Annotated in this window: 108 protein-coding genes, 3 tRNA genes and 2 pseudogenes (2 of these 113 running past the window's edge); 67 read left to right on the top strand and 46 right to left on the bottom strand. The window is 53.0% G+C overall.

The window, feature by feature from the left end; genetic code table 11:
* Positions 1-416, top strand: the end of a protein-coding gene (locus tag PSCS_RS06400) for a TonB-dependent receptor domain-containing protein (RefSeq protein WP_068810968.1). The gene continues 1837 nt to the left of window position 1, outside the view; only the last 416 of its 2253 coding nucleotides appear in the window; its start codon lies beyond the left edge, outside the window; its stop codon occupies positions 414-416.
* 140 nt (positions 417-556) lie between these two features.
* Here the strand turns inward: PSCS_RS06400 and PSCS_RS06395 are convergent, their stop codons facing one another.
* The 3 genes from PSCS_RS06395 to PSCS_RS06385 all read right to left on the bottom strand — a co-directional run bounded on the left by PSCS_RS06395 (position 557) and on the right by PSCS_RS06385 (position 2489).
* Entirely contained in the window at positions 557-1006 is a 450-nt protein-coding gene (locus PSCS_RS06395; protein WP_157885643.1) for a peptidase associated/transthyretin-like domain-containing protein, read from the bottom strand.
* Between the two features lie 121 nt (positions 1007-1127).
* A complete protein-coding gene (locus PSCS_RS06390; RefSeq protein ID WP_229694646.1) occupies positions 1128-1955 on the bottom strand; it encodes a HupE/UreJ family protein in 828 nt (275 codons plus the stop codon).
* A gap of 225 nt (positions 1956-2180) precedes the next feature.
* Positions 2181-2489 (bottom strand): hypothetical protein, encoded by a 309-nt coding sequence (locus PSCS_RS06385; protein ID WP_158662872.1) that lies wholly within the window; start codon positions 2487-2489, stop codon positions 2181-2183.
* Between the two features lie 291 nt (positions 2490-2780).
* Here PSCS_RS06385 and PSCS_RS06380 point away from each other — a divergent pair, with 291 nt between their 5' ends.
* Both PSCS_RS06380 and PSCS_RS16445 read left to right on the top strand, forming a co-directional pair.
* Positions 2781-4181 (top strand): dipeptidase, encoded by a 1401-nt coding sequence (locus tag PSCS_RS06380; RefSeq protein ID WP_317621786.1) that lies wholly within the window; start codon positions 2781-2783, stop codon positions 4179-4181.
* A gap of 217 nt (positions 4182-4398) precedes the next feature.
* A pseudogene (locus PSCS_RS16445) lies at positions 4399-4566 on the top strand (ISL3 family transposase); the annotation flags it as partial.
* A gap of 86 nt (positions 4567-4652) precedes the next feature.
* Here the strand turns inward: PSCS_RS16445 and PSCS_RS06375 are convergent.
* Positions 4653-5006 (bottom strand): hypothetical protein, encoded by a 354-nt coding sequence (locus PSCS_RS06375; RefSeq protein ID WP_068810961.1) that lies wholly within the window; start codon positions 5004-5006, stop codon positions 4653-4655.
* 112 nt (positions 5007-5118) lie between these two features.
* On the opposite strand from PSCS_RS06375, the gene PSCS_RS16440 reads away from it, so the two are divergent.
* The 3 genes from PSCS_RS16440 (at position 5119) to PSCS_RS06365 (ending at position 6044) form a co-directional block, all read left to right on the top strand.
* Positions 5119-5223: a DUF4113 domain-containing protein gene (locus PSCS_RS16440; RefSeq protein WP_106387084.1), complete on the top strand. Its 105-nt coding sequence runs from the start codon at positions 5119-5121 to the stop codon at positions 5221-5223.
* Between the two features lie 171 nt (positions 5224-5394).
* The gene (locus PSCS_RS06370; RefSeq protein ID WP_068810960.1) at positions 5395-5640 is read left to right on the top strand and encodes an AbrB/MazE/SpoVT family DNA-binding domain-containing protein; all 246 of its coding nucleotides are present in this window, start codon (positions 5395-5397) and stop codon (positions 5638-5640) included.
* Positions 5637-6044, top strand: a complete 408-nt coding sequence (locus PSCS_RS06365; protein WP_068810958.1) for a PIN domain-containing protein — start codon at positions 5637-5639, stop codon at positions 6042-6044. The genes PSCS_RS06370 and PSCS_RS06365 overlap by 4 nt, the downstream gene beginning before the upstream one ends.
* 45 nt (positions 6045-6089) lie before the next feature.
* On the opposite strand, the gene PSCS_RS06360 is transcribed toward PSCS_RS06365, so the two are convergent.
* The 8 genes from PSCS_RS06360 to rpsU form a co-directional block, all read right to left on the bottom strand.
* A tRNA-Ile gene (locus PSCS_RS06360) sits at positions 6090-6166 on the bottom strand.
* Positions 6167-6211: 45 nt separating this feature from the next.
* Positions 6212-7861, bottom strand: coding sequence for a cytochrome-c peroxidase (locus tag PSCS_RS06355; protein WP_068810955.1), 1650 nt, complete (start codon positions 7859-7861; stop codon positions 6212-6214).
* Positions 7862-7945: 84 nt separating this feature from the next.
* Positions 7946-9397, bottom strand: a complete 1452-nt coding sequence (locus PSCS_RS06350) for a sodium:solute symporter family protein (protein WP_068810954.1) — start codon at positions 9395-9397, stop codon at positions 7946-7948.
* Positions 9398-9596: 199 nt separating this feature from the next.
* A complete protein-coding gene (locus PSCS_RS06345; protein ID WP_068810952.1) occupies positions 9597-11144 on the bottom strand; it encodes an alanine/glycine:cation symporter family protein in 1548 nt (515 codons plus the stop codon).
* Positions 11145-11809: 665 nt separating this feature from the next.
* Positions 11810-13663: an RNA polymerase sigma factor RpoD gene (gene rpoD / locus PSCS_RS06340; protein WP_068810950.1), complete on the bottom strand. Its 1854-nt coding sequence runs from the start codon at positions 13661-13663 to the stop codon at positions 11810-11812.
* Between the two features lie 89 nt (positions 13664-13752).
* Positions 13753-15627 carry a DNA primase gene (gene dnaG / locus PSCS_RS06335; protein WP_068810948.1) on the bottom strand — a complete coding sequence of 625 codons (1875 nt, stop codon included), beginning with the start codon at positions 15625-15627 and terminating at the stop codon, positions 13753-13755.
* A gap of 19 nt (positions 15628-15646) precedes the next feature.
* The gene (locus PSCS_RS06330) at positions 15647-16105 is read right to left on the bottom strand and encodes a GatB/YqeY domain-containing protein (RefSeq protein WP_068810946.1); all 459 of its coding nucleotides are present in this window, start codon (positions 16103-16105) and stop codon (positions 15647-15649) included.
* A 124-nt stretch (positions 16106-16229) separates the two neighbouring features.
* Positions 16230-16445, bottom strand: a complete 216-nt coding sequence (gene rpsU, locus PSCS_RS06325; RefSeq protein ID WP_068810944.1) for a 30S ribosomal protein S21 — start codon at positions 16443-16445, stop codon at positions 16230-16232.
* A 273-nt stretch (positions 16446-16718) separates the two neighbouring features.
* On the opposite strand from rpsU, the gene tsaD reads away from it, so the two are divergent.
* The 3 genes from tsaD to folK (PSCS_RS06310) all read left to right on the top strand — a co-directional run bounded on the left by tsaD (position 16719) and on the right by folK (PSCS_RS06310) (position 18758).
* Positions 16719-17777: a tRNA (adenosine(37)-N6)-threonylcarbamoyltransferase complex transferase subunit TsaD gene (gene tsaD, locus PSCS_RS06320; protein WP_068811017.1), complete on the top strand. Its 1059-nt coding sequence runs from the start codon at positions 16719-16721 to the stop codon at positions 17775-17777.
* On the top strand, positions 17774-18148 hold the full coding sequence (gene folB, locus PSCS_RS06315) for a dihydroneopterin aldolase (RefSeq protein ID WP_068810942.1): 375 nt from the start codon (positions 17774-17776) through the stop codon (positions 18146-18148). Before tsaD ends, folB begins: the two co-directional genes overlap by 4 nt.
* A gap of 100 nt (positions 18149-18248) precedes the next feature.
* Positions 18249-18758: a 2-amino-4-hydroxy-6-hydroxymethyldihydropteridine diphosphokinase gene (folK, locus tag PSCS_RS06310; protein WP_068810940.1), complete on the top strand. Its 510-nt coding sequence runs from the start codon at positions 18249-18251 to the stop codon at positions 18756-18758.
* Here the strand turns inward: folK (PSCS_RS06310) and PSCS_RS06305 are convergent.
* The 9 genes from PSCS_RS06305 to PSCS_RS06265 form a co-directional block, all read right to left on the bottom strand.
* On the bottom strand, positions 18747-20168 hold the full coding sequence (locus PSCS_RS06305; RefSeq protein ID WP_068810938.1) for a xanthine permease: 1422 nt from the start codon (positions 20166-20168) through the stop codon (positions 18747-18749). The genes folK (PSCS_RS06310) and PSCS_RS06305 overlap by 12 nt on opposite strands.
* A 133-nt stretch (positions 20169-20301) precedes the next feature.
* Positions 20302-21060 carry a pteridine reductase gene (locus tag PSCS_RS06300; protein ID WP_068810936.1) on the bottom strand — a complete coding sequence of 253 codons (759 nt, stop codon included), beginning with the start codon at positions 21058-21060 and terminating at the stop codon, positions 20302-20304.
* Complete coding sequence (locus tag PSCS_RS06295) at positions 21057-22376, bottom strand: multifunctional CCA addition/repair protein (protein WP_068810934.1); 1320 nt, start codon at positions 22374-22376, stop codon at positions 21057-21059. The genes PSCS_RS06300 and PSCS_RS06295 overlap by 4 nt, the downstream gene beginning before the upstream one ends.
* A gap of 12 nt (positions 22377-22388) precedes the next feature.
* Positions 22389-23213, bottom strand: coding sequence for a symmetrical bis(5'-nucleosyl)-tetraphosphatase (locus tag PSCS_RS06290; protein WP_068810933.1), 825 nt, complete (start codon positions 23211-23213; stop codon positions 22389-22391).
* Complete coding sequence (gene apaG, locus PSCS_RS06285) at positions 23213-23587, bottom strand: Co2+/Mg2+ efflux protein ApaG (RefSeq protein ID WP_068810931.1); 375 nt, start codon at positions 23585-23587, stop codon at positions 23213-23215. Before apaG ends, PSCS_RS06290 begins: the two co-directional genes overlap by 1 nt.
* The gene (gene rsmA, locus PSCS_RS06280; RefSeq protein WP_068810929.1) at positions 23584-24396 is read right to left on the bottom strand and encodes a 16S rRNA (adenine(1518)-N(6)/adenine(1519)-N(6))-dimethyltransferase RsmA; all 813 of its coding nucleotides are present in this window, start codon (positions 24394-24396) and stop codon (positions 23584-23586) included. The genes apaG and rsmA overlap by 4 nt, the downstream gene beginning before the upstream one ends.
* Complete coding sequence (gene pdxA / locus PSCS_RS06275) at positions 24393-25418, bottom strand: 4-hydroxythreonine-4-phosphate dehydrogenase PdxA (RefSeq protein ID WP_068810927.1); 1026 nt, start codon at positions 25416-25418, stop codon at positions 24393-24395. Before pdxA ends, rsmA begins: the two co-directional genes overlap by 4 nt.
* 13 nt (positions 25419-25431) lie before the next feature.
* Positions 25432-26736, bottom strand: coding sequence for a peptidylprolyl isomerase (locus PSCS_RS06270; protein WP_068810925.1), 1305 nt, complete (start codon positions 26734-26736; stop codon positions 25432-25434).
* Positions 26729-29284, bottom strand: a complete 2556-nt coding sequence (locus tag PSCS_RS06265) for an LPS-assembly protein LptD (protein WP_068810924.1) — start codon at positions 29282-29284, stop codon at positions 26729-26731. Before PSCS_RS06265 ends, PSCS_RS06270 begins: the two co-directional genes overlap by 8 nt.
* A 158-nt stretch (positions 29285-29442) precedes the next feature.
* On the opposite strand from PSCS_RS06265, the gene PSCS_RS06260 reads away from it, so the two are divergent.
* From PSCS_RS06260 to lipA, 5 genes are all read left to right on the top strand, one after another.
* A complete protein-coding gene (locus PSCS_RS06260) occupies positions 29443-30552 on the top strand; it encodes an aminoglycoside phosphotransferase family protein (protein ID WP_229694645.1) in 1110 nt (369 codons plus the stop codon).
* On the top strand, positions 30553-31245 hold the full coding sequence (murU, locus tag PSCS_RS06255; RefSeq protein WP_068810923.1) for an N-acetylmuramate alpha-1-phosphate uridylyltransferase MurU: 693 nt from the start codon (positions 30553-30555) through the stop codon (positions 31243-31245).
* 70 nt (positions 31246-31315) lie between these two features.
* The gene (gene rpe / locus PSCS_RS06250) at positions 31316-31993 is read left to right on the top strand and encodes a ribulose-phosphate 3-epimerase (RefSeq protein ID WP_068810922.1); all 678 of its coding nucleotides are present in this window, start codon (positions 31316-31318) and stop codon (positions 31991-31993) included.
* 63 nt (positions 31994-32056) lie between these two features.
* The gene (trpE, locus tag PSCS_RS06245; RefSeq protein ID WP_397387152.1) at positions 32057-33541 is read left to right on the top strand and encodes an anthranilate synthase component I; all 1485 of its coding nucleotides are present in this window, start codon (positions 32057-32059) and stop codon (positions 33539-33541) included.
* Between the two features lie 75 nt (positions 33542-33616).
* Positions 33617-34678 carry a lipoyl synthase gene (lipA, locus tag PSCS_RS06240; protein WP_068810921.1) on the top strand — a complete coding sequence of 354 codons (1062 nt, stop codon included), beginning with the start codon at positions 33617-33619 and terminating at the stop codon, positions 34676-34678.
* On the opposite strand, the gene PSCS_RS06235 is transcribed toward lipA, so the two are convergent.
* The gene (locus tag PSCS_RS06235) at positions 34661-35779 is read right to left on the bottom strand and encodes a GGDEF domain-containing protein (RefSeq protein WP_068810920.1); all 1119 of its coding nucleotides are present in this window, start codon (positions 35777-35779) and stop codon (positions 34661-34663) included. The two genes, lipA and PSCS_RS06235, sit on opposite strands and share 18 nt — an antisense overlap.
* 178 nt (positions 35780-35957) lie before the next feature.
* On the opposite strand from PSCS_RS06235, the gene PSCS_RS06230 reads away from it, so the two are divergent.
* On the top strand, positions 35958-36602 hold the full coding sequence (locus tag PSCS_RS06230; RefSeq protein WP_068810919.1) for a response regulator transcription factor: 645 nt from the start codon (positions 35958-35960) through the stop codon (positions 36600-36602).
* A gap of 12 nt (positions 36603-36614) precedes the next feature.
* Here PSCS_RS06230 and PSCS_RS06225 read toward each other — a convergent pair whose 3' ends face one another.
* Positions 36615-38084, bottom strand: a complete 1470-nt coding sequence (locus tag PSCS_RS06225) for a cryptochrome/photolyase family protein (RefSeq protein WP_068810918.1) — start codon at positions 38082-38084, stop codon at positions 36615-36617.
* A gap of 170 nt (positions 38085-38254) precedes the next feature.
* Between PSCS_RS06225 and PSCS_RS06220 the strand changes: the two genes are divergently transcribed.
* From PSCS_RS06220 to PSCS_RS06205, 4 genes are all read left to right on the top strand, one after another.
* Positions 38255-38839 (top strand): anthranilate synthase component II, encoded by a 585-nt coding sequence (locus tag PSCS_RS06220; protein WP_068810917.1) that lies wholly within the window; start codon positions 38255-38257, stop codon positions 38837-38839.
* A 40-nt stretch (positions 38840-38879) separates the two neighbouring features.
* Positions 38880-39908, top strand: coding sequence for an anthranilate phosphoribosyltransferase (gene trpD, locus PSCS_RS06215; RefSeq protein WP_068810916.1), 1029 nt, complete (start codon positions 38880-38882; stop codon positions 39906-39908).
* Between the two features lie 25 nt (positions 39909-39933).
* Complete coding sequence (gene trpC, locus PSCS_RS06210) at positions 39934-40731, top strand: indole-3-glycerol phosphate synthase TrpC (protein WP_068810915.1); 798 nt, start codon at positions 39934-39936, stop codon at positions 40729-40731.
* 124 nt (positions 40732-40855) lie between these two features.
* The gene (locus PSCS_RS06205; protein ID WP_068810914.1) at positions 40856-41566 is read left to right on the top strand and encodes a hypothetical protein; all 711 of its coding nucleotides are present in this window, start codon (positions 40856-40858) and stop codon (positions 41564-41566) included.
* A gap of 4 nt (positions 41567-41570) precedes the next feature.
* Here PSCS_RS06205 and crp read toward each other — a convergent pair whose 3' ends face one another.
* Entirely contained in the window at positions 41571-42206 is a 636-nt protein-coding gene (crp, locus tag PSCS_RS06200; protein ID WP_068810913.1) for a cAMP-activated global transcriptional regulator CRP, read from the bottom strand.
* Positions 42207-42365: 159 nt separating this feature from the next.
* Here crp and PSCS_RS06195 point away from each other — a divergent pair, with 159 nt between their 5' ends.
* A complete protein-coding gene (locus PSCS_RS06195) occupies positions 42366-42785 on the top strand; it encodes an OsmC family protein (RefSeq protein ID WP_068810912.1) in 420 nt (139 codons plus the stop codon).
* On the opposite strand, the gene PSCS_RS06190 is transcribed toward PSCS_RS06195, so the two are convergent.
* From PSCS_RS06190 to PSCS_RS06145, 10 genes are all read right to left on the bottom strand, one after another.
* A complete protein-coding gene (locus tag PSCS_RS06190) occupies positions 42775-43605 on the bottom strand; it encodes an HvfC/BufC family peptide modification chaperone (protein WP_068810911.1) in 831 nt (276 codons plus the stop codon). The genes PSCS_RS06195 and PSCS_RS06190 overlap by 11 nt on opposite strands.
* Positions 43602-44423: an MNIO family bufferin maturase gene (gene bufB / locus PSCS_RS06185; RefSeq protein WP_068810910.1), complete on the bottom strand. Its 822-nt coding sequence runs from the start codon at positions 44421-44423 to the stop codon at positions 43602-43604. The genes PSCS_RS06190 and bufB overlap by 4 nt, the downstream gene beginning before the upstream one ends.
* 88 nt (positions 44424-44511) lie before the next feature.
* The gene (locus PSCS_RS06180) at positions 44512-45030 is read right to left on the bottom strand and encodes a hypothetical protein (RefSeq protein WP_068810909.1); all 519 of its coding nucleotides are present in this window, start codon (positions 45028-45030) and stop codon (positions 44512-44514) included.
* Between the two features lie 199 nt (positions 45031-45229).
* On the bottom strand, positions 45230-45838 hold the full coding sequence (locus tag PSCS_RS06175; protein WP_068810908.1) for an SCP2 sterol-binding domain-containing protein: 609 nt from the start codon (positions 45836-45838) through the stop codon (positions 45230-45232).
* 3 nt (positions 45839-45841) lie between these two features.
* Positions 45842-46627, bottom strand: a complete 786-nt coding sequence (ubiE, locus tag PSCS_RS06170; protein ID WP_068810907.1) for a bifunctional demethylmenaquinone methyltransferase/2-methoxy-6-polyprenyl-1,4-benzoquinol methylase UbiE — start codon at positions 46625-46627, stop codon at positions 45842-45844.
* Entirely contained in the window at positions 46624-47046 is a 423-nt protein-coding gene (locus tag PSCS_RS06165) for a gamma-butyrobetaine hydroxylase-like domain-containing protein (protein WP_068810906.1), read from the bottom strand. Before PSCS_RS06165 ends, ubiE begins: the two co-directional genes overlap by 4 nt.
* Positions 47046-48413: an ATP-dependent protease ATPase subunit HslU gene (gene hslU, locus PSCS_RS06160; protein ID WP_397387151.1), complete on the bottom strand. Its 1368-nt coding sequence runs from the start codon at positions 48411-48413 to the stop codon at positions 47046-47048. The genes PSCS_RS06165 and hslU overlap by 1 nt, the downstream gene beginning before the upstream one ends.
* A gap of 66 nt (positions 48414-48479) precedes the next feature.
* A complete protein-coding gene (hslV, locus tag PSCS_RS06155; protein ID WP_068810904.1) occupies positions 48480-49019 on the bottom strand; it encodes an ATP-dependent protease subunit HslV in 540 nt (179 codons plus the stop codon).
* A gap of 138 nt (positions 49020-49157) precedes the next feature.
* Positions 49158-49898, bottom strand: coding sequence for an SPOR domain-containing protein (locus PSCS_RS06150; protein ID WP_068810903.1), 741 nt, complete (start codon positions 49896-49898; stop codon positions 49158-49160).
* A 58-nt stretch (positions 49899-49956) separates the two neighbouring features.
* On the bottom strand, positions 49957-52002 hold the full coding sequence (locus PSCS_RS06145; RefSeq protein WP_068810902.1) for a primosomal protein N': 2046 nt from the start codon (positions 52000-52002) through the stop codon (positions 49957-49959).
* A 142-nt stretch (positions 52003-52144) separates the two neighbouring features.
* Here PSCS_RS06145 and PSCS_RS15530 point away from each other — a divergent pair, with 142 nt between their 5' ends.
* Positions 52145-52567: a chorismate mutase gene (locus tag PSCS_RS15530; RefSeq protein ID WP_157885642.1), complete on the top strand. Its 423-nt coding sequence runs from the start codon at positions 52145-52147 to the stop codon at positions 52565-52567.
* 202 nt (positions 52568-52769) lie between these two features.
* A complete protein-coding gene (gene rpmE / locus PSCS_RS06135; protein ID WP_068810901.1) occupies positions 52770-52979 on the top strand; it encodes a 50S ribosomal protein L31 in 210 nt (69 codons plus the stop codon).
* A gap of 205 nt (positions 52980-53184) precedes the next feature.
* On the opposite strand, the gene PSCS_RS06130 is transcribed toward rpmE, so the two are convergent.
* Positions 53185-55668 (bottom strand): penicillin-binding protein 1A, encoded by a 2484-nt coding sequence (locus PSCS_RS06130; protein WP_068810900.1) that lies wholly within the window; start codon positions 55666-55668, stop codon positions 53185-53187.
* A gap of 170 nt (positions 55669-55838) precedes the next feature.
* Here PSCS_RS06130 and PSCS_RS06125 point away from each other — a divergent pair, with 170 nt between their 5' ends.
* The 10 genes from PSCS_RS06125 to PSCS_RS06080 all read left to right on the top strand — a co-directional run bounded on the left by PSCS_RS06125 (position 55839) and on the right by PSCS_RS06080 (position 63510).
* On the top strand, positions 55839-56660 hold the full coding sequence (locus tag PSCS_RS06125) for a hypothetical protein (RefSeq protein ID WP_068810899.1): 822 nt from the start codon (positions 55839-55841) through the stop codon (positions 56658-56660).
* Between the two features lie 17 nt (positions 56661-56677).
* Entirely contained in the window at positions 56678-57208 is a 531-nt protein-coding gene (locus PSCS_RS06120; protein WP_068810898.1) for a hypothetical protein, read from the top strand.
* Positions 57165-57851: a hypothetical protein gene (locus tag PSCS_RS06115; protein WP_157885641.1), complete on the top strand. Its 687-nt coding sequence runs from the start codon at positions 57165-57167 to the stop codon at positions 57849-57851. The genes PSCS_RS06120 and PSCS_RS06115 overlap by 44 nt, the downstream gene beginning before the upstream one ends.
* The gene (locus PSCS_RS06110; RefSeq protein ID WP_068810896.1) at positions 57841-58221 is read left to right on the top strand and encodes a hypothetical protein; all 381 of its coding nucleotides are present in this window, start codon (positions 57841-57843) and stop codon (positions 58219-58221) included. The genes PSCS_RS06115 and PSCS_RS06110 overlap by 11 nt, the downstream gene beginning before the upstream one ends.
* Positions 58218-59252 carry a secretin N-terminal domain-containing protein gene (locus PSCS_RS06105; RefSeq protein ID WP_157885640.1) on the top strand — a complete coding sequence of 345 codons (1035 nt, stop codon included), beginning with the start codon at positions 58218-58220 and terminating at the stop codon, positions 59250-59252. The genes PSCS_RS06110 and PSCS_RS06105 overlap by 4 nt, the downstream gene beginning before the upstream one ends.
* Positions 59253-59310: 58 nt before the next feature.
* A complete protein-coding gene (aroK, locus tag PSCS_RS06100) occupies positions 59311-59838 on the top strand; it encodes a shikimate kinase AroK (protein WP_068810894.1) in 528 nt (175 codons plus the stop codon).
* 42 nt (positions 59839-59880) lie between these two features.
* Complete coding sequence (gene aroB, locus PSCS_RS06095; protein ID WP_068810893.1) at positions 59881-60969, top strand: 3-dehydroquinate synthase; 1089 nt, start codon at positions 59881-59883, stop codon at positions 60967-60969.
* A 109-nt stretch (positions 60970-61078) separates the two neighbouring features.
* The gene (gene hemE / locus PSCS_RS06090; RefSeq protein WP_068810892.1) at positions 61079-62143 is read left to right on the top strand and encodes a uroporphyrinogen decarboxylase; all 1065 of its coding nucleotides are present in this window, start codon (positions 61079-61081) and stop codon (positions 62141-62143) included.
* The gene (gene folK / locus PSCS_RS06085; RefSeq protein WP_157885639.1) at positions 62115-62645 is read left to right on the top strand and encodes a 2-amino-4-hydroxy-6-hydroxymethyldihydropteridine diphosphokinase; all 531 of its coding nucleotides are present in this window, start codon (positions 62115-62117) and stop codon (positions 62643-62645) included. Before hemE ends, folK (PSCS_RS06085) begins: the two co-directional genes overlap by 29 nt.
* A 79-nt stretch (positions 62646-62724) precedes the next feature.
* The gene (locus PSCS_RS06080) at positions 62725-63510 is read left to right on the top strand and encodes a TonB-dependent receptor (RefSeq protein WP_068810891.1); all 786 of its coding nucleotides are present in this window, start codon (positions 62725-62727) and stop codon (positions 63508-63510) included.
* Positions 63511-63589: 79 nt separating this feature from the next.
* On the opposite strand, the gene bioA is transcribed toward PSCS_RS06080, so the two are convergent.
* Positions 63590-64867: an adenosylmethionine--8-amino-7-oxononanoate transaminase gene (gene bioA / locus PSCS_RS06075; RefSeq protein ID WP_068810890.1), complete on the bottom strand. Its 1278-nt coding sequence runs from the start codon at positions 64865-64867 to the stop codon at positions 63590-63592.
* 30 nt (positions 64868-64897) lie between these two features.
* On the bottom strand, positions 64898-65377 hold the full coding sequence (locus tag PSCS_RS06070) for a ComF family protein (protein ID WP_157885638.1): 480 nt from the start codon (positions 65375-65377) through the stop codon (positions 64898-64900).
* Positions 65378-65840: 463 nt separating this feature from the next.
* Here PSCS_RS06070 and bioB point away from each other — a divergent pair.
* From bioB to PSCS_RS06050, 4 genes and pseudogenes are all read left to right on the top strand, one after another.
* Positions 65841-66782 (top strand): annotated as a pseudogene (bioB, locus tag PSCS_RS06065) (biotin synthase BioB); the annotation flags it as partial.
* Positions 66783-66896: 114 nt separating this feature from the next.
* Entirely contained in the window at positions 66897-68069 is a 1173-nt protein-coding gene (gene bioF / locus PSCS_RS06060; protein ID WP_068811006.1) for an 8-amino-7-oxononanoate synthase, read from the top strand.
* A gap of 8 nt (positions 68070-68077) precedes the next feature.
* Positions 68078-68785, top strand: coding sequence for a dethiobiotin synthase (bioD, locus tag PSCS_RS06055; RefSeq protein ID WP_232790081.1), 708 nt, complete (start codon positions 68078-68080; stop codon positions 68783-68785).
* 136 nt (positions 68786-68921) lie between these two features.
* A complete protein-coding gene (locus PSCS_RS06050) occupies positions 68922-70697 on the top strand; it encodes an acyl-CoA dehydrogenase C-terminal domain-containing protein (RefSeq protein ID WP_068810887.1) in 1776 nt (591 codons plus the stop codon).
* A 62-nt stretch (positions 70698-70759) separates the two neighbouring features.
* Here PSCS_RS06050 and PSCS_RS06045 read toward each other — a convergent pair whose 3' ends face one another.
* Both PSCS_RS06045 and PSCS_RS06040 read right to left on the bottom strand, forming a co-directional pair.
* Entirely contained in the window at positions 70760-71539 is a 780-nt protein-coding gene (locus PSCS_RS06045) for a DUF3379 family protein (protein ID WP_068810886.1), read from the bottom strand.
* Between the two features lie 3 nt (positions 71540-71542).
* Positions 71543-72094, bottom strand: coding sequence for a sigma-70 family RNA polymerase sigma factor (locus tag PSCS_RS06040; RefSeq protein WP_068810885.1), 552 nt, complete (start codon positions 72092-72094; stop codon positions 71543-71545).
* A gap of 154 nt (positions 72095-72248) precedes the next feature.
* Between PSCS_RS06040 and dapB the strand changes: the two genes are divergently transcribed.
* The 4 genes from dapB to greA all read left to right on the top strand — a co-directional run bounded on the left by dapB (position 72249) and on the right by greA (position 78296).
* On the top strand, positions 72249-73061 hold the full coding sequence (gene dapB / locus PSCS_RS06035) for a 4-hydroxy-tetrahydrodipicolinate reductase (RefSeq protein ID WP_068810884.1): 813 nt from the start codon (positions 72249-72251) through the stop codon (positions 73059-73061).
* Between the two features lie 157 nt (positions 73062-73218).
* Entirely contained in the window at positions 73219-74364 is a 1146-nt protein-coding gene (gene carA / locus PSCS_RS06030; protein WP_068810883.1) for a glutamine-hydrolyzing carbamoyl-phosphate synthase small subunit, read from the top strand.
* Between the two features lie 42 nt (positions 74365-74406).
* Positions 74407-77631 carry a carbamoyl-phosphate synthase large subunit gene (carB, locus tag PSCS_RS06025; RefSeq protein WP_068810882.1) on the top strand — a complete coding sequence of 1075 codons (3225 nt, stop codon included), beginning with the start codon at positions 74407-74409 and terminating at the stop codon, positions 77629-77631.
* A gap of 188 nt (positions 77632-77819) precedes the next feature.
* Positions 77820-78296 carry a transcription elongation factor GreA gene (gene greA / locus PSCS_RS06020; RefSeq protein ID WP_068810881.1) on the top strand — a complete coding sequence of 159 codons (477 nt, stop codon included), beginning with the start codon at positions 77820-77822 and terminating at the stop codon, positions 78294-78296.
* A gap of 29 nt (positions 78297-78325) precedes the next feature.
* Here greA and yhbY read toward each other — a convergent pair whose 3' ends face one another.
* Positions 78326-78649 (bottom strand): ribosome assembly RNA-binding protein YhbY, encoded by a 324-nt coding sequence (yhbY, locus tag PSCS_RS06015; RefSeq protein WP_068810880.1) that lies wholly within the window; start codon positions 78647-78649, stop codon positions 78326-78328.
* A gap of 334 nt (positions 78650-78983) precedes the next feature.
* On the opposite strand from yhbY, the gene ftsH reads away from it, so the two are divergent.
* The 16 genes from ftsH to PSCS_RS05935 all read left to right on the top strand — a co-directional run bounded on the left by ftsH (position 78984) and on the right by PSCS_RS05935 (position 97676).
* Complete coding sequence (gene ftsH, locus PSCS_RS06010) at positions 78984-80909, top strand: ATP-dependent zinc metalloprotease FtsH (protein ID WP_068810879.1); 1926 nt, start codon at positions 78984-78986, stop codon at positions 80907-80909.
* 19 nt (positions 80910-80928) lie between these two features.
* Complete coding sequence (gene folP / locus PSCS_RS06005) at positions 80929-81855, top strand: dihydropteroate synthase (protein WP_068810878.1); 927 nt, start codon at positions 80929-80931, stop codon at positions 81853-81855.
* 45 nt (positions 81856-81900) lie between these two features.
* Positions 81901-83259 carry a phosphoglucosamine mutase gene (gene glmM, locus PSCS_RS06000; protein WP_068810877.1) on the top strand — a complete coding sequence of 453 codons (1359 nt, stop codon included), beginning with the start codon at positions 81901-81903 and terminating at the stop codon, positions 83257-83259.
* Positions 83260-83400: 141 nt separating this feature from the next.
* Positions 83401-84156, top strand: coding sequence for a triose-phosphate isomerase (gene tpiA, locus PSCS_RS05995; RefSeq protein WP_068810876.1), 756 nt, complete (start codon positions 83401-83403; stop codon positions 84154-84156).
* Positions 84157-84159: 3 nt separating this feature from the next.
* Entirely contained in the window at positions 84160-84552 is a 393-nt protein-coding gene (secG, locus tag PSCS_RS05990) for a preprotein translocase subunit SecG (RefSeq protein ID WP_068810875.1), read from the top strand.
* Positions 84553-84568: 16 nt separating this feature from the next.
* A tRNA-Leu gene (locus tag PSCS_RS05985) sits at positions 84569-84655 on the top strand.
* A 172-nt stretch (positions 84656-84827) separates the two neighbouring features.
* Positions 84828-84904: transfer RNA gene (locus PSCS_RS05980), tRNA-Met, on the top strand.
* Positions 84905-85173: 269 nt separating this feature from the next.
* On the top strand, positions 85174-85623 hold the full coding sequence (gene rimP / locus PSCS_RS05975) for a ribosome maturation factor RimP (protein ID WP_082866492.1): 450 nt from the start codon (positions 85174-85176) through the stop codon (positions 85621-85623).
* Between the two features lie 35 nt (positions 85624-85658).
* Positions 85659-87143: a transcription termination factor NusA gene (gene nusA, locus PSCS_RS05970; RefSeq protein ID WP_068811004.1), complete on the top strand. Its 1485-nt coding sequence runs from the start codon at positions 85659-85661 to the stop codon at positions 87141-87143.
* A 35-nt stretch (positions 87144-87178) separates the two neighbouring features.
* Positions 87179-89854, top strand: a complete 2676-nt coding sequence (gene infB, locus PSCS_RS05965) for a translation initiation factor IF-2 (protein WP_068810873.1) — start codon at positions 87179-87181, stop codon at positions 89852-89854.
* The gene (gene rbfA, locus PSCS_RS05960) at positions 89854-90297 is read left to right on the top strand and encodes a 30S ribosome-binding factor RbfA (protein ID WP_068810872.1); all 444 of its coding nucleotides are present in this window, start codon (positions 89854-89856) and stop codon (positions 90295-90297) included. Before infB ends, rbfA begins: the two co-directional genes overlap by 1 nt.
* A gap of 1 nt (position 90298) precedes the next feature.
* Complete coding sequence (truB, locus tag PSCS_RS05955) at positions 90299-91231, top strand: tRNA pseudouridine(55) synthase TruB (RefSeq protein WP_068810871.1); 933 nt, start codon at positions 90299-90301, stop codon at positions 91229-91231.
* 76 nt (positions 91232-91307) lie between these two features.
* Positions 91308-91577 (top strand): 30S ribosomal protein S15, encoded by a 270-nt coding sequence (gene rpsO / locus PSCS_RS05950; protein WP_068810870.1) that lies wholly within the window; start codon positions 91308-91310, stop codon positions 91575-91577.
* Between the two features lie 106 nt (positions 91578-91683).
* The gene (gene pnp / locus PSCS_RS05945; protein WP_068810869.1) at positions 91684-93804 is read left to right on the top strand and encodes a polyribonucleotide nucleotidyltransferase; all 2121 of its coding nucleotides are present in this window, start codon (positions 91684-91686) and stop codon (positions 93802-93804) included.
* Between the two features lie 304 nt (positions 93805-94108).
* A complete protein-coding gene (locus PSCS_RS05940; protein WP_082866494.1) occupies positions 94109-94720 on the top strand; it encodes a tRNA-uridine aminocarboxypropyltransferase in 612 nt (203 codons plus the stop codon).
* Between the two features lie 289 nt (positions 94721-95009).
* Entirely contained in the window at positions 95010-97676 is a 2667-nt protein-coding gene (locus PSCS_RS05935; RefSeq protein WP_082866495.1) for an EAL domain-containing protein, read from the top strand.
* Between the two features lie 13 nt (positions 97677-97689).
* On the opposite strand, the gene PSCS_RS05930 is transcribed toward PSCS_RS05935, so the two are convergent.
* Positions 97690-98421 carry a YebC/PmpR family DNA-binding transcriptional regulator gene (locus PSCS_RS05930; protein WP_068810868.1) on the bottom strand — a complete coding sequence of 244 codons (732 nt, stop codon included), beginning with the start codon at positions 98419-98421 and terminating at the stop codon, positions 97690-97692.
* A gap of 148 nt (positions 98422-98569) precedes the next feature.
* On the opposite strand from PSCS_RS05930, the gene PSCS_RS05925 reads away from it, so the two are divergent.
* Genes PSCS_RS05925 through phnE (PSCS_RS05905) form a run of 5 tightly spaced genes read left to right on the top strand, consistent with a single transcriptional unit; the run spans position 98570 to position 102705 of the window.
* Positions 98570-99205 carry an AAA family ATPase gene (locus PSCS_RS05925; protein ID WP_157885637.1) on the top strand — a complete coding sequence of 212 codons (636 nt, stop codon included), beginning with the start codon at positions 98570-98572 and terminating at the stop codon, positions 99203-99205.
* Between the two features lie 59 nt (positions 99206-99264).
* Positions 99265-100254, top strand: a complete 990-nt coding sequence (gene phnD / locus PSCS_RS05920; RefSeq protein ID WP_267890015.1) for a phosphate/phosphite/phosphonate ABC transporter substrate-binding protein — start codon at positions 99265-99267, stop codon at positions 100252-100254.
* Between the two features lie 51 nt (positions 100255-100305).
* Positions 100306-101067 carry a phosphonate ABC transporter ATP-binding protein gene (gene phnC / locus PSCS_RS05915; RefSeq protein WP_068810866.1) on the top strand — a complete coding sequence of 254 codons (762 nt, stop codon included), beginning with the start codon at positions 100306-100308 and terminating at the stop codon, positions 101065-101067.
* Entirely contained in the window at positions 101060-101890 is an 831-nt protein-coding gene (gene phnE, locus PSCS_RS05910) for a phosphonate ABC transporter, permease protein PhnE (protein WP_068810865.1), read from the top strand. The genes phnC and phnE (PSCS_RS05910) overlap by 8 nt, the downstream gene beginning before the upstream one ends.
* Entirely contained in the window at positions 101890-102705 is an 816-nt protein-coding gene (gene phnE, locus PSCS_RS05905) for a phosphonate ABC transporter, permease protein PhnE (protein ID WP_068810864.1), read from the top strand. The genes phnE (PSCS_RS05910) and phnE (PSCS_RS05905) overlap by 1 nt, the downstream gene beginning before the upstream one ends.
* A 15-nt stretch (positions 102706-102720) precedes the next feature.
* Here phnE (PSCS_RS05905) and PSCS_RS05900 read toward each other — a convergent pair whose 3' ends face one another.
* Together PSCS_RS05900 and PSCS_RS05895 are read right to left on the bottom strand one after the other, a co-directional pair.
* Complete coding sequence (locus tag PSCS_RS05900) at positions 102721-103917, bottom strand: sensor histidine kinase (RefSeq protein WP_157885636.1); 1197 nt, start codon at positions 103915-103917, stop codon at positions 102721-102723.
* A complete protein-coding gene (locus PSCS_RS05895; RefSeq protein WP_068810862.1) occupies positions 103886-105241 on the bottom strand; it encodes an amidohydrolase family protein in 1356 nt (451 codons plus the stop codon). Before PSCS_RS05895 ends, PSCS_RS05900 begins: the two co-directional genes overlap by 32 nt.
* 182 nt (positions 105242-105423) lie before the next feature.
* On the opposite strand from PSCS_RS05895, the gene PSCS_RS05890 reads away from it, so the two are divergent.
* Genes PSCS_RS05890 through PSCS_RS05880 form a run of 3 tightly spaced genes read left to right on the top strand, consistent with a single transcriptional unit; the run spans position 105424 to position 107577 of the window.
* Complete coding sequence (locus tag PSCS_RS05890; RefSeq protein WP_068810861.1) at positions 105424-106281, top strand: mechanosensitive ion channel family protein; 858 nt, start codon at positions 105424-105426, stop codon at positions 106279-106281.
* Between the two features lie 33 nt (positions 106282-106314).
* Positions 106315-106707 carry a PA2779 family protein gene (locus PSCS_RS05885; protein WP_068810860.1) on the top strand — a complete coding sequence of 131 codons (393 nt, stop codon included), beginning with the start codon at positions 106315-106317 and terminating at the stop codon, positions 106705-106707.
* Positions 106708-106710: 3 nt separating this feature from the next.
* The gene (locus PSCS_RS05880; RefSeq protein WP_068810859.1) at positions 106711-107577 is read left to right on the top strand and encodes a PA2778 family cysteine peptidase; all 867 of its coding nucleotides are present in this window, start codon (positions 106711-106713) and stop codon (positions 107575-107577) included.
* On the opposite strand, the gene PSCS_RS05875 is transcribed toward PSCS_RS05880, so the two are convergent.
* Entirely contained in the window at positions 107574-108614 is a 1041-nt protein-coding gene (locus tag PSCS_RS05875) for a phospholipase A (protein ID WP_068810858.1), read from the bottom strand. The two genes, PSCS_RS05880 and PSCS_RS05875, sit on opposite strands and share 4 nt — an antisense overlap.
* A 96-nt stretch (positions 108615-108710) precedes the next feature.
* Between PSCS_RS05875 and PSCS_RS05870 the strand changes: the two genes are divergently transcribed.
* The gene (locus PSCS_RS05870) at positions 108711-110306 is read left to right on the top strand and encodes a carboxylesterase/lipase family protein (protein ID WP_157885635.1); all 1596 of its coding nucleotides are present in this window, start codon (positions 108711-108713) and stop codon (positions 110304-110306) included.
* Here the strand turns inward: PSCS_RS05870 and PSCS_RS05865 are convergent.
* Positions 110288-111199 carry a LysR family transcriptional regulator gene (locus PSCS_RS05865; RefSeq protein WP_068810856.1) on the bottom strand — a complete coding sequence of 304 codons (912 nt, stop codon included), beginning with the start codon at positions 111197-111199 and terminating at the stop codon, positions 110288-110290. The two genes, PSCS_RS05870 and PSCS_RS05865, sit on opposite strands and share 19 nt — an antisense overlap.
* 114 nt (positions 111200-111313) lie before the next feature.
* Between PSCS_RS05865 and PSCS_RS05860 the strand changes: the two genes are divergently transcribed.
* Complete coding sequence (locus tag PSCS_RS05860) at positions 111314-112174, top strand: pirin family protein (protein ID WP_068810996.1); 861 nt, start codon at positions 111314-111316, stop codon at positions 112172-112174.
* 96 nt (positions 112175-112270) lie between these two features.
* Positions 112271-114034 (top strand): SLC13 family permease, encoded by a 1764-nt coding sequence (locus tag PSCS_RS05855; protein WP_068810994.1) that lies wholly within the window; start codon positions 112271-112273, stop codon positions 114032-114034.
* A 116-nt stretch (positions 114035-114150) separates the two neighbouring features.
* On the opposite strand, the gene PSCS_RS05850 is transcribed toward PSCS_RS05855, so the two are convergent.
* A protein-coding gene (locus PSCS_RS05850) for an outer membrane protein assembly factor BamB family protein (protein WP_082866497.1) crosses the window boundary here: on the bottom strand, positions 114151-115343 show its 3' portion. 943 nt of this gene lie beyond the right edge of the window; the window shows 1193 of its 2136 coding nt (coding positions 944-2136); its start codon lies off the right edge, out of view — the gene reads right to left on this strand; the stop codon is at positions 114151-114153.

Raw genomic sequence — 115343 nt, 5'->3', positions numbered from 1 at the left:
TGGATGGTGTTGGGCAGACCAACCTGTTGACCGGAACGGCACCTGCTTTGCCAGAGCTGAAAGCGAACCTGAGCCTGGGTTGGGTGATGGGCAATCATGCGGTTACAGGTATTGTACATTATGTGGACGAAGTCGAATGGGATGGTACCAACTACACACCCATCATTCAGCGCTTTGCCAACACCAACCCTAACCCGAGTATTGTCGGTGGCAAAATCCGTGCCTGGACTGACTTCGACCTTGCCTACACCTACCGTGGCATTAACCTCTTCGGTGGTGAAATGGGCATCAGTGTCGGTTCACGTAACCTCTTTGATCGCGAGGCGCAACGGACACCTGACTTTGCCGGTGTGATGGGCGAGATGCAGGACCCGATGGGGCGTTCATACTACGCACGACTGGTTTACGACTTCTAAGTCTGCAAACCTTGAGCTTGCCTTGCCTGCAGTATTCTTGTTTGCAGGTAAGGCAAATGACCGGAAAGCAATGACCGGTAAGAGAGGCCCGCCGGGAACCTTATGAAAAGGTCTCCGGCGGGTTTTTTTCTGCTGCGACTTTAAGCGTTTCGGGAGCTTTTTTTCTGTAAATATTTGGCAGGAATAATGGAGAGCAATAACAGTGCGCCGGCAATAACGTAGAAAGGAATGCCACCACCTTCACTGTCAGGTGCACCATCATCAGGTGTGGAGCCAGTGTCAGCATGATTGCTTGCCGAAGAGCCATCGAGGGTTAGCAGCACTTCCACAGCGTGGCCAGTTTCATCGCGAGCTGTAATGCGGTATTCATGTCCGATAACTCCGGCGGCGGAAAATCCACCGGCTGCATCAGTCGTGAGAGTTAGCTGTTCGGTTTCCGGCGCTGTCAGATTGTCAATCGTGACCGTTTCCGCAAACCAGGGAGCACCGTCTTCATAAACAACCTGTCCGATGATTCGGCTGCCGTCCGGTGACATCCGGATTTCCAGGCCATGTGCCCACGCCTGCACCGACGCTAGTAATACTCCCATCGATAATATAACGCCGCACAAGAGTGATAGATTTTTTTGTAACCCGCTAGCTGACATGATTCACCTTTGTCGATTCTATAAATGTTCTGTATGAAAGTTGTTGGCGATGGCGCACCGCCCACTAATGCCTGTGAAGGGGGCCGCCATCATGACTGTGCCAGCCTTCATCTGCTGCGGGCTCAGATGCTGGCGCATGCTCGTGGATCAGTCCCGCCTCATGAATATAGCCGTGCAATTGGAACAGCAGCAAAAGCATACCGGTAAAGATGAGCCCCGCATTGACGACACGGCTGATGACCGGCCAGAAATCGACCTGGCGCCATGCCTGGATGGCGAAGCCCATGACCACCAGCGCTGCAATCTGGCCGGCCTCGACACCAACATTAAAAAGAAGAATTTTGGCTAACAGGTCAGGGTCACTGGCCAGCGTCAGGTCCTGAAGACGGGCAGACAGTCCGAAGCCATGAATAAGGCCAAAAATGAAAACCATGACCAACAGGTTCGGTGCTGCTGTACCAATCCATCGGGGGAAACCATTGAGGTTTTCAAACCCTTTATAGGCAACAGTGACAGCAATAACGGCATCAATCAGATAATGGTTGGCCGTTATGCCTGCAAAGGTGGCGAAAGTCAGGGTGATGGTATGACCGATGGTAAAGGCTGTGACAAATTTGAATATGTCGATGAACCGGCTCAGGAAAAACATCACGCCGAGCAGGAATAGCAGGTGATCATAGCCGGTGAGCATATGCTCCGCACCGGTCCACATGTAGTCCAGGTAACCGCCCTCGCTCATGCGGATGCGGGCCTCTTCAGAAACATCGTGAGCGGCAGCAATACCAGGCATAAAGGCCACGATTAGCATGAGCAGAGATGAAATGATGCTCGCTCTTTTGCAATTGGCCCCTGAAAAAGTCGGCAATAGACGGTTACAGCTGGGTGCTCTCATAGTGACAAAAAATCCTGTTATCAGTCTTGTTATGGAAATGCGTTGAGCATGTTTTAACAGATCACAAGACTAGCAAGACTGTGAGGTCCGGAATAGTCTTTATGCAGAGCATTCCTGCTGCCATTGTGAAAGTGTACGAGTGGCAATATCCGCAGAGGTCGGGGGTGCACATTAAATTAGGAAATGCTGCTGACAGCTGATCGGTTTTTATCCAGGAACGGGGTTTCAATTTGTCAGCGCCAGGGTAAGGGGGATGAAAATCAGCGCGGCAGCTGCGATACCCGTGCCGGGAGAAATCACAAAAGCGCTGACTAACAAGGTCATCAGCACAACTGCTGCAATTCGATTCAACACGAGCGTCATTTTTTGAACATTCTCACTGCTTTTGTAATGCCTGAGCAGGGAGACAGCGCCAATGATGCAAAGCGTGATGCAGTAAACAAGCGCTGGCCACAAATCATGGTCTGACAGTGCATACCAGGAAATTCCGATAAGCCCGGCGAACACCATTGAGCAGTGCATTATTATTTTCATTGTAGTCTTATGTACTCTTGCTCTGTCTATTGTTGTCCTGTTACTTCTACTTTGTGTTGGGCTTGGCTAACATTATGTCAGACCCACAGCATGCATTCGATCTTCCCCTTGGCGATCGTAAAGTGCCTTTAAATTCAAATTTATGCAGTCAAAAGGCCAAAAATGGCCTGATATTGAGTTCAGTGGAATGACAATCGGTTGCCAATCAGCCATTATATGTTCAGCAACGCCATAGCATGGTTGTTCGTCAGGCGTCTTCTTCTACCTCCCAGTTAACAGGATGTGCAGATTATGATGAGTATGCTTCTTCCGGACCGGTTACACTTACTTTCTATCAGCAGGCTTTCACTCGCCAGACTGTCTTTGATCGCTGCTGCTTCTTTTGCCCTTGTTGCCTGTGGCGACTCAGGCAGTGAGCCAACCAGTACGTCGCCCAGTGCTGAGAATAACATGGAGACGGTATCTGCCCCAGCCGCCGTTGAGGAAACGGAAGAGACGCTGATAGCTCGCGCCCAGGCAATACATGAGCGGGTGATCACACTGGATACACATGTTGATATCAATGCCGATAACTTCGTATCCGGCAACAATTACACCATGAGCCTGGATACGCAAGTGACGCTGCCCAAGATGGAAGACGGCGGTCTCGATGTCGCCTGGTTCATTGTCTATACAGGACAGGGCGAGCTTAATGAAGAAGGGTATGCTGCGGCCTACGCCAATGCTATCGAGAAATTCGAGGCGATTCACCGTCTGACTGAAGAAATTGCACCTGACCGGATCGAGCTGGCCTATACATCGGATGATGTTCGACGCATTGCCGCGAGCGGTAAAAAAGTGGCCATGATCGGCATCGAAAATGCGTACCCGGTGGGACTCGATCTGAGCAATATCGAAGATTTCCATCGCCGTGGCGGACGCTACATGTCCCTGGCTCATAACGGCCACAGTCAGTTTGCTGACTCCAATACTGGTGAGGCCAATAACGATTATCTGCATAATGGCTTGAGTGATTTGGGGCGTGAAGCGGTGGCGGAGATGAACCGCCTGGGCATCATGGTCGATATTTCTCACCCTTCCATCGATGCGATTTCGGAGATGCTCGACCTTTCTGTCGCGCCAGTGATTGCTTCTCATTCATCAGCCAGAGCGTTGACCGACCACACCCGTAACCTTAGCGATGATTTATTGATGCGTGTGAAGGAAAACGGCGGTGTCGTTCAAACAGTTGCGTTCAGCAGCTATATCAATGAAGAGCGCCGGGTGTTCCTGGCAACAGAACGCCAGCAGATCATGGAAGAAAAAGCCCGTGAGTATGGCTTTGAAATTCTGACCTCTGAAGAGATTGATGCGCTGGAGCCCATTGCCCAGGAAACGTATCAGCAGAACATGCGACGACTTTTTCCTGAAATCGAAATGCTGGCGCCCAAAGCAGACGTGGAAGACTTTGTCGATCACATTGATTATATCGTGGACCTGATTGGCCTGGAACATGTTGGCATCAGTTCAGACTTTGATGGTGGTGGTGGCGTCATGGGCTGGAACGATGCCTCTGAAACGTTCAACGTGACCCTGGAGCTGGTACGACGCGGCTACACCGAGGAAGAAATCGGTATGCTCTGGAGTGGTAATACACTGCGTGTACTCGATGAGGTTCAGCGCATTGCTGCGGAGATTCAGGCGGAAGCCTGAGCGGTATGAGTCAGCCCGGTGCGGGTCACGCTTGTGTAATTGCTAGCATAACCTGGCCGCGAGTTACTAGGATAACTTGGCCGATATGTAATAAACATAAGACTATTCAGTATTTTAGCACGTTCGTATCGGTGCACACTGACAATCGATTCCGTCTTCTTGGACTGCTTCTACCCAGTACCTTAATAAGAGTTCTTGATGTACATGCTTCACGCCCGGTCTGGACGAGAAGACGGTACGCGACATCTGCAATGCCTGCGCCGAATTCCTGAGGCGCTGGCACCGCTTCGAGACGCCCCGCATCCTCGGCATTGACGAGTTGTACCTGAAGTTGTCAGTAAGAAATTGGACCTTGAAGCCAATCAGTCTTCTGAGTCTTCTAGCACAAACGTTGCCCACTGAGCACAATAATTCTCCCGATAAAGTACCTTGCCCGTATTCATGTGAAATTGCTCGTCGATTTCTGAAAGGTCACCACCTGTTTCCAGAAGTCTTGCCTTGTAGGTAGCCTTTTGCCGTAGCGGCTCCGTGGCGACTTGCATTAAATGCTTGTTGCAAAGCCTCCTCTTCCGAGACCCCGGCCATCTTTTGATAGACACGCATATTCTTAATCATTATCCCTGCAATCGCTTCCATTTCACCCATCTGCGCGTAGAAGCTACATTGCATGATTTGTTGGGCTTTAAATGCGTGCTGCATCCGCAGATCTGGATCTTCTGCTGTTTTAACGTCATTGAGGTATCGATTGGGATCACTGGCTTGAGCTGCGCCAACAAACACTCCCGCAACAATAGCTATCATCATATTTATGAGCATGTGTTTCATAGTTTATGCGCCAGACAGTCTATGCATTTAAGTAATCGTATCGATCAACCTTCATCGGCTCAAATGCTTTGTGTGCTAATTGCTGAGAGACGGTTAGTTTCCAGATCCGCACCTGGCTGCACAAGAGATCGAGCAGAAATTTGCAATGAGAAGGCAGTTTCTATCACCGCAGTTCACCACCCGACTCAGTGACTTACTCTCAATTTATTGTATATAAAACTACCCTCTGATTAGGAAGATGCGTCTTACCGGTTGACATACCGAATGTAAGACGCCAAAGTTATAGGTGTATGGTAGTGATTCTTCTGCTTGGAATTTTCGGGGATTCCTCTCCGATTGCTAAAGCAGTAACGAAGCCCCGGCATGAGAATCCTTGAGGTAATGGAAAATGATTAAAGGCGAATCGACAGTAAGCGAAAAAGGCCAATTGGTTATCCCTCGGGAGATCCGGCAGGCGCTGGATGTTCAGCGGGGAGACAAGCTGGCATGGGTAATGGGTGACGATGGCGTTCTGCGGGTTACGGTGGCCAAGGGCGACCTGATGGCTCTGAGGGGCCGGATTAAGAGTGGTGGCCGGTCTGTCTCTGCCGAGGAAATGGATGAGGCCATTAAGGCCGGGGCGGTCAGCGAGTGAAAGCCCTGGACACTAACGTTCTGGTTCGTTTCTTGGTTGATGCTGAGGGCGACCCCGAACAGCACTGCATTGCGGCGGGTTTCATCGAGACCCATTGCACGGCGGAATCGCCCTGCGCTGTCTCAACCATGGCGCTATGCGAACTGGCCTGGGTTCTGCAACGAGCATACAAGGTACCCAGGGCCGATATAGCCGACCAAATAGCTGCGCTCCTGGATGCACAGCAACTGGTGGTCGCTGACCGCGAGCTGGTGCGCCGTGCCTTGGTCGATTATCGCCAGTCTGGCGCTGATTTCCCGGACCATGTGATTGCCTGGCTCGGGCGGGCTGCCGGCGCCGATGTAACGGCGACGTTCGACAAGAAAGCCGGTAAAGCGCCCTTGTTTCAGTACATCGGTGAATAAGGAGCCTGGGGTAGAGCCGACTTCTCGCTAGACCCCAAAGGAGTGTGGTGGGCCCAGCAGGACTCGAACCTGCGACCGATCGATTATGAGTCGAGCGCTCTAACCAACTGAGCTATGGGCCCTTTGTGTGCTTGAGCTGTGATGCACAAACGCGAAAAGAAGGCGGATTATAAAGTGCAATCCAGCAACATGCCAGTCAACTGGCCAATTTCGGACGATGTTACTGCTGTCAGGCTTTCGCTCCTGATTTCTTCCAGGTTATCTTTGTCTGCGTTTGCTGTCAGAAGCGCAGTCTCGTTTGTTGTATCCATGATCTCAGTATTGATTGCCAGAATGCCCAGCGTGGCCTGTGCGCTTAAAAAATCAGCAATTAGCCACTCCAGCGCCAACACTTGCTGGAGCAGTTTTCCCGTAACGGGTTGCAGACATCGTTGTACTTCTGCTTCTGTGTCTGCCGGTGGGTGGCGCAATGCCCGGGCCAGTCGGATTAGCTCTCGGTGCTGGAACTGGAGAAAATCAAAGTGAGGCGTCTTGCCGCGACTGACTTGCCGCATCTCGTTTTGCAGCAGTTGGAACGATGGCCGGAGAGCGCGGGCTGCTTCGAGGTATGCTTGGCGGTGAGACGTGCCGGCTGCGGTAGCGGTATCTGAATTCGGGTGTTTTCGGGTGGTGACGAGTTCGTTGATTTGTTGCCAGTGCGTGAGTCCATAGGGCCTTCCGGTCAGGGATTTCAAGAAACTTGCGATGTCCTCGACTTCCCGGGGTGAAAGTTCACGGGCCAGCTGAAAACGCCCCATTTCCTGAATAACGGTGCGCAAGCTGGATTCGCTGCCATCGTGATAGTACGGCGGCGTCATGGCGACATTGTGCAAGCCGGGGACTTTAAAAAAGTGACGATCCTTTGCTCGCCCGGAGCGTTCCGCAAGGCCTTCATCATTCATATCAGCTTCACGCACTTCAGGGTAATAGGGGAGTAGCGTGCCCAGGCGTTGATATGAATTACCGCCCAGGTTAATGCCATTATGGCACTGTGTGCATCCGACTCGTTGAAAGGTTTCCCAGCCCTGCAGGGCTTCTTCGGTGATGGCACGGGTTTCGGAGCCTGAGGCTGAATGGCCGTTTGGCTGGAGCTGGGTGCGAAGGTACTGCTGGAACGGGCTGTTGGTGACAGCAAAGTTGATAGCTTGAAAATGTGCCAAGGCATCCTGCATGTTCTCTAGCGAGACGCCATCAGGGTAAATGGTCTCAAACGCTTCAACGTACTGATCATCATTCTGCAGGAATGACAGAGCTGCATCCCGGGTGCTGGCAAACTCCAGTTCACTGATAACCGGTTCTATTGCCTGGTCCGCCAAGGTGATCGATCTGCCATCCCAGAACTGACGAAAGCTGTACAGGGTATTAAACGTGGTCAGCGCATTGAACCGACCCATTGCCCGGCTCACGCCAAGAGGAACGGGCCGGCCGTCAGTTCCGCTGATTGGGCCGGCATGGCAACTGATGCAGGCTGCTGTTCCGTCTGAGGACAGCAGGTTTTCATGAAAAAGATCATTGCCCAGTAAAAATTTCCCGGCATTAATGTCATCCGGCTTGATAGCAGGGATGGGGCGAGTGATGGCGTCAGCCATGCTATGGCTGGCATTAACTCCGATTGCAGCGGGCTCGCCCAGTGCATGTTGAAAGCGCCGCCATGCTGGATCATCGGGCTCTGTAGCCTGAGAAACCATCGCCTGCGGCAAGGTAATCATCAGGGCTAGCAACGGTAAGAACTGCGTCTTTGCCCATTGAAGGTTTGTGCTGGGGAACAGAAATGTCATGCCGGAAATATAATCTGTTTGCCTCCATCGGCCAAGGTGCGAGAGCAAATAACACAACATTATCCTGATGTTAACTGACCTGGCTCAATATTCCCCGGTACTCCTCGCGACCGCCAGCCCCTGGTCCTTTTCCTCATAAGGGTTGGGCCGCAGTGCGGAACCCACAATCATGCCCGCCAGGCTGAAAGCCAGGCCAACGAACTGTGGCTCAAACGGGATATCCGGGTAGGTGAACTCCAGCAGCAGCCAGCTTCCCAGGCCCAGACCAATGGACCAGGCGCAGCCGGTATTGCTGGCCTTGCGCCAGAACAGCCCTGCCGTCAGCGGGACAAACACGCCGGCCAGGGTAATACGATAGGCGTTTTCCACCATGCTGTGGATATTGCCGTCTGAGGTGCTGGCATTGATGACCACCAGTACCGTGAATACCGCAACGGTGAGCCGCGTGTAGAGCAACAGCTTGCTGTCAGTCATCTCGGGTAGAAAGTTGCGCAGGATGTTCTCTGTGAAGGTTACAGACGGTGCCAGCAGGGTGCCGGAGGCTGTGCTCATGATGACCGAGAGCAGGGCGCCAAAGAACACCACCTGCAGCCAGGTCGGCATGTAGACTGCGACAAAGGTGGGCAGCACCAGTTGTGTGTCGTCGGCCATCAGGCGCGCGGTCAGTTCCGGGTCAATCAGGCTGGCACTGAATGCCAGAATTAACGGGATGGCCGCAAAAAAGAAATAACCCAGCCCGCCTATGGTGGTCCCCCAGACCGCCACGCGCTCATTACGGGATGTGTTCACACGCTGAAACACGTCTTGTTGCGGGATCGAACCCAGTGCCAGGGTAAACAGTGCTGCCAGCCAGCCCAGCAGGTCCACCATGTCTAGTGTGGGCAACCATTCCAGCTTTCCGGCCGCTGCCGCCTCACTGATAACGTAGCTGACGCCGCCAGCCATATCACTGGCGGTTGCTGTCACCAGCAGCAGGCCAACCACAATCACCACCATTTGCAGGCAGGTGGTCACTGCAACCGACCACATGCCGCCCAGCAGCGTGTAAGTGAGCACCACGGCCGCGCCAATCAGCATGCCAGCCTGAATGGAAATCAGATCATCGGAGAGCACATTGAAAACCAGTCCCAGGGCGGTGATCTGGGCAGACACCCAGCCCAGGTAGGAAAGCACAATACAGAAAGACAGAATCATCTCTGAACGCTTGTTGTAGCGCACATGAAAATAGTCGCCCAGGGTCAGCAGGTTCAGCCGATACAGAGGCAGGGCATAGATCAAGCCAAAAAGCACCAGGCAAAGTGCAGCGCCTAGCGGGTCGGAGATCAGCCCACGAAAGCCTTCATCCAGAAAGGTGGCCGAGATGCCCAGGACGGTTTCAGCACCGAACCAGGTGGCGAACACCATGGCGATTACCATGGACATGGGCAGGCTGCGCCCGGCGGTAATGTAATCGTTAGCGGAGTGAACGCGGCGGGCGGCGACGACACCGAGGCCGATGGAAAACAGCAAATACAGGACAACCAAGGTGAGCAACATAAACGACCCCTGAGTGTGGTTGAAAAATATCGGGATAATTCATACTGGTCTGTGGCCGTCTGCCCATTGCAGACTCTGTTGCCGCCAAGGGCGGATAATATAATTGAATTTTCTGGAAGACAAAGTCTTTTTTACAGCAAAGGAGCAATAACAGCTGTCAAAGATCAGTTGCACCAAAATGGCGCTTTCCTCAGCCAGATCATGGGGTTGGCGTCGCTGACCAATAGGGTGTTTTCAGCCCCAGTGCGACGTCGGAATTAAAACGACGCTCAGGCGCTTGCCGATAATCCGCCAGTGCCTTGCTCACCAGCGGTGCTCCCAATAACAATAAAGGGAAGTTCAGGTACACCATGGTGATATTGGTCAGATCAGTAATGGTCCAGAGGTTGCCCAGTTCCAGACCGGCGAGTACGGTAAAAGCGCCAAAGGGCACAAAGAACAATGACCCAAGCAGACGTATCGTCAGAATAAACCGGTGCGAGCGCGAGATAAGATTGGCGGCAATTTCGGCAAAGGAGATCATGCCGAGCAATGTTGTGAAGGCAAACAGTGCATAACAGGTAGCGAGAATGATCGTAATGGCAGAGATGAGTCCTTCTGGTGTCAGCGCCTGTACCGAACTGATGTATGTGCCCAAACGATCAGCGCTCAGTGAAGCCCAGGCTGCGCTGGTTTCAGTATCGGCCCAAAGATGAGCCAGTACAACAATAAACCCGGTTAAGGTACAGATGATGATGGTATCGAAGAACACGCCCAGGCTTTGCACCAGCCCCTGCTCACAAGGGTGCCGGGTGTCCGCTGCTGCTGCTGCCATGGTGATCGTTCCCTGACCGGCTTCATTAGACATCAGTCCGCGACGCACACCTTCGGCAATCGTAGCACCAATGGCACCACCAAATAAGGCATCAGGGGAAATCGCCTGGGTGAAGACCAGAGCAAAAAAGTCTGGCAGGGTCGTCAAATTGATCAGCATGATGATCAGTGAGATCCCGGCAAAAATGACGGCCATCACGGGAACGATGACGTTGGTGTAACGGATCACGCGGTGAATGCCACCGAGAATCAGCCAGGCACAACTGGCGATCAACAGGATAGCAATGGTGACGTATAGTGGCGACTGGCGGGAGACTTCCATACCCGACCCGGTTTCTGCCACCAGGCCAACCGCCGTGAATACATTAAATGTTTGGGCTGGCACGTTGAACAGGGCGTAGGTAATAAACGCAAGCGCCAGTACATAGCCGAGAAAACGATGATTGCCCAGCAGACGTTGGCCATAAAACGGCATACCACCAACAAAGGTATCATCCGCTTTTTCTTTGTAGATCTGCGACAGCACCGATTCGGTAAACGCCGTTGCCATACCAAACAGCGCCGCCACCCACATCCAGAATAGCGCACCCGGGCCGCCAACACTGATCGCTCCTGTCACCCCGACAATATTGCCCGGTCCCGCCCGCATCGCCAGCCCCAGCAAAAAAGCGGCCAGTGAAGAAATGCCCGTCGTATGCTGTTGCTGTCGCATCATGATCGGAATCGCCCGCGTTAATGCCAGCCACTGCACGCCACGCATGCGAACCGTAAAGTAGATGCCGGCACCAAACAGAATCAGCACGGGCAGAGATAGGTTGCCAAGAACAGGAATCTGCTGATAGAAGGGAAATTGCGTGGGGAAGGCCCAGACAGCGTCAGAGAAGGGGCCAATCAACCCCAAAAGGTAATCTATGCCTGCAAATATCTCTTCCACCCGGCGGAACCCCCTGCACTGCTGTTGTTTTTATGCATTGAATGTAGCACTGATTCTTTTCCTGAGCCAATACCACCTGTCTGGGCTACGTCATAGTTATGCTGTGCAGACTCTGTGCGACCACTTCCTTTAGCCCAACATCCGGCGTGCGAAAACTCGCCTGGCGGCTCAAACAATTCGCCCGCTCTTTCGGATGTTCGTCAAAAGGAAAAGCGTGGTCTGATTGCCCAGAGTCTGCACAGCATAACTATGACTTGGGGTGCCAGGAATCAGGGAAATTGACGTTCGAGTCAATAGGTGGCATTGGCTCAGGAAAAGAATCAGAGTTGGGCGACTGCCATTATTTATGGGCACGGTATGGGGGCCCCAAAAACACAGCCGACGCAGCACAAGGTCAGGGTGTCATGAATCAGGTTTCAGACAATCAGATCACGCTTAGCATTTCGGGGATCGCTCGAAAACGCGGTCGAACTGTCTGAAGCCGCAGGCTGAGTTTTCGACCGCCGAGCGATCCCCGAGATGCTGTGGTCGTCTGCAACCTGATTCATGACACCCTGACCGCTCTCCGTCAAAGTGCAAACCACCCGCCCAGAAACAACAAAGGAGCCAGAAGGCCCCTTTGTCATTCAGCGTCAACTCAACGCCATGTCTGAATCAGCAACCGATCACTGCTCATCCAGGAAGCTACGCAAATGATCCGAACGCGTTGGATGACGCAACTTACGCAGCGCTTTCGCCTCAATCTGACGAATACGCTCGCGCGTCACATCAAACTGCTTGCCCACTTCTTCCAGGGTATGGTCCGTATTCATATCAATACCAAAACGCATACGCAGGACTTTGGCTTCGCGAGCAGTCAGGCTGTTCAGCACTTCCTTGGTGGCTTCACGCAGGCCTTCTTCGATAGAAGAGTCGACCGGTGATTCAACCGTGGTGTCCTCAATGAAATCGCCCAGGTGTGAGTCTTCATCATCACCGATCGGCGTCTCCATGGAGATGGGCTCTTTAGCGATTTTCAGCACACGGCGGACTTTGTCTTCCGTCATGTCCATGCGCTCGCCCAGCTCTTCCGGGGTAGGCTCGCGGCCTTTTTCGTGAACCATCTGACGGCTGATACGATTCAGCTTGTTGATGGTTTCGATCATGTGTACCGGAATACGGATGGTGCGTGCCTGGTCCGCAATAGAGCGGGTAATGGCCTGACGAATCCACCAGGTGGCATAAGTCGAGAACTTGTATCCACGACGGTATTCGAACTTGTCGACCGCCTTCATCAGACCGATGTTGCCTTCCTGAATCAAGTCCAGGAATTGCAGACCGCGGTTGGTGTACTTCTTGGCAATCGAGATCACCAGGCGCAGGTTTGCCTCTACCATTTCCTTCTTGGCGCGACGTGATTTCGCCTCGCCAATAGACATGCCACGGTTGATTTCCTTAATGTCGGAAACCGACAGGCCGGCGTTTTCCGCCATCACGGCCAGTTTGCGCTGGCTACGGCGGACTTCATCAGCCACATCTGCCAGTTTGGCAGCCCAGGGCTCTTTCTTTTTCAGATAAGGGTCAATCCAGGCTTCGTCAGTTTCATTGCTTGGGAAACTGGTGACGAATGTTTTGCGTGGCATACCGGCTTCACGAATACAGAGATTCATGATGGTGCGCTCGTGACGACGCACACGGAACAGAGCGACGCGGGCAGAATTAACCAGGTTATCAAACAGCTTGGGTGTCAGCTTGAAGGTTTTGAACAGCTCGCCCAGCGCATCCAGTTCAGCGCGGGTTTTCTTGTTCGCCCGACCGTTCTTTTTGATAGCGGCTTCAGTTTTTTCAAACTGCTTGCGCAACTCTTCAAACTTCAGACGGGCTTCTTCCGGATCCGGACCCGAGGTTGTTTCTTCCTCATCGTCATTACTGTCGACAGGAACGGAATCATCATCGTCACTGCTGTCGCTGACAGCACTGGCTGAAGAGGCGGCTGGCACGTCGTCATCGTCTACTTCGAGGTAGCCGGTGATAATGTCAGTGAGGCGACGCTCTTCGGAGGCGACCAGGGCATATTCGTCCAGTACGTGCTCGACCACGCCGGGATAAGCCGCCATGGAATGCATTAGCTCACGCAGGCCTTCTTCAATGCGCTTGGCAATGACGATCTCGCCTTCGCGAGTCAGCAGCTCTACTGTACCCATTTCACGCATGTACATGCGTACCGGGTCAGTGGTGCGTCCAGCTTCGTTTTCGACGGCAGCAAGCGCAGCTGCAGCTTCAGCCGCGGCCAGTTCGTCAGTGCCACTCTCGTCGTCGCCATCGTTCAGCAACAAAGAGTCGACATCGGGCGCGGTTTCGAATACCTTGATGCCCATGTCATTAATCATCTGGATAATATCTTCAACCTGATCCGGGTCGGAGATCGTATCGGGGAGATGATCGTTGACCTCGGCGTAGGTCAGATAGCTTTGTTCCTTGCCTTTGGCAATAAGCGCTTTCAGGCCGTGTTGAGGAGAACTCAGGCGCGAATCAGACATAGCTTCCCGTAATTTGGTGTGCAAAAGGTGGCAAAAATAAAAATCAGCCGGGCATTATAGCGTTTGAACTGCTATCTTGCCAGCCTGATTTACCTATCTTCCGGACCGGACTCCGGTTCAGAATCAGAAGACCGACTTCTCGGTCGAATTTGTTCAAGCCATTGGCGACGCTGCGCTCGCTTTCTGGCTTCTTCCTGTATGGTCTTGATGATAAAGATGAACTCTTCCTGGCGACCAGCTTCAGGAGTGATTTTCTCATCTCCCAGCAATTGCGTTACCCGGTTGCCGCCCTGGCAGCCATAACAGTGACCAACCAGTGTCGGTGTATCTATATGGGGACGGCTGCGGGCGAATTCAATCAATTCAATTAATAATTTGATATTGGGTAGCCCGACTTCTTTCAGTGTGGCGATATCAATGCTGTCCAGTTGGGCCAGTTCTGGCTGTTGCAGCAACAATTCTATGGCCACCATGTCGGCGGGTTTTTGTACGCGTGACTTAACCGTCAGCGGTTTGCCCTGTTGTTTCTCGCGTGCCGGGCCGGAACGATGGGTTGCATCATCCAGCCAGGCAGGTGGCTCTGGCGTGTCGGGCTGGCTGGAATCGCCCTGGTTGATAGCTGGCGGCTTGGCTGGAGCCGTGTTGCCTAACAACTCCAGTAATGTGTCCCTGGAGGTGTCAGTTATGTCAGCCGTGCGATCCAGCATCAGCCGTTGAAACAGACCTTTGGGCAGGCTTTTCAGCAAAGGCATGGTTTCTTTGAACAGCCTGGCCTTGCCGTCGAGTGTGCTCAGGTCGTTTTCTTCTTCCAGGTGCCGGAAGAAATAGTCCGACAGGGCGCTTGCGCTCAGCAGACGTTTTTCAAAGGCTTCGGCGCCTTCCTTGCGAACCAGGGTGTCCGGATCTTCGCCTTCTGGCAGGAACAGAAAGCGAATTTGCCTGCCATCTTCCATCACCGGTAGGGCGACACGCAGAGCGCGCCATGCCGCGTTGCGGCCGGCATCATCGCCGTCAAAACAGAAAATCACTTCAGGTACGATGCGGAACAGCCGATTCAGGTGATTGGCATTGGTGGCAGTGCCCAGTGTGGCTACAGCATAATTGATGCCGTGTTGCGCCAGTGCCACCACGTCCATGTAGCCCTCTACCAGCAAAAAGCGCGTCGGTTTGCGCAAAACCTGGCGGGATTCGAACAGGCCGTAAAGCTCACGGTTTTTCTGGTAGACCGGTGTTTCTGGCGAGTTCAGGTACTTGGGTTTGTCATCACCGAGTACGCGCCCGCCAAATGCCAGTGTTCGGCCGCGTGCATCACGAATCGGGAAAATGATGCGATCACGAAAACGGTCATAGTAAGGTGATTTTTCAGCCAGCCGGTGATCGGCCTCGCGTTTGATGACCAGGCCGGCTTTTTCCAGCGTTTCTACCGGGAGCTGATAAGGTTCCATGGCTTCCAGCAGGTTTTCCCAGCCCGGTGGAGCCAAACCAATGGCAAAGCGCTGGGCAATCTGGCCGGTCAGGCCGCGTGCTTTTAAATAGCTAACCGCGCGTTCGCGACTGGGGTGTTGGCGAAGCTGTTTCTGAAAAAAAAGACTGGCCTGATTCAGCGCGCTGAGCAGTTTCTCATGCTCGCCGCGTTCCCCTTTGCGCTGATTGCTGTTACCACTTTCCCTCGGGACGCTCAGGCCGAGGTCGTTGGCCAGGGACTCAACAGCTTCAGGAAACTCCTTGTGATCGAAGTCCATGACGAAGCCGAGGGCATTACCGCCGGCGCCGCAGCCAAAGCAGTAGTAAAATTGCTTGTCAGGTTCGACGCTGAATGAGGGGGTCTTTTCCTGGTGGAACGGGCAGCAGGCCGAGTAGTTTTTCCCGGTTTTGCGCAATTTGACGCGCTTGTCGATTACCTCAACGATATCGACACGACTCAACAGGTCGTCGATAAAGCTTTGCGGAATCAGACCAGCCATGGCGGACTCCGGTGAAGTATCAGTTGGCGTTTAGTCGGGACTTGATTTTCTGGCTGACGGCGGACATATCGGCTCGGCCAGCAACCTGGGGTTTGACCGCACCCATGACTTTGCCCATATCGGGCATGCCCTGAGCACCTGTGTCGGTGATGGCCTTGGAGATAATACTGTCGAGTTCCGCTTCGCTTAGTGCGGCAGGCATGAAGTCTTGCAGGACTTCTATCTCTGCTTTCTCTATATCGGCGAGGTCGTTGCGGCCAGCATCTTCGAACTGACGAACCGATTCGCGGCGCTGCTTGATCATTTTGTCCAGCAGCGCAAGCACGCGCGCGTCGTCGGGGTCGATACGTTCATCGACTTCGACTTTCTTCACCTCTGCCAGAGCCAGGCGGATTGTGCTCAGGCGTGCCTTGTCTTTGGCGCGCATGGCATCTTTCATGGCTTCAGTCAGCTGTTGTTTCAGGGCGCTTTCTGCCATGGTTGAATCCTGTTTTGACTCGTGATTGAGGTTTCGCTGTCGCGTGACCGGTTCGCTATGACTTGCCTGGCATTGTCTGCTAAACAGGCAATCTGTACTGATACTGGATCAGTGCAGGCGCTTATCAGTACAGACGTTTAGTGCGCTTGTTTTCGCGAGACAGCTTTTTCAGATGACGCTTCACAGCAGCCGCCGCTTTACGCTTGCGTGCAGCTGTTGGCTTTTCATAAAACTCTTTGCGACGAACTTCGGCCAGAATGCCGGCTTTTTCGCAAGAACGCTTGAAACGACGCAGAGCGACGTCAAACGGCTCATTTTCTTTCAGTTTAACCGTTGGCATAGTGTAGAGACACCTTTCCATTCAAATTTAAAGGGGCGCATATGGTAATGCGACTTATACATAAATGCAAAGACATTTATGTGTTGAGCCGTAAACGTTTGCAGCCAGGGAGGTATTAATCCTGTCTATTATAGCAGCTAGCGGCCTTATAACTGCAAGGAAATGCTGACAAGTCGGCAGTAAAACCGCATTTAGCCATCAGCGGAGGCGGGAAAGTTGGCGTCAATGCCTTGCCTGCCGTATCATTCTGATCTTTTTCCGACAGCTGAAATCATGCGTATATTGGGTATAGAAACATCCTGCGATGAAACCGGCATCGCCATTTATGACAGTGAGCAGGGGTTGCTGGCCGATGCCTTGTACAGTCAGGTGGATATGCACGCCCGCTATGGCGGGGTCATCCCCGAACTGGCATCTCGCGATCATGTGCGTAAGGCATTGCCGATGATTCGTGAGCTGATGCAGAGTCATGACATCGACAAGTCGACCATAGATGGTATCGCCTACACCGCCGGGCCGGGTCTGATTGGAGCGTTGCTGGTGGGGGCTGCACTGGGGCGTTCGCTGGCCATGGCCTGGCAGGTGCCGGCCATCGGTGTTCATCACATGGAAGGCCATTTACTGGCTCCGATGCTGGAAGCAAACCCGCCAACGTTTCCTTTTGTTGCCTTGCTGGTATCCGGCGGACATACGCAATTAGTCAGCGTTAAAGGCATTGGTGAGTATCGGTTGCTGGGAGAATCACTTGATGATGCGGCTGGAGAGGCCTTTGATAAAGTCGCCAAAATGCTTGGGCTGTCATATCCGGGCGGGCCGCGTGTGGCTGCATTAGCTGAGCAGGGCACACCAGGGCGGTTTGTCTTCCCTCGGCCGATGACCAACAGGCCGGGGCTGGATTTCAGTTTCAGTGGTCTGAAAACCTTCGTGCGCAATACCCTGCAGGATCTGTCTGATGCCAATGAGCTGACGGATCAGGCCAAAGCGGATGTGGCGCTGGCTTTTGAAGAGGCTGTGGTGCAGACACTGGTTATCAAGTGCCGCCGTGCCTTGCAGGAAAGTGGCATGAGATCATTGATCATTGCCGGTGGTGTGAGCGCCAATCTGCGTTTGCGAGCCGGGTTGGGAGACATGGTCAAGAAACACCGCGCTGAACTGTTCTATGCGCAGCCGCGTTTTTGCACCGATAATGGGGCCATGATTGCCTATGCAGGGTGTCAAAGACTCAAAGCCGGCCAGCAGGAAGCATTAACCATCCAGGCAAAGGCGCGCTGGAATATGGAAAGCCTGCCACCCTGTCAACCATCTTCATTCGGGAGTCAGCATCTAGTATGAGCGACATCGTTTATATCCGTGAACTTGAGATCAATACGGTCATTGGCATCTATGACTGGGAACGTAAAATTCGCCAGACAGTCAGCCTGGATCTCGATATGGTGACAGATATTGGTGCGGCTGCTGCGGGGGAAGATATTGAGCAGACACTGAATTATAAAGCGGTATCCAAGCGGCTGATCGCTTATATTGAAGCGGCTGAATTTTTGCTGATTGAGACCATGGCTGAAAAAGTCGCTGAACTGGTGTTGGCCGAATTTCCTACGCCCTGGATTCGGCTTCGGGTGGGCAAGCCTGGCGCTGTCACAGGAGCGAAAGATGTCGGCGTTATCATAGAGCGTGGGGAACGCCCGCCACGCTTGCCAATGTAACCTGTGCAATGCACAGTTATTGCAGGCAGACCCGAGATGGCAAGTCAGCCTGGTAAACAGGCCAGGTCAATTCGTTAAGCAAACAAGTCAGGCAAACAGCATGTCCTTTATCACCCTCAGTCTGGGCAGTAACCAGCAGCCAAAACGTTATCTGACGCTGGCACTGGACGCCCTGTCAGAGCATTTCGGTGAGTTAACGCTGTCGCCGGTGTATGAAAGTGAGGCGGTTGGCTTTGACGGCGATAACTTTCTGAATATGGTCGTCGCACTGCAGAGTGATATGCCCCTGTGGTGTATACGGGATGTGCTCAAAGCGATTGAAGATCAAAATGGCAGGGACCGGAGCCAGAAACGCTTCTCAGGCAGAACGCTCGATATCGACATTCTGACCTGCGATGACTTGTCAGGCGAGTTCGATGGTGTTGTCTTGCCGCGGCCTGAAATCACAGAAAATGCCTTCGTGCTCAAGCCACTGGCTGATATCTGTCCCTTACAGCTTGACCCCGTTAGTGGTAAATCCTATGCCACACTCTGGCAGCAATATGACCGGCCACAACGACTGTGGCCGATCGAATTCCACTGGCATGACCAGGCGCTGTCAGGCCGTTGAGTCCGCCTTCTCTGCTTCAGGTGCGATGACTTCAGGGTGTTCAGGGTCGGCTTTTTTCGCGTAAAAGACATGTGGTCCGACCACCACGACAATCGTAGCCAGTCCTGCCAACAACCCGGTCCAGGGATCAAATATAGAGAAGGCAATGGCCGTCAGCACCATGGCGCCGCGCTCCTGGGGATCCGTTACTGTGTTCAGTGCCAGCGTGGCGCAGGCAAAACCGGTCAGTAACAGCGTCACTGCCAGGGCAATTGGCAGCAATGGCTGTAAAGTGGTGACAATCGGCAGCACGATAAATAGCAATGGGAAACCATAGACGTAATAGGCAGAGATGCCGTCAAATATAGAGTCCATTTGTTGCCGGCCGGTTGCCCAGCGTTTCAGCACAATCACCTGAATGCCTGTCCATAAGACACCTTGCGTACCAAAAAAAGGGGCGACGACTGCCATGATCGCATTGCGGATACCCGTGGATAAGTGCAGACGGTTACTGTCGACGTCGAGCTTTTCATCGGGGCGTGCGTCCTGGGCATTCTTGACCATTTCTTCGCCTGTGACCACATCGCCGAAAAACAGGATGTAAGTAATAAATGCCAGCGGCAGGGCTTCAACGAACATGGCGGGGCTTGGCCAGCCGATGACCAGCGGGCTGGCCTTTTGCCACAGAGATGCAGTCAGTGTTGGTACATCCAGCAGGCCGTTGCGGATGTTGAAATCCATTTCTCCGGTGATAAGACCCACAATGGCTGCGACGAGAAACGCTGGCAGCAAACCCAGCCCGGCAATTTTGGCCAGCATGGGGCGCTGTGCTGCGATTCGCTGGAAAGGTTTGGAAAAGGTCAGGAACATGCACAGTGCCAGCGAGGAAATGGCAGCAATGGGCGTGCTGTTCAGCGCGCTGGCTGCATCGGCCGGATCGAAAATTCGCAGAAAAGCCGCGACTGCTGCTCCAAGAATAATGCCGCCTTTCAGCACATTGGGTACCCAGGCGACCAGTTTGGCGCCCATCCCTGTACCGCCCAATATCAGCAATAAAGCAGCGAAGTTCAGCGATAGTGCAGTCATTAGCTGAAACTGTTGCTCCGGTGTGTTGCCGCTACCGAGCACAAAGGCAAAAATAAAGGGCAAAGCGGGCGTTAGCCATCCCGGGGCCACCGGGTCGCCGAAGAAAAACCAGGCAGAGGAGATTAGCAAGGTATGGTACATGGCCATGGTGACCGCTTCTTCGAATGTTAATCCGAACGATGCGGTCATGACCGGCACCAGCGCCAGCCCTGTGGCGCCGGCAACACAGATACCTTGTAGCAATTCAGGTAGTGCGAACCGGGCGTGGATAAATGGGATGCGGAGTACAAAGGGGCCCCACTTCAAGCCCGGTTGGATCTGACCGTCCTGCCGATTGCTAGGCATAGCTGTGTATCCTTTATTAATATTATTGTTATTGGTGTTATTTTTTATTTGTATTATTTCAGGTACAACAGCTTTGATCTTAAAGCATGCCGCTTTGTAGCAGCAAAGTGATTCGTCTCTGTAGAAAGGGGTTCTAGCCCGTTAGACGGCGACCACCATCAACGCGAATGATTTCCCCCGTCACGTATGTAGCTTGTGTTGCCAGAAAACAGGCAGTAGCAGCAATATGTGAAGGGTGGCCAAGTGTGGCCATAGGGATGCCGTGTAAGATGGCCTGTTGTGACTCGCTGCTGATATCCTCAGCCGATTCGGGCCACAGGATGGCGCCTGGCGCAATGGCGTTGACCCGGATGTCGGGTGCCAGTTCACGGGCCAGCGAACGTGTCATGGCCAGCAGTGCCGCTTTGGCCATCGTATAAGGCGTGTGGGCGCTCAGTCCGGCTTCTGCATGGATGTCTGTGATGTTGATGATACATCCCTGGCTTGCCTGTAAAGCGGGCGCTAATGCCTGGCTGAGGAACAGGGGAACTTTGGCGTTACTGTCCATGAGCGCATCCCAGTGCACCTGGGTAATTTGACCCACAGGCGTGGGGAAAAAAGCACTGGCATTGTTGATCAGCACATCCAGGCGTTGCCAGGTGTTCAGGGCTTGCGCTGCCAGCTTTTTGGCATCTTCTGCTGAGCTCAGATCCTGTTGTAGCACCGCCGCTGAGCCGGACCTGCTGTGATTGCAGGCCTCAGCCAGTGCCCTGGCCTCATTCAGTGAATGCCGGCAATGGATCAGTACCCGATACCCCCGGGCATGGAAGTGACGAACGATCTCAGCGCCAATACGCCGGGCAGCACCAGTGACAAGTACGACGGGGGAGTCAGAGGGTTGTGATGTGGTCATGGTATCGCTTCTCGGCGTTTGTCCCCTGGTGGCGCTTTGCGACTGGTGCGCGCTGGTACGGCATCAGGTTTATAAGGCGTGTTTTTGCAATAATGACGAATCGCTGACAGCCGTGCTTCACGAAGTATCGACTGGATATGGGGGCCCGCCACTTGGCCCTCCGGTACCGGGAAGCGTTCCAGCAGTTCAGGCACGGCAATGCCTTTGCTGGCATCCAGTGCTGCCTGGAAGTGGTTTGCTTGCAGGTAGGGTATTTGCTCAAATCCGGTGCGGCCACGAGAATCGGCTTTGCAGGCCAGTAAAAATTGTTGGAAGCGCTCCGGCCGCCGAAAGGCATCCAGCTTTTCCAGGGTTTTTAGCAGAGTCGAGGGTTTGAGCGACAAGGCCCGGTGTACATGCGTGTGGAATTCTGAGGTCAGACAGGCCAGTTCGCTGGCGCTGCGAGGCACTTTCAGGCGCTGGCACAGGGCTTTGATCGGTTTGAGTCCCAGCGTCTCGTGTCCACGGTGACTGGGCCACATCTCTGCTGGTGTTTCGCCTTTGCCGAGATCATGAACCAGTGCTGCAAAACGGACATCGGTCTCCTGGGTCAGCAGGCAAGCCTGTTTCAGGACCATCAGTGTATGGACGCCGGTATCCACTTCCGGATGCCATTGCGGCGGCTGTGGGATTCCGAACAGTCGGTCCAGTTCCGGCATAATCTCCTTCAGCGCTCCGCACTCGCGCAGGACCTCGAAAAACACCGGACAATCATCATGCTGCAAGGTCTTGTGCATTTCCTGCCAGATGCGTTCTGGGGTTAGCGCCTGTAATTCTCCGCTCTGGCTCATGTCGCGCATCAGGGTCATGGTTTCTGCGGCGACCTCAAACCCCTGGGCATGGAAGCGGGCGGCAAATCGGGCAACACGCAATATACGCAAAGGGTCTTCGGAAAATGCCGGAGAAACATGACGCAGCAGGCGAGCATCCAGGTCTCTGGCGCCTCCATAGGGGTCAATCAGGGTGCCGTCATCAGCTCTGGCCATGGCGTTGATGGTCAGGTCCCGGCGTTGTAAATCCTCTTCCAGGGTTACGTCCGGGGCGGCATGTACCACGAAACCTGTGTAGCCCTTGCCAGATTTGCGCTCGGTGCGGGCCAACGCATACTCCTGGCCGGATTTCGGGTGCAGGAAAACGGGAAAGTCTTTTCCTACAGGCGTGTAGCCAAGTGAGATCATGGCCTCGGGAGTGCTGCCGACCACCACCCAGTCTTTGTCGGCGCCTTTCAGCCCCAGCATTTCATCCCGGATAGCGCCGCCTACAAGATATGTGTTCATGTCATCAGTCTATCAGACGCTGAACAGCTTGTGGTCTTCCAGGCGCATCATGGTCAATTCGCGCCCCCAGACACAGCCGGTATCCAGGGCATGAACGTAAGGGTGGCCGGTGATGCCTTCCAGGGCGGCCCAGTGGCCAAACAGGATATGGGTTTCCGGCGTCAGCTTCTCAAAAATGAACCAGGGCTCGAAGCCTTTGGGAGCCTTGTTAAGGCCTTCCTTGATGGTGAAATCCAGTTTGCCGCCTTTCTTGCAGAAGCGCATACGGGTCAGGTAGTTGGTAATCAGCCTGAGACGGTCATAGCCTTCCAGAGAGTCTTTCCACTTGCCAGGCTCATTGCCATACATATTGATCAGGAATTCACGGAAGTCCGGTCCGCTCAGTGCCAGTTCGACTTCGGCAGCCAGTTCCAGGGTTTTCTTCAGGTCCCAGACAGGGGGGACACCGGCATGAACCATCAGGTAATTGCGTATGCCGGCCTCGGTTTTCAGACTGTCATAGTGGACCAGAGGTTTCTGGCGCAACCATTCGGCCAGTTCATCGCAGTCAGGTGCTTTGAGCAGTTTGTCGAGAGTGTGACGACTCTTCATGGTTGCCGGGATACAGTCGTAGTACAGCGAAAGGAAGTGCAGGTCATGGTTGCCCAGCACAACAGTGGCTGCATCGCCAAGGTCGCGCAGGAAACGCAGCGTATCGAGAGATCTTGGACCCCGGTTAATCAGGTCGCCAACACACCAGAGTTCATCACCACGATCGGGCTGAAAGTCCACTGAGTCCAGGAGCCGACGCAGCGGTTTGTAACAGCCTTGAATGTCACCTATGACATAAATAGACATTAATGTACCGAATGGGGTTGTGATAGCAGAAATGCCGGGATCGGTGTCTGCATTCGGGTGCCATCAGTTAATTGCATTTCATAACTCCCCTGCATGGTACCAAATTCTGTCGGTATAACAGCCCCGCTGCTGTAAACAAATTCCTGTCCGGGTTCAATGGTTGGCTGTAACCCGACCACGCCCGGTCCCTGAACTTCTTCAACTTTGTCATTGTCGTCTTTAATGATCCAGTGCCTGGAGAGCAGTTTGACCGCCTGGTCGCCAAGGTTGCGGATTGTAATGGTATAAGCGAATGCATATTGCGACTCGCCGGGGTTGGACTGCTCCGATAAATAGCGGGTCCGGACCTGAATGTGGATGTCATTACTGTTCATGATTGGCTAAACGCGTTACTGAGTTGGACAAATTCTTCGACTTTCAATGTCTCTGCCCGCCGGGACAGGTCAATAGGGAGGTCGGCTTCAGGGTGCTGCTTGAGCAGAGGTTTCAGGCAGTTGCGCAGCGTTTTGCGGCGCTGGGAAAATGACTCGCGTACCACGGTCTGAAACATAGCCGGATCCTGTGCTGGGTGTGTAATGTGCTGCCGCGGCCTGAGTCGCACGATCGCAGAAGTCACCTTGGGTGGCGGATTAAAGGCGCCGGGTGGAACATCAAAAAGAGCGTCGACCTGGCAGTGGTACTGAATCATCACGCTCAAGCGGCCATATTGCCCTGTCCCGGGTTCGGCTGCCAGTCGCTGAACCACCTCTTTTTGTAACATGAATATCATGTCTTCAATGCGATCCGCATATTTCAGCAGATGAAACAGACAGGGCGTTGAGATGTTATAGGGCAGGTTGCCAATCACGCGCATGGACTGCCCGGCGTTGCTGTCACCTGAAGGTAGCAGTGTGTTCAAATCAAACTTGAGAATATCGCTGCGGTGCAGCTGGAAGTTGCTGGCGCTGGCGAAATGAGGTTCCAGCCAGTCGGCCAGGTCGCGATCCAGTTCAATGGCGTTGACCCTGGCACCGCTGGCGACGAGGAACTCAGTCAGTGCCGCCTGGCCGGGGCCAATTTCAACAATAAGCTGATCCGGCATGGGATAAATGGCATCGATGATGCGCTGGATGATGCCGGGGTCGTGCAGGAAGTTCTGACCAAATCGTTTGCGGGCCCGGTGTGCTGGAGGGGACTGACTCATGAGGGTTGTCCTGATTGATGTCTGGCCATCTGTATGGCGGCATTAATGGCAGTCACTAAGCTGCCAGTGTCAGCTGTACCGCTGCCAGCCAGGTCGAGTGCGGTGCCGTGGTCGACTGAGGTGCGGATAATGGGCAGGCCCAGTGTGATGTTGCAGGCAGCGCCGAAACCCTTGTACTTCAATACGGGCAGGCCCTGGTCATGAAACATGGAAAGTACGGCATCCGCATCAGCCAGGTATTTGTTAGTAAACAGCGTGTCGGCAGGCAAGGGGCCATTGAGTTGCCAGCCGCGCTGCCGAAACTGCGTCAGCACCGGTGAGATGATGTCGATTTCTTCCCGGCCCAGGTGCCCGCCTTCGCCAGCATGCGGGTTGAGGCCGCAGACCAGTATCCTGGGTTCCTGAATGCTGAACTTGTTGACCAGGTCGTTGTGCAGAATTTCGATGGTTCGGCTAAGTGAGGTTTTGGTAATAGCGTCGGCAACGTCACGTAAGGGTAGGTGAGTGGTTGCCAGGGCGACCCGAAGCCCTTCTGTTGCCAGCATCATTACAGTCTGATCGACCTGGCACTGCTGAGCCAGGAATTCGGTGTGTCCGCTAAAGGAGAAGCCGGCATCGTTGATGATGCCTTTATGAACCGGGCCGGTGATCATGGCGGTGAACTGACCACTCTGACAGCCGGTGATCGCGGTACGCAGTGTCTCCAGAACGTAGGCCGCATTCCGGGTATCGAGCTGACCGGGAACCGATTCTGCATTTAGCTCAACCGGCCAGACGTACAGCGCGGGTGGTGCGTCTGTTGCATTTGACCGGATTTGCTCACTGATATTGTCAGCAGGTGACAGCGTGCGAATGTCCACTGTCAGCCCAAGCTGCAGCGCCCGGGCTGTCAGCATGGCGGGGTCGGCTATGGCTATCAGACTGATGTCTGGCGAGGGCAGAGAACCATCGCTGACATATTGCAGTAGCAAGTCCGGGCCAATACCGGCAGGCTCACCGGGCGTGATAGCAAGTATGCGCATTATTGTCGCTGAATCAATTGATATATTTGACGTAGGCTTCGTCGCGCAGCTCCAGTATCCAGTTTTCCAGCTCCAGTTCGAACTTGCGGTTACGCAGGGCGTTCTCTGCTTGCTGGCGGCGGTACTGGCGGCTGAGATCCTGCTCGCGTCGTCCCGTCACTTCCGCGATATGCCAGCCAAAGCTGGTACGGAACGGTTCACTCAGTTCACCCACCGGTAAGGTGGAGATGCGTTCACCGAACTCGGGTGGGAAGCCGTTGTCGTTAACCCAGCCCATGTCGCCGCCACCAACCACGGTCATATTGTCATCGGAATACTGACGGGCCAGGACATTGAAGTCTTCGCCATCCAGGATGCGCTGGTGTAGTTCGTTGATCAGGCGGCGAGCCTGCTCTTCGGTACGAATCTCGTTCGGTGCGATCAGGATATGCCGGGCTTCAGTCTGCGGTACCAGCCGTCCTTCGTCGCCGCGAACATTATTCAGGCGGATCACGTGGTAGCCGTTAGAGCTTTGCAGTGGTTCGTGTGTTTCGCCGATACGCATGTCGGGCACGACGCTGGCAAACAGCGTTGGCAGGGCATCGGCTTTACGCCAGCCCAGTTCGCCGCCACTGACAGCAATACCTTGCTGCTGTAATTCTTGGCGCAGTGTTGCAAAAGTTTCGCCATTATTGGCGCGTTCAGTGACCGATTCCGCCAGTTCGAGACGCTGTTCGCGCATCGACTCACTGACATTGTCATTGGCCGGTATCATGATCTGCTCGACCATGTAGTCGGGGGCGATCGCGCTGCGCCCTGCTTCTGAATTCAGATAGTTTTCGATTTCCTGGTCTGTGATGCTGATGCGACGGTTAACCATGCCACGTTGCACCTCATTGATGGACATCTCTTTGCGGATACGCTCGCGAGTTTCGAGGTACATTCCCTGAGAGTCCAGCGCGTTGACATACTGGTCGAAGGTCATGCCGTTGGACTGTGCAATATCAGTAATTACCCGGTTCAATGTGTCATCGTCAAATCGAATACCAACGCGTTCAGCCATCTGTAACTGCAGGTTTTCGACAATCAGATTCTCCATCACTTGTTCGCGCAGTTGTTCAGGTGGTGGCATCTGGGCGCCCATTTCCTGGATACGCTGAATCATTTCAGCCTCACGGGCATCGTATTCACTTTGCAGTATCACGCCGTCGTCGACAATGGCAATGACACGATCCAGGACCTGGCGCTGGCCGTGTGCGGTTCCGCTGGCAAACAGACAGGCCAACAGGATCGACCAGACAATTTGCTGTCGGGGGAAAGAAAGAAACCGCTTAATCATCAATACCATACTCCTTGAATCCGGGGATGCCGTTTGTCAGCAGATTGCTCAGGCTGCCGCCAGTCAGGTCACCCAGACCCAACAACGTCAATTGAAAGAAAACACCTTGGTTTTGGCGGGTATCCTGGGCGAAAAATTCATATTCATCGACCCAGTCACGCGCGACGAGGCGCATGATGGCGCAGCAGTTACTGTATTCGACACCCGCGAACGTTTCAAGGTTCCTGCTGTTGCTGTGATCGTAGTTCCAGCGACCAAACACTCGCCAGTTATCATTGACCGGCCAAACCGCTGAAAGATCTGTTTGACTGATGACGGGGTCAAGCCCCGGGGGCGCCTGTAAAAAGACGTCTGCCTTTTCCCGGTAACGGTAAGCCAGATTCACAATGTGGTTAGCATCGCCATGATAACGCAATGCGATACTGCCCTGGTCGATATTGTCATTTTCCTGATCCCACTGCAGGTCGCCAAATAACTGCCAGTTAACACTGGGTCGGAAACTGCCTTCCATCACCAGGGCCGAGCGGTCCGTGTCCAGTGGTTGCAGAATCTGCCATTGTTGCAAGGGACTGTTCAGTGAAACGGTGCGGTCTTCAAAATGGAATATCTGGCCAATGCTGAAACGGGCGCGCTCCAGGCTGCCGTTATCCAGAATACGTGTGGTCACGGCTGCGCTGATCTGGTTGGCATCGCCGACACGGTCCTGGCCACTGAACCGGTCGTAGCGGAACAGTTGATTAAAGTTAAAATTCAGCTGGGCGGTATCGAAGGTTGGCAGGAACTGCTGGTCTTCGCGCTCGCTGAATAGATAGTACAGCCGCGGCTCCAGCGTTTGGGTGGCTTCGTTGCCATTAAACTGCAGTGGCCGGTCAAAGATCAGGCCGCTGTCCAGGCTGAAAACACCGACACCGCGATCCGGATTGCCTGGAGTGCCGATAGCCTGCTGGTCCAGCTGCCAGTCGGCATAACGGTACCGAGCCGTGGGCTCAATAAAATAACCGGGCTCCCGAATCGGCAGGCTGACCCAGGGTTCCAGCGTGTTACGTTCGCCGGAAACCAGCGCGCCATTATTGATCTGTTCCGTGCTCAGCAGGCTACGATCCAGGGAGCGATCAAAACGGACATGGCTGGCATCAACACCATAAGTCAGCCCCTGGTATCCGCCGAAGTCGCCTGAAACACTGAGTTCTGGCAGGCGATCAAAGGGTTTGTTGATATCAATGGAAGCGACATAAGGGTCCAGTATTTCGATGCGCTGGACACGTGTTTCTGCCTGCCAGTTAGTGTTTTGCCAGGCCAGCACCCCTTCTTTATTGAGGTGCGTACGGCTTTCCACATTGAGGTCCTGACTGCCCAGGTCGCGGAAATAATCAAAGTCGCTGACTGCACTGAAATCGATATAGCTGCGCCAGTTATCTCCGATCAGGCCTTCATGTTCGAAACCGGCAAACCAGCGCTGTTTGACCGGGGCCGTGTCATCGCCAATCTGGTCAGTTGTGGCACCGTCGTATGTGCTGTCGTTTGGCAGCAAGGCCAGGTTCGCGGTATTCATGGACCAGTCAGCCAGGTAGCGGAATTCGCCGCTGACCATGGCGCCACGCTCTGTCATGATGCGAGGGGTCACGGTGGCATCATAGTGAGGGGCGAGGTTGAAATAGTAGGGCACGGCAATATCAAGACCATTGTCCCGGCTATTGCTCAGCGATGGCGGCAATATGCCCGAGACCCGCTGATCTGAAATCGGAAACTGCAATGTATAGGGGTAGTAAAATACAGGTACATCCTTGATGCGCAAGGTCAGCGCTGAGGCGTAACCAACACCGTTGGCATTATCCAGCTGTAATCTGCGTGCCCTGACCACCCAGAACGGGTCGTAGGGTTCACAGCGGCTGAATTCGCCATTATCCATGGTCAGCATGCCGGTTTCACTGTTATATGCCAGATTGCTGGCGGTGCCATGAATCTGTGTTTCATAGGTTACATAGGCCGCCTGGTCAACCAGGTTGTTGCCGCTGTTCTGATCCAGTTCAGCGCCGTTGCCGGTGATTAAAAAGCCGGGTTCCCGAAAGATCACATCGCCCTGCAGCGTCAGGATGTTGGTATCCTGGTTGAGGTGGGCACCATCACTGGCTTGAACCGAGCGGTAGCCTTGCTGGACATTAACGGAGCCGTCTACATAAAACTGGCCGGGTTCCGGCTGTCGTACCGGTGACTCAGTATCAATTTCAGTGTCGGCTTGATCGGGTTCAACCGCAGAATCCAGCCCCGGTGGTTCGATAAATTCGCCACAGCAGGCAGGGCGCAACCCTTGAGCATCCTCCCCAGACATGGCATCACGGCTCTGCCAGTCCTCCAACAAAATCGTCAGTTGTTCGGTGCGCTGGGTTGCCGCTGCAGGCTGAGCCAGCAGTTGGTTCGGTAACATTTCGCCAGCCAGCAGAATAGCGATGACGACAGCAAGACGGCCAGTTTTGCGGCTGGCAATAGCCTCATAAGTCAGCATCGTTTTCTCTGCGCGGCGATCAGCAAATTTGGGTTGGCGCGGCATGTGGTGGGTAATCCGGATATGGGTAACACGTAATCAGGCGAATGCATGATAATTCATTGAGGTTTTGATATAAAGCCAGAGCCGGGCAGGGAGTGGAATATTTGCCATCTTTGGCAGTATCTCTGATATTACCCGGGTCAATGTTGTATGGAACAGACATGTCAAAAAATGAAACAGTGATGAAAAACGCAACACAGTCTGGTGATGAACGTCAGGCTGCTTTGTGCGAATGGGCACAACCGGTGCTGTCAGCGTTATTGCAACGCACCCTGCCAGCACCGCCGGCAGCGCAAAGTTTGGGGGGAGATGCCAGCTTTCGACGTTATTTTCGCTATATAGATACCGATACGGCGCAGTCCTTTCTGCTGGTTGATGCACCGCCTCCTAATGAGGATGTTGCGCTGTTTGTGCGTGTTGCGGCTGAGTTCCAGGCGACGGGTATGCGAACGCCACGGATTTATGAGGCGGATCCTGAACAGGGGTTCATGCTGCTGGAAGACTTCGGCGACAGTCTGTTCCTGCCCCGGTTGCAGTCTGCCCGGCAATCCGGTCAGGAGCATGTAGCAAACAGTCTGTATGAATCGGCGATGGCCAGCCTGCTGGATTTGCAGATGGACAGTTGCGCTTCGCCATTACCTCCCTACGATAATGATCGTTTGCTGGGTGAAATGCGCCTGTTTGATCAGTGGTTTTGCGGTGAAATGCTGGCGCTGGACCTGGAGCCGGAGACGCAGCGCATGCTTGATGATACCTGGCGGTTCCTGGCTGAGGCGGCAATAGCGCAAACCCAGGTTCGGGTTCATCGGGATTATCATTCTCGCAACCTGATGGTGATTGGTGGCGATGTCAGTGCTCGTCCTGGGGTGATTGATTTTCAGGATGCGGTCATTGGGCCGATCACTTACGACCTGGTGTCGTTGCTGAAAGACTGCTATATCGTCTGGTCCCGGTCACAAGTGGAGCATTGGTTGCGCCGCTATTATAGACAATCATGTGAGCGCTCACTTCTAGCGAAGCCCCTGCTATTCAGCGATTTTTTTCGCGACTTTGAACTGATGGGTCTGCAGCGGCATATTAAAGTACTGGGCATTTTTTGTCGTCTGGCATTGCGGGATGGCAAACGCGGTTATCTGGGTGATTTGCCGGTGGTGCTGGACTATGTGCAGCAAACCGCGCGTGCTTATCCGGAGCTGGCGACGTTCTCTGACTGGTTTGAGCGTGTTCCGTTACCGAAGATTAGTGAGCGTTTGCAGCAGGAGTCTTGCTGAATGAAGGCAATGGTATTGGCGGCTGGCCAAGGGCGACGTATGCTGCCACTGACGGAGACTGTACCCAAGCCGCTGCTGGAAGTGGCTGGCTGCCCGTTAATCGAGTGGCAGATACAGTCACTGGCGCGAGCCGGCGTCAGGGATCTGGTTGTTAACCTGCATTATCTGGGTGAGGCGATTCAGGCCAGGCTGGGCAATGGTGAGCACCTGGGTGTCAGTATTGAATATTCCACAGAAGACGTCTTGCTGGAAACCGCAGGTGGCATCAACCAGGCCTTGCCTTTACTGGGCGAAGCGCCCTTTATTATTTGTAATGGTGATGTCTGGACAGACTTTGATTATCAGAAGCTGGCGAGTCTGAGTCTCCCTGACGGCCAACTGGCTCACCTGGTTCTGGTGCCGAATGCGAAACACCATCCCGGAGGGGATTTCTGGCTGGATCAAGAAGGGATGCTGTCCTCTGTCCGACCGAATGAGGTCGAAAACACCTGTCTGGGCAAATACACTTATGCCGGTATTGCCCTGCTGTCACCAGCCCTGTTTGCCGGGTTGCCCTCAGGGCCACAACCTCTGGCACCCTTGCTACGCCAGGCCATGGATGCAGGATGCGTTAGCGGTCAGTTATTCCAGGGCCAGTGGGTAGATGTTGGAACTCCCGAGCGCCTGGCGCAACTGAACCGCCAACAGACATGAGTTTTTTGTGAAAAAGCGTTAAAATGCGGGATTAGACCACTTTCCTGATCTGTAAGGCCGGACTACCTGTATGAAAGATTTTTTGATTGCCCCCTCTATCCTTTCTGCCAATTTCGCCAAACTGGGTGAAGAAGTGGATCAGGTGCTGGCTGCTGGTGCCGATGTTGTGCACTTTGATGTGATGGATAACCATTACGTCCCTAACCTGACAATCGGCCCTATGGTTTGTAAGGCCTTGCGTGATCATGGTGTGACAGCGCCTATTGATGTGCACCTGATGGTGTCGCCGGTTGATCAGATGATCCAGGATTTTGCCAAAGCCGGTGCAAGTATTATCAGTTTCCATCCCGAAGCCAGTCTGCACGTCGATCGCTCTCTGCAGTTGATCCGTGATCATGGCTGCCAGGCCGGACTGGTACTGAACCCTGCTACCTCGCCGGACTGTCTGGAATATGTCATGGATAAGCTGGATCTGATTCTGGTGATGTCCGTGAATCCCGGTTTTGGCGGGCAGTCCTTCCTGCCATCAGCGCTGGATAAATTGCGCAAAATCCGGGAGATGATTGATCGCTCCGGACTTGATATCCGTCTGGAAGTCGATGGCGGTGTAAAAACCGACAATATTGCCGAAATTGCGGCTGCGGGAGCTGACATGTTTGTGGCAGGCTCAGCGATTTTCAACAGCCCCGACTATAAAACAACGATCGATGCCATGCGGCAACAGCTGGCTTCAGCCAGCACGGTATAAGACGACAGGGAGTCAGGCATGAGCCGAAGTCAGACCGAGCAAATTTCCATGTCGGCCCGTTCATTGAATGAGGCTGACCTGAAAAAACTGGCCGCAGACGGTTATGACCGTGTACCGGTGGTTCGTGAAGTGCTGGCAGATTTTGAAACGCCGCTGAGTACTTATCTGAAACTGGCTGATGCCCCGTTTTCCTACCTGTTTGAGTCTGTCCAGGGGGGCGAAAAATGGGGACGTTATTCCATTATTGGTTTGCCTTGCCAGACCATTCTGCGTGTTCGTGAAACGACAGTCGAGGTGGTTTGTCAGGGCGAAGTGATTGAGCAGCATGAATCGGCAGATCCGTTTACGTTTGTTGCCGAGTACAAGCAGCGGTTCAACGTGGCGCCGCTCAAAGATGTTCCGCAATTCAGTGGTGGATTGGTTGGTTACTTCAGCTATGACACAGTTCGTTATGCCGAACCGACATTAGGGCCATCACCTGGTACGGATGAAATCGGTACACCGGAAATTCTGCTGCTGCTTTCCGAGGAAGTGGTTGTGTTTGATAACTTGCGCGGCACCATTGCCATGGTCTGCCATGTTGATCCTTCGCAACCCGATGCGCTGGCGCAGGCGGAAAAGCGCCTTGACGAAATAGAAGGCGGACTGGCGAAACCATTGAGCCTGCCAGTGATAGAGCAGGACAGTCGGGAATCGTCGACTCAGGAGCAGGATTTCAGTTCCAGCTTTCAACAGGCACCTTTCGAAGCGGCAGTCGACAAGATCAAAGAGTACATCCTGGCTGGTGATACCATGCAGGTTGTACTGGCCCAGCGTATGTCGATTCCTTATCAGGGGGAAGCGATACAGGCCTATCGGGCTCTGCGCTACCTGAATCCCTCGCCATACATGGTGTTTTTTAACATGGAAGATCATGCCATCGTCAGCGCCTCCCCAGAAATTCTGGCACGGGTGGAAGATGGCAATATCACCGTTCGCCCATTGGCGGGGACACGTAAACGCGGCAGTACTGAAGCGGAAGACCTGGCGCTGGAGCAGGAGTTGCTGGCTGATGCCAAGGAAATTGCCGAGCATCTGATGCTGATTGATCTGAGCCGCAATGATTCCGGCCGGGTTTCCAAAACCGGCACTGTGACGGTGCCGCGGAAAATGTTTGTCGAGCGGTATTCGCACGTCATGCATATTGCTTCCATTGTTGAGAGCGAAATTCGCGATGACAAAACGTCACTGGATGTGCTGAAAGCGACGTTACCGGTAGGTACCCTGAGTGGAGCGCCGAAGGTGCGGGCGATGGAAATTATTGACGAACTGGAACCGGTCAAACGTGGCATCTACGGTGGTGCCATGGGTTATATAGGCTGGCACGACAACATGGATATGGCGATTGCCATTCGCACTGCCGTGATCAAGAACGATACCTTGTATGTGCAGGCCGGTGCGGGCGTGGTTGCAGATTCGGTGCCACGCTCTGAGTGGGAAGAGACCATGAACAAAGCCAGGGCAATTTTCCGCGCAGTGGATATGGCGCAGCGTGGTTTGACACTTTAAATTTTCAGTTAAGTCAGTTGCTTCTGTTGTAATGGTTGAAGCTGAAACTTTCGCTTAACATTTATTGGAACGATTATGAGCAGTAAACCCCAACAGCGCATTCCCAGTGGTAGCAAGTTCACCAGCGACCATGGGATTCGTGCCATCAAGGACGGTGTCAAACAGTCCTCCAGGGAAGGGGTCAATGAAGTATTGCGTAAACCAAAGTGGTTGCGTGCCCGCATGCCTGGCGGCGAGCGCTTTGATGCCGTGCGGGAGAATGTACGCGAGCACAAATTAAGTACGGTTTGTGAAGAATCACATTGCCCGAATATTGGTGAGTGCTGGAACAACGGTACCGCCACTATCATGGTGATGGGGTCAGTCTGCACTCGCGCCTGTAAATTCTGTGCGGTTGATACGGGCAACCCCGGGGGCTGGCTGGATGCCGATGAGCCTGAGCATGTGGCTGAGTCGGTTGAGTTGATGGGGCTGCGATATATTGTGCTGACTTCGGTTGACCGGGATGACCTGGAGGATGGCGGGGCTGCTCATTATGCGGCCTGTGTCTCGGCCATCAAGGCGCGAACGCCGCAAGTCAATGTGGAGGCGCTGACGCCCGACTTTGATGGTATTGAGGAGTACGTGGCGCGTGTTGTAGATTCCGGGCTGGAAGTATTTGCCCAGAATGTAGAGACCGTGGAGCGACTGACTCACCCGGTGCGTGATCCGCGTGCCGGTTATCAGAAAACACTGGATGTACTGGCTTTCGCCAAAAAACACCGTCCTTCTGTCCTGACCAAAACCAGCCTGATGCTGGGCCTGGGGGAAACGGATGAAGAGATCCTGAAAACAATGGATGATCTGCGTGCTATCGGTGTTGATATTTTAACGCTGGGTCAGTATTTGCAGCCAACGCGTAATCATCTCAGCGTAGAGCGTTTTGTCAGCCCGGAAGAGTTCAACCGATATCGGGAAATTGGTTTGGAAAAAGGCTTTATGGAAGTGGCATCTGGCCCGATGGTGCGCTCCAGTTATCGTGCAGACCGGGTGTTTGAAAAAAATAACCTTGGCATGCCTTTGCCTGAAGTGCCGGTAAGCAATGCTGCGCCTGTCAGTGAGGATTCGGACAGAATTCCATTACACCACCTGTCCTGACTCCGGTAACAGGTGGTTCGCTGCTATTACCCGGTTGCGACCACCTGCTTTGGCTTCGTACAGTGCGCGATCTGCACGTTTAATAGTGGCTTCTATTTTCTCGCCAGGCCGATATTCCGTTACACCAATCGACACCGACAATGAGTAACTCACAGGCAGCTCTTCTATCACTGCCTGCCGGGTCGCCTCGCAAAGTCGCTGCCCTGTGGCTTCGGCAGCCTCCAGTGCAGTTTCCGGCAATAGCACCAGAAACTCTTCTCCTCCAAAGCGACCGATAAAGTCTTCCTGACGTAGTGTGCGGCGCAGTTTTGCACTGAGCTTTTTGAGTACAGCATCGCCGATGTCATGACCAAAGCTGTCGTTGATCTGCTTAAAGTTATCGATATCCAGCAGGCCAATGGACAGCGATTCGTGATCTTTGTCACGACGGTCAGCCTGGTGGGTGGCGCGCTGGAATGTCTGCATCAAGGCCCGACGATTCGGCAGGTCGGTTAACGGGTCCAGTGATGCCATTCGCTCGAGTTGTTTGTTCTGGGCTTTCAGTCGACTGCGCATATTGACCAGTTTGCCGCCCAGGTAAGACACCAGGTAAATCACACTGGCATAAGCAAACATCACCACCACCTCTACGCGCCAGTCGATACGTTCAGGTGCACCGACTTGCAGAGCCAGCAATAAAGCCAGATAAGAGGCGAGAATGGTCCAGCCAACATTCCTTATTGCCCGGCGCCGTAATGAAAACATGCCAAACACCATGGTGCCTGTGGCAATCAGCAGGAAGACGGTACGCGCCTGGGCGTTGGTAATGAAGTACATGACAAACACCGCGGGCAGTAAGGCGCAGACAATTTGTAGCCCGGTCAGGCTGGGGTCATTGAAATGCTCATTAAAGCCACTGCGAATCATCAGGTAGAAAAGCACATTCAGCAAGACAGAGCTGCAAGCAAAGATGATGGCAGGGGCAACAGGCAGTAGTCCCAGCAGATACAGGGCAAAGACAATCGTGGTTGTGCAAAGGTGACTGCCCACGCCCCACTGCAGTCGTCTCAGACGAAACAGCTGGACATGCTGGTGGCTATGATTGTTATCTTTTCTGGTCATAGGTGGACAGCCAGGCCCCTTACATTATGTTGGACGGAACTAAGTGCTGCTTTATCAACATAGTACACTATTACTGTGTTTGCTGTTGTTGTTACGGTGCGGCTGTGACTTATGACCTATGCGACAATTCACAGGCCTGTGTGATAATGATGAAAGCATCAAAAACCGGAGCTGCCACATGGAAAAAATTCGCGTCATGATTGCCGAAGACCAGAACCTGGTCAGGCTGGGTATTTGTAGTCTGCTGGGATTCAGTGAGCGGATTGATGTTGTTGGTCAGGTTGACGACGGCAGCCAGGTTGTTGATGGCATTCAGCAGTATCGTCCGGATGTGCTGCTGATTGACATCCGAATGCCCAAGATGACTGGCATTGATGCTTTGCGCGCAATGCGGGGACAAGGTTGTATGGTACCCAGTATTATTCTGACCACATTTGATGACAGTCAACTGGTTCGGGAAGGCATAGAAGCTGGCGCGAAAGGCTATTTGCTGAAGGATGTCTCCATGGATAGCCTGGTGGACGCCATTGAAAGGGTTCACGCCGGAGGCACACTAATGCAGCCGGCTATAACTGAGCGAACCCTAAAAGGACTGGCAAGTCTGGAGCGGCGCTTTGAAGGTTCAGCTACGGAAGATCTGAGTGAAAAAGAACTGGAAGTACTTCGGCTGATGGCCGGAGGCTTCAGTAATCGGGAAATTTCCAACACCATCCACAAATCTGAAGGCACGGTAAAAAATCAGGTCTCCTCCATTCTGGACAAGTTGGGTGTCAGGGACCGAACCCAGGCCGTATTACGTGCCATTAACATGGGGTTGATCTGAAGCGTGCTGCCGTCATACGTTGGGCAGCAGCCGAAACGCCTCCAGGGCTTGTTCGCGACTCGCTTTCAGGTTAACCATTGGTGAAGGGTAATCCTTTCCCGGGGTGAAGCCGGTTTCTTTGGCAATACGGTCGGGTAACAGCCAGGGTTCGTGAATATACTTGCCGGGCAAGTTGCTCAACTCTGGCACCCAGCGTCGAATGTAATCTCCAGACGGGTCGAAGCGCTGGCTTTGTCGAACCGGATTAAAGATGCGGAAATACGGTGCGGCATCGATACCGCAACCCGCCACCCATTGCCAGTTCATGCTGTTGTTGGCCGGGCAGGCATCAATCAGGCAGTCATCAAACCAGGCGCGGCCGTCCTGCCAGGGTTGCAGCAGATTCTTTATCAGAAACGACGCTGCTACCATTCTTACCCGGTTATGCATGTAACCCGTCTCCCACAATTCCCGCATCCCGGCATCCACCAGGGGGATACCGGTTTCACCACGTTGCCACTGCTTTTGTTGGGTAGCATTGCTCTGCCAGGGGAAATAGCGAAACTTTTCGTTTACGGGCTCTGTCGCCAGCTCAGGCAGGCGGTATAGCTGACAGAAGGCAAATTCACGCCAGATCAGTTCGCGCAGAAAGGCTTCGGCGGCGTTTTCCTTGCCCGCGCTCAGGGCATGTGCCTGTGTCGTTTGCCAGATACGCCGGGGGGAAATCAAACCGGCCTGAAGATAAGGCGATAGCAAAGAGGTGGCATTGTCAGCAGGAACATCCCTGCCGTTTTCATACGCGTCGAGTGTCTTCTCAAGGAAAGTCTCCAGCAGTTTCCCGGCGTCCCGTTCACTGATGTCCCAGAGGCCATGTAATTTCGCCTCCCAGCCGATTGCTGATCCAAGAGGGAGGGCCTGGATAGCTTTTTTACCCTGGCATTGCGTTAACCGGGTAGGGCTGCCGCCAAGATTGACAGTTGCATTGACCAAGGCAGCAATGTCCAGCGATGCTGGTCTGGGCAGCGGTTGTGACACCGCCAGTTGACTGCGGACATGGCGGTAGAATGGGGTGAAAACCCGATAATAGTCACCATCCTGCTTTTTGGTTTGCCAGGGTTCCCATAACAGGCTGCCATTATAGGATTCAACGCTGTAGCCCTCGTCTTTCAGTGCTGACTTCAGCCGACTGTCGCGTTCGATTCGCCAGCCCTCATAACACCGGTTCCAGGTGATGTGCTGGCACTGGAGCGCAGCCAGTAATTCAGGCAGCAGTGTAGCCGGGTTCCCGTTCAGGACAATCAGTTTGTCATCAAGCGATGCCGATAATGCTAGCAAGGACTGCTGCAACCACCAGGCGGCAGCACTGCCCTGGGCGGGGAAAGTGGTGGTGTCATCCAGTATATAAACCGGAATAATGCTGCCTTGCTGGCAGGCGTGATAGAGGGCAGGGTTGTCGTCCAGTCGTAAATCCTGGCGAAACCAGACCAGGGTGGTATCTGTCATAACTGCTTTCCATGTGCTGTCATTTGCTCAGGGCGGTTGCCTGAATGAGGTGAATTTCCAAGACGAAGCCCCTGTGGGACGCTATTATTGTACGGTTAAAGTACAGCAATGGTTTAAGTTGTGGGCAAATTCGGAGAGAATATGCCGCTTGCGAGTGAGGATGGCCGTCCATGATTTTAATGATAGATAACTACGACTCTTTTACCTATAACATTGTCCAGTACCTGGGCGAGTTAGGTGCAGAAGTGGAAGTGTTTCGCAATGATGCGATTACACTGGAGCAAATCGAGCAAATGGCACCGGAGAAAATTGTAGTCTCGCCCGGTCCCTGCACGCCCTCTGAAGCAGGGGTTTCGATTGAAGTCATTAATAAATTTGCCGGTCTCATTCCTATTCTGGGCGTTTGCCTGGGACACCAGGCTATCGGTCAGGCGTTTGGGGGCGATATTGTCAGAGCCCGCCAGGTGATGCATGGCAAGCTTTCGCCCGTTTACCATGCCGATAGCGGTGTTTTCAAAGGGCTGCAAAACCCTGTCACGGTGACGCGTTATCACTCTCTGGTGATTGACCAGAAAACCTTACCGGATTGCCTGGAAGTCACTGCCTGGACGCAGCGCGAAGATGGCAGTGTGGATGAAATCATGGGTGTCAGGCACAAAACACTGGCTGTTGAAGGTGTTCAGTTTCACCCAGAGTCAATCCTCAGTGAGCAAGGCCACCAGTTACTGAAGAATTTTCTGGATACGCAAAAGTGAGACGATTGAGGTTGTCTCGATAACAAGGAGATACGCATTCATGGACATACAAGCAGCCATTCGACAGCTCGTTGCCGGGCAGGATCTGAGCGACGCTGAGGCCAGCCACGTGATGCGGGAAATCATGACCGGACAATGTACTGATGCGCAAATCGGTGCTTTCCTGGTTGCCCAGCAAATCAAGGGTGTCGCAACCGCTGAATTGCTGGGTGCGGCGCGAGTGATGAGGGAGCTGGCGACACCGGTACAACTTGGTTCTCGTGAACATCTGGTAGACACCTGTGGCACGGGTGGTACAGGTACGAATACGTTTAACATTTCTACCGCCTCCGCCATGGTTGCTGCCTGCGCTGGCGCACGGGTCGCTAAACACGGCAACCGCGGTGCAACCAGCAAAAGTGGCAGTGCAGATGTGCTGGAGCAGGCTGGCGTGAATCTCAGTATCAGTGCTGAGCAAGTGGCGCAGTGCCTGGATGAGTTAGGGGTGGGTTTCATGTTTGCACCCGGCCACCACAGCGCTATGAAGCATGTGATAGGGCCACGGAAGCAGATTGGCGTGCGCAGCATTTTCAATATGCTGGGGCCTTTGACTAACCCGGCCGGTGCACCGAATCAGGTGATGGGCGTGTTTGATGCTGTGTGGATTCAGCCTGTGCTGGAGGTGCTCAAAGGGTTGGGCAGCGACCATGTGCTGGTGCTGGCGTCGGAGGATGGTCTGGATGAGATCAGCACTGCCGCCACGACCCATGTTGGTGAACTGAAAGATGGTGTTATCTCAACTTATGAGATAACACCTGAGATGTTTGGCATGCCATTACGGTCTGATTATCAGGCATTGCAGGTTGAGTCACCCGAACAAAGCCTGGTTCTGTTGCGCCAGGCACTGGCAAATGAAAACCTGGAAGCGACCGATATTGTAGCTCTCAATGCCGGGGCTGCCATTTATGCTGCAAACCTCACAGATGACTTGTCGGCCGGTGTCGAAAAGGCGAAAAGCATACTGGCAAGTGGTGCGGCGTTACAAAAGTTGAATGATCTGGCGACATTAACCCGTTCATTTTCCGAATAATCTTTAGAGAAAGACAGGATCCGTTGTGACAGGCACGACTATTCTAGACAAAATCCTAGCGACCAAGCAGGAAGAAATTCAAGCCAGTACATCCCGTGTTTCGCTGGCTGACCAGGAAGCAATGGCGCAAAAAAAAGCGGATGAGCGGCGGGGGTTTGTTGCTGCCATGGATGCGCGGATTCGTCAGCAGCAACACGCTGTCATTGCTGAGGTTAAGAAAGCTTCACCCAGCAAGGGGCTGATTCGGCCGGACTTTGACCCACCTCTCATTGCCAGCCAGTACGAAGAGGCGGGTGCCTGCTGTTTGTCTGTTCTGACTGATCAGCCATATTTCAAGGGCCACAATGATTACCTGGTTGCTGCCCGGGCTGCCACTCAGTTGCCAGTGTTGCGCAAGGATTTCATCATTGACCGCTATCAGGTGGCTGAAGCCGGAGCGATCGGGGCAGACTGCATTCTGTTGATTGTCTCGGCATTACCAGAGGCAAAAATTCGTGAGCTTTCAGCGGTAGCAGCCGACCTGGCACTGGATGTGCTGGTTGAAGTCCATGATGAGGCTGAACTGGATATTGCCTTGAATTGTGGCTTCAAGCTGATCGGTGTTAATAACCGTAACCTGCACACATTTGCAACGGATCTGGAGACTACCTTGCGACTGGCAGAGCGTGTGCCTGACGACCGGTTGTTAGTCACGGAAAGCGGAATTGCCACTGCAGAAGATGTTAAGACCATGACAGATAAAGGTATTTATGGTTTTCTGGTGGGTGAAACATTGATGCGGGTACCAGATCCACGCGACGCCTTCAGGGCTTTATTTGGTTGATATTTCAGCGATTAAGTCCTCGCCTGTGACAATCAGATGACATTTTTCAAGTTCTCGTAAACTTCGCGGCTGATTCGCCGATAACGTCACTATAACTGTGACTGATAATTGAATCGGCTGCGCTATGCTAACCAGCGAATATTTTCTTGTTGTTTTCCTGCTGGGCCTGATGTGTATCGGGCTTTGGGTAGCGCAGTGGGCGTGGCAGCAGCAACTACTCCATTACCAGACCCTGCAGGTGCTGATTTCTCTCGACAGTCGGCGCAGGCAGCTGTCAGAGGCGGTGTCTGCGCTGCAGCAGATGGATATTCCGGCGGATATTCTGGTTATGCTGTTTCAGGCATTGGCGGATGATATTCGTCAGATCCTGCGACTGGACCCACGTCGCGACGATTTGAGTGAGGCTCTGCAAAAAGCCGAACAGGGTGCCAGGCAGCAGGGGCAAAGCAATGGCGCGGGTAGCGCAGCAGTTGCGACTGAGCAGGAGTTAATGGTGGCTCAGCGTCATATTCAGCGTGCCTTGCGAATATTTATGGAGCTCTATCAGGGCGAAAAAATCAGCGCCAGCCAGTATCAAGGTGCCAGGGATAACTTGCGATTGCTGGGATTAAGAATTGCCGTTAACTCTTCGCTGCTAATGGCGCAGCGTGCAGTTGACCAGGAAGACGGTATCAAGGCAATGGCCTGTTTCCGCCGTGCTGAAAGTCTGCTGGGTATGCGTGGCTTACCGGCTGCCGAAAAGCAGGAGAAGCTGGACTATATTAAACAGGAGCGGGAGCGTCTGTTCAGTGAGCGCAGCAAAGGATTACTGATGTTGACTGGCAATGATGCCTGACCGGTTATCGTGTGCCGAATACCACTATGGTATGGCCGTGAACTGATATCAACTGCTGCTCTTCCAGCGTCTTTAATACCCTGCCAGCCATTTCGCGCGAACAGTTAACCAGCCGGCCAATTTCCTGGCGGGTGATTTTAATCTGCATCCCGTCCGGGTGAGTCATGGCACTTGGCTCGCGACTGAGGTCAATCAACGTGCGCGCGATACGACCGGTCACGTCATAGAAAGCCAGATCCCCTACCTTACGACTGGTGTTGCGCAGTCGTTTTGCCATCTGCTGGCCCAGCGTAAACAACAGGTCAGGGTGCTGCTGCACATAGTTGTTGAACTGCTCATAGCTGATTTCTGCTATTTCACAAGGTGTTTTGGCCCGGCAGCAGGCGCTGCGCGAGTTGCGGGTGTCGAACAGTCCCATTTCGCCAAAAAAGTCGCCAGGATTCAGATAGGAAAGGATCACCTCGCGCTGATCTTCTTCTTCCAGGTAAACAGAGACCGTGCCCTCAACAATGTAGTAGAGCGTTTGGGGAACGTCTCCTGCATTGATAATGGCCTGCCCGCGCCCATAGGGGCGTAAGTGACACTGTTGCAGAAATGAGTCTAAATCCTTGATGTGCGGAGTGATGGCCATCAATGCCATGTGCGTTATCTCCTTGCTAAGGCCCGGTTATCCAGCTCCGAGACGACTTTGGCCTTGATTGTAACCCAGCTTGCTGCACACTGCTAACAGCAAACATCATGACTGTGGTAGTCTTGCGCTCCCTCAAAGACATTATGAGTTATATATCCAGGAGGATACATGAAGGCTACGGTGCGCTGGGTGAATAATGCCATGTTTCTGGGTGAATCCGGAAGTGGTCACACGGTGGTAATGGACGGTCCAGAAGATAGTGGCGGACGCAACCTGGGTGTGCGTCCGATGGAAATGCTGTTGCTGGGCACTGGCGGCTGCTCCTCGTTTGATGTGGTTAACATCTTGCGTAAAAGCCGGCAGGATATCGTCGACTGTGTCGTTGATATGGAGGCAACACGAGCTGATGGGGTACCTGCAGTTTTTGAAAGTATTCATATGCACTTCAAGGTGACTGGCAATAACCTGAGTGAAAAGCAGGTAGAGCGGGCAGTTCATCTGTCAGCAGACAAATACTGTTCGGCGTCGATTATGCTTGGTGAAGCTGGTGTGAAGGTGACTCACAGCTTTGAGATTGTTACGCCCTGATCGTTTGCTGGTGCAGTAATTCAAGGTCGATGGCCTGAAGCAAATAATTCAGGCTTTTGGCCGGTACGTCAGTTTCTGAGTCATGCTGTGAGAGGTATTCGCACAGCTCCGCAAAGTTCTTGCCCTCCTTAAGCAGAGAAATGAAGCCGGCAAATGTCGGGCTGACCTGTTGAAAGTGCATCTTGTAATTCTGGCGACGAATTAACAGGTGCCGGGGGTGCTGGTCAGTAAAAGCAGGCACCGGGAAATCGGCGCCGCCCGGTTTGGCGCCAGGTTGTTTGCGATAGTCCTGGATCTTCAGCCAATAGGTTTCCAGGTCAAAGTCTACCTCCATCAAGGTCCAGTCTCCGGTATCAGTCCAACTCAGCTTAGCCCAGTCTTCTGCAGGGTTGTTTTGCAACTGCTCTCTTGAGTAGTGAGGTAAATCCGGGTTCTCAAAAAGTTCGACCAGGCGTGTTTCCAGCGCTATCAACTCCAGTAATGCCGGCAGGCCACGATACGGGTCATGTTGTCGACAATAGGTTAGCAGGTATGCTCCCAGTTGGCTCATGGGGCCGGGCTTAGGAGGGTGCTTCTCAAGGTAGCCTAGCCACAGTTGCTGGTGAGCGGCATCGCCCAGCGTGTAATAAGTGACCGGGTAGAGTTCAGAGGCCGCCTGCAGTAATCTTCCTCGGTAGGCATTCTGGTATATGCCCAGCGCATCGTTGACTGATAACTGCTGGTGCGGCGCCATCAGCTTTTCCGCTTCTGTCGGAGCAGCAGAGCCGGGGGTATCCACTATCCAATGCCAAAAGGCAGCCTGTTCTTCCTGCCAGGTCATGACAATTCCTGCAGGGCCCGGGCTTGTAATTGCCGGGCATGGTCAAGCTCTTTGATCAGTTCGGTCATCTCAGGGATATCATCATCTCTTTCCAGCAAGGTTGCTGTTTTGCCAAAGCGCTGACAGGCATGCTGGTAAAGCGCCCAGACCGGATCACTGACCGGGTGGTCGTGAGTATCAATAATATGTGTTGTATTGTGCGTGTGACCGGCCAGGTGAAACTGCTGTACGGATTCAGGCGCGATGGCATTTATCTCGCGGTACGGATCCAGGCCGAGATTAAAACTGCTCACATAAACATTATTGACGTCCAGTAGTAAGCGGCATCCGGTTTGTTTCGTCAGTGCATTGATAAAGTCGGCTTCTGTCATGTCGGCGGACTGAAACTGTAAATACATCGAAGGATTTTCCAGAACCACCGATTGCTCAAGATAATCCTGAATGCGGGATACCTTGTCCGCCACCAGGCTGAGTGTTTCCTGGTTGTAGGAGATGGGCAGCAGATCGTGCGAGGTGTGCCCGTGCAGCCCGGTCCAGCAAATATGGTCGGAGATCCAGGCAGGCTCTATTTCCCGGGCCAGGTCACGTAGTTTATCAAGATAGGCATAATCTGGCGCTTCGTCGCTGCCGATATTGAAGGACAGACCGTGTAAAACGATGGGGTAGTGTTCTCGTACCTGGCGCAGGATCGCGCGAGGGCGTCCGCCGGGGGCAAGGAAGTTTTCAGTTATCACCTCAAACCAGTCCACTTCAGTGGGCTGCTGATTGAGTACCTGATCATAATGCGGGCTGCGCAGCCCAAGTCCGAAACCCAGCATGTGAATGCTCAATAGAGAAGGGAGTTGCGTCAAAAACGCCAGGCATGAGCCTGGTCAGGGGTAACTGGCCAGGCTGGCTGCCTTGAGATTACAGTGAGGACAGAACTGTACCGCCAAGCTTTTCACAAAGCTGGTCAGACAGGGCTTTTTCGCCACTGTAAATGCCAACAAATCCGATACCATGGCAGGTATTCTGTCCAGCGCCATTCGGATTGTCATTGCCTTTACAGGCACTTAGGCCCGCACAGGTGAACACGTCATTACAGTAGGTGACTTTGACCGCATCACCTGCAAGGCTGGCTTCTGCTGGTGCCGTGGCTGCAGTGGCTTCTGTACCACCAGCGAATTGACACAGTGCCGCTGAAAAAGCATCGTTACCGCTGGAAATAGCAACAAAGCCGCTACCATCGGTGTTTTGCCCGGCGCCTGCAGCGTTGCCAACGCCGTTACAGGCGCTTTGACCTGCACCATGCAAATCCTGACAAACGCTGATTTTGACGGGTTCTTCGGCATTGTTGTTGCTGACATCAATGCCTGCGCCAGCATGCCCAGCCATCATCAGGGCGGCGGCCGCTGTGGCCATGGAGATTCCATCCGTCTTTTTCATTGCTAACCTCTTTATTGCAAAGCTATTCATTGCAAACTCTCCCGGTGATCCGCCTGTATGGCCGATCTTGCATAGTTGTCATTGTGCATGCCCGGGACTGAATCCCGGCTTAATCGCATGACGGGTCGCAGCATTGCTGTGATATGACGTTATGTGACTCTGATTATCGATATATTACTTGTTAAAACAAGTCTCTGCGTCAATTTGTCACATGTTTGTGGAGCATGTGTTGAGTTCTGGCTTCCAGTCGATCCAGCCGCAACCGCAAGGCTGTCAGTTGTTCCTGTTGTTGCCGGAATGCATCGCGTGCCGGAAAAAGACCGGATTCGTCCCGGAAATATTCACGCATGTTGGCAGGGCCATGACGTTGCACCTGTTTCAGCCCCTGGCTGAAAGGTGCAGAGACTATACTCAGGGCTTCGACAGCCGGATGATCGAAAAAGTCACGCCAGTCCAGGTCGAGTTGGCGCAGTACGCCGTAGAATGCGTGCAAGCGATGCACATCGCCGCGCACATCCAGCCCCGGGTCGTACAAGGCTGATGCCGGCTCCGGATGAAACAGCAGGCCCAGCAGTGCTGTTACGTTGCCGGAAAGAACGGTATCGGCTGAATCGGGTTTATGACTCAGAATCTGCAATCGATCAGCGTCAAGGGATAGTGCAACCGTCGACGTGTTATGCACCTCCAGCTGCAGGGTATAGTCACCGCAGGCATTGTGCAGCTTCTGAATGATGGCCGGGTCACGGGATAAAAACTGTGCCAGCAGTAAGTTAATGGGACGTAATAATGTGAAGCTCAGCAAACCCATGGGTTAACGTTTAAAGCCAACATGGATAGCACTGATGCCGCCAATCAGGTTGTGATAGCGGCAGTCAGCAAAACCGGCCTCTTCCATCATTTCCTGTAGTGTTGCCTGGTCAGGGTGCATGCGGATGGACTCAACCAGGTATTGGTAGCTGTCGGCATCGCCGGTCACGGCTTTGCCAGCGACAGGCCATAGCCTTGACCAGGCGTCATAGGCCTTGCCCAGCAACGGGTTCACAGGTTTGGAAAACTCAAGCACCAGGGCTCTGCCACCTGGTTTCAATACCCGATACATGGAACGTAATGCCTGTTCTTTGTCAGTGACATTACGCAGGCCGTAGGCAATGCAGATGCAATCAAAGGAATTGTCGGCAAAGGGCAGGCATTCGGCATTAACCTGGGAAATATTGACGTTGCCGGATATGCCTTTGTCGAGCAGGCGGTCGCGCCCCACATCCAGCATGGAAGCGTTAATGTCGGCGAGCACAACATGCCCTTCATCACCTACCAGTTTGGCAAACTTCATGCTGAAGTCACCGGTACCACCAGCCAGGTCCAATACTTGTTGGCCTCGGCGTACGCCGCTTAATTCGACGGTGAACTGTTTGATAATCCGGTGAGAGCCCATAGAAATCAGGTCATTCATCAGGTCATAGCGTTTGGCTACGGAATGAAATACCTGGCCTACACGCTCGGCTTTCTCACCCTTAGGCACAGTTTCATAGCCAAAGTGGGTGGTTTCGCCGTTTTTGTCGGCATTGGTATTGATAGCTGTCGGGGTTTCTTCTCTCATCTCTGATCCCTGTTGTGGGGATCCACAATGTTAATGACTTGCACGGCATTGCGCAATTCGACTGTGTCGTCATCACGGTTTTTGCCGGCGTTCTTTAAGCGTTCAAGATACTGTTGCCAAAGTTGCTGCTGGTTTTCGCCAAGTGAGTGCAGGTATTCCCAGTGATAAATACCGGAATGATGTCCGTCGCTGAAGAACAGCTGAATGGCGTAGTGGCCAACAGGCTGTATGTCATCAATGGTGACATGGCGTTTGCCGCTGACCAGTTCACCCGGGCTGTTGCCGTGTCCCTGCACATCGGCTGACGGGGCATGGACACGGAGTAATTCGGCTGGTAGCTGAAAGTGAGTGCCGTCAGCGTAATCCAGCTCCAGCACCGCAGTGCGGCGCCGCAGCCGGATGTCAGACGGCACTGTCATCAGAGAATAAACCGGCTGAGATCTTCGTTGCCAGCCAGGTCGCTCAATTGCTTGTCGACATATGTGGCATCGATAGCCAGTGTCTTGTCATCGCCAACAGAAAGATCCGCAGCACTGAAAGAGACTTCCTCAAGCAAGCGTTCCATGATGGTATGCAGGCGTCGGGCACCGATGTTTTCGGTGCGCTCGTTAACTTCCCAGGCTGTTTCGGCCAGGCGACGAATGCCGTCTTCGGTAAAGTTGACACTCAAACCTTCAGTCGCAAGAAGTGACCGGTATTGCTCAGTCAGCGATGCGCGAGGTTCGGTCAGGATGCGCTCGAAGTCCTGTGCGGTCAGTGCATCCAGTTCCACACGAATTGGCAGGCGACCCTGTAGCTCAGGAATCAGATCGGAAGGTTTGGACAGGTGAAAAGCACCGGAAGCAATAAACAGAATATGGTCTGTTTTGACGCTGCCATATTTGGTTGTCACCGTTGAACCTTCAATCAACGGCAATAAATCACGTTGCACGCCTTCGCGGGACACACCGCCCTGGCTGCCACCGCCTTCGCCGCCACGCTCGGTTACCTTGTCGATCTCGTCAATAAAGACGATACCGGTTTGCTCAGTCACTTCGATGGCGCGGGTTTTGATTTCTTCCTCGTTGACCAGTTTGGCCGCCTCCTCGTCTTTCAATTGACGGAAGGCAGCTTTAATCGGCATGCGACGGTTACGTTTGCGACCCGTGTTCATGTTGGAGAACATATTCTTCAACTGGCTGGTCATTTCCTCCAGGCCAGGTGGAGCCATGATTTCCACACCGCCCGGGTTGTCACTGACATTGACCTCAATTTCCTTGTCGTCCAGTTCCCCTTCACGCAGCTTTTTGCGGAAGATCTGGCGCGTGGAGGATTCCTGGTCGCGCTTGCCGTCTTGTTCGCTGACGTCAGTGCCGCTGCTGTTTGTGTTGCTGTTGCTGGCGGGAGGCAGCAGGGCATCAAGAATGCGTTCCTCTGCTGCATCTACAGCGCGGTGACGTACCTTGCGCATCTCATCTTCGCGTAGCATTTTTACAGCGACATCGATCAGGTCGCGAACAATTGATTCGACGTCGCGACCGACATAGCCCACTTCGGTGAACTTGGTGGCTTCAACTTTGATGAACGGCGCATTGGCCAGGCGTGCCAGACGTCGGGCAATTTCGGTTTTGCCGACGCCGGTAGGACCTATCATCAGAATGTTTTTCGGCGTGATTTCCTGGCGGATGTCGGCGTCCAGCTGCATGCGGCGCCAGCGGTTACGCAGTGCAATAGCAACAGCTCGCTTGGCCGATTTCTGGCCGACAATATGTTTATCCAGTTCAGACGCGATTTCGCGCGGTGTCATGATACTCATGCGGTAAATCCTGTATACCTTTTGATTGAGCCAGCTGTCTCAGGCTGGCGGTAGTCATCAATAGTCCAGTTGTTCGACGGTGTGTTCGTGGTTGGTGTACACACAAATGTCGGCGGCAATACCCAGGCTTTTTTCGACAACATCCCGGGCGGGCATGTCTGTGTTGTGGTAGAGCGCCCGGGCAGCAGAAAGTGCAAAGGAGCCGCCGGAGCCAATGGCCATCAAGCCGTCTTCCGGCTCGATCACATCACCATTACCGGTGATGATCAGCGAGGCATCCTTGTCAGCGACGATCAGCAGTGCTTCCAGGCGGCGTAATGAACGTTCCGTGCGCCATAGTTTTGCCAGGCTGACAGCCGCTTTGACCAGTTTGCCGTGGTGCTTTTCCAACTGCTCTTCAAAACGCTCAAACAGTGTAAAAGCATCCGCTGTGCCGCCGGCAAAACCGGCCAGTACCTGGTCTTTGTATAGTCGTCGCACTTTTCGGGCATTGCCTTTCATGACAGTGTTGCCCTGAGATACCTGCCCGTCGCCGCCGACAACAACTGTGTTGCCCCGGCGAACCGATACGATGGTCGTTCCGCGGTATTGCTCCAAACCCTTTCTCCTTGCTAAACGCGAATTACTTTGGGGATTGAATACCTAGGTTGGGGCATTCCTGGGAGATTCAAGGCTTGGCAATGCGTTGTTAAAAGGGGGGCGTTTGTTTGCTCTCAAGGTGATCGCCAGCAGCGGTTATTCGCTGCTGGGAGGTGACAGTGTGATTCGCATGGTATCGATGCTGTTGCTGCGCAGGATTTGCTCTGCTCTTAGCATGTCGTCGCGTGAGGCATAAGGCCCGGCCTGAACAAGAAACAGGGTTCGCCCCGGCATGCTTTCCTGCCGGATTTGTGCGCTTAATCCCAGGTTGAGCAGACGGTTTAACTGGGCCGTTGCCGTGTTCTGCTGGCGAAACGCACCAGCTTGCAGCATATAGCTGCCGCTGCTAAGGGAGGCGGGTACATTCCTGGCTGTCGCCGTTACGGTAGCGACGGTTTCCTGCTGCGAGGAAGCGGTTTCGGTCTCAACTTCTGCGCTGCCTGGCTCTGCTGACTGTTCTGCTTGTTGGTCGCGGGGTCGGGCACCTTCGACCGGGGTGACGTCGACAACGACCTCATAGTCAGGTAGCTCCCGGTAGAACTCAAGCTGTAATCGAGCTGCTTCACGCTGTAACTCGTCAGTCAGTTCATCGCTCTCACTGGTGGCAGTTTGGCTCGGTTGGGTGGAGTTTCCGGGTTGCTGGTTGTCGCTGGCCCAGTTTTGTCCGGGAGGGGGCGGTAGCTGACCACTCATATACACGAGCATTGCTATAAATAGGCCAACCACAATACCTGTGAAGACGCCGATCATTAATATGACGAGCCCCGAAGACTTCGGTGGCGGGTTACTCTCAGCCAGTGGTGTGCGGCTGCGGCGTTTTGCAAAATCCTGATCCATGTTCGCTATTATCCCTGTCCCCTGATGAGGCGGTCAATTACCCTTTTCAATTCGAAGTCTACAGCATGTCCAGCGGGTCGACATCAACTGACCATCGAACCCGACGGCTTTCGCTGCGTCCTTCGAGGATCTGGCAGACGGGCGTCAGCAGCGACTGTAAAACAGACCGCGATGAGCTTTTAAGAATCAGATGTTGTCGATATCGGTTGGCCCGCCTTTCCATTGGCGCGGGAAGGGGGCCGTGAACTTCAATGTCATTAAGCTGTTGTGAATGTATCTGGCTGTTGATGACCTGTCTGGCGAGAGTCAGATAACGCTGCGGTGCTGCCATGCTGACAGCTTCGGCACGGATGATGACAAGATAGCCATAGGGCGGCATGGCTGCCGCCTCTCTTTCGTTTAACAGCGTCCTGGCCAGGGCATGATAGCCGTCGTGGACCAGCGTTTGCAGGCTCTGGTGCTCAGGGTTGGACGTTTGTATCAATACCTCGCCCGGCTGGCTGGCGCGCCCGGCCCGGCCTGCCACCTGAATAAGCATTTGTGCCATGAACTCCTGACCGCGAAAATCAGCACTGAACAGGCCGTTGTCGGCATCAAGTACGCCCACCAGGGTGACCCCGGGCAGGTGATGGCCTTTGGCGATCATTTGCGTGCCAACCAGAATACAGGGCTCACCATTATTGATCTGCTTGAGGATACGCTCCAGCTCTCCTTTACGTCGGGTGGCATCCCGGTCAAGGCGCAGTACGGGCGTATCCGGAAATGCAGTGGCAAGTGCGGACTCACACTGTTCTGTGCCGGTGCCGCCAGTTCCCAGAGATTTACCCTGGCAGTCAGGACAGTGGTCGGGGACGGGCTGGCGGGTTTCGCAATGGTGGCAGCACAGGTGTGGGGGTTTACGGTGAACCGTCAGGCGTGCGTCGCAGGATGGACATTCCGATGTCCAGCCACAGTCTTCACAGTGCAGAACCGGTGCAAATCCGCGACGGTTAATAAAGATCAGTACCTGGCCGCCCTGTTTCAGGTGTCTGGCCGTTGCCAGCAGCAAATCGCTACTCAGGCCGGCCTCGCTGAGTTGTCTGCGCGTGTCTACCAGTTGAAAGGTTGGCATGCTGGCTGTACCGGCGCGCTGGGTCAGTTGGATGTGCCGGTAACGCCCGGTGTTGGCGTTGTAGAGCGATTCCAGGCTGGGGGTGGCCGAACCAAGGATGACCGGTATGGATTCATGTCGCGCCCTGAGCACAGCCAGGTCGCGTGCTGAGTAGCGAAAGCCGTCTTGCTGTTTGAATGAAGCATCATGTTCTTCATCAATGATAATCAGGCCGGGCTGTGCCATCGGTGTAAAAAGGGCCGAGCGGGTGCCGATAATAATGCGTGCGACACCGCTGGCAGCTTCCAGCCAAGCGTTGAGTCGCTGGCGCGGGGTCAGTCCAGAATGCAGGATGGCGATGGCGGCACTAAAGCGCTGCCTGAATCGTTCAATGGTCTGGGGAGTCAGGCTGATTTCCGGCACCAGCATGACAGCCTGTTTGTCCTGTTTCAGGATGTGGTCAATACACTGCAGATATACTTCGGTCTTGCCACTGCCTGTCACTCCGTCCAGCAGAAAACTGTTGAATTGTCCGCTGCTGTCATTGACTGCCCGAATGGCTTCATTCTGCTGACTGTTAGGTGTGGGGATATCCGTGTCGGTTGGTGTTATCTCCGGCTGTGACGGATCGCTGTGATGACTGCGGATGCTGGCTGCGGATTTTTTTCGCAGCCCGGCAGGCAACAGACTGTGCAGGGCGTCACCAACCGGGTGCTGGTAGTAATTAGCTGCCCAAAGCCATAGGTCGAGCAGATGAGACGGAATCAACTCGTCGTGGTCCAGTACTTCAGTGATGGGACGCAGTTGAGATGTTTCAATGTCAGACTGGTCAACGATTGCGACGATGATACCGGTGAGCTCACGCGAGCCAAACGGAACCCGCACCCTGATACCAGGCTGTACGTGTGTGTTCGCGGGTATCAGGTAATCGAACAGTCTGCGCAGTGGTGAGGGGACTGCAACCCGGGCTATGCCTGAAGCGGGATGGGATTGTTGCGGTGTCCTGGCTGGCATGAAACTTCCGGGATTTTCGAATGGGTGCGGGCGCGCACAAAACAGCATGAACAGTATAACTGGTTTTAGCGCGGAGCGGCTTGCATTATACTGCCTCATTGAAGCTGCATCAGACAGCAGAAATGCAAGTGGCGGGGTAAGAATGGCAGATCAATCAAATTCGAATACATCGTCTGGAGATCAACCGGGCATGGAAAATGACCAGGGAATGGCGCAAGGGAATAAGCCGGTAGCAGCGGACGATCGTTCAGTTCGTTGGTCACCTGAAGAGTGGCGTGCAGAGTTGTTGTCGCTGAGGCAACAAATTGACCGCCTGGACCACGGGCTGGTGCTGATGCTGGCCAATCGCTTTGCGTTGACCCGCCGTGTCGGCGAGATCAAGGCGAGGGTTGGTCTGGACTCATTTGACCCCCAGCGAGAGGCCGAAAAAATTGCTGACATACGTGAGTTATGCGGCCAGCATGATGTGAACCCTGAACTGGTGGCTGATATCCTGGCGCAGATCATGCGTGAAACGGTCAGGAATCACGACAAGATTCGATCCAATTTGCAGGCTAAGCCCTGATTTAAGCAGTCTGTGGGCGTAACAGGCTTGCACAATCGCGATTCTCTGTTAAAATAGCGCCCCTTTTTCCATAGTCTTGGTGCTGTCAAGGCCACTTTGAGATAACAAAGTGAGCTATTACAGGCCATGCAGCAGGTATGGTGCAGAGTCGAATCTTCAGTATCGGCTTTGTGGCGATGCCGCACATTTATGAGGTAATACCATGAAGGCCGACATCCATCCAACATATGAAGCTTTAAAAGCGACATGCAGCTGTGGCAATGTAATTGAAACACGCTCTACCATGGGCGGTGACATTCTGCTGGACGTTTGTTCTGCATGCCACCCGTTCTACACTGGTAAGCAGAAGATCGTTGACAGTGCAGGTCGTATTGATCGCTTTAACAAGCGCTTCGGTAACCGTAAGGTCTAACTGGCCGCTGTTACTGATAGCGAGCATTGCTGGTGAGCTGATTGCTGACACCAGAATGCAACGAAAAATCCGGCAAGGACGACCTTGACCGGATTTTTTTTGTCTCGCAATTACCAACACACCTTCATACATGAAATGATGTCCTGACCGTCCCGAGGTGCTGTGGTCGCCTGCCATCTGAACTAGGATGTCCTGCCCAACCGACCTAGAAAATAATCTCTGTCGACAGGGATTCATTGCTGTTTGTTTCCTGCCGGTCATTCCGACTGGGGCTTATGGTGTTGCGTTGATTGCTCCCGGGTGCCGTTTCAGTCAGGAAAATCTCGAACATTGTATTGCTTTGATCGGGTCGGGCAAGCTGGCCGCTATCCTCATCGATCAGTCGGTCAACCAGTCCGGGCGGTCTGGCAACGCCGTGCTCGGGCCGGCCAGCCAAAGCCTCTTTCATGTAGTCGATCCAGATCGGTACGGCAACCGTTGCACCCTGTTCGGATTCACCCAGCGATTCGGGTTGATCAAAGCCAACAAACACACTGGTGGCAATATCACGGTTGAAGCCTGTGAACCAGACTTCTGCCGGGCCATTTGTGGTGCCGGTTTTGCCCATCAGGTCGGTACGGTCGAAGGCACGGTTAACCGGTCGGCCACTGCCTTCTTCCACGACTGTGCGAAGCATGGTGCTCAGTACATAGGTCACGCGTTCATCGGTGACCTGTTCGCCTATGATAATGTCGTTGGCCTGGGCGGTATTGCCGCTTTCGGCTGCAGTTTCGGCATTACTGACCTGCGGCGCAGGTAAGCCTTCGCCATCTGTTGTTGACTGCCGACCCTGACTGAGACTCTCGCTATCGACATCTTTCCATCCGGTACACAGTTCGCAGGCGCGAGGCGGGTTAGCCTCAAAGATCACGCCGTCGAAAGTCTCTATTCGTTTGATTAATGTCGACTCCAGTTTGTGTGCGCCGTTGGCGATCATGCCGTAGGCAGTTGCCATTTGCAGAGGCTGAACATCCTGGCTGCCCAGCGCTACGGTCAGGTCACTGCGCGGGAAGCGGTCAACATCAAAGCCAAATCGGCCGGCAAAACTCAGGACCTTTTGTGAGCCTAATTGATCAAATAACCGCACCGCAGGAACGTTACGGGAATCTTTGATTGCGTTGCGAAGGGTCAATGGTCCTACAAAGTTGCGCTCGTAATTTTGTGGGCGATAGTCGCCTCTTGCGAATGGCGCGTCGTTTATCAGTGTTGCCGGCGTGTAACCATTTTCAAGTGCTGCACCGTACAGAAATGCTTTAAACCCGGAGCCAGGCGGGCGGGCGGCTAATGCACGGTTGACCTGGCTGTGATTGAAGTCATAGCCACCAACCAGTGCAAGAATGTCTCCGTTGTCTGGAGATACTGAAACGATGGCACCTTCGATCTCGGGAAGCTGACCGAGTTCCCAGTTGCCATTATTACCCTCGCGTACCCGTACAAGGTCACCGACGGTAGCGACATCGCTGGCGACTTCGGGTGGTGGCCAGGCGTTGTTGCGGGAAATAAAGGGTCTGGCCCAGGACAGGCCTTCCCAGTTGATGCTGATGGTTTCACCGTTTTTCATCAGTACGTCAATGCTGCGCTCATGGACAGCTGTGACAAAGGCGGGGTGCTGATTACCTAAAACCGGGACGACATTTAATTCTTCCTGCCAGCGTTCTTCCGGCGAACTGCCAGTTGCTGGAATATTGGTTTCAGGGCCACGGTAGCCGTGGCGGCGATCATAGTAATTCTCCAGGCCGTCTACCAAAGCCTGGTTGGCTGCAAGTTGGAGTTCGCTCTGTACGCTGGTTGTGACCTCGATGCCCAGCCGGTAAATGTCGTCACCATATTGCTGGAACAGTTCCTGTCTCACCATCTCTGCAACATAAGGTGCAGGGACTTCAATGTTGCGGTAGTGACGTTGCGCAACGATGGGTTCAGACAGTGCGTTATCGCGCTGACTGCGATCAATCATGCCTTGGTCGAGCATTTTGTTGATAACGACATCACGCCTTGTTTTGGCGCGCTCAGCATCTGTGACAGGATTACAGATGGACGGGCAGGGCAGGACGGATACCAGGGTTGCCATTTCTCCCAGCGTCATTTCTTGCAGCGACTTATCGTAATACACAGAGGCCGCTGCACTGATGCCATCCGCGCCCTGACCGAAATAAACCAGGTTGAGATAGAGTTCGAGAATTTCTTCCTTGCTCAGTTCCTGTTGCAGGCGTAACGCAAAAGGAATCTCTTTGAGTTTCCTGGCGTAGACATTGTCGCTGTCAAAGGAAATATTGTTGGCAAGCTGCATGGTGATGGTGCTGCCGCCACCGAGGTTCACACCACGGATGAAACCGTAAAAGCCACGCACAAGACTGCGAAAATCAACGCCAGGATGGGAATAAAAACGGGCATCTTCGCTGGCAATCAGTGTGTTGATCATCAGAGGCGGGATGTCCTCATAGCGAACGGGGTCCCGTCTGACACCGATCTCTTCAATCAGTTTGCCGTCAGCCGTCAGAATTCGCAGCGGTGTTTCCAGCTGTACATTGCGATAGGAGTCGAGGGAAGGCAGCTGGGGTGACAGGTAAAGATAGGCAGCAGAGGCTACCATAAAGACGCCGCTCAGGCAGAATACGCCAAACCAGGTAATCCAGATAAACAGTTTTTTCATGTCACTCGCAGAGCTTGTATTGATAAGTCATCTGTATCAGACGAATAAGTATATACCGCATTCCATCTCATTGCTTGTTGTGGCCTGTATCAGTCTCACAATTCTGTCAGGCAAAGTTGACAGTTTTAAGCTAAACCCTTGAGGAAGGTCAGGCATAAAGGGATAGGTGAGTGATAGGTATTCAGTTGGATGGTGATGGGTACAGCTTGGTCGGCAAGCGTTCCCCGGGTCGGTGGAGGCCGTTCCGGCAGTCTGGGTCCGGTTCTTTTCATTGTGAAGTGGGTGTTTCAGAGTCGGACCTGCCTGCAGTCAGTAAGTGTTTGCTGTCTTTGATTGGACCGGAAAATAAGGCCTCTCTTTGTCTGGGGCCAGGTCTGGTCAAACGTTTTGAATTCACGGTGCCTGCCGAATTTTCAGCAATTAATGTCTATACCTGGGTAGAGCAGAACCTCGAATCCTGGATGGGGGAAGCCCCTGCAGACTGTTATTTTGACTATGTGCCAGCGACTAAAGACAACCGGACCGACTTCGTTCTGTATTCAGCCGAACGCTCATCTGTCGACCAGTGTCTGATGCCGCTTCGCAATGCTCACCTCAGCATCACGCGACTGGAAGTGGCTGAGCAGACTTTGCCCAGGTTGTTTTCTGATCTGGTCTGGAGGGACATCATGCTTGCAGACATTGGTGCCAGGGACACACATATCTACACAATCTCAGCAGGGTGCTGCCAGTGGCTGGGAGCGATCAGGTCACCCCTGCCGAACAGACCTGAGCATGAGGCTGTCGAGATATTTCAAGCGGGTCTTCAGCGGCTCATTGTTTCGCATAATCGTTCACCGGCAACGCTTGTGCTGGCAGGTGTGGTGGCAGTTGCAACTGCGTTGAGCCATTGGCTGCAGCCAATGCTTCCGGGTACTGATATTAGACTGGTACAGGAGGTGTCCGGTATTCCAGGGGAAGCCTTGCTGGCCACTTCTGCTGTCTTGGGTTAGTTCCCTGGGAAAAGCCAATGACGATTAATCTATTACCCTGGCGAGAAAGTTTGCATGCCCGAAGAAAGCAGTTCTTGGTCATTGTATTCACTGTAACGATACTCGGCCTGGTTTTCGCTGTGCTGGTTTGCCGGGTTTTGATGACCAGGCAGGAAGCTGCCTGGGGTGAAGAGACAGAAAGGTTGCAGAATAAGGTTGTCATCATTAAAGGGTTGGGGCAGCAAATCCAACCCGAACAGAGTAACGAAGATAACCTGCTACGGCAGATACAAACACGGGAGAATGACGCCAGTCTGAATCGGGTAAATGATCCTGTCTGGCTGTCGTGGTTGCGCGATGGATTGGCTCACCGGCGGCTGCAGATCACAAGCTGGCTGGCGGCACCGGGGCAAATTGAGATTCACCTTCAGATCAGTGATCACCGGGCGTTTTCCGGCTTAGTCGCTAAAATCAATGAATTCTCTTGGCAAATGGCTGAATTCAACACCAACGGAGAGGTAATGAATGTTGTTATCAGGACGCCGGCAGTGGATCAGGGAGCTATTTAACCGTTTCCTGGGAGGTGACGCTCTTTGGCACCTGTCGTCCAAGGCGTTCCTGGCTTTGCCCCTGGCGCTTTGCTGTGTCTCCCTGTTGTGTGCCGCCGCGGGAAGCTATGGGCTGATGATTTTGCAAACGCAGCGATTTCAGGTTGAGTGGCAAGCGCAGCATGGGCATTTTCAGGAGGCTGCAGGACAGCTCATGCCGGCGCTGGGGCAGGGCAGCTGGCTGGGCATAACCGTCATGCCAGCACTCGCTTCACCCTTGCCTGTACCGGGCCTGGGGGAGCGCTTTGCAGATATGAGAATCCTTTCCCGGCAGATTAAACGCCATCAAGTCACATCACTAAAAATTGAGCCGGTGGCTGGCGAGGGCTTAAGGCGCAAGTATCAACTTGAGTTTCACGCTGATGCCAATAATTGGGTCAGTATTTTGTCAGACCTGTCGATGTTGCCAGGGGTGCAATTACAACAGCAGAAGTGGGCTGGTGACGGTCAGGCAACATTGCAGGCTCACCTTATAGGGCATATTCCGGCAGCAGTGGTTGGGCAGGTGGGTGGAGGTGATGGTGAAACCCGTCTGTTATTGAGGGATGGGCGCCTTCAGCGTTCAGCAAAGCCGGGCGGGAGTTTTCAAAATCATGCACATTGATAAATCAGGTGGTTGGCTGAGTATTTGTTCCTTAGCGCTGGGGCTTCTTCTGGTGACCCTGGGCCCAAGTGACGTATTGGCAGCAGATACGGTGCCAGAGTCAGGCATCAGGCCGGATGAAGTCTTGCAGCCGCTGTTTGCCAAGCCGGGCTTTTCGCTGCAAGTTGAGGACGTGGAAATACGTGCATTACTGGCCTTCATTGCTGAAGAGTTCGGTTGGCAACTGCATTTGAATATCAGCGAGCACCAACTGCGCCGGGTGGTCAGCATGGCGGTTTTTGAGGATGAACTGGAGCAGGTGCTTTCAGCTATTCCCGACTCAGCTGCGGAGAAACTGGCATTTCAGTTACAGCCCCTGACTTGCTGGTGACGCTGGAAAGTGAAGGTGACGCCAATGAGGTGAGTAGTGCGGCTGAGCCAGGAGTGCCGGAAAGGCCGGTATCACTGTCAACCCGTTATTACCGCGTGCATTATGCTGACGCGCTGTCCTTGCTGGCGCTGATAAAAGAGACCTCAGGTGGAGAAGGCTGGCTGTCGGAGCGGGGCCGGGCGCAGCTGGATGAGCGAAGTAATACGATGGTCATAACTGATGAGCCAGAGAGGCTGGCTATGATTGATGTGTTACTGTCAGAGCTGGATGTACCTGTCAGTCAGGTGTTGGTGGAAGCCAGGATTATCAGCGCATCACTGGATAGTGCGCGCCAGTTGGGTGTGCACTGGCAGGCACTTGAGTTGAATGATAGCGCAGCGCAACCTTCCGCTGGCTCGACCGGGCAACGGTACCTTGCCACTGCAGCTACGACAGCCACCGCAAAGAGCAGTCAGCCTTCAGGTGACTGGCGTCTGGGGTTAGGTGACAGTCTCCAGCTTCAGGGTGGCTTTGCGACTGACCGTTTTCGGTTGGAATTGGATCTGGCCGCCATGCAGGCGGCCGGAAAAGTTGAGCTGCTGGCCCGCCCCAGTATTATGACACGAGCGAATCAGCAGGCCAGTATTCAGTCTGGTGTCAGGGTGCCATATCAATCACAGGCCGGTGGTACAGCTGGCGGGTCGGTCACGCAGTTTGTGGATGCTGTCCTGTCACTTTCGGTGTTGCCGCGAATTACTCCCGATGGCCAGGTACATATGGAACTGGAGGTCAGGCAGGATGCAGTGGCCGCCGGCAATTCCCCGGTTCCGGCTATCAATACCAATACCATCGCAACGCAGGTCAGGCTGGAGAATCATGATACCTTGGTGCTTGGCGGAATATTCAGCGATCAATTACGTGAAAATGAGGCCGGTGTACCCGTTTTGAGCCAGTTGCCAGCTGTTGGCCGGTTGTTTCGGCAAACCCGCCATTCTACCCAGCGCTCTGAACTATTGATTTTTATCACGCCCGTAATCATACCTGCGCATTGATTTAACCGCGATTCAACGGTAGATTGCCCGCTCGCAGTTTTTTGAGCACAATTCTGGCATGAGCAAGCCTGACAATATATTTCTGGTAGGCCCTATGGGGGTCGGTAAAAGCACGATTGGCCGAATGCTGGGTACGACATTGCAGCGACCTTTTTATGATTCTGATCGTGAGATTGAAGCCGTTACCGGAGCAGATATTCCCTGGATCTTTGATGTTGAAGGGGAGGCCGGGTTTCGCCAGCGAGAAATAAGAATGATTGACCAGCTATCCGCGATGAACGGGATTGTCATGGCAACCGGTGGTGGAGCCATATTGGCCCCCGAAAGCCGGCAACGCCTGCATGAGCGTGGTTTCGTGGTATATCTGAAAGCCAGTATCAATCAACAGTTTGAACGAACCAGCAAAGACAAGAACCGGCCATTGTTGCAAACTGCCGACCCTCTCACCAAGATTCGGGAACTGATGAAGTTGAGGGAACCACTCTATATTGAGACCGCGCACCTTGTGATTGATACCAATCGCCGGGGGCCACGCTCTGTTGTGCAGGAAATCATTCGCAAAGTAAGCAGTGTCAGTGATCAGTAGTACTGGCAGAACGTCCGACTAAATACGGGAAACAGAACCACCATGCTAGATATAAAAGTTGATCTGGGAGATCGAAGTTATCCGATTTTTATTGGCTCTGACCTGCTGGGCCAGAAGGATCTGCTTAAGCCCTTTATAGGTGGTCAGCAGGTATTGGTTGTCAGTAATGAAGTGGTTGCCCCTTTGTATCTGGATAATTTGTGTGCAGCCCTGCCGGATATCGATGTGGACACGTTGGTGCTTCCTGATGGTGAGCAGACCAAGTCTCTGGAGACGCTGAACCTGATTTTTGACAAGCTGATCGGTAATCGGCATGAGCGCAGTACGACTGTGATCGCTTTGGGTGGCGGTGTGACCGGTGATATGGCAGGTTTTGCCGCCGCCTGTTACCAGCGTGGCGTGAACTACATCCAGGTGCCGACGACTTTGCTGGCGCAGGTGGACTCATCGGTAGGTGGAAAAACAGCAGTTAACCACCCACTTGGCAAAAACATGATAGGTGCTTTCTACCAGCCTCAGTGCGTGATTGCCGATATTGCCGCACTAAAAACCTTGCCCGGGCGAGAGTTGCAGGCTGGTATGGCAGAGGTGATCAAGTATGGGTTGTTGGGTAATTTTACTTTTTTCGAGTGGCTGGAGACGCATATTGACAGTCTCATGGCCGGTGACAGCGACAAACTGGCTGAAGCCGTCAAAATCTGCTGTGAAGAGAAGGCACGTATCGTGGCAGCAGACGAGCGTGAGGGAGGGCAGCGAGCGCTGCTTAATCTGGGGCATACCTTCGGTCATGCCATAGAGGCTGCTATGGGGTACGGCGTTTGGTTGCACGGTGAAGCGGTCGCGACAGGTATGGTCATGGCGGCTGATTTGTCCTGGCGCATCGGCCACATCTCACAGGCTGACGCCCAGCGGGCTAAGCACCTGATAGAGCGAGCCGGCCTGCCGGTTGTGCCGCCGGCTGATATGGATGCGGAGCAATTTCTCTCCCTGATGTCAGTCGATAAGAAAGTTCAGGCTGGTCACATTCGTTTTGTGCTGATGCGTGAATTGGGCGATGCCTATGTTGATGCCAAGGTTGATGAGGTGTTGCTACGGGAAACTTTAGCGGCCGGTGAGCGGCTTTGTCAGTGAATTGCGTGTATCATACGCACCACTACTTTTAGCGAACATGACAGATGCCGCCGCGAAATCTGCAGAGTTGATTTCGGGCAGTCAGCCAGTTTAAGACCAGGAGCCAGACGTGACAGAACTGAAGAATGACCGATTCCTACGAGCACTAAGCGGAGAGGCTGTGGATGTTACGCCGATCTGGATGATGCGCCAGGCCGGGCGATATCTGCCTGAATATCGGGCAACTCGACAGCAGGCTGGCGATTTCATGAGTCTTTGTCAGTCACCTGAGTTGGCCTGCGAAGTTACCATGCAGCCTCTGCGCCGGTACGCCATGGACGCCGCCATCCTCTTTTCGGATATCCTGACTATTCCGGATGCTATGGGGCTGGGCTTGTATTTTGAACAAGGTGAGGGGCCAAAGTTTCGCAAAACTGTGCGTTCCGAGGCCGATGTTGCTGCTCTGCCCGAGCTGGATGTCACCTCCGATCTGGCCTATGTCATGAACGCTGTGTCGCTGATCCGTCGCGAACTGAATGGCAGCGTGCCATTGATTGGCTTTACCGGTAGTCCGTGGACACTGGCAACATACATGATTGAAGGCAGTGGCAGTAAAGATTTCCGTAATGCCAAAGCGTTGATGTATGACCAGCCTGAAGTGATGCATGCACTGCTGGACAAGTTGGCAGACGCAGTCACCAAATATCTCAATGCCCAAATCGCTGCAGGCGCCCAGGCTGTGCAGATATTTGATACCTGGGGCGGTATTCTCTCTACGCCTGCCTACCAGCAATTTTCTCTGCAATACATGAAAAAGATCGTTTCAGGTCTGACCCGTGAAGCGGATGGCAGGAAGGTCCCGGTCATCGTATTCACCAAAAACGGTGGCTTGTGGTTGCCAGAAATTGCTGACATTGGCTGTGATTGTGTGGGTCTGGACTGGACCATGGAGATTGGCAGAGCCCGTGAGCTGGTTGGCGACCGGGTGGCGATACAGGGCAATATGGACCCTTCCATCCTTTATGCCTCTCCTGCCCGTATCCAGGAAGAAGTGAAGCGAATTCTGGCCTCTTTTGGTCACGGCAATGGTCATGTCTTCAATCTGGGTCATGGTATTACGCCAGAGGTAAACCCGGATCACGTGACTGCCTTTGTTGATGCTGTGCATGAGTACTCTGCCCAATACCACCAGTAACTGGTTGTCAGATTGCCCTGTTGGCGCCAATATTGCGCTGGTGGGGCTTGGCGCCAACTTGCCGGCCGGACAGTCTGGGCCGGCGGAGACGTTGCGACAAGCCGTGGCGGAAATGCGTCCGCTCTCATTGCTAAACCCGCTGGTTTCACCTTTTCTGGTCACCGAGCCTGAGGATTGTCCTCCGGGCAGCCCGGTGTTTATGAATGCGGTTGCATTACTGTGCTGCTCAATTGATATCAAGCCATCTGGATTGCTGGCGTCCCTGCTGGAAATTGAAAGCAGGCTAGGCCGCAAGCGCACCGGGCTGCGCAATGAGCCGCGTGTCCTTGACCTGGATCTTCTCGCCTTTGCAGATGAGTGTTGTCACAGTGAATTTTTGACTCTCCCCCATCCTCGGGCTCACCAGCGTCGGTTTGTGCTCGAGCCCTTGTCAGTGATTTGGCCTGATTATCAGTTTCCGGGGCAAACTCAATCGGTTAAAACGTTACTTGGATCACTTTGAGCCGCTTGAACGGGCAAATTAAAGCTGTATACTGAAAGGCCGGATCAAATAAAGAATTGACGTACGGACACCGCCACCAATGACAGCCTTGCGACTCATCACGGCCAGTATTTTTACAGCGACAGTGTCGTTGTATGCGCCTGCGCTTTTAGCACAGGAGCGGGTCACAGGGTTTCAGGGGCATTCTGTTGAGGAAGCAGGTTCCGGTCAGCTGGCGCTGGATAGCTTGTCCCCTGAAGGGTTGAATCTGGAAGCATTTCCGGCACTGAAAGAAGTTGTTGATGCCTTGTCGCTGGATAGATCCCTTTCCGGTGAATCTATGGTAGATGTGCTGGCCAATCCGGCCGATTCGCGAGGTCTCGATGTTAATGCTTCCTATGTATGGGAGTCTCCCCGCTTCGGACAATTCGTATTAAGCACCAATACGACCTACCTGTACTCACCTGTCAGCGATCTTGTGGGTGACAGTCAGGAGTTGCGCTTCGGTAATCGTAGCACCCCCTCAGAAGCAGCATTGATGGGTAATATCCCTTCACTGAGCAGTAGCCTGACCTTTACCTGGCAGTTTGGTAATCACTCTGCGACAGCTGTGACCAGCTACGCCAATCAGTCCGATCTTCAACAGGGTCGGCTTAATCTCGATTCATTGAATCTGGAACAGCTGAATGAGCTGGTAGGTCAAATTGCAACGCTGGATCTGCGTTATGGCTATGAGCTGAAAACAGGTGATCAAAGCAGTGCTTCATTCTCTTTTGGTTTGCGCAACCGCTTCGATAACCAGCAACGTCTGGTGCCTGCCGCAGATGCTGCCATCAATACCGAGCCTGAGCGAATGGCTTACGGTACGATCAAGTACCAATTCTGAACGGCCACTCTGAACGGCTACTTAGATTAGCTGCCATATTTTTAGTCGCTAAACCCTCCAACATTGTGCGCGACCTGTCTCACTGGCAGGCATTGTAAATCGCACTGGTCAGTTTGCTGAGTTCCTGCGGGCTGATGATATAAGGCGGCATGATGTATACCAGTTTGCCAAATGGCCGAATCCATACGCCTTGCTCTGTCAGCTTTGACTGAAGACAGGCGGCATCAGGCTCGCTCTCCAGCTCCACCACCCCAATAGCACCGAGTACTCGCACAGATTTTACTGCAGGGAGTTGACGGCAAGGCGTTAGCTCCAGATTTAGCTGATGTTCAATGCGGCTGACGTTCGCTTGCCAGTCGCTGCTGAACAGAACTTCCAGGCTGGCCGAGGCAACCGCACAGGCAAGCGGGTTAGCCATAAAGGTGGGGCCATGCATCAGTGGCAGCCCGCTGGCAGAAATGGTTTGGGCAATTTTCTCTGTGCACAGAGTGGCGGCCATGGTCATGTAGCCCCCGGTCAGAGCCTTGCCTATGCACATAATGTCTGGCGAGATGTGGGCATGCTCACAGGCAAACAGCTTGCCGCTGCGGCCGAACCCGGTGGCGATTTCATCGGCGATTAGCAGAACGTTGTGCTTGTTACACAGCTCGCGTACCGCGCCAAGGTACTGTGGTGAATAAAAAAACATGCCGCCAGCGCCCTGTATAATTGGCTCTAGCACAATGGCAGCCACTTCTTGCTGGTGAGTCTCCAGCATTTGAGCCAACTCGGCGATGTCACCCGGATCCCACTGGGCGTCGAAAGCAACCGTCGGTGCAGGCGCAAACAGCTGGGGTGTTAAGGTTTCAGCGAACAAGTGATGCATGCCGGTCACCGGGTCGCACAGCGACATGGCGCCAAAGGTGTCGCCATGGTAACCGCGGCGCAATGCAATAAATTTCTTCTTTTCAGTCAATCCCTGGCTATACCAGTACTGTATGGCCATCTTGATTGACACTTCGACTGATACGGAGCCGGAATCGCAGAGGAAAACTTTTTCCAACCCCTCGGGTACACATTCCAGTAGTTGGCGGCATAGCCTGATGGCCGGTTCATGAGTCAGGCCACCAAACATGACGTGTGCCATGGATTTTGTCTGATCGGTCAGTGCCTGGTTCAATCTAGGATGGTTGTAACCGTGGATGGCGGCCCACCATGAGCTCATACCATCTATCAGTTCCCGCCCGTCTGCCAGAGTCAGTCGGCACCCGCTGGCTGAGGTGACCAGTTCCACTGGTTGCGGTGACATCATGTCAGTGTATGGGTGCAGGAGGTGATGATAATCGGTGTCGAGTAAAGAGAGGCTGGCTTGCTGCATATAGGCTGGTGTCGTTGAGTTGATGAGGAGTTATTGCGAATCCGGGCTGTTACTGCGAGCGATAGCCCAGACATCTATGAACGGCACCTTTGCCTGGCGCCTCAGTATGCTGGCAAGCTCCCTGGCCGTGCTGCCAGTTGTTACAACATCGTCAATGATGGCGATGTGCTTAAAACATGTCAACCTGGACGACCCGTTAAGTGAAAACATCATGCCTTCATTTTTAAGTCGCTGACGCCGGTTCAATGCCTTTTGAGGGGCCAGACTGGCACGGCGAATGATGGAGTCGGACAGGATCGGAGTGCCTAGCTGTTTGCTAAGTATCTTGCAAAGTTCCAGGGACTGATTGAAGCCTCGCAACCCAAGGCGTCTAACGTGTAATGGCACTGGCAGGAGCACTTCCGGGTAGTGTGTGTGATGACTGTAGTGTGCACAGAAAGTGTCGCTGAGTATTTTGGCCAGGCTGTAAAGCGCAGGAAAATTGCCGTTATCCTTGGCTTTGTGGATCAAGCCGGGGATAGAGTCTTGATAGGATAATGCGGCACGACATAATGAAAAGTCTGGTGGAGACTGGCGACACCGAAGGCAAAGTCCATTAGAAAATTCACTGATTTGGTCCTGGCAAATCCTGCAGCCAGGTGGCTGCCAGGGCAGTTCATCCATGCAGTTTAGGCAAATACCGGAAGAGGCTGAATGTGGCAGGTGGCAGATTTGGCAGGCAGATTGCAGGGCGCTGATGGCCAGAGGGGTAAGTGAGCGGTATCCCTTTTTGATGCTCTTATGTAAACTTATTATTGTTTTATAAGTTGACAATGTGCTTGCCCTGCCTAGAATGTCGCCTCAGTTGTTATAGCAGGGTTTATTGCCACCAGGAGTTGTTATGTCATTAGCGCAAAGGAATCTAAGTGAAATTCATAGCCCGGAGGAGGGTGTTCAACGCGCACCTGCACCAGAGGAAGCGGCTAAGCCGGCTATTCGCCATGATTGGCATCGGGCAGAGATTCAGGCGTTGTTCGATATGCCCTTCATGTCTTTGTTGTTTCAGGCACAAACAGTGCACCAGCAGTATTTTGACCCCAATCAGGTCCAGATGAGTACCTTGCTATCCATCAAAACCGGTGCTTGCCCGGAAGATTGTAAATACTGCCCACAAAGTGGCCATTACAATACCGGGCTGGAAAAAGAGAAGCTGATGGAAGTGCAGAAGGTTGTGACGCAGGCTCAGCAGGCGCGTGATAACGGTGCTACCCGCTTTTGTATGGGAGCTGCCTGGAAGCACCCGTCGGAGAAAGACTTTCCGGCTGTATTGGAAATGGTAAGACAGGTCCGGGACCTGGGAATGGAAACCTGCATGACATTGGGTCGCCTGTCAGAAACACAGGCGGAAGCCTTGGCCGAAGCTGGACTGGATTACTATAACCACAACCTGGATACCTCGCCGGAATATTACGCGGACATTATCACCACGCGAACCTATGAAGAGCGCCATGAAACTCTGTCCTATGTCAGGGACGCTGGCATGAAAGTCTGTAGTGGTGGCATCGTTGGCATGGGTGAGAGCGCTGAAGACCGGGTAGGGTTACTGCAACAATTGGCGAATATGCCCGCACATCCGGATAGCGTCCCGATCAATAACCTGGTCAGAGTGGCAGGTACGCCATTGGCTGACACGCCGGAAATCGATAACTTTGATTTTATTCGTACCATTGCTGTTGCACGTATCATGATGCCTGCCTCGTATGTGCGGCTTTCCGCAGGCAGGCAAGAAATGAATGATGAGATGCAGGCGATGTGCTTTATGGCAGGCGCCAACTCAATTTTTTATGGCGAGAAGCTGTTAACTACGCCACTGCCTGAGGAAAGCCATGACCTGCAGTTGCTTAAACGCCTGGGGATGCAGCCTGAAGCGCGAAAGTGTCAACCTCAACCGCGCACTTCTGCTTTCTACTCGGCAATGTAAACGATGTCGTTAGTAGAACCAGCCAGCCAGACCGGCCAGGAGAGCCAGGGTAGCCGGGCCAGTCAGCGACTGAAGGCAGAACTGCAGCAGAAGCTGCAATATCGTGCTGAGCAGAATTTGCTTCGGCAGGTGCTGCAGCGCTGCGGCCCTTGCCAGCCGGATAGTCTTTTTGGTGATGGCCAGAAACGGGTTAACTTCTGTAGCAATGATTACCTGGGGCTGGCCAGTCATCCTGATGTTATTCGGGCTATGCAGGTTGCTGCTGAGCAATATGGCGTCGGTAGCGGGGCCTCGCACCTGGTTACCGGTCACTGTCGTGTTCATGATGAGTTGGCAGAAGCGTTAGCTGATTTTTGTGGCCGACAGAAGGCGATGCTGTTCAGCACCGGCTACATGGCGAATGTCGGTGTGATTAATGCGTTGACCAACCCGGGCGCGCCGATTTTTCAGGATGCGCTCAATCACGCTTCATTGCTTGATGGAGGATGGTTAAGTCGTGGTGACAGCCGAAGGTTTGCCCACCGTGATACCAAAGATCTGGAAGCCATGCTCATTCGGCATCATTGCGATAGTCGTGCCCTGATCATCACCGATGGCGTGTTCAGTATGGATGGTGATCTGGCGCCGCTTCCTGAGCAGGTGGCGTTGGCGGACAAATACCAGGCAACTTTGATTGTGGATGATGCGCACGGTATTGGCTGTCTCGGTGATACCGGTGCTGGCACCTTGTCCCATTTTGGTTTAAGCGCCTCGGATGTGCCTGTTCTGGTCGGCACCCTGGGAAAATCACTGGGTACTGCAGGTGCCTTTGTGGCAGGTGATGAGGTGTTGATTGATTATCTGACCCAGTTTGCCCGGACCCATATCTATACTACTGCCATGCCACCGCCATTGGCGGCGGCAACGATAGCGGCCCTTGCCTGTCTGCGTTCAGAGACCTGGCGGCAACAGCGTTTGCAGTCACTGGTCATGCGTTTCCAGCAAGATGTTGCGAACCTGGGGCTGAACATTCTGCCTTCGCAGACGCCCGTTCAGGCTATCGTTCTTGGGGAGGCCGATCGTGCGGTCAAGGCAAGTGAGTATCTTCGCGAGCAGGGTGTGCAAGTGAGCGCCATCAGGCCGCCCACGGTGCCAGCCGACAGCGCCAGGTTACGAGTCACATTTTCCGCAGCACACACGGATGAGCATTATGAGCGGCTACTTGATGCGCTGGCTTCATTGCCTGATGATCTGCGTGGTTGAGGATTTGAATGGGAGAATCTAACGCAATGGCGGCAAGAAAAGCTTTTTTTGTAACAGGCACTGATACCGAGGTAGGCAAGACCCTGGTCTCTTCCGCATTATTGACGGCTGCTAACCAGCTTGGCAAAACAACGGTCGGGATGAAGCCAGTGGCTGCTGGGTGTGAGTCAGTTGACGGGCAGTGGCGAAATGAAGATGCCCTGGCATTGATGGCCTCAGCATCACTTGAGTTGCCTTATGAACAGGTGAACCCGGTGGCTTTACCAGCCGCTATTGCGCCTCATCTTGCGGCGGCTCAGGCCGGCAGGCGTTTAAGCCTGGACCGGTTAACGGGGTTTTGTCAGGCGATCATGATGCAACGAGCAGATCTGACCGTAATTGAAGGTGCGGGCGGATGGCGGGTACCATTAAATGAGCGGGAAATGTTGTCAGGGCTGGCGTCACGTATGCAGTTGCCCGTCATACTGGTGGTCGGTATCAGGCTTGGCTGTATTAATCATGCCATATTGACAGCTGAGGCGATTCGTCGTGACGGGTTGCCATTGGCGGGATGGGTGGCTAACCACCTGTCAGCACCTGATGAGGTGGCCGAGCAAAATGTGCAGACGCTGACCTCAATGATGCCTGGGCCACTGCTGGGCGAGGTGCCCTGGATGGAAGCTGCCAGTGTTGAAACTGCAGCGCAAGCACTCTCTCTTCGGGCCTTGCTCGATTAACGCATTGCCTGGCAGGTTTGTCGGGCTTTCCATCTGCTTCCTTTTGGCGGTACGCTAGTGGGACGTGAGCTGTGGTCACCGAGCTTGGCACACGACCCACTCGCTATTACGATTGCCGTTGAACAGGGAGCTGACCGTGTTTGAATATCGCGCACCGCTTAAAGACATGCAGTTTATCCTGCATGATGTCTTCCAGATTTCCAGCCGTTTTACTGACCTGAATCTCAATGATGAACTCAGTGAAGATCTCATTAATTCCGTGCTGGAAGAGGCTGGCAGGATTGCTGAAACGCTGATGGCGCCCCTGAATCAGTCAGGCGATGAACAGGGTTGCCAGTTTGAAGCGGGTCAGGTCACTACACCTGAAGGGTTTGTCGATGCTTACCGCACGTACGCATCTGGCGGCTGGATCGGGTTGTCAGGGGATCCGGAATACGGCGGTCAGGGGATGCCGAAGTTGCTGACCGTTTCCATTGAGGAAATGATGATGGCAGCAAACAGCTCGCTGGCACTTTATGCCGTGTTGACGGCAGGCGGTGCACTGGCCATTGCCAGGCACGCCAGCGAATCACTTAAACAAACCTATTTGCCGAAACTCTATGATGGTAGCTGGTCCGCCACGATGTGCCTGACTGAGGCGCAGGCTGGCACAGATTTGTCCATGTTGAAAACGCGGGCAGAACCAGAGGGTGAGGCGTACCGGATAACCGGTAGTAAAATGTTCATTACCGGTGGTGAGCATGATCTGACGGATAATATTGTACATCTGGTGCTTGCCAAGCTACCTGGTGCGCCGGCAGGGGCAAAAGGTGTCTCTTTGTTTCTGGTTCCTAAGTATTTGCCAGAATCGCCAGATCAGACCAACGGCGTCAGTTGTGGTTCTATCGAGCATAAAATGGGTTTACTGGGATCGGCAACCTGTGTGATGAATTTTGACCAGGCCAAAGGATTTCTCGTCGGAGAGCCCCATAATGGTCTGGCCTGTATGTTTACGATGATGAATTACGAGCGTCTGACAATTGGTTTACAGGGCCTGGCACTGGGAGATGCCTCCTACCAGGTGGCTGCCCGGTATGCAGACGAGAGGCGGCAGGGCAGATCTGCCAGAGGGACACAATCGCCGGATGACGCTGGCGATTCCTTGTTAGTGCACGCCGATGTAAGGCGCATGTTGTTAACCATGCGAGCCAATTCAGAGGCGGCACGGGCATTGGCGGTGTATGTGGGCAGTCAGCTGGATATTGCTCACTATCACCCGGAAGCAGAGTCACGAAAAAAAGCAGAGTGGCGTGTGGCAGTGCTGACACCGGTAGCCAAGGCTGCTTTTTCGGACCGGGGGTTTGAGGCGTGCGTGCTGGGTCAGCAGGTGCTCGGCGGGCATGGCTATGTTCGTGAATGGGGGCAGGAACAAAAAGTCCGGGATGCGCGCATCGCACAAATCTATGAAGGTACTAACGGGATCCAGGCGCTGGATCTGATGGGGCGCAAGGTCGTTTATGACCGGCAAGGGATGCTGGATGACCTGATTGGGGAAGTTGAGTCATTCGCGCAGGAGTTGCCAGGCAGTCAGGCGCCATTTGCAGAGGGGCTGCAAAACGCCCTGTCTGATTTACAGGCGGCAGTGGCTCATGTGCGCTCGGCGTCTGTGGAAATGCCTGACGAAGTTGGCGCTGCTTCGGTGCCTTTTCTGGACCTGTTATCTATTGTGATGTACGGCTACATGTGGGCGCGAATGAGCATGACTGCGCAGTCGAAGCTGGATAGTGGTGAAGGTGACAGTGATTTCTGTCAGGCGAAAATCCACGTCGCAGACTATTACCTGCGACGCTGTATGCCAAAAACACATGCGCTGCGAAAAGAGATAGAAGCTGGCAGCGATAGTGTCATGTCGATGCCGGCGGCACTGTTCTGATTATAAGGCGTATTGTAAGGCGTAAGGTGATAACTGTTAGGTTTTGAATCAGGTGTTTAGCCTTAGATAGACCAGGTCAGTTGTCGCTGAAACCGGGTGCGAATGCGCGCTATAGGTTCATCGGGTGAGCCAAAGATTGCCAGAAACCCATCTTCCACGGGAACCACTTCGCCGCGCAGTTCGCTATCTTGCAATTCCACCTTGCCACGGATCGGGTGGTGGTTGATGAACATAATAGACACCGGTCCGTGTTCGCCACGTATCACCAGGTGTGTGCCGCGTTTGTCGTTGCCCATCAGACGGCAGAACTCAGCAAAGGTCAGGTTCATCTCGTTCGCCACATCCGCAAAAGAGGCAAAGCTTGCCCCGGTTTGCTGCATGACCTCGCTGGCAGATGACCAGGGGATATTGTTATCGACATTATAGAACCGGCTTTCTGCATGGACGTGGTTGAGCAGTGAGTTGCCCAGCGCCATATCTGCTGCAGTCGGTCTGCTGGTCAGAACGGTGAAACTCAGTGACAGGGCAATCAGCAAAGATGCAGCGATGGCTGCCGGGCGACTGAAGCGCTGCCAGTGTCGCCGGGGTGCCGGTACTGGTTTGTGCGTCTCGGCCGTGTTTTCGCCATTACTGCTGCTCTGGGTGCCATTACGTTTTAGGCGATCCTCCAGATTGGCTGGAATGGCGATATCCTGCAGTGTCTGCTCAAGGCGATATTCCAGGGCCTGCAGCTCGCTGACCAGACGTTGTCTGTCAGGGCTGGCATCTAATGCTGCCTTGAAATCCTCACCACCATCGCGCGGATTGCTGTATGCGCGTTGATTGAATTCCTGGTCATTCATGTGTCACTGACTCTCTTGCTGGGTTGTCGAGGCATCACTGGGTGTTTCACTTGTTAATGTGTCGCGCAACTTGCTACGGGCGCGAAACAGTCGGGTCATTACTGTATTACTATTAAGATCGAGAATGCTGGCAATTTCTTTCCCGCTGAATCCGCCAATAACCTGCAGCAAAAGCGGGTCGCGATAGTCGCTTTCCAGCCCAAGAATAGCCTGGTGCAATTCCTGGCGATCCCGGAACTGATCGGGCTCACCGCCTTTATCTTCAGCCAGGCTGGCATCGGTGATATCGACCAGTTCAGGTCGGTACCGCTCATACATACGGGCATTCTCACGCCGCAATATGGTAAACAGCCAGGCTTTGGCAGCGCTGCTTTTTTGCAGGCTGTCAAAGGATCGCCAGGCGCGCATGAAAGTCTCCTGCACCAGGTCTTCAGCAATATTGGCATTTCGCGTCAGCCAGAATGCATAACGATAAACGTCCTGGTAATAGGAAGAGACGATCGACTCGTAAGCCTGTCGGCGCTGATTGTTGGTTGAGACCGGTTGCTTGTCCATCTTATTTCAATGCAGTTCCTGTTGCTCGGTAGAGTAGCGAACTCTAAAGCTGTTGGCTAATACGAATAGCCGTTATAATGACCGGTTCATCGTCTGGTCGGGTTTCATGTACCATGGATCCTCTCCATACATCTTAGCTTAAAAAAGGGTTGTCATGATAAGGATCGCGATTGCCGGTGTAGCCGGTCGCATGGGAAGAACATTAGTGCAGGCAGTGCTGGCTCGTTCTGGTGACGCGCAGGTAACAGCAGGTACAACGTTAAAGGAAGATCCTCAATGTGGTCAGGACATCGGTTTGATTGCTGGTGCAGGGGCGCTGGAAGTTATCGCAGTAGATTCGCTGTCTGCCTGTGTTGATGATTTTGACGTGCTGATTGATTTCACTTCGCCTGAAGCAACGATGCAGAATGTGGCGTTTTGCAGCAAGCATAGCAAAGCGATCGTGATCGGCACGACGGGTCTGAGTGACGAGCAAAAGTCAGCGCTTGAGCGCGCCTCAGCATCAACGCCAATCCTGACGGCACCAAACATGAGCATGGGCGTTAATCTGACCCTGCGCCTGTTGGAGATGGCAGCAAAGGCGTTGGGGGATGATGTCGATATCGAAATCGTTGAGGCGCATCACCGCCATAAAAAAGACTCGCCATCCGGTACGGCATTGCGTATGGGGGAGGTCATTGCTGACAGCCTGGGGCGTGACCTGAATGAGGTGGCCGTCTATGGGCGTGAAGGCATTGGCGATGAAAGAGACCGTAAGACCATCGGTTTCGCGACGGTCCGGGGTGGCGACATTGTTGGCGATCACACGGTAATTTTTGCTGGAGAAGGCGAACGGCTGGAAATCAGTCACAAAGCCAGCAGCCGCATGACCTTTGCCAGTGGCGCGGTCAGAGCTGCTATCTGGCTGGGTAGTCGCGGGCCGGGGTTGTATTCCATCGATGATGTTCTGGACTTAGATGCCAACTGATGCGAATCCGCCGTAGACAGTGAGGGCGTCTATTTCGTATAATTTCCGCTCAGTATGAATATCACTGAGCACACATGAGACAGAATACCTAAAAGCGGAATGAGAGCGAGCTTTCATTCCGCTTTTTTTCGCCTGTCTTAACACCCGGGAGAGCACATTGAACAGTCCAGCAGTTCTAGCCCTAGAAGATGGAAGTATCTTTAAAGGCAAGGCCCTTGGCATGCAAGGGGTAACCAGTGGAGAGGTGGTTTTCAACACCGCCATGACCGGTTATCAGGAAATTCTGACGGATCCGTCGTATGCACGACAGATCGTGACACTGACCTATCCGCACATCGGTAACACGGGTGTGAACAAAGAGGATAATGAGTCAGAACGTGTCTGGGCATCAGGTCTGGTTATTCGTAACCTGCCTTTGATGGTCAGCAGCTGGCGCAGTGAGAGTAATCTGGATGAGTTCCTCAAGGCTGAGCAGGTTGTCGCCATTGCCGAGATAGACACTCGTCGTTTGACTCGATTGTTGCGCGATAAAGGCCCTCTGAATGGCTGTATCCTCAGTGGCGCCGAACTGGTCGAAAAAGGCGAGTCCTATGCCATTGAAAAGGCCAAGGGGTTCCCCGGGCTGAAAGGCATGGACCTTGCCAAAGAAGTTTCCACCACTCAGCAGTACGCCTGGAATGAGGGCGAGTGGAAGCTCGGTGAAGGCTATGCGGAGATGCAGCATGACAAACCTTTCCATGTGGTAGCCTGGGACTACGGCGTTAAGCGCAATATCCTGCGGATGCTGGCTGAGCGTAATTGCACCGTGACTGTTGTGCCTGCCCAGACCCCGGCATCGGAAGTGCTGGCGATGAACCCGGACGGCATTTTCCTCTCCAACGGTCCTGGTGATCCAGAACCTTGTGATTATGCCATTGCTGCCATTAAAGAAGTCCTGGAAACAGAGATCCCTGTGTTTGGTATCTGTCTTGGCTGTCAGTTGCTGGCGCTGGCCTGTGGTGCGCAAACACTGAAAATGCAACTGGGGCATCACGGTGCCAATCACCCGGTACAGAACCTGGATGATAAAACGGTCATGATCACCAGTCAGAACCATGGCTTTGCGGTGGACGAAGCGTCGCTGCCAGCCAATCTGCGTGCCACGCACCGTTCATTGTTTGACGGGTCGCTGCAGGGCATTGAGCGAACGGATAAACCGGCATTTGCCTTCCAGGGTCACCCTGAAGCCAGTCCGGGGCCACATGATATCGCTCCACTGTTTAATAAATTTGTCGACCTGATGACGCAGCGCGCTGCACGTTAATGCACGCCTGCCGGGCTTACTCAACTCAGATACGGTTTACTTATGCCAAAACGTACAGACATCAATAGTATTTTGATCATTGGCGCCGGGCCAATCGTCATCGGCCAGGCCTGCGAATTTGATTATTCTGGCGCCCAGGCCTGCCAGGCGCTGCGCGAGGAAGGTTATCGCGTCATTCTGGTCAATTCGAATCCGGCCACGATCATGACGGATCCGGCCATGGCGGATGCCACCTACATTGAGCCGGTGACCTGGCAGATTGTGGAAAAAATCATTGCCAAGGAAAAACCAGATGCCATTCTGCCCACCATGGGCGGTCAGACTGCGCTGAACTGTGCGCTGGATCTGCAGCGTCACGGCGTACTGGAAAAATATGGCGTGGAAATGATTGGTGCGACCGCAGAGGCGATTGATAAAGCAGAAAATCGCGAGCTGTTTGATCAGGCCATGAAAAGGATCGGCCTGGAAACGCCAAGACATGGTATGGCGCACAATATGGACGAGGCGTTTGCGACGCTGGAAGAGATTGGTTTTCCCTGCATTATTCGTCCCTCCTTTACCATGGGGGGTACCGGTGGTGGTATCGCCTACAACAAGGAAGAATTTGTTGAGATCTGCAGCCGCGGTCTGGAGTTGTCGCCAACCAATGAGCTGCTGATCGATGAGTCGCTGATTGGCTGGAAAGAATACGAACTGGAAGTGGTTCGGGATAAGGCAGATAACTGCATTATTGTTTGTACCATTGAAAACTTTGATGCCATGGGTGTCCACACGGGTGATTCCATTACCGTAGCCCCTTCGCAGACCCTGACTGACAAGGAATATCAGATTCTGCGCAACGCTGCCATCGATGTGTTGCGTGAAATTGGTGTTGAAACCGGTGGATCCAACGTGCAGTTCGGTATGAATCCGGAAAATGGGCGGCTGGTGTTGATTGAGATGAACCCGCGCGTGTCCCGTTCGTCAGCACTGGCTTCCAAAGCGACAGGGTTCCCGATTGCTCGCGTTGCTGCGAAACTGGCAGTTGGATTTACGCTGGATGAATTAAGCAACGAAATCACCGGTGGTGCGACACCGGCCTCATTCGAGCCGACCATCGATTACGTAGTTACCAAGATTCCGCGTTTTACCTTTGAGAAGTTCCCGGAGACCAGTGACCGAATCACCACGCAGATGAAGTCGGTGGGTGAAGTGATGGCCATTGGGCGCACGTTCCAGGAATCTTTACAAAAGGCACTGCGAGGCCTGGAAGTCGGTATTAGCGGCCTGGACCCGATTCTGGATACCGGTCTCAGTGATGCCATGGATCTTCTCCGTGGTGAGTTGATGGACGCAGGCAGTGACCGGATTCGTTATATCGGTGATGCGTTCCGCCAGGGGCTGGGTGTGGATAAAGTCCAGGAACTGACAGGTATTGATCCCTGGTTTCTGGCCCAGATCGCAGACATTATCCAAACTGAGAAACAAGTCAGCGGCCAGGCACTGGAAGTGCTGGATCGTGATGCTATGTACTCACTCAAACAGAAAGGTTTCTCGGATGTCAGGCTTGCCGCTTTGCTGAATGTCAGTGAAGAAAAAGTGCGTGAGCATCGACATGGTCTGGGTGTCAGGCCGGTTTACAAGCGTGTTGACACTTGTGCGGCCGAGTTTAAATCGACCACAGCATACATGTACTCCAGTTACGAAGAGGAGTGCGAGGCAGAGCCTTCTGATCGCAAGAAAATCATCGTGCTCGGTGGTGGCCCCAACCGTATTGGCCAGGGTATCGAGTTTGATTACTGCTGTGTTCATGCGGCGCTGGCAATGCGTGAAGATGGCTATGAAGCCATTATGGTGAACTGTAACCCGGAGACAGTGTCGACAGACTACAATATTTCCGACCGACTGTATTTCGAGCCGCTGACGCTGGAAGATGTGCTGGAAATTGTGGAGATAGAAAAGCCTGAGGGCGTGATTGTTCAGTTTGGTGGTCAAACACCGCTGAACCTGGCTACGCAGCTGGAGCAGGCGGGTGTGCCGGTGATCGGTACCAGCCCGGATGCAATCGACCTGGCAGAAGACCGGGAGCGTTTCCAGCAGATGATTCAGAAGCTCAATCTCAAGCAACCGCCTAACTGCATCGTGCGCAGCGTCGAACAGTGCATTGAGGAAGCCGAGCGCATTTCCTATCCGCTGGTTGTTCGCCCCTCTTACGTGCTGGGTGGCCGGGCCATGGAGATCGTATATAACGAGGAAGAGCTCAACCGCTACATGACCAAGGTGGTCAAAGTGGGCAATGACAGTCCGGTGTTGTTGGACTCGTTCCTGAATGCCGCGATCGAACTGGATGTTGATCTGGTCAGCGATGGCAAAGACGTGGTGGTTGGGGCGATCATGCAGCATATTGAGCAGGCAGGGGTTCACTCTGGTGATTCAGCCTGCTCTCTGCCGCCGTACAATCTGCCGGCAGAGGTACAGGAGCTGGTGCGTGAACAGGTCACAGCCCTGGCCCGTGAGCTGGGTGTGGTCGGGTTGATGAATACTCAGCTGGCTTACCAGGACGGTGAGTTGTACATCATTGAGGTCAACCCTCGCGCATCGCGAACTGTGCCATTCGTATCCAAGTGTATTGGTACCTCACTGGCCAAAGTGGCGGCCCGTTGCATGGCCGGCACATCGCTGGCAGAGCAGGGCTTCACCAGGGAAGTCATACCTCAGACATATGCTGTCAAAGAGGCGGTGTTCCCATTCAACAAATTCCCGGGCGTTGACCCGATTCTTGGGCCGGAAATGAAGTCCACTGGTGAAGTCATGGGGGTCGGTAAAACGTTTGCCGAAGCGTTTGCCAAGTCACAGATTGCCGCAGGTGAAGAAATCGCCCGTGAAGGCACTGTATTTATCAGTGTGCGTGATGCAGACAAGGCGAAAGTTGCTGATGTGGCGCGTCGCTTCCATGAACTAGGGTTCCGCCTGGTTGCGACCACGGGAACAGCGACTATTATTGAGTCGGCAGGGCTGCCGGTGAAGCGGGTTAACAAAGTGATGGAAGGTCGCCCGCATATCGTGGACATGATCAAGAATGAAGAAATTCAACTGATCGTCAACACGACCGAAGGCAAACAGGCGATTGCCGATTCCTCGACTATCCGGCGTACCGCACTTCGCCACGATGTGTTCTGCACAACTACGCTGGCAAGTGCCAGTGCGGTTTGCGATTCACTGGAATTTGGTGATCAGCTGAACGTCTACACACTTCAGGAACTGCACAAGCAGGTGGCTACCCAGTAAATTGGAGGCCGCCCGGGGGTTTGGTTGAGAGCAGCCTGTAGCTCCCGGGTGGCTGGACAAGTTCAGGGTTTAGTCGCATTATAGGGTCAGACATAGATTTTTTGGTGCTGGCGGGGCTTTCGCAAGAAAGTCCCGCCCGTATTTTTTTTGTTTGGTGATTTTTGCATTCGAAGGATTTTGGGAGTGCTATGAGAAAAGTTCCAATGACAATGGCAGGGGCTGAGCGCCTGCGTTCAGAGCTGCATGAGCTCAAGACCGAGAAGCGTCCGGCTATTATTGAAGCGATCGCTGAAGCGCGCGAGCACGGTGATTTAAAGGAAAACGCGGAGTATCACGCGGCCAGGGAGCAGCAGGGTTTTTGTGAAGGGCGAATCAAGGAAATTGAAGGCAAGCTGGCTGATTCCGAGATTATTGATATCACCAAAATTCCTGTCAGCGGCAAAGTCATCTTTGGGGCTACTGTCACGCTAATAAACCTGGATACGGAAAAAACCGTCAAGTACCAGGTTGTTGGCGAAGATGAGGCTGATGTTAAAGCCGGAAAAATTTCGGTTGGCTCGCCGATTGCCCGTGCCATAATGGGCAAAGAGGTCGGTGAGGAAGTCGTCGTTAATGCGCCAGGTGGTGAAATCGAGTACGAAATCGACGAAGTTGAGCACATCTAGCTCATATCGCCCTGATCCGGCAGCAATTGCTATTGGTGCCGGAGAAGGTTTGACAGTTTGGGGTTCGGCTCTTTAGCGGCCCGGTACAGGACGGCAACATTACCAATACGCTGTACACATTCGGCGCTGGATTGCAGGCATAGCTCATCGGCGACTTGCTGGCGCAGTTCCCGATCACCCAGCTGGATTTTGATTTTTATCAGTTCATGGCGTTCCAGCGCCTGGTTTAGCTCCTTGATAATATTCTCTGTAACGCCGTCACCCGCGATGGTCAGTATCGGACGTAACTGATGTGCAATTGTGCGGAGTTTTTTAAGTTGCTGATTGTCCATTGTTTTCTTGTCGGTGCTCATGGTGCGGATGCCTGTAGAAAGAAGCAGGGGGAGGCTTGACGTGGTAATTGGTCGCCGTTGCGGGCGCATTGTAGGACAGCATTTCTTGGACAATCAAGACTTCTATCTTGTAATATCGAAATCAGCCCCCATCTTGATGTGAGAACAGACAGTCACGCAGAGACATTGCGTCAGCTTTCGACTGCCCTCGCCTTCCCGGTGACAATCAAGACACGAAAAACAATGATTCGGGGCTTGAGGGAATGGCAACGACCGTTTTGGCGGTCTACTGAATGACCAGGTTGGCGGTCTATTTGTTAGTTTGAATGAGAAAAGGGGGTTTCCCTTGAACGATATGGCAAAGAATTTATTACTCTGGATGGTGATTGCGGCAGTGTTGTTGACGGTGTTCAACAATATTAACCAGGAGCCGGCCACCACTCAGGTCAATTACTCGGAATTCATTCGTGAAGTACGTGACGGGCAGGTGCGCTCTGTCAATATTTCCGGCGTGTCAGTCAATGGCGTGCGAGGAGACAATTCCCGCTTCACCACCACGATTCCCATGATTGGCGATCCTCAGCTGATGGATGACCTGTTTGCCAATGGCGTGGAAATCCGAGCTTCCGAGCCGGAGCGCCAGAGTCTCTGGACTCAGCTCCTTGTGGCGAGCTTCCCGATCCTGATTATTATCGCGTTGTTCTTTTTCTTTATGCGGCAGATGCAGGGAGGCGCTGGTGGCGGCAAAGGCGGCCCAATGTCTTTCGGTAAGAGCAAGGCGAAGCTGCTGGGTGAGGACCAGATTAAAGTGACGTTCTCTGATGTCGCTGGCGTTGATGAAGCCAAAGAAGATGTTAAAGAGCTGGTGGACTTCCTGCGAGAGCCTGACAAATTTCAGCGTCTGGGTGGCAAGATTCCTCGTGGCATCCTGATGGTTGGTCAGCCTGGTACCGGTAAAACCTTGCTGGCCAAGGCAATCGCCGGCGAAGCAAAAGTCCCCTTCTTTTCCATTTCCGGTTCGGATTTTGTGGAAATGTTTGTAGGTGTGGGTGCTTCGCGTGTTCGTGACATGTTTGATCAGGCCAAGAAACAGGCGCCCTGTATTATCTTTATCGATGAGATAGACGCGGTAGGTCGTCACCGTGGTGCTGGCCTGGGTGGTGGTCACGATGAGCGTGAGCAGACACTGAACCAGTTGCTGGTGGAAATGGATGGTTTTGAGGTTAATGATGGCGTCATCGTGATTGCTGCAACCAACCGTCCAGACGTTCTGGACCCTGCGTTGCTGCGTCCTGGTCGATTCGATCGCCAGGTTGTAGTCGGGCTGCCGGACATCAGAGGTCGGGAGCAGATCGTAAAGGTTCACATGAGCAAGGTGCCGGTATCGGAAAACGTTAATCCGGCAGTTATTGCCCGTGGCACACCAGGATTCTCGGGTGCAGACCTGGCTAATCTGGTTAACGAGGCTGCTCTGTTTGCCGCCAGGGGAAGCAAACGCCTGGTGACCATGGAAGAATTTGAAAAAGCCAAAGACAAAATCATGATGGGCGCAGAGCGCAAGTCCATGGTTATGTCTGAAAAAGAGAAAAGTAATACGGCTTACCATGAGGCGGGACACGCCATTGTGGGTCGCCTGGTGCCTGAGCATGACCCGGTTTACAAGGTCAGTATTATACCTCGTGGCCGGGCTCTGGGTGTCACCATGTTCCTGCCAGAAGAAGATCGCTACAGCCTGAGCAAGCGTGCGCTGATCAGTCAGATTTGCAGCCTTTACGGTGGCCGGATTGCAGAGGCCATGACATTGGGCGAAGAAGGTGTCACCACAGGTGCCAGTAATGATATTCAGCGTGCTACAGAAATGGCTCGCAACATGGTGACCAAGTGGGGTCTGTCTGAAAAATTGGGGCCGTTAATGTATGCCGAGGATGACGGTGAAGTCTTCCTGGGTCGCTCTGCCGGTCACTCTCAGACTCATCACTCTGGCGAAACTGCCAAGCTGATTGATGATGAAGTTAAGAGTATCGTGGATTACTGCTACAGCACAGCTGAGCGTCTCTTGCATGAGAATCGCGACAAGCTGGAGCTGATGAAAGATGCCTTGATGGAATATGAAACCATCGATGTCGAGCAGATTAACGACATTATGGACGGGCGAAAACCGCGCCCGCCAGCAGATTGGTCGGATCATGATGGTCCTGGTGCTGGCTCTGCCCGAAGTGAGAGCGAATCAGGTGCTGCCGAATCGGACAAGCCGATTGGTGGTCCGGTAGGTGAGCACTGAGCAGGCGCGGGATACCGGCATGGACAGCCACCGCAGTTTTTCGGGTGATATTTCGGCGGCGCAGCGCTTGTGGTGCGCCGGGCAATGGCTGGAGCTGAAACAGCCGAAGATCATGGGGGTGTTGAATGTCACCCCCGATTCTTTCTCTGACGGTGGCCGTTATCGGTCACCGTCTTTTCCTTCCCAGTCTGATTTTCGTATTTCCCTGGATCGCGCTCTTGCAAGCGCTGAGCAAATGATTCGCGACGGGGCTGCATTGATTGATGTTGGCGGCGAGTCAACCCGACCCGGTGCAGAGCCTGTGTCTGAGCAGGAAGAACTTGACCGGGTAGTTCCTGTCGTAGAAGCCATCAGTAAACAGCTGGGTGCACTGGTCTCTGTTGATACCAGTACTGCTGCCGTTATTCGTGAGGCTGCTCGGGCAGGCGCAGGTATGATTAATGATGTCAGGGCTTTGCAGCGCCCCGGCGCCCTCGGTGCGGTAGCAGACAGTGACATGGCTGTCTGTCTGATGCACATGCAGGGTCAGCCTGAGAGCATGCAGGATGCGCCTTTGTATGACTCTGTTACTGACGAAGTGATTGGATTCCTGGAGGGGCGGGTTGCAGCCTGTGTTGAGGCAGGTATTGCTGCTGAGCGTATCTGCCTTGATCCTGGTTTTGGTTTTGGTAAAACCGTTGCCCACAACTATGAGTTGTTGTCGGCATTGCCAGGAATAAAACAATTGGGCCTGCCGTTACTGATAGGCCTGTCGCGCAAATCCATGATTGGTGCCGTGACCGGGCGGGATGTGTCAGAACGATTGGCTGGCAGCCTGTCCGGTGCCTCATTGGCGATGTGGCTTGGTGCCGATATCATCCGGGTGCATGATGTTGCTGCAACTGTCGATTGCGCCAAGGTAGTGACGGCGTTGCGCGAAAATGCCGTGTCTTTTAACCCGATTTAGGGTGCCCCCGGATATGAATATTATTAGAACAGTTAGGGATCAGTCATGAGTGGAAAAAGGGAATCACAAAAGCGTTATTTCGGTACCGATGGTATTCGGGGGAGAGTAGGTGATTTTCCGATTACACCTGACTTTGTGCTTAAGCTGGGCTGGGCTGCAGGCAAGGTATTTGCTGAAGGCGGCAAACGGGGCAAGATTCTGATAGGTAAGGATACCCGGATTTCCGGCTATATGTTTGAAGCAGCACTGGAGGCTGGTCTGGCTTCGGCGGGAGTCGACATCCACATGTTAGGGCCAATGCCCACTCCGGCTGTGGCCTATCTTACACGAACATTCCAGGCGCAGGCAGGGATTGTGATTAGTGCCTCGCACAATGCTTATCCGGATAATGGCATCAAGTTTTTTGCAGGGGATGGCCGTAAGTTGCCTGATGAAACAGAGTTGGCCATCGAGTCTTACCTGGAAAAAGAGCTCACGACGGTTGAGTCCAAAGATATCGGCAAAGTATCCAGGATTACAGATGCTGCCGGACGCTATATCGAGTATTGCAAAGGGACGATTCCCGGCAACATCGTGTTGCAAGGCCTTAAAATTGTGCTCGACTGTGCCAATGGCTCGACCTACCATATTGCCGCTAATGTTTTCTCAGAGCTGGGTGCCAGTGTAACGACAATCGGAACGTCTCCCGACGGTCTCAACATCAATAAGCAGTGTGGTTCGACAGCCCCGCAAAAGCTGATTGAAGAAGTCCTGTCGCAGAAAGCTGACCTGGGCATTGCCTTTGATGGCGATGGCGATCGTGTTGTGATGGTCGATCACATGGGTGTAGAGGTAGATGGGGATGAGATTCTTTACATCATTGCCCGTGACCGGCGTCGCAGGAATGTCTCTTTTGGCGGTGTCGTAGGGACGCTGATGAGCAATCTTGGATTGCAACTGGGCCTTGAGGCGCTTGATGTTCCTTTTGTGCGTACAGATGTTGGTGATCGTTATGTGATGGAAGCGTTAAAGAAAAACGACTGGACACTGGGTGGAGAGTCCTCAGGTCACATCGTTTGCCTGGATGTATCAACGACCGGGGATGGTATTGTCTCGGCGCTGCAGGTGCTTGTCGCAATGATTCAGTGTGATGCATCACTTCATGATCTGCGTTCAAAGATGGTTAAAATGCCCCAGACCATGTGCAATGTGAAAGTGGCCGACAAGCAGAAAGTCATGACTGACGCCAGTATTGCAAAGGCGGTGGCTGCGCACGAAAAAGAAATGGCCGGTCGCGGTCGTGTCCTTTTGCGGCCGTCAGGAACAGAGCCAGTGGTCAGGGTGATGGTTGAAGGTGATGATGCCAGTGATGTGAAATCGCGGGCCGAAACACTGGCAAGTGTTGTGGCGTCAGTCGCTGGCTAGTGGCTGGAAGCTAAAGTTTCAGAACTTTGCGCATGAGCAGCGGGGCCCTGCTCGGTTTGCTTGCAAGGTTGGGGTAAAATCGCTATAGTGGCGCCCCGTTTTGTCGACGGCCGTTTTAGAATAAGAGGCACAGCAAGTACGATGCGTCGAGCTCTGGTTGCAGGTAACTGGAAAATGAATGGCAGCCAGGCCAGTATCAAAAGTCTGGTGTCTGATCTTTTGCCGGTGTTAGCCAATGGCATCAATGGTGTTGATGTTGTGGTTTGCCCGCCCTATCCCTACCTGGGACAGGTTGCTGAAGCTGCATTTGGTAGTGAGATCGTACTGGGTGCGCAGGATTTGTCGGAAGAAGCATCGGGTGCTTTTACCGGAGAGGTGTCGGGCAGTATGCTGTCTGATTTCCGGGTTCGATTTGTGCTGGTAGGGCATTCCGAGCGGCGGGTTCGCTGCGGGGAAAGTGATGAGCTGGTAGCGAAAAAGTTCGCTGCCGCACAAGCAGCTGGTCTGATTCCAGTGCTTTGCGTTGGTGAGTCGCTTGATCATCGTCAAAGCGGACATGCAGAGGATGTCGTGGCCACGCAAATGACTGCGATTATTGAGCAGTGTGGTGTTAAGGCTCTGGAAGACGCGGTTATTGCTTATGAGCCAGTCTGGGCAATTGGTACCGGGCAGGCAGCAAGCGCGGAAGATGCGCAGTTGATGCATGCGTTTATTCGTCAGGTGGTTGCGCAGTTTGATGCAGGCGTCGCCTCTGGTGTACAGATTCTCTACGGTGGCAGCGTTAATGCCGATAATGCTGAAGCATTGTTTGCCTGTGAGGATATTGACGGTGGTTTGGTCGGGGGTGCGTCCCTGAACGCCAAAGATTTTATACGAATTTGTCAGAGTGTGAGCTGAATTATGGAGACGCTGGTAATAATCGTGCACGTGATCGCAGCCATTGCGATCATTGGTTTGGTGCTGTTGCAGCAGGGCAAAGGTGCTGAAACCGGAGCAGCTTTTGGTAGTGGCGCCTCCCAGACTGTGTTTGGTAGTGGTGGTTCAGGTAACTTCCTGACAAGGACTACCAGTCTTGCGGCTGTTGTCTTTTTTGCCACCAGTCTGGTGCTGGCAGTATTTGCCAAGCAATACAGTGTTGGTGCCAGCGATGGTGCGGCCCCGATTGTAAACCCGGACTTGCTGCAGGAAGAAATGCAGTCTGATATACCGCAAGTATCCGCGCCTGATGCGGATGCAGCTTCTGATATTCCTCAAGTGAATACGGCCCCGGACAGTGCGCCTGACGCTGAGTAATACAGGTATCTGAATTGCCGAAGTGGTGGAATTGGTAGACACGCTATCTTGAGGGGGTAGTGGCCTTATGGTCGTGCGAGTTCAAGTCTCGCCTTCGGCACCAAAATATCGTGGTGGGCTTTCATGTTAAAAGCTGGGTAGTGGCGTAAATAGTCGCCTGGACACATGATTTAACTTGACGAAAGCCATATCATTACATACAATACTGACCCTCGATTGACGGCACGCCAGATCGTCAATACGTTTAGAATTCGCTCTTTGAGTAACAGTTTAGTTGCGGGGTGGAGCAGTCTGGCAGCTCGTCGGGCTCATAACCCGAAGGTCGTAGGTTCAAATCCTGCCCCCGCTACCAATTAAGTCGCAGTAGGTTTATACCGGGCTGCACTGGAAAGGCCCCCTCGATGGGGCTTTTTGTTAGGTCATCCAAAAAGGATGGCGAGTAATATCGGCAGTTGAAAAGTTGAAAGACTGCCAGGATTGCCGAATGGCTCGGGTACCGGATCTGTCAGTGATTACAGGCAGATGGTTAGGCCGGTGCCATACAAACGTATTTTGTAGTGGGCCATTGGCCCACTTTTTGTTTGTGCAGCGAAAATATTGCACAGGAGACAGAAAGCAGACGTGCAAACTGCAACAGAAAAGCTATCGGTTATGCTTCAGCCCGCTATTGAGGTGCTGGGGCTTGAATTGTGGGGAGTTGAGTACCTGACTAAAGGTCGCTCGGCTCTTTTGCGTGTTTATATTGATAGTGAAGAAGGTGTGACCATTGATGACTGCGAAAAAGTCAGTCGTCAAATTAGTGCCATACTGGATGTGGAAGATCCTATTGCAGGTGAGTATACCCTCGAAGTGTCTTCCCCGGGTCTGGATCGCCCCCTGTTTGCGGCTGAACATTACACAGCCTATGTCGGTGAAGTCATAAATGTACGTCTGAGCAGCCCCATCGATGGGCGGCGTAAATTTAAGGGTGTGCTGAACTCAGCTGACCCGCAAAAGATAGTCATGACCGTTGATAATCAGCCGGTTGAAATACTGTTTTCTCAGATTGAGAAAGCCAATGTTGCGTATTGATGCGTGTGTTTCGATAGTAAGGTGACACTACTATGATGAGTAAAGAAATACTGGCAGTAGCAGACGCCGTCTCCAATGAGAAGGGAGTGTCTCGGGATGTTATTTTCGAGGCCATCGAAACTGCGCTGGCAACAGCTACCAAAAAACGCTTTGACGATGAAGATGTTGTTTGCCGTGTCGCTATTGATCGCAAGAGCGGCCAATACGATTCATTCCGGGTTTGGCAGGTAGTCGCTGATGACGAAGTCGAGTCGCCAGAGAGCCAGCTGCCATTGAGTGAAGCGAAAGAGCGTGACGACAGTCTGGATCTGGGTGATACCTGGGAAGAGAAAATTGAAAACGTCGAGTTTGGTCGTATCGCGGCGCAAACTGCCAAGCAGGTGATCGTACAGAAAGTTCGTGAAGCTGAGCGTGACCTGGTTGTTAAAGAGTATCAGGATAAAGTTGGCGAGCTGGTATCAGGTACCGTTAAGAAAGTCACCCGAGAGAATGTTCTGGTTGATCTGGGTGGTAACGCCGAGGCTGTGCTGACACGAGACCAGATGATTCCGCGTGAAACGTTCCGTACAGGTGATCGCATCCGTGCATTGTTGCTGGACGTACGTCATGAAGTTCGCGGCCCGCAGCTGTTCCTAAGTCGAACAGCGCCCAACATGCTGATCGAACTGTTCAAGATTGAAGTCCCCGAAATTGCTGAAGAAGTGATCGAAATCCGTGCTGCGGCGCGCGACCCGGGATCACGGGCAAAAATTGTTGTCAGCACCAACGATGGTCGTATCGATCCTGTCGGTGCTTGTGTGGGTATGCGCGGTTCGCGTGTACAGGTCGTTTCCAATGAGTTGGCGAACGAGCGCATTGATATCATCCTCTGGGATGACAACCCTGCGCAGCTGGTTATTAATGCCATGGCGCCGGCTGAAGTTGCATCCATTATTATGGATGAAGACAGCAATACAATGGACGTTGCTGTTGAAGAAGACAACCTGGCCCAGGCGATTGGTCGCAACGGCCAGAATGTCCGCCTGTCAGCCGAATTAACTGGCTGGTCTATCAATGTGATGAGCATTGAGGAAGCGGAAGAGAAGCAGCAGCAAGAATCCAGTGGCTACATTGAATCTTTCACGGCGACGCTGGATGTCGACCAGGATGTTGCTGAGTTGCTGGTACTGGAAGGCTTTACATCCCTGGAAGAAATTGCATATGTCCCCATGGATGAACTGCTCGAAATTGAGGGCTTTGATGAAGATATCGCAAAAGAGTTGCGGGATCGTGCCCGGGATGCACTGCTGACACAGGCAATTGCATCTGAAGAAGGACTTTCCAGTGCGAATCTGGAAGCAGACCTTCTCAATATGGAAGGTATGGACGACGAATTGGCAATGGCTCTGGCAGGTAAAGAGATTCTGAGTATGGAAGATCTGGCAGAGCAATCCATCGACGATTTGATGGATATTGACGGCATGGATGAAGAGCGTGCCGGCAAACTGATCATGACCGCTCGCGCACCTTGGTTTGAGTAATCAACGGAAAGGCGAGAGCAGACAGGAGTAACTAGATGGCAGACGTAACAGTCGGTGAACTGGCCAAAGTAGTTGGCGTGACTGAAGATCGGCTTCTGGCCCAGATTAAAGAGGCTGGATTGCCGCATAAGCGTGCAGATGAACCGATCTCCAACGAAGATAAAAATACGTTGTTGCTGTTCCTGCGTCGCAGTCATGGGGCAACGGCGCAGTCTACTGATTCGGCGCCTCGTAAAATTACACTGAAACGAAAAACTGTGGCTACCTTGAAGAGTTCCGGACAGGGGCGTGGTAAGACAGTTAACGTGGAAGTGCGCAAAAAGCGTACCTATGTGAAGCGTAGCGAGCTGCAATCGGATCAGCCTGAGCAACAGGAAGTTCCAGAGCAGGCGATCGAAGAAAAGCTGGCTCAGGAAGAACAGGTAGTGGCCGCAGAAGCGGCTGTCGAGAATAAGCCAGACATAGCTGAAGAGTCTCCCGCGGTTAGTGAAGGTGCGGAAGAGCAAAAAGCGGCTGGTGCCGAGGCTCAGGAAGCTCAGGCAGAAACCAGTGAAACCGCCGATCAATCTGCGCAAAAAGAGGCGGCAGAAAGTGATGCCAAGCCGGTAGCTGCCGCAGATGACAAACCTGCAGCCGCTGATAAACCGGCAGTATCTGATGTGCCGGTAGAACCACAGCCCGTACCGGATGATCGCTCTGATAAGACGCGTAGCAAATCCGGCAAGGCGCGCTCAGTTGGCAAACAGAGCCGAAAGGAAGACCTGGACGAGAAAGACGACAGCAAGAAATCCAACTTCCGCAAAAAAGCGGCTGGCAGCAAGAAGCCGGGTAAAGGTCGGATGGATGACTTCGTTCTCGAAGGTGACTTTGATCGCGGTGGCCGTCGTCGTGGCGGACCGCGCAAAAAACAGCGTTCCCAGCAACACGGTTTTGAAAAGCCAACTGAGTTTATTTCCAAGGAAGTCATCATTGGCGAGGCGAATACAGTCTCTGAACTGGCCCAGAAAATGTCGATTAAATCGGCAGAGCTGATCAAGACGTTGTTCAAGATGGGCGTTATGGCAACCATCAACCAAACCCTGGATCAGGATACCGCGACACTGATTATTGAAGAAATGGGTCATACTGCCAAGTTTGTGTCCTCGGATGCGATTGAAGATGATCTCTACGAATCAATTGCCTATGAAGCTGGCGACCAAATGGTGTCTCGTGCACCGGTTGTGACAGTTATGGGGCATGTTGACCATGGTAAGACATCACTGCTGGACTATGTCCGTAAAGCATCTGTCGTTACCGGTGAGGCTGGTGGTATTACTCAGCATATCGGTGCTTACCACGTAGAAACCGAACAGGGCATGGTCTGTTTCCTGGATACACCCGGACACGCTGCATTCAGTGCGATGCGCTCGCGTGGTGCCAAGGCGACTGACGTTGTTGTACTGGTCGTAGCTGCAGATGATGGCGTTAAGCCTCAGACGGAAGAAGCGATTCAGCATGCACGTGCAGCTGAAGTCCCGATTGTTGTTGCGATAACCAAAGTCGATAAAGAAGATGTTGATATCGATAAGGTAACCAGTGAACTGGCCGCGAACGATGTGATTCCGGAAAGCTGGGGTGGCGATATTCAGTTCGTTAATGTATCAGCTCATACTGGTCAGGGTATTCCGGAATTGCTGGAAGCCATTCTCCTGCAGGCTGAAATTCTGGAGCTGAGTGCCTATATTGATGGCCCTGGACGCGGTGTGGTAATTGAGTCACGCTTGGACAAAGGCCGTGGTCCGGTTGCTTCCGTACTGGTTCAAAACGGTACGCTGAGTGTCGGTGATATTGTTCTGGCCGGGCATGAGTATGGCCGCGTACGTGCGCTGATTGATGAAACAGGTCAGTCAGTGAAATCTGCGGGCCCATCGATTCCGGTTGAAGTATTGGGTTTCAACGGTGTACCAGAAGCAGGTGACGAGTTTGTTGTGGTTGCTGATGAGAAGAAAGCCAAAGAAGTGGCTGAGTTCCGACGTGAGCGAACCAAAGACAAAATGGCCGCTCTGCAGCAAGGTAACAAGATTGAAGCCATGTTTGCCGGTATTGGCAAAGAAGGTAAGAGCATTCTGAACGTTATCATTAAGGCCGATGTTCGTGGCTCAATGGAAGCGATTACAGGCTCACTACAGAAACTGGGTACTGATGAAGTTGAAGTCAATGTAGTAGCGGCCGGTGTTGGTGGTATCTCTGAAACCGATGCTCACCTGGCGGCAACCTCAAGTGCCATGATGATTGGTTTCAACACGCGTGCCGATAAAGCAGCACGTGAAGTAATTGAAAACGAAGCGCTAAATCTGCGTTATTACAACGTCATCTACGATGTGATTGATGACGTGAAAGCGATTCTCGGCGGCATGCTGGCACCGGAAATTCGTGAAGAAATTCTGGGTGTTGCAGAAGTGCGGGATGTCTTTAACTCGCCGAAGTTTGGCCAGGTTGCTGGTTGTATGGTGGTTGAGGGTACTGTGCATCGTAGTAAGCCAATCCGTGTACTTCGCGATAACGTTGTGATTTACGAAGGCGAGCTGGAATCACTGCGCCGCTTTAAAGACGATGCCAATGAAGTCCGTAACGGCATGGAATGTGGTATTGGTGTTAAGAACTACAATGATGTAAAAGTCGGTGACAAAATCGAGGTGTTCCAGAACATCGAGGTGGCACGGACACTGTAATGGCCAATATGACGCCGCGTGCACAACGGGTTGCTGACCAGATACAGCGAATTCTGGCAGATCTCATTCAGCGAGAAATCCGCGACCCACGCCTGGGCATGATCTCAGTGACAGGCGTTGATGTCAGTCGGGATTTCTCTTATGCGACGGTATATGTCACGGTGATGAGTTCTGGTACTGGTCGCCACAATATTGGTACCCGCCTGCAGGATATGCCGGTGGAAGACCAGGATGATATAAAGCAAAACCTGCAGATATTGAACCGAGCTGCGGGTTTTTTGCGTGGCCAACTGGGACGTTCGCTGACATTGCGAGTGGTACCTAACCTGAAGTTCCGGTATGACGAAAGTATTGGTGAAGGTCAGTATCTGTCTTCCCTGATTGATGATGCCGTATCCAGTGATACAGAGCACACTGACCAGGGCGACAGCGGGGAAAGCTAAGTTGTCTGCAGGCAGAAAACGAAAAGGGCGTCCCGTTGACGGTATATTGCTGCTGGACAAACCTCAAGGGCTGACTTCGAACGGCGCTTTGCAACGGGTCAAACGTATTTTGCAAGCCGCCAAAGCTGGACACACGGGAGCTTTGGATCCGTTAGCAACTGGCGTGCTGCCATTATGTTTTGGTGAAGCCACCAAGGTCTCGCAATATTTGCTGGAGTCTGACAAGGGTTACCAGACTGATATCAGGTTTGGAATCCGTACGGACACGGCGGATGCAGAGGGTGAAGTGATTGCTGAGCGCCCGACAGATGATCTTGATGAAACCAAAGTCGTCAATGCGTTGTCACAGTTTCGGGGGCATATTAAACAGTTGCCACCGATGTATTCGGCCCTGAAACACAAGGGGCAACCGCTGTATAAACTGGCGCGAGAAGGCAAAGAAGTTGAACGCAAGCCTCGCCCGGTTACGATCCATGAGCTTGAGCTTGTGGCTTTTGAAGGCGACACGGCAACACTGAATATCCGTTGCAGCAAAGGGACTTATGTGCGTACCATTGCTGATGATCTGGGAGAGGCGCTGGGTTGTGGCGCTCATGTGACCCGATTGAGACGTACGCTGGCGGGCAGTTTCCAGTTAGAAGACTGTATTACGCTGGCAGAGCTTGAAGCATTGGCAGAGCAGCAGGGTAGTGACGCTGTAGAGGCTTTGCTAAAGCCCGCTGACCTGGCGATTTGTGATTGGCCTGCAGTGAATTTGCCGGCGGCCAGTGCGGGTTTTGTGAAACATGGCCAGGCTGTCATGGTCACAGGTTTGCCTGAACCGGGTACGCTGGTTCGGTTATATAATGAAGAAAACAGGTTTTTCGGCATTGGTGAAGCGCTTGACGATGGTCGTGTGTCACCACGCCGTTTAGTGAAGGAGCAACCCAGGTAACTGTTAATATGCACGGTTATACTGGCTGGCATGGGATGCCGAATTCAATAGATGCATATTTTTTGGAGAAAGTAACATGGCATTAACGACAGAAAAGAAAGCTGAACTCGTAAAAGAATTTGGTCGTGGTGATAACGACACGGGCTCCCCTGAAGTACAGGTCGCTCTGCTGACAGAGAACATTAACCTGTTGCAGGGTCACTTCCGTGAGCACAAGCACGACCATCACTCCCGTCGCGGTCTGATCCGTATGGTAAACAGCCGCCGTAAACTGCTTGACTACCTGAAAAAGAAAGATGTCGAGCGCTATGCTGCACTGATCAAACGTCTGGGTCTGCGTCGCTAAAACGACGCGCCGTCTGAGACAGATGAGCAGCGAATAAGAAAGAGACTCTTGGTGAAGAGAATGTAACTGACAGATTGCCCGGGTCTCATACAAGCAGGAAATACGTATGTTTAATATAGTTAGCAAAACCTTCCAGTACGGTAATGATACCGTCACGCTGGAGACCGGCAAAGTTGCACGTCAGGCCACTGGCTCTGTTGTCGTGACCATGGGGGATACCCAGGTCCTGGCAACAGTAGTAGGCAAGAAGACAGCCAATCCAAACGCTGATTTCTTTCCACTGACAGTCAATTACCAGGAGAAAACGTATGCCGCCGGCAAAATTCCCGGCGGCTTCTTCAAGCGGGAAGGGCGTCCGACAGAAAAGGAAACACTGGTTTCCCGTCTGATCGACCGTCCTATCCGGCCACTGTTCCCCAATGGCTTCAAGAACGAAGTTCAGGTCATTTGTACGGTCATCTCGGCCGACAAGAAGAATGACCCTGATGTTGTCGCCATGATTGGTGCCTCAGCGGCGCTGGCCATTTCTGGTATTCCCTTCGCTGGACCAATTGGTGCCGCGCGGGTAGGTTTTGATGCTGATGAGGGTTACACCCTGAACCCTGATAGCGAAGCCCTTGAATCGTCTCTGCTGGACATGGTTGTTGCGGGTACTGAGTCAGCGGTATTGATGGTTGAATCAGAAGCTAAACAGCTGACAGAAGATCAGATGCTGGGTGCGGTTCTGTTTGGTCACGAAGCCATGCAGTCTGTCATTAAGGCGATCAACGAGCTGAAGCAGGAAGCTGGCAAGCCGGTTTGGGACTGGCAGCCAGAAGCCAGCAATGAAACGCTGGTCAATGCCGTTTCTGAAGCGTTCACGGCAGGTATTACTGAGGCCTACCAGATTTCTGACAAGATGCAGCGCTATGACGCACTGGGTCAACTTCAGGAGCAGGCGGTAGAGCAATTTGCAGATGAAGAAAACGAAGTCACTGCAGACGATGTTAAAGCTGTGTTTGGCAAACTGGAAAAATCAATCGTGCGCAATCGCATCATTGATGGACAGCCACGTATTGATGGTCGTGATACCCGTACAGTTCGACCGATTGAGGTTGAAACCGGTGTGCTGCCTAAAGCTCACGGTTCTGCCCTGTTCACACGCGGTGAAACCCAGGCACTGGTAGTGACCACGTTGGGTGCAGTCCGTGATGCGCAAATGATTGAAGGCCTGGACGGTTCGCGCAAAGAAGCGTTCATGCTGCACTATAACTTCCCTCCTTTCTGTGTGGGTGAAACAGGCTTTATGTCTGGCCCTAAGCGTCGTGAGATTGGTCACGGTAAGTTGGCCAAACGTGGTGTTCAGGCTGTTATGCCGTCAGAAGACGAATTCCCTTATGCGATTCGTGTCGTCTCCGAAATCACGGAGTCGAACGGTTCCAGTTCCATGGCCTCGGTCTGTGGCAGTTCTCTGGCCATGATGGATGCCGGTGTGCCAATTACAGCGCCTGTTGCCGGCATCGCTATGGGTTTGATCAAAGAAGGTGAGCGTTTCTCTGTGATCACTGACATCCTGGGTGATGAAGACCACCTGGGTGATATGGATTTCAAAGTGGCTGGTACTCAGACTGGTGTCACTGCGCTGCAGATGGATATCAAGATCCAGGGTATCAACGAAGAGATCATGGAAATTGCCCTGAATCAGGCCCTGGAAGCGCGTTTGCATATCCTGGGTGAGATGAATAAGGTGATCGACAAAGCCCGTGAGACGGTATCCGAGAATGCACCATCCATGGCCACTATCAAAGTGGATGCTGACAAGATTCGTGATGTGATCGGTAAAGGCGGCGCCATGATCCGTTCTATCACAGAAGAAAGCGGTGCATCGGTTGATATTGATGATGATGGCAACATCCGCATCTATGGTGAAGACGCTGATTCACGTGATAAAGCGATCGAACTGATTGAGCGTATCACGGCTGAAGCTGAAGTGGGTCAGCTTTATAAAGGCAAAGTGGCACGTATTGTAGATTTCGGTGCATTCGTTACTATCCTGCCGGGTAAAGATGGCCTGGTACACATCTCACAGATCTCCAGTGAGCGTGTTGAAGACATCAGCGAGTACCTGGAAGAAGGCCAGGAAGTTGTGGTCAAAGTACTGGATCTGGATGCACGTGGCCGCATCAAACTGAGCATCAAAGAAGTCAGCGACGAAGAAAAGGCCGAGTTTGCGGCTGCAGCTGGCTGATTTGCCACGCGACTCCCTGTTAAGGTGAGACTCGTCACTCTTTGAAATTAACGGCCGCCTGAAGCGGCCGTTTTTATTTGCCCGGTGAATAGCACAAGGTCAGGGCATCATAGCTCAGAGGACAGACAGTAAGACCACGTCTAGCCTATCGTATGCTGCTCGAAAACGCGGGCGGATTGTCTGAAGCCGACAGGCTGAGTTTCCGCCTGCCGAGCGGCATACGATGGGCTGTGGTCGTCTATCCTCTGAGCTATGATGCCCTGAGCGCTACTGCCTGGAATTCTGATTGCAACAAAATGAGTGAATGATGCCCAGAGCACGATGCCCAGAGTGTTACCTAGCTGAAAGTCGCTGCCTGTGCCACCTGGTACATGTGGTTGATAATGAGCTGCCGGTGATTGTGTTGCAGGATCCCAGGGAGTCACGCCATGCGTTGAATACCGTCAATATTGCTCGCCTCGGATTGAAGAACTGCACAGTTTTACCGATCAAGCCGGGTGAAATTGATTCAGGTCACGAATTATTGATGTCTTCGTTACCTGATAATGCGGCCTTGATCTACCCGGGTGATAATGCTGAAGTCGTAGCGTCATGTGGCCCGGTTAAGGTAAATGGAAATGCTCTGGTATTTATTGATGCCACTTGGCGGCGTAGCAAAAGAATGTTTCTGGAGCAGCCCGTTTTGCAAGCATTACCGCGATTTGAATTGGGTCAGGTGCCTTGTCCCCGGTATACCTTGCGTAAGTCACCCGCTGGCAATGCTCTGTCGACACTAGAAGCTATTGTTGAGGCCCTTTCCTGCCTGGATAGCCCTCGGTTTGATCAGTATCGTCGTTTACTGGCAGCTATGGATTACATGATTGACTACCAGGCAATGGGCATGGGACCGATAACTTATATAAAGAACTACCGATGATAAGCCGGAATATTGTTGTTTTCCGGGGATATTTTTCTTCAAAAACTATGCATCACCAGGTGACAAGACGTTTATTTTTTAATAATGTGAACCCGGTCTAATAATTGTTCTCTGACCAAAGCATCAAGATTGCCAAATCTATGCTCAGGATCAACAATAGGCAGTTGATTCTTTTGAAGAATTTCGGGTCACACCCTGACGGCCTGAACCGGCCCTGCCAGTCGCTTCAACACGTTCGTGTCAGGATCGGATATAAGAATTTCGTCTGCAAGCCAGCCTGGGGGAGTCAATGCAGTACAAAGGCGCGTCAACTACGATGTATAGCAAACTGACGCTGTTTGTCCTGCTTGTTTGTACACTGCTGGCTTCTGTTTTGCCGGCAGTCAGCTATGCTCAGGCGGTTTCGCCTGGCTTGGCCAGTGAAAACCGTTTGGTGCGTGTGGGTGTATACGAGAATCCGCCAAAGCTGTTTCTAGATACGGAAAGCCAGGCTGAACCAGCCCTGGGAGGCATACTGGGGGATGTTTTTCATCGCATTGCGGCGGAGGAAGGCTGGCAGGTTGAGGTTCATCCCTGCCAATGGAACGATTGTCTGTTGATGCTGGAATCGGGAGAAATCGATCTGATGCCTGATGTGGCTCGTTCCTCAGAACGGGAACAGGTCTTTGACTACCATCATACACCCGCCTTATTAAGCTGGTCACAAATTTTCAGTACCGGCGAAGTATCTCTTGCAACACCTCTGGATCTTGACGGGCACCGTATTGCAGTGCTGCGTGGTTCCATTCAGCAAAGTTACCTGACGAACCTGGCAGAAAGCTTTGAGCTTGATGTGGACTGGGTATTGTTTGATGACCTTTCCGTGGCGTTCGATGCGGTTGCGGAACAGCTGGTTGACGGTGTGGCATCCAATCATTTTTTTGGACAGATTGAATCAGTGCGTCGAGAATTGACGGCCACTACCATCATCTTTTTGCCCAGCCAGTTGTACTATGCGGCTGGAGAAGGCAGGGGTGAGGCCCTGCTGCCTGTCATTGATGGTTATTTGCAGCAATGGCGGGCGGATGAGAACTCTCCTTATTATCAGATTATCAATACATGGATGGCATCCAGTCTGGGGCAGCGTTTCACGACGCTTCAGTGGGTCGTCATCTCGGGGCTGATTATTTTGCTGATGATAGCCACCGCCGTGACTATTGCGCAACGCTTAATGGTGGCAGATAAAAGTCGGCAGTTGGCCACAAGTGAAGAGCAACTGCATACCATCCTCAATAGTGTAGAAGCTTACATCTATATCAAAGACAAAGATTTCCGCTATCAATATGTGAACCGGAAATTTTGTGAAATGCTGGGCAAACCGGCCAGCCAGATTATCGGGCGAACCGATAACGCTTTCTACGACGATGCCACTTGTAACCGGGCTCGCCGCAGTGACAGTCGCGTTATCAATAAAGGTGAACGTGTAGCAGAGGAGGAAGCTGCGGTCTTGCTGGATCAGCAGTCTCACACGTTGATCTCGGTCAAACTTCCGCTGCGCGATACAGAGGGGCAGGTGTACTCTCTCTGTGGTATATCAACAGATATTACTGAAGACAGACAGATTCGAAACCAATTACACCAACTCGCCTACTTTGATCCGCTCACCGGCCTGCCCAATCGCAGATTGATACTGGATCGATTAAGGCATGCCCTTGAGACACATGAGAAAAGTGGACACGAAGGTGCGCTGCTACTGGTCGACCTGGATAATTTCAAAACTGTGAATGACACCCAGGGGCATCACCGGGGTGATTTGTTGCTGCAGCGGGTAGCGCGCCGGATTGAGCGTGGTTTGCTGAGTAGCGATACCGCAGGTCGTCTCGGGGCAGATGAGTTTGTCATTATTATTGAAGATCTCGCACAGAACCCGGCAGAAGCCAGGGTAAGGGTTAAAGAACTAGCTAATGCGCTTCGTTTGCAATTAAATCAGCCTTTTGAGCTGCAGGGGGGCGAATATAATAATACCGTCAGTATCGGTGTGGCGATGTTCACAGATGCCGAATGGGATGGTGATGGTCTGCTTAAAGCAGCTGACCTGGCACTTCAGTCTGCCAAGATTGGCGGCCGTAATGCTATCCGGTTTTTTGATCCGGATATGCAGGTTGAGCTGAATCGTCGCAGTACAATTGAAAAAGCCTTGAGAAGAGCGGTCAATAGCAATCAGCTCTCCCTTTATCTGCAGCCGCAAGTTGACATTGAGCGCCACATTTTCGGGGTTGAGGGTTTGTTACGCTGGGAGGATCCGATACTTGGATTTGTACCGCCCAGCGACTTCATCCCTGTTGCTGAGGCGAGTGGCCTGATTATTCCATTGGGGGAATGGGTGATAGAGCAGGCTTGTGAAATCCTTGCCAGGTGGAAGCATGACCCTATTCTAAAGAGTGTAAAGCTGTCGATTAACATCAGCCCCCGTCAGTTTCACCATGCTGAGTTTGTTAGCGTCATAGAAAAACAACTGGAACACCATCAGCTTGATGGCAGCAAACTGGAACTGGAAGTGACAGAAAGCCTGTTGATTGAAGACATTGATATTACTGTGTCTCGGATGAAAGCGCTGGGTAAGCACGGTATTCAGTTTGCCCTGGACGATTTTGGTACCGGCTATGCTTCGCTGGGTTATCTTAAGCAACTGCCATTGGCTTTGCTGAAGATAGATCAGTCTTTTGTTAAAGACCTGTTGACTGACAACAATGATGAGGCAATTGTGACGACTATTCTGGCACTGGGCAGCAGTCTCGAGTTGGGGGTCATTGCCGAAGGTGTCGAGTCCCGTCAACAGGTCAGTAAACTGGAATCCATGGGATGCCACCTCTTCCAGGGATATTTATACGGACGTCCTGCACCCGCGGAAGAGTGGCAAAGAAAGATTATTGATAATAAAGGTTTTGCACCAGAGCCACTGAATTTGAAAGAGTAGAGTGCTGGTAAAACTAGTCGGATTCCTCAGGCAATACCGCATTGTGGTAAATATTCTGCACGTCATCCAGGTCATTCAGCATCTCTGTGAATTTTTCAAACAGTGCTACATCATCGCCGCCGACGTCTGTGGTGGTTTGAGGTAAAAACTGGATCTCGTCGGTGTCCAATTCAATGTCGCCAAAATTGTCACGAATGGCTTCGCGCGCTTTGGCGTACTCGGTATGTGGGGCAAAGATGGTGATGGTGCCGCCTTCATTCTCAATATCAGTGACATCCACTTCTGCATTGAGCATGGCCTCGAGCACACCTTCTTCGTCATCACTGCTGAACGCAAAGATTGCACAATGGTCGAACATGTGACTGACACTGCCTTGAGCGCCAATTTTACATTTTGTCTTGGTGAAGCACTGCCTGACGTCGCCAAAAGTGCGGTTAGGGTTGTCTGTCAGGCACTCGACGATCACCATGCAGTTGCCAGGGCCAAAGCCTTCGTACCGGGCAACGGAAAAGTCCTCGCCAGCGCCACCCTGTGCTTTTTCAATCGCCTTGTCGATAACGTGGGATGGCACCTGGTCTTTCTTGGCGCGCTCCAGCAGACTGCGCAGCGAAAGGTTGCCGTCAGGGTCTACTCCGCCAGATTTGGCTGACACATATATTTCGCGAGCGTACTTGCTGTACACCTTGGTTTTCGCGGCGGCCGTTTTGGCCATGGACTCTTTTCTGTTCTGGTAAGCTCTGCCCATTGTTGGTACCTGTTACAATGTTGCTGCAAAAAGCCGAATAATACACGCTAGTGGGTCGTGCGCAAAGTTCTGCAACAGATCTCTTCACCACGACCCATTAGAGGTTGGTAAAATCCATGTCATTCAGCAAGTCCGGGCGGGCATTCGCGTGCCAGAGATATCTCTCGACAGTCCGGTAATTAGTCAGGGTGTGCTAGTGCAAAGTCAAAGAGACAGTCAGCATTCGGGGGGTGGGCAAGATCAGGCAGCGCAGCCGGTGGTCTGGTTCTTTTTCGGTTTGTCAGGTGTTGGCAAAAGCTGGGTTGCAGACAATCTGGCCCGATACTATGGCTGGCCTGTCTATCATGCCGACACTGACCTCACTGCGGAAATGCAACAGGCATTGGCAGAGTCCCGACCTTTTACGCCAGCCATGCGTGACCGCTATTTTGAAAGGCTGGCGAAATTGCTTAAAAAGCGGCTGTCTGATGCTGATGGGCATCAAAACATCCTTGTTTCTCAGGGGGCTTATAAGAAGAGCCATAGAGAATATCTGGCTGCGCAAATACCGAATTTCCGGGCTGTGTGGGTAGACTCACCGGTGTCGCTTTGGGAACGCCGGATTGAAAACCGTCAGGAAGGTATCAGTTTAAGCAGCGCACGCGCGCTACAGGGCGATTTTGAACCACCTGAAGAGGGTGCAGACCGTTTGCTGAATAATGCTGACTTTGCTCACGTGCTGGCCCAGTTTCAGGCACTCTGGCAGCATCATGCTGCCATGGCGGGAACAGGCCCTGACTCATAGGCAGCGCCTCTCGAGGCTGTTATGATCGTATCAAACAAATAATAAACAGCGATTTTCCGATGAACTGTCTGTCAAATTACCTGAGGTGCAGCGCCCTGCGTTACAGTCGCTCTGCCTTGCTGCTTTTCCTGATGCTTCTTGCTGGCTCCGCTGTTGCTCAGCAACGTGGCCTGTCCCCCCGGTATCAGGATGCCAATGATGACCTGGTCGCTGATAACCCGGCCTTAAAAGAGGACTGGCGAGATCCCCGAATTCTGGTCTTTGCCTATACCCCGGTGGAAGACCCTGCTCTCTATGCCCGGGTCTGGGACGACTTCATTCAACACCTCAGCGATGCCACCGATAAGGAAATTCGTTTTTTTCCCGTCCAGTCTAATGCTGCCCAACTGGAAGCCATGCGAGCAGGGCGTTTACATATTGCCGGATTTAACACCGGCTCTACCCCGGTTGCAGTGAACTGCTCCGGCTTTGTGCCATTTGCCATGATGGCGGGTGAGAATGGGCAATACGGCTATGAAATGGAGCTGATTACCTATCCAGGCAGTGACATTAACTCTCCCGAAGATTTACGTGGCAAAAAGCTGGCATTTACCTCGCCAACATCAAATTCAGGGTTTAAGGCGCCAGTGAGTATTCTTGAGGGAGAATTTAATCTGACTGCCGGTGTGGATTATGAATCTACTTATTCAGGGAGCCATGATAATTCCATCCTTGGCGTTGTGAACGGAGATTACCCGGCAGCTGCAGTCGCAAATGAAGTACTGAAAAGGATGGTCGGACGGGGTGTGGTTTCCGAATCGCAATACCGCATGGTTTATCGCTCCCAGACATTCCCGACGACAGCTTATGGCATTGCGCACGATCTTGCGCCGGCACTTGCCAGCAAGATCAGAGCAGCATTTTTCGACTACGACTGGGAAGGCAGTGCGCTCGCCGCAGAGTTTGCTGATGCGGGCATGTCACAGTTTATTCCTGTGACCTATCAGGAGCATTGGTCGCTGATACGTGATATCGACCGGGTTAACGACACCACATATTATTGTGATTAGTCAGGTGAAAGGCAACCGGCTATAGCGGTGCAAAATAATAAGGAAATCTGCATGCTGGAACTGAAGGGCGTTTCCAAACGCTACGCTGGTGGTGAACTGGCACTGAATAATGTGAGCTTCAATGTGGCGGCTGGCGAAGTGGTTGCCCTGATTGGTCCTTCTGGTGCCGGTAAAAGCACGCTGATTCGCTGTATTAACCAGTTGGTCCAGCCAACTGATGGTCAGGTATTGTTGAACGACAGCCGTCTTGAATTGTTAAAAGGACGGCAACTGCGGATGGCCAGGCGGCAGATTGGCATGATTTTCCAGAATTATGCACTGGTAGAGCGCTTAAGCGTTATGGAAAATGTATTGTCTGGCCGTCTTGCCTACGTCGGGTTTTGGCAAAGCCTGTTGCGTCGCTACCCGGCTGCCGATATCAAATACGCGACACAATTACTGGACAGGGTCGGCCTCAGTGAGATGCTGGATAAACGTTCAGATGCCCTCTCCGGTGGACAGAAACAACGTGTGGGCATTGCCCGCGCACTGATGCAGCGACCTGCTTTACTCCTTGTTGACGAGCCGACAGCCAGCCTTGACCCGAAGAGTTCACGGCAAATTATGAGGCTGTTATGTGAGTTGTGCAGGGAGCAGAATCTGGCCGCTATCATCAATATCCACGATGTGGCTTTGGCACAACAGTTTGTCAGCCGGGTTATTGGCCTGCAGCAGGGGGCTGTTGTGTTTGACGGCAAACCTGAAGCCTTGTCAGAACAGGTGTTAACAGACATTTATGGCCTGGAAGACTGGCAGGAGCCCGCAGATGACTGACATCTCAGGCAAAGATGTCCGCTTGAACGCTGCCCGGCAAGGGGTCTGGAGGCCTCTGCCGGTTATCGGGCAACGCTGGAAACGGCTCACCTTAAACGCCGCAGTGCTCGTTTATCTTGTTCTGGCAACATCGAGTATCGAGGTCAATTGGGCCCGTGTTTCACAGGGCATGGATCGTGGTCTGGACTTTGTTGCATCTTTTACCCGTCCTGACTTTATGTCTCGCCTGGATGAAATTGGTCTGGGCCTGCTGGAAAGTCTTACCATGACATTTGTCGCGACAGTGATAGGTACCGTGCTGGCCATACCGGTAGGTCTGGGGGCTGCAGCAAATATGGCACCCACTCCGGTGTACCTGTTTTGTCGGGCTGTCATTGCCATTTCGCGCACTTTTCAGGAAATCATTATTGCCATTCTGTTTGTCACCATGTTTGGTTTTGGTCCACTTGCCGGGGTAATGACACTGGCTTTTGCGACGTTGGGTTTTACTGCAAAACTGTTGGCAGAAGATATCGAGGATGTCAGAAAAGACGCACTTGAAGCGGTCAAAGCAACCGGTGCTGGCTGGTTACAGTGGGTTAACTATGCGGTGCAGCCGCAAGTGATGCCACGCTTGATAGGGCTTAGCATGTATCGCCTGGATATTAATTTTCGCGAGTCGGCAGTGATCGGCATTGTGGGTGCGGGGGGGATTGGTGCAACGTTGAATACGTCTATTAACCGATATGACTATGACACTTCTGCTGCCATTCTGATCTTGATTATTATCATTGTACTGCTCAGTGAATACCTCTCTGGCCATATCAGACGGTGGACTGCCTGATGCCTGTCAATTATTTAAAAAGCGGTAGCGTCAGTTGGCATCCTAAAAGCCGCAGGCAGCGTTTGATCGCCTGGGGGCTCTGGTTCTCAGGTCTGGCATTATTCTGTATTTGCTGGAGGGTCATATCGGAAAATACTATTTGGGAGTTTCTGTATGATGCTGACGAGCAAGCACTGAGTTTGCTGGGGCGGATGGTGCCACCTGACTGGCAGGTGACAGGATCTTTGCTGGCGCCGCTATGGGATACGATAAATATCGCTACCATTGGTACCTTGCTGGGACTGCTCATTGCATTTCCTTTGGCGTTTCTGGCTGCCCGCAATACCAGCCCCCATCCGGTTTTGCGTGGCTTTGCTTTGCTGGTAATCGTTAGTTCCAGGTCTATCAACGCGCTGATCTGGGCGATGTTGCTGGTTACCATTGTCGGGCCCGGGGTGTTTGCCGGAATGCTGGCAATTGCACTGCGCTCTATCGGGTTTCTGGGGAAGTTGCTTTATGAAGCCATAGAAGAAGTTGAGGTGGGGCCTGTTGAAGCTGTGCGTTCCACTGGGGCAAGCCCGATGCAGGTCCTTCAGGTCGCTATATGGCCGCAAATCAAACCCGCTTTTGCCGGTATCAGTGTGTACCGTTGGGATATCAATATTCGTGAATCTACGACATTGGGGCTGGTCGGCGCTGGTGGTATAGGGTTGGCTATGAATGCGGCAATCAACAATCTGGCCTGGGCTCAGGTGGCAACCGTCTTTGTGTTGATCTTTCTTACCGTGCTGCTGTCTGAGTGGGTATCAGCCAATGTGCGAAGGCATGTCAGTTAGTAGATTGGTGGCTGCTTAATCCCCGGTAACGGGCAAACGGATATCCACAGTGAAACCATTTTTTGTGTACCAGGAAACCTTGCCGCCGGTTTCCTCAACACGCTCCTGGATACCTTTCAGGCCATTACCTGGCTCTACTTTTTCGCGGGCCACGCCATTATCGCTGATGCGCAACTGGAAATCGCTGTCTTGTTGGTTGAATGTAATCAAGCATTCTGAAGCATTGCTGTGTCGTAGCACGTTAGTCAGTGCTTCCCGGGTGCATCTCAGCAGTGTTTCAGCCTGATTTATGTCTTCCAGCTGTGCTTCAAAATCCAGTTGGACCTGAATGCCTGGTAAGTCACTGATCAGTTTCTCAATAGCATCTTCAAACTTGATCGGTTCATCTTCACGCAGCTCACTGACGGCTGTGCGTAAGTCGCTCAAGAGTAACTTGCCCAGTGCCAGCGCCTGTTCGACCTTTTGCCGGCCATCACCTTCCGTGATATGTGTAGCGACCTCAAGCTGGAGAATTTGTGCCGTTAAATGGTGACCCAACAGGTCGTGAAGGTCACGGGCAATTCGCAGTCGTTCTGATTGACGGGAATGCTCGGTCAGCAATTCGCGTGTCGCGAGAAGTTCACGGTTTAACGCTGCAGTTTCCTCCCTCAGCACTTGCTCTCGCCTTGCCCGGTGTGTCGCGATAACGGCAAACAGATGGAACAGGGATAATGTGACTGACCCGGTCAGCGCTAACATCAGGCTGGTGCCTTGCCAGTGAAAAGTCTGGCTAATAGTGAAAACACTGACGGCGCCGGCCAGCAGCCAGCCAGTTGTTCGAATCGGCAGAGTTTCGGCGACTTGAACAATCCAGACGATGCCGAGGATCGCAATGAAGCTGATGTTAACGAGGAAGTACAGGCTGACAATTGTCACTGCTTCCAGGCTTAGCATAAGTAGTTTGCGGGGGCGGAATCGCTGAACCCAGGGCTGAGTGTATAAAAAGAAAAGTGCCAGGTTCAGGCCAAACAGCGAAGTGGCCAGAGCCATATGGCCGGGCCAGGGTTCACTGGACTGACCGAGCAGGTAAACACTGAGCATACTGACAATGACCAGTACGGCAGCCCCAGTCAGATTTTGAGCCCGGTCACTGTTCCAGAAAGAGTCCATGGGGTGTGATTCCATTATCTTGCCAGGGGAGTTAAGGTTGCGTCGCAAAGCCAGTTCTCTCAATCGGTTTTCCTGCTATCCATACCTGCTCAAGTGACCGTGTCAGGTTGATATCCTGCAATGGATTTTCGGAAAGAACCAGGAAATCGGCCCAATAGCCTGCCTGCAAGCTGCCGACACCTTCGAGAAAGGTGCAGTTTGCTGCCTGGGACGTGGCTGAACGGATAATATCTGCCGGAGACAGGCCGGCGTCTTGCATCATCCACATTTCCATGTGTTCAAAATACCCCTGAAAACGGGCAGGTGGGCCACTATCTGTACCCATGGCAATGGTCACCCCGCCTTCGTTGAGGCGCTTAAGATTCTCCATGGCGGTATTGAGGGCGGTTTTATAATGTTGCGCAGATTGACTGTTCCGGATGGCCTGTTGGCGGTCCTCGTCGCGCAAAGCTGTCAGCGTATCAGGCTCTGCGTTGGCAAGGAAAAACGGGTCAGTGAAAAATGCGGGTTCGTTTTCATAGACAAACGTAGAAACCTCTCTCGTGAGAGTGGGGACATAGCATACGCCGGTCTCATTGAGCAGGTCGATAAAAGCCTGATCGACGCTGGTGTCGCGTACACTGTGAGCAAGCAAATCAGCACCAGCCTCGACGACGGCTTTACTGTCTTCCAGATAATAGGCATGAACGGCCAGCGGAATATTGTGGTGACTGGCACGTTGACTAAATGCACGGTAAACATCGGCAGGCATTTTGGGCGTACGGCCCAGGTTGTCATCAACGCGGACTTTTATGAAATTCGGGTCCATGGCAGCTGTTGCGTCAACGCGTTCTATCGCCTGCTCAGGGGAGCTGGCTGACAGGACCGGACCAGCCACGAACAGCCTGGCCCGATCAAGAGCCGGTGTGGCCTGTTCGTCACGAAGGGTAAAGCCTTCTGCCTGGTCATCACCCAGGCTGACAACCGTGGTGACGCCATAGGCAGCATACAGACGCAGTTGGCGAATCAGGTTTTCGCGACTGTAGTGTCCGTTTTCCAAGCCGCGAACATTCCCGGCATGGCCATGGGCATTAACCAGTCCCGGCATGAGGGTTTTGCCATTGAGGTTGATAATGTGAGTGTTGCCCGGCAGCGTAATACTGGCGGATTCGCCTACCGCAGTAATACGTCCCTGCTCAAAAACCAGGGTGCCATCTTCAATGGCGGGCTGGTTCAGCCCGGTAATGATTCTGGCGCCGGTAATGGCTGTCGGCGAGGTCTGAGCGAAGCTGTCCGCAGGTAAGGAAGCAACGCCAGCAGAAATAATCAGAGCACGTGAAGTATTGCGAATTAGTGCCCTCAAGGCCGTTGTCAGGCGGGTGAGGCAACTGGGGGTGGCTGTCAGCATAGCCCTCTCCTGTATCCCTGGGCAGGGGTTAAAGCTGGATTATGAGTTTCAGCTGTCATAATAACAAGTTATGGAAGAATTACACTGCTTTGTAAACACCCATTTGACACTGGTGGGTAAGTTATAGGTTAATGGAATAAGCCCTGGACGGGCGAATAAATGAATAAGAAGAGAGTTGAACTATGGAATTTATGCAGAACTTTGAATTTTCCACCGAAGCGCTGACGGCGATGGTGATGACCTACGGCGTACAGCTGGTAGGTGCTATTTTCACCCTGGTCATTGGTCTGTGGATTGCCAATATTATCCTGGGTGTTGTGCGCCGGATCCTGGATCGCTCGAAAGTCGACCAATCCCTTTGCTCTTTCCTCTGCAGCCTGGTGTCTATCCTGCTTAAAGTGATGGTCTACATCACCGCGCTCAGTGTGCTTGGGATTGAAATGACGTCATTCGTGGCAATTCTGGGTGCCGCCGGCCTGGCCGTAGGCCTGGCGCTGTCAGGCACATTACAGAATTTCGCCGGTGGTGTAATGATTTTGTTTTTCAAATATTTCAAAGTCGGTGACTTTATTGACGCCCAGGGTTACATGGGTACGGTGAAAGAGATCCAGATTTTCGTTACGATTTTAACGACACCGGATAACAAAACCATTATTTTGCCGAATGGACCACTGGCAACGGATTCGTTGACCAACTTTTCTGCACAAGCCCAACGTCGTGTCGACTGGACTTTCGGCATCGCTTACGGAGATGATGTCGATAAAGCATACGAAGTGCTGGGGCGGTTGATTGATGAAGATGAACGTATTCTGAAAGACCCGGAACCTTTTATGGCGGTTTCTGCACTGGCAGACAGTTCTGTCAATATTGTGGTACGGGTCTGGGTAAACGCCGCGGATTATTGGGGCGTGCACTTTCGAATGAACGAGATGGTTTACAAAACGTTCGACAAGGAAGGTTTGAGTATTCCGTTTCCACAGCGCGACGTTCACATACATCAGGTCACTGCGACCGAGATAACGAGTGAAACTGGGAATTAGTTCACTTAAGCCACTAGAGAAGGGAGAAACCCTATGAAAAAAGCAATTCGTTCTGTATCAGTATGGATGTTGGCACTTGTCTTTACCGCGGGCATCGCATTTCAGCCCAGTGCCATGGCCGCTAATGAGGGTATGGTAACAACACAGCAGTTGTTGTCACAGCAACAGCACAGCGAAAATCTCGCCAAAGTGAATGCGTTCATGTCACAGGAAAAGGTTCAGCAGATGCTGACAGAGCGTGGTGTGAATGTTGAAGATGCCAAGACACGTATTGCCGGTCTGAGCGGTGCAGAGCTGGAACAGCTGTCTCTGCAAATCGATGAATTGCCAGCGGGTCAGGGTGCTCTGGGTTTCCTGTTATTCCTGTTGGTTTTCTTCATGCTGCTTGATATTGCCGGTGTAACAGACATCTTCCCCGGAGTCTGATTCATGCGGTTCAACTGGAGCGCCCGGCAGCGGGCGCTCCTGCTTCTGCTTTTTGCCCTCCTGCAGGCCTGCGTGGCAACTCCGCAAACCGATGCCTTGCTTCAGGGCGATGATGGTACGCCGGTTGTTCAACCACGAATTTACCTTTCCTCCACGGTTTTCTATCCGCAATCACAGTATCAATGCGGTCCGGCTGCGTTAGCGACAGTGCTGACCGAGTCGGGTGTCTTGGTAGAACCAGATGAACTGGTTTCACAGGTTTACTTGCCGGAGAGACAGGGTAGTCTGCAAGTGGAAATGCTGGCGACCAGTCGGCGGTATGGCCGCATCGCATTGCCTTTAGGTGGACAACTCACGGATCTGATGCAGGAGCTGGAGCAGGGAAGGCCGGTACTGGTGATGCAGAACCTGGGCCTGAAGAGCTTGCCGCAATGGCATTATGCAGTCGCTGTCGGGTATGACCTGGCAAATGAAGAGATTTTACTGCGCTCTGGCACGGTAGAAACGCTGAGAACCCCAATGACAGTTTTCGAACGCACCTGGGCCAGGGCTGATCACTGGTCAGTGGTTTTGCTGGAACCGGGAACGTTGCCAGTGAACAGTACTGCTCAACAGTATTTTACGGCGCTGGCCAGCTTTGAACAGATCAACGAAGATACCAGCGAACCTGCCTGGAAAGCGGGGTTGGAGCGTTGGCCGGAAAGTGAATTACTGGCTATGGGGTACAGTAATTTATTGTACCGCAAAGGCAGGTTGGCTGTTGCAGCTGAAATACTGGAGTTGTTATTGCAACGTAACCCCGACTACCAGCCCGCCCGGAACAATTTACAGCAAATTCGCCAGCAGCTTGATGAGCCCACTGCAAATTAAAAAGTTTCCAGTGGGAAATACAGTCCGAGTCTGACGCTGCTTGCTTTTTGATTGTAATTAATCAGGGCTTCACCATACCCGTTGTAATAGCTCAGAAAAAATGCGGAGTTGAGCCAGGGGCGGCGATAACGGATATCTGCCTGGTAGCTGTAGGTGCTGACGTCATGACCGCGATGTACCTTAAATCTGATCAGCGTCCTGTCGTTAGGTTCATACTCCAGGGAGACCTGGCCTGAACCCAGGTAGTCCTCAATGTCATCATTCTGCCAGTCGGTACCGATGACCTGCCATAACTTGAACCCGAGTCGCAGTTGCGGGAGCAGGTGGTAGGTCTTCTGCGCATAAATGCGATCCCAGCTGCGCGAATCCAGCCCGCCCAGTCCATTAGACTGATGCTCCAGGCCGACTCTGTCGACGTAGGGAAAGTCACCAACCAAAGGGCGCCCCGGCTGAGTGAAATCCCAATAGACTTCCGGGTTGTAATTATGCTCAGTAAAAGGTGAAGAGTCGTCTGCAATATTCCACCAGGATAATTGCGAATAGCCGAAACGCAGTGGGTCCAGAAAATCCAGCAACTCATTCTGAGAAAACAGACTAAAAGAAAGGCCCAATGAAAACTTGGTATCCAGTTGTTCTCCGCTAAAAGGTACTGAACCATCATCCATACGCATCTGACCAAACGTCAGATAATTATCTTTATAGGGAGTGAAAAACCACTCACTGTCAGTACGTTGGGTGAGCGCAGTGTCGGCTGGGAAATTGTCTTCGGAGCTGGTCTGGTCATCACCGGTCGTTACACTTGAATTGACTTCAGTGGTAATCAGTGTGTCTTGGGTTTGCAACTGGGCGTGGCATTGCTGGTGCAGCTCTGCAATGGTGAGTTGCAAATTCTCAGGCTCCAGCACAGCTTGTTGAAGACAGGTTTGAAGTGCCGGACTGTCACCTGATGCTGGGGAGAACGTTTGATCTGCTGATACCGGTATTACAACACCAAACCCGAACAAGAGGGACAACAGATGTGTATACTTCGTTTCCATGGTTCCTGGCCTGCCTCGCGCTAAAATAGGCTGTGAGTGCAGGCATTCTACTGGATAGTGATGATCAATCACATACGCAATACGGGGAATGTGATAATGAAAATGATAGCTCGAACCTGCTCTTTATTATTAGTTGCTCTGTCAATGAGCGTGACGGGGATTGCCATGGCACAGCCGCCTGGTGACGAGCGGCCACGTGTGAGTCCGCCTCAGGGTCGCTTGATCGGAGAGCGCTCTGACCGGGACCAACGTGTGGCGGTCTACAAGGGGATACCCTATGCTGCGCCACCGGTCGGTCAGCGGCGCTGGCAGCCACCCCAGGCTCCGGCTTCCTGGTCAGGGGAGCGTGAGGCGGACAGTTTTGGTCCCAACTGCATGCAGCAGTCATATCCTGAGGGATCTTTTTTCTATCGGCCAGCCCGGCTGAGCAGTGAAGACTGTCTGTACCTTAATGTCTGGTCCAAGGCATCGGCTGATGAACGCAAACCGGTCATGGTCTGGATTCATGGCGGTGCACTGACGCGGGGCTCAGGTGCCATATCTACCTATGACGGTACGGAACTGGCGGCAAAAGGTGCTGTTGTAGTGACTTTGAATTACCGGCTGGGTGTGTTTGGCTACTTTGCACATCCGGAACTGGTCGCTGAGTCGCCGAATTTCTCTGCTGGCAATTATGGCATTCTTGACCAGATTGCTGCTTTACAGTGGGTACAGGACAACATTGCTGCCTTTGGTGGTGATCCTGATAATGTCACTATCTTTGGTGAGTCTGCAGGCGCCTGGTCGGTGAACTTTCTGACAGCCTCACCGCTTGCGCAAGGGCTGTTTCACAAAGTGATTGCCCAAAGCGGTGCCAGGCTTGATACCCGGGTGGAGCTCGACCGGCAAACCAGCGCCGGTCCCTCTGCGATCTCTGCTGGGCAAGAACTGGCAAGTGTGATCGGCGCTGCAGACCTGGCAGAATTACGCGCCATGCCGGCAGAGCAATTATTAAATGCCAGTCAGTCGGCAGGTTTTCGTACCGATGGTATCGTTGACGGCTGGGTGATCCCCGATCAGCTGTATTCACTTTTTTCGCGGGGGCAGCAACACCCGGTTCCCGTTATGCTTGGCTTTAACAGCGATGAAGGCACAACGCTGGGTGCAGCAGCAAACCTGCCAGCTAATGAAGCGGAATACCAGGCGCGGATGCGTGCTGTTTATGGTGAACTGGCTGAGTTGGTGATGGATGTGTATCCTGCCGATAACATCAGACGTTCCGTACTCGACAGCTTCAGGGATACGACGTTTGGCTGGAATATGGTGACCTGGGCCAACCTGACCCGGCATGTCAATCAACCCGCGTACCTGTACTTCTTCACCCATCACCCGCCAGGAGCCACTGAGTCCGGGCTTGGTGCATATCATGCGTCAGAGATAGCTTATACATTCAATAATGCGCATACCTTGCGTGGTGATACCTCGGCATTTGACTATCGTCTGGCGGATATCATGTCTGACTACTGGGTGAGTTTTGCCCGAACCGGTAAGCCAGTATCGCCAGGGCAGCCAGCCTGGCAACCTTATTCCAATGCGGCGCGTCATTATCTGCAGTTTGATAAGGAGGTCAGTGCCGGGCAGAACTTGCTGCCTGATAATTGGGCAGTGTTGGACAGGGTGATGGACCGTCGCCGTCAGTCAGTCAGCGACTGACTCGGGCAGTTTGCCACAATAATATCGGCCAGTGCCCGGGTTGCCGGGCCTGCCGCATCTGTGGCAGCCACCATCAGGTAAAGTGTCAGGTGGCGCTCTGCGCCCCAGGCCAGAGGCAGCATTTTTAATAAGCCATGATTCAGCTCTTCTTCTATCCAGCTTTGTGGTAAAAAAGCAAACCCCAGCCCCGCCTTGAGCACTTTCACGGCCGTTGAAAAATGACTGACTGTCCAGCGCTGTTCCGAGCCGAGCCAGCCAGCATCCTGGTTTCGTCGAATACCGGTATCGCGCAACACAATTTGTCGCCAGCTTCTCAGTTCATAGTCATTGATAGCGTCCCCATTTTCGCGGTTGAATAAAGGGTGTTCAGGATGGGCGACCGGTATCATGCGGCAGCTATCGACCGGGGTGCCAAGGTAACCCACAGGCACCTGGCCACCAATCACCAGATCAGCCTTTTTTTCCAGTAACATTTCCACAGTGCCAGAGAGCTGGGTCTCTAATATGCGCAAGCGTGTGGAGGGAAAATCCTGAGAAAATTGCTCCAGTACTGGCACCAGCGTTGTGGGTTCCATCAGTCCGTCGACAGCGAGAGTCACTTCAGATTCCAGCCCACTGGCAATCATATTAGCCACGTCCTCCGTTTCTCCTGCCTGGTTGAGCAGAAGCGTGGCGCGGCGGTACATGACATGACCCTCGTCGGTCAGGACAGCTTTACGCCCTTGCAGTTGCAGCACGGGGGCGGGCAGCTGTTCATTCAGTTTGGCAACGGCGTAGCTGATGCTGGACTGGCTTTTATTAAGGCGTTCTGCAGCACCAGCAAAACTTCCTTCTTCTACGACGGCCTGGAAAGCTGCCCATTGGTCCAATGTAATTCTGGGTGATCTGTACATATCAAAATTCTAGATTGTTTGCAGGGAAAGATTGCGTCATTGTATCAATATATTGATTGTAATATGGGCCTATATTCAGATGATAACGGCCAATGTGCCGATTGGGAGGTCGCAATGACTGTTTTAAAAAGTGTTCAGACAGTGATTCGGGCACAACCTGCTTCAGATGGGGATGGTGTGCAATTAATGCGGGTCTTTGGCGGTGGCATGCATAAACCTGACATGTTTGATCCTTTTCTGATGATGGATGAATTCGGTTCCTATGAAGCCCAGGATTATATCGGCGGTTTTCCTTCGCATCCGCATCGTGGGTTTGAAACGATGACATATATGCTGGAAGGTCATATGGAGCACCGTGACCACATGGGTAACATCGGTGATCTGGGGCCTGGCGATGTGCAGTGGATGACGGCAGGTGGCGGTATTGTCCACTCGGAAATGCCTAAACAGACAGAAGGACGCATGCGAGGCTTTCAGATTTGGCTTAATTTGCCGGCCAAATCCAAAATGCAAAAAGCAGACTATCAGGACATTGCTGCCGAAAAGTTCTCTCTGGCTGAGTACACCGGTCTGTCCGTCAAACTTATTTCTGGTGCAGTCACGGTTGATGGCAACCCGGTATCAGGGGTTGTCCAGCGCCCGGATACTGAGCCGGATTTTGCCGATATTATGATGTCGGATGACAGCTGGCATGAACTGGTTCTTGAGTCAGCCGGCAAGACAGCGCTGTTATATGTGTACGAAGGCGAGTTATCTCTGGAGGGAAGCGAAAAGCTGCTGGCTCCCGGCGAGCTTGTCTTGCTGGATCGAGAAGGTGATACACTGCGATTTCGCGGCAGCCAGGGAAGTCGGATCATTCTACTGGCCGGCAAGCCTCTGAATGAGCCAATTGTGCAGTATGGTCCTTTCGTCATGAATACGCGTGAAGAGATCGAGCAGGCACTACGTGATTACAATAGTGGGCAATTCCCTTAATTCTTTAATGGAATATAATTATCAATAAATATTCTTTTAAGGAATATTGAGCCTTGGGTATACTCCCTGCATTGACAAACAACCAAGGTGATTTTTGTGGATTGGCAGGCCTGGCTTTCATTAGCGCTGACCCTCGGCGCGTTATGTACATTGATGCTGACCAGGCTGGCGCCGCATGTGGTGCTGTTAAGTGTCATGGCAGTCTTGAGTGCCACCGGCATACTGGCCCCTGATGAGGCGCTGGCAGGCTTTGCCAATCCCGGTCTGATTACCGTGGCGGCCATGTTTGCTGTGGCGGCCGGTTTGCATGCCACCGGTGGTATCGACCTGCTGGTGAACCGCTTTCTGGGTAAACCGACGAGTGTAAAATCGGCTTTGTTGCGGTTGTTCCTGCCGGTTATTCCGCTAAGTGCTTTTCTGAACAACACCCCTGTGGTGGCAACCATGATTCCGGCGATTGCTGCCTGGTCTCGTAAAACAGGCATATCCCCGTCCCGTTTGCTAATACCGTTGAGTTATAGCGCTATCGTTGGTGGCACGCTCACGTTGATTGGCACCAGTACCAATCTGGTCGTGGCCGGACAGTACGAAGCCTTAACCGGTAATGCTGACTTCAATATTTTTTCGATCACTCTGGTGGGTATTCCGGTGGTGATTGTTTCTGTGTTGTATATGACATTTTTACTGCCGCGCTGGCTGCCGGATCGTAATCCACACAAAGCATTCGAGAATATGCGCGAGTTTACAGTGGAGGTCGCCGTTGACCCTCATGGGCCGCTGGTTGGGCTCACGGTAGAGCAGGCTGGTTTGCGAGACCTGGAAAGATTGTATCTGGTGGAAATCGGTCGTGATGAAACCGTGGTGACAGCTGCACCTTCAGAAGAAGTATTGCTGGCGGGTGACCGCCTTGTCTTTGCGGGTGAGACTGATGCTATCGCTGATTTATTGCGTATCAACGGCATTACAGCATCAGTCGGCGATAGTGCGCCTTTGATGGAGCATCGTGATGCACGACGACTGGTGGAAGTTGTGGTTTCTCAATCTTGTGCCGCTGTCAGCGAAACCGTGCGCAGCAGCCGGTTCCGGGACCGTTACGGTGCTGTTGTCCTGGCTGTTGCCAGGAATGGCGAGCGAATACCCGGGAACCTTGGCAATATCATCATTAAACCGGGTGACACGATGTTGCTCGAAGCCCGACCTGCGTTTGTCACCCGACAAAAATACAATAAAGACTTTCTGCTGGTCAGTGATCTGGATCGGCAAACGCCACGCCACAATAAAGCGGGCCTGGCGTGGTTAATTCTGATCCTGGCTGTTGCTGCAGCTGGGTTGGGCTTGACCAGTATGCTTAACGCCGCACTAATAGCGGTTGGTGCCATGCTGGCAACAGGCTGTCTGACTGTTGATGAGGCAGAGAAGAGTCTTGATTTACCGGTGCTACTGACCATTGCCGCGTCTTTCTCTTTAGGTGTGGCGCTGGAGAAGACCGGGGTGGCGCAGCAATTTGGTGCCGGGCTGGTTTTCATCAGCCAGGGCAACCCGGTTCTGTTGCTGATCTTTATGTACGCTGCGGTTTCGCTGTTAACAGAAACCATCACCAATAACGCTGCCGCTGTGATTATGGTGCCATTGGCTTTAGCCGTGACTCAGCAGGCTGGGTTGGATCCGGAGCCCTTTATGCTGGCAATCATGATTGCTGCCTCGGCCAGTTTTGCGACTCCGCTGGGGTATCAGACCAACCTGATGGTTTATGGCCCTGGTGCTTATCGTTTCAGTGATTTCCTACGGGTGGGTGTGCCGATGAACCTGCTGGTGGGAGGGATTGCGCTGATTTCACTGGTGTTGCTCTATCCTCTCTAGGCCTTGGCTCACAAGACAGGGATAGAAGATCATTGCAGGAGGCAGAATCAGAGCGCCACTCTGCTCCGCTTGATTGACAGGCTCATGCAAGCGGAGCAGACACTGTTGCGGACGTATCAGTTCACGGAAAATACGTAAACGGCATTGCCATCACGTGGCGGATTAAGGTCTTGAGCAACGATACGTGGCACCATTCTGGGGCTGGTGCCGCCATTGGCAGTCGTCACAGCGATATATTGTTGGCCATCAATGCTGAAGCTCAGAGGATGTCCCTGGACAGCGGTTCCAAGTCGCGTTTCCCAAAGAATTTCCCCGTTTTCGACATCAAACGCCCGGAATCGTCTGTCCAGGTCTCCGGCAAATGCAAGGTTGCCAGCTGTGGACAGTACACCAGTGATAAATGATGCCCGCTGGGTATAGGCCCAGGACTCTTCCATGGTTGCCACATTAAATGCTGCCAGTTTCCCCAGGTGTCCCTCGGTATCGGGCATTTCGTAAAAGCGTCGGTTTGATGCCAGTCCGCCCGAGCCGGGTTCAAGTGCGACTTCTCGGGCCCGGTTGTCTAGACAGGTTTGGCTCAGCGGCATGATCAACTGGTTGCTGGGCTGGTGATAGCTCATTGAGTGCCAGTTTTTACCGCCGGCACTGCTCGGACAGGCAGGTACCCACTCATCGAGCTGTGCGTTGATAATGTCATCCCGGTAAGTGACTGCGCCGGTTTCCGGATCAATATCAGTAAAGACGTTTTGAAACACGGTTTCTGCATACCCCAGGAATTCGCCTGTTTCCCGGTCGTTCTTCCACAAAATGCCATGTTTGCCTACCGACAGCACCAGTTTGCGACCGTTGTTATCAACCAGAACGCGTTCGAATACTTCATCCAGATCCAGGGCTTCGCCGGGAACGTGTTGAAAGTGCCAGACCAGTTCGCCAGTTTGCGCGTCCAGAGCCAATGTAGAGTTGGTATAGAGCCCGGCATCATGGATTGACATGTGGCGGCTCGGTGGTGCCCAGGGTTTGGCTTGCGCTACGCCCCAGTAAGTCAGATCCAGTTCCGGATCATAACTGCCGGTTATCCAGGTTTCACCGCCAGCACGATACAGGTTGTCCAGTTCCCCCCAGGTGTCACCACCAGGTTCGCCGGCCTTGGCAATTGTATTAAAGCGCCAGGCCAGTTCACCGCTCCGGGCTTCATAGGCACTGATATAGCAATCCTCAGGAATGTAGCTGGCGCAACCAGCCAGGCCGATGACAATCTTGTCGCCAGCGATCAGTGGGCCGCTCGAATTTTCAAACCCTTTGCTGCTGT

The sequence above is a fragment of the Pseudohongiella nitratireducens genome (assembly GCF_001642735.1).
Lineage (GTDB): Bacteria > Pseudomonadota > Gammaproteobacteria > Pseudomonadales > Pseudohongiellaceae > Pseudohongiella > Pseudohongiella nitratireducens.
This window is presented reverse-complemented; position numbering and strand designations above follow the sequence as displayed.

Coding starts and splice junctions, on each gene's coding strand:
- PSCS_RS05865 (WP_068810856.1), bottom strand. CDS start 111,199: ATGTACAGATCACCCAGAATTACATTGGACCAATGGGCAGCTTTCCAG.
- pnp (WP_068810869.1), top strand. CDS start 91,684: ATGTTTAATATAGTTAGCAAAACCTTCCAGTACGGTAATGATACCGTC.
- apaG (WP_068810931.1), bottom strand. CDS start 23,587: ATGAACAGTAATGACATCCACATTCAGGTCCGGACCCGCTATTTATCG.
- PSCS_RS15530 (WP_157885642.1), top strand. CDS start 52,145: ATGGCAGATCAATCAAATTCGAATACATCGTCTGGAGATCAACCGGGC.
- PSCS_RS06190 (WP_068810911.1), bottom strand. CDS start 43,605: ATGACCTGGCAGGAAGAACAGGCTGCCTTTTGGCATTGGATAGTGGAT.
- folP (WP_068810878.1), top strand. CDS start 80,929: ATGGACAGCCACCGCAGTTTTTCGGGTGATATTTCGGCGGCGCAGCGC.
- rpoD (WP_068810950.1), bottom strand. CDS start 13,663: ATGTCTGATTCGCGCCTGAGTTCTCCTCAACACGGCCTGAAAGCGCTT.
- PSCS_RS05885 (WP_068810860.1), top strand. CDS start 106,315: ATGAAAAAAGCAATTCGTTCTGTATCAGTATGGATGTTGGCACTTGTC.
- PSCS_RS06305 (WP_068810938.1), bottom strand. CDS start 20,168: ATGCCTAGCAATCGGCAGGACGGTCAGATCCAACCGGGCTTGAAGTGG.
- PSCS_RS06350 (WP_068810954.1), bottom strand. CDS start 9,397: ATGTTGCTCACCTTGGTTGTCCTGTATTTGCTGTTTTCCATCGGCCTC.
- lipA (WP_068810921.1), top strand. CDS start 33,617: ATGAGCAGTAAACCCCAACAGCGCATTCCCAGTGGTAGCAAGTTCACC.
- PSCS_RS06120 (WP_068810898.1), top strand. CDS start 56,678: ATGACGATTAATCTATTACCCTGGCGAGAAAGTTTGCATGCCCGAAGA.
- infB (WP_068810873.1), top strand. CDS start 87,179: ATGGCAGACGTAACAGTCGGTGAACTGGCCAAAGTAGTTGGCGTGACT.
- rpe (WP_068810922.1), top strand. CDS start 31,316: ATGAAAGATTTTTTGATTGCCCCCTCTATCCTTTCTGCCAATTTCGCC.
- PSCS_RS06165 (WP_068810906.1), bottom strand. CDS start 47,046: ATGACAGTGCCGTCTGACATCCGGCTGCGGCGCCGCACTGCGGTGCTG.
- PSCS_RS06175 (WP_068810908.1), bottom strand. CDS start 45,838: ATGGGTTTGCTGAGCTTCACATTATTACGTCCCATTAACTTACTGCTG.
- hslU (WP_397387151.1), bottom strand. CDS start 48,413: ATGACACCGCGCGAAATCGCGTCTGAACTGGATAAACATATTGTCGGC.
- rpsU (WP_068810944.1), bottom strand. CDS start 16,445: ATGCCAACGGTTAAACTGAAAGAAAATGAGCCGTTTGACGTCGCTCTG.
- PSCS_RS06355 (WP_068810955.1), bottom strand. CDS start 7,861: ATGACATTTCTGTTCCCCAGCACAAACCTTCAATGGGCAAAGACGCAG.
- PSCS_RS06045 (WP_068810886.1), bottom strand. CDS start 71,539: ATGAATGACCAGGAATTCAATCAACGCGCATACAGCAATCCGCGCGAT.
- PSCS_RS06205 (WP_068810914.1), top strand. CDS start 40,856: ATGCTAACCAGCGAATATTTTCTTGTTGTTTTCCTGCTGGGCCTGATG.
- PSCS_RS06145 (WP_068810902.1), bottom strand. CDS start 52,002: ATGCCAGCCAGGACACCGCAACAATCCCATCCCGCTTCAGGCATAGCC.
- PSCS_RS06225 (WP_068810918.1), bottom strand. CDS start 38,084: ATGACAGATACCACCCTGGTCTGGTTTCGCCAGGATTTACGACTGGAC.
- PSCS_RS05895 (WP_068810862.1), bottom strand. CDS start 105,241: ATGCTGACAGCCACCCCCAGTTGCCTCACCCGCCTGACAACGGCCTTG.
- bioD (WP_232790081.1), top strand. CDS start 68,078: ATGGGAGAATCTAACGCAATGGCGGCAAGAAAAGCTTTTTTTGTAACA.
- PSCS_RS06110 (WP_068810896.1), top strand. CDS start 57,841: ATGCACATTGATAAATCAGGTGGTTGGCTGAGTATTTGTTCCTTAGCG.
- tpiA (WP_068810876.1), top strand. CDS start 83,401: ATGCGTCGAGCTCTGGTTGCAGGTAACTGGAAAATGAATGGCAGCCAG.
- PSCS_RS06290 (WP_068810933.1), bottom strand. CDS start 23,213: ATGTCTATTTATGTCATAGGTGACATTCAAGGCTGTTACAAACCGCTG.
- PSCS_RS05860 (WP_068810996.1), top strand. CDS start 111,314: ATGACTGTTTTAAAAAGTGTTCAGACAGTGATTCGGGCACAACCTGCT.
- PSCS_RS06295 (WP_068810934.1), bottom strand. CDS start 22,376: ATGAACACATATCTTGTAGGCGGCGCTATCCGGGATGAAATGCTGGGG.
- greA (WP_068810881.1), top strand. CDS start 77,820: ATGAGAAAAGTTCCAATGACAATGGCAGGGGCTGAGCGCCTGCGTTCA.
- yhbY (WP_068810880.1), bottom strand. CDS start 78,649: ATGAGCACCGACAAGAAAACAATGGACAATCAGCAACTTAAAAAACTC.
- PSCS_RS05930 (WP_068810868.1), bottom strand. CDS start 98,421: ATGGGCAGAGCTTACCAGAACAGAAAAGAGTCCATGGCCAAAACGGCC.
- phnE (WP_068810865.1), top strand. CDS start 101,060: ATGACTGACATCTCAGGCAAAGATGTCCGCTTGAACGCTGCCCGGCAA.
- bioA (WP_068810890.1), bottom strand. CDS start 64,867: ATGCAGCAAGCCAGCCTCTCTTTACTCGACACCGATTATCATCACCTC.
- dnaG (WP_068810948.1), bottom strand. CDS start 15,627: ATGGCTGGTCTGATTCCGCAAAGCTTTATCGACGACCTGTTGAGTCGT.
- PSCS_RS06265 (WP_068810924.1), bottom strand. CDS start 29,284: ATGCCGCGCCAACCCAAATTTGCTGATCGCCGCGCAGAGAAAACGATG.
- aroB (WP_068810893.1), top strand. CDS start 59,881: ATGCTAGATATAAAAGTTGATCTGGGAGATCGAAGTTATCCGATTTTT.
- PSCS_RS06150 (WP_068810903.1), bottom strand. CDS start 49,898: ATGGATCAGGATTTTGCAAAACGCCGCAGCCGCACACCACTGGCTGAG.
- trpD (WP_068810916.1), top strand. CDS start 38,880: ATGGACATACAAGCAGCCATTCGACAGCTCGTTGCCGGGCAGGATCTG.
- PSCS_RS06385 (WP_158662872.1), bottom strand. CDS start 2,489: ATGAAAATAATAATGCACTGCTCAATGGTGTTCGCCGGGCTTATCGGA.
- PSCS_RS06040 (WP_068810885.1), bottom strand. CDS start 72,094: ATGGACAAGCAACCGGTCTCAACCAACAATCAGCGCCGACAGGCTTAC.
- phnC (WP_068810866.1), top strand. CDS start 100,306: ATGCTGGAACTGAAGGGCGTTTCCAAACGCTACGCTGGTGGTGAACTG.
- folB (WP_068810942.1), top strand. CDS start 17,774: ATGAGCGACATCGTTTATATCCGTGAACTTGAGATCAATACGGTCATT.
- PSCS_RS06375 (WP_068810961.1), bottom strand. CDS start 5,006: ATGAAACACATGCTCATAAATATGATGATAGCTATTGTTGCGGGAGTG.
- PSCS_RS05875 (WP_068810858.1), bottom strand. CDS start 108,614: ATGGAAACGAAGTATACACATCTGTTGTCCCTCTTGTTCGGGTTTGGT.
- PSCS_RS05935 (WP_082866495.1), top strand. CDS start 95,010: ATGCAGTACAAAGGCGCGTCAACTACGATGTATAGCAAACTGACGCTG.
- PSCS_RS06115 (WP_157885641.1), top strand. CDS start 57,165: ATGTTGTTATCAGGACGCCGGCAGTGGATCAGGGAGCTATTTAACCGT.
- PSCS_RS06330 (WP_068810946.1), bottom strand. CDS start 16,105: ATGGCAGAAAGCGCCCTGAAACAACAGCTGACTGAAGCCATGAAAGAT.
- phnE (WP_068810864.1), top strand. CDS start 101,890: ATGCCTGTCAATTATTTAAAAAGCGGTAGCGTCAGTTGGCATCCTAAA.
- PSCS_RS06130 (WP_068810900.1), bottom strand. CDS start 55,668: ATGAAAAAACTGTTTATCTGGATTACCTGGTTTGGCGTATTCTGCCTG.
- ftsH (WP_068810879.1), top strand. CDS start 78,984: ATGGCAAAGAATTTATTACTCTGGATGGTGATTGCGGCAGTGTTGTTG.
- PSCS_RS06270 (WP_068810925.1), bottom strand. CDS start 26,736: ATGATTAAGCGGTTTCTTTCTTTCCCCCGACAGCAAATTGTCTGGTCG.
- tsaD (WP_068811017.1), top strand. CDS start 16,719: ATGCGTATATTGGGTATAGAAACATCCTGCGATGAAACCGGCATCGCC.
- PSCS_RS06395 (WP_157885643.1), bottom strand. CDS start 1,006: ATGGGAGTATTACTAGCGTCGGTGCAGGCGTGGGCACATGGCCTGGAA.
- PSCS_RS06080 (WP_068810891.1), top strand. CDS start 62,725: ATGACAGCCTTGCGACTCATCACGGCCAGTATTTTTACAGCGACAGTG.
- pdxA (WP_068810927.1), bottom strand. CDS start 25,418: ATGCGCATACTTGCTATCACGCCCGGTGAGCCTGCCGGTATTGGCCCG.
- dapB (WP_068810884.1), top strand. CDS start 72,249: ATGATAAGGATCGCGATTGCCGGTGTAGCCGGTCGCATGGGAAGAACA.
- PSCS_RS05880 (WP_068810859.1), top strand. CDS start 106,711: ATGCGGTTCAACTGGAGCGCCCGGCAGCGGGCGCTCCTGCTTCTGCTT.
- folK (WP_068810940.1), top strand. CDS start 18,249: ATGTCCTTTATCACCCTCAGTCTGGGCAGTAACCAGCAGCCAAAACGT.
- PSCS_RS05870 (WP_157885635.1), top strand. CDS start 108,711: ATGAAAATGATAGCTCGAACCTGCTCTTTATTATTAGTTGCTCTGTCA.
- PSCS_RS06220 (WP_068810917.1), top strand. CDS start 38,255: ATGATTTTAATGATAGATAACTACGACTCTTTTACCTATAACATTGTC.
- PSCS_RS06380 (WP_317621786.1), top strand. CDS start 2,781: ATGATGAGTATGCTTCTTCCGGACCGGTTACACTTACTTTCTATCAGC.
- folK (WP_157885639.1), top strand. CDS start 62,115: ATGAGTACTCTGCCCAATACCACCAGTAACTGGTTGTCAGATTGCCCT.
- PSCS_RS06180 (WP_068810909.1), bottom strand. CDS start 45,030: ATGAAAAAGACGGATGGAATCTCCATGGCCACAGCGGCCGCCGCCCTG.
- PSCS_RS06300 (WP_068810936.1), bottom strand. CDS start 21,060: ATGACCACATCACAACCCTCTGACTCCCCCGTCGTACTTGTCACTGGT.
- rpmE (WP_068810901.1), top strand. CDS start 52,770: ATGAAGGCCGACATCCATCCAACATATGAAGCTTTAAAAGCGACATGC.
- bufB (WP_068810910.1), bottom strand. CDS start 44,423: ATGCTGGGTTTCGGACTTGGGCTGCGCAGCCCGCATTATGATCAGGTA.
- nusA (WP_068811004.1), top strand. CDS start 85,659: ATGAGTAAAGAAATACTGGCAGTAGCAGACGCCGTCTCCAATGAGAAG.
- PSCS_RS05890 (WP_068810861.1), top strand. CDS start 105,424: ATGGAATTTATGCAGAACTTTGAATTTTCCACCGAAGCGCTGACGGCG.
- carB (WP_068810882.1), top strand. CDS start 74,407: ATGCCAAAACGTACAGACATCAATAGTATTTTGATCATTGGCGCCGGG.
- murU (WP_068810923.1), top strand. CDS start 30,553: ATGAAGGCAATGGTATTGGCGGCTGGCCAAGGGCGACGTATGCTGCCA.
- crp (WP_068810913.1), bottom strand. CDS start 42,206: ATGGCATTGATGGCCATCACTCCGCACATCAAGGATTTAGACTCATTT.
- PSCS_RS06195 (WP_068810912.1), top strand. CDS start 42,366: ATGAAGGCTACGGTGCGCTGGGTGAATAATGCCATGTTTCTGGGTGAA.
- PSCS_RS05940 (WP_082866494.1), top strand. CDS start 94,109: ATGATGCCCAGAGCACGATGCCCAGAGTGTTACCTAGCTGAAAGTCGC.
- PSCS_RS06260 (WP_229694645.1), top strand. CDS start 29,443: ATGTCAAAAAATGAAACAGTGATGAAAAACGCAACACAGTCTGGTGAT.
- secG (WP_068810875.1), top strand. CDS start 84,160: ATGGAGACGCTGGTAATAATCGTGCACGTGATCGCAGCCATTGCGATC.
- PSCS_RS06230 (WP_068810919.1), top strand. CDS start 35,958: ATGGAAAAAATTCGCGTCATGATTGCCGAAGACCAGAACCTGGTCAGG.
- rsmA (WP_068810929.1), bottom strand. CDS start 24,396: ATGAGTCAGTCCCCTCCAGCACACCGGGCCCGCAAACGATTTGGTCAG.
- aroK (WP_068810894.1), top strand. CDS start 59,311: ATGAGCAAGCCTGACAATATATTTCTGGTAGGCCCTATGGGGGTCGGT.
- PSCS_RS06370 (WP_068810960.1), top strand. CDS start 5,395: ATGATTAAAGGCGAATCGACAGTAAGCGAAAAAGGCCAATTGGTTATC.
- PSCS_RS06390 (WP_229694646.1), bottom strand. CDS start 1,955: ATGAGAGCACCCAGCTGTAACCGTCTATTGCCGACTTTTTCAGGGGCC.
- phnD (WP_267890015.1), top strand. CDS start 99,265: ATGAACTGTCTGTCAAATTACCTGAGGTGCAGCGCCCTGCGTTACAGT.
- glmM (WP_068810877.1), top strand. CDS start 81,901: ATGAGTGGAAAAAGGGAATCACAAAAGCGTTATTTCGGTACCGATGGT.
- rbfA (WP_068810872.1), top strand. CDS start 89,854: ATGGCCAATATGACGCCGCGTGCACAACGGGTTGCTGACCAGATACAG.
- PSCS_RS06235 (WP_068810920.1), bottom strand. CDS start 35,779: ATGACCAGAAAAGATAACAATCATAGCCACCAGCATGTCCAGCTGTTT.
- ubiE (WP_068810907.1), bottom strand. CDS start 46,627: ATGAGAGAAGAAACCCCGACAGCTATCAATACCAATGCCGACAAAAAC.
- rpsO (WP_068810870.1), top strand. CDS start 91,308: ATGGCATTAACGACAGAAAAGAAAGCTGAACTCGTAAAAGAATTTGGT.